This is a genomic window from Geodermatophilus aquaeductus, assembly GCF_900182545.1.
GTDB classification, from domain to species: domain Bacteria; phylum Actinomycetota; class Actinomycetes; order Mycobacteriales; family Geodermatophilaceae; genus Geodermatophilus; species Geodermatophilus aquaeductus.
The window spans coordinates 392,332-506,265 of sequence record NZ_FXTJ01000002.1; the positions used below are offsets into that span (position 1 = coordinate 392,332).

113 protein-coding genes and 1 tRNA gene (2 of these 114 cut by a window edge) are annotated in these 113,934 nt (G+C 74.9%); 63 read left to right on the forward strand and 51 right to left on the reverse strand.

Annotated elements, in window-relative coordinates:
• Both xseA and FN207_RS07005 read left to right on the forward strand, forming a co-directional pair.
• Positions 1-15, forward strand: partial view of an exodeoxyribonuclease VII large subunit gene (xseA, locus tag FN207_RS07000; protein WP_142457596.1) — the end only. 1,206 nt of this gene lie to the left of the window's left edge; the window shows 15 of its 1,221 coding nt (coding positions 1,207-1,221); its start codon lies off the left edge, out of view; it ends in the stop codon at positions 13-15.
• Entirely contained in the window at positions 12-230 is a 219-nt protein-coding gene (locus FN207_RS07005) for an exodeoxyribonuclease VII small subunit (protein ID WP_142457597.1), read from the forward strand. Before xseA ends, FN207_RS07005 begins: the two co-directional genes overlap by 4 nt.
• Before the next feature lie 3 nt (positions 231-233).
• Here FN207_RS07005 and FN207_RS07010 read toward each other — a convergent pair whose 3' ends face one another.
• Entirely contained in the window at positions 234-845 is a 612-nt protein-coding gene (locus FN207_RS07010) for a DUF4245 domain-containing protein (RefSeq protein ID WP_142457598.1), read from the reverse strand.
• 130 nt (positions 846-975) lie between these two features.
• On the opposite strand from FN207_RS07010, the gene glpX reads away from it, so the two are divergent.
• Entirely contained in the window at positions 976-2,040 is a 1,065-nt protein-coding gene (gene glpX, locus FN207_RS07015) for a class II fructose-bisphosphatase (RefSeq protein WP_221888081.1), read from the forward strand.
• Between the two features lie 118 nt (positions 2,041-2,158).
• Here the strand turns inward: glpX and FN207_RS07020 are convergent, their stop codons facing one another.
• On the reverse strand, positions 2,159-3,292 hold the full coding sequence (locus FN207_RS07020) for a hypothetical protein (RefSeq protein ID WP_142457599.1): 1,134 nt from the start codon (positions 3,290-3,292) through the stop codon (positions 2,159-2,161).
• Positions 3,293-3,491: 199 nt separating this feature from the next.
• A complete protein-coding gene (locus FN207_RS07025) occupies positions 3,492-4,052 on the reverse strand; it encodes a hypothetical protein (RefSeq protein ID WP_142457600.1) in 561 nt (186 codons plus the stop codon).
• Between the two features lie 154 nt (positions 4,053-4,206).
• Between FN207_RS07025 and FN207_RS07030 the strand changes: the two genes are divergently transcribed.
• The 4 genes from FN207_RS07030 to FN207_RS07045 all read left to right on the forward strand — a co-directional run bounded on the left by FN207_RS07030 (position 4,207) and on the right by FN207_RS07045 (position 9,277).
• A complete protein-coding gene (locus FN207_RS07030) occupies positions 4,207-5,601 on the forward strand; it encodes a class II fumarate hydratase (protein ID WP_142457601.1) in 1,395 nt (464 codons plus the stop codon).
• A 92-nt stretch (positions 5,602-5,693) separates the two neighbouring features.
• The gene (locus FN207_RS07035) at positions 5,694-6,995 is read left to right on the forward strand and encodes a citrate synthase (protein WP_142457602.1); all 1,302 of its coding nucleotides are present in this window, start codon (positions 5,694-5,696) and stop codon (positions 6,993-6,995) included.
• Between the two features lie 11 nt (positions 6,996-7,006).
• Entirely contained in the window at positions 7,007-7,204 is a 198-nt protein-coding gene (locus FN207_RS07040) for a hypothetical protein (RefSeq protein WP_142457603.1), read from the forward strand.
• Positions 7,205-7,411: 207 nt separating this feature from the next.
• A complete protein-coding gene (locus FN207_RS07045) occupies positions 7,412-9,277 on the forward strand; it encodes an NlpC/P60 family protein (protein WP_246065837.1) in 1,866 nt (621 codons plus the stop codon).
• A gap of 60 nt (positions 9,278-9,337) precedes the next feature.
• Here FN207_RS07045 and FN207_RS07050 read toward each other — a convergent pair whose 3' ends face one another.
• The 9 genes from FN207_RS07050 to FN207_RS07090 form a co-directional block, all read right to left on the reverse strand.
• The gene (locus tag FN207_RS07050) at positions 9,338-10,090 is read right to left on the reverse strand and encodes a hypothetical protein (RefSeq protein WP_142457604.1); all 753 of its coding nucleotides are present in this window, start codon (positions 10,088-10,090) and stop codon (positions 9,338-9,340) included.
• A complete protein-coding gene (locus FN207_RS07055; RefSeq protein WP_142457605.1) occupies positions 10,087-10,431 on the reverse strand; it encodes a hypothetical protein in 345 nt (114 codons plus the stop codon). The genes FN207_RS07050 and FN207_RS07055 overlap by 4 nt, the downstream gene beginning before the upstream one ends.
• Positions 10,432-10,586: 155 nt before the next feature.
• Positions 10,587-11,687, reverse strand: a complete 1,101-nt coding sequence (locus tag FN207_RS07060) for a sigma-70 family RNA polymerase sigma factor (RefSeq protein ID WP_246065838.1) — start codon at positions 11,685-11,687, stop codon at positions 10,587-10,589.
• 116 nt (positions 11,688-11,803) lie between these two features.
• The gene (locus tag FN207_RS07065; RefSeq protein ID WP_246065839.1) at positions 11,804-12,220 is read right to left on the reverse strand and encodes a hypothetical protein; all 417 of its coding nucleotides are present in this window, start codon (positions 12,218-12,220) and stop codon (positions 11,804-11,806) included.
• Positions 12,221-12,420: 200 nt separating this feature from the next.
• Positions 12,421-12,738, reverse strand: a complete 318-nt coding sequence (csrA, locus tag FN207_RS27500) for a carbon storage regulator CsrA (RefSeq protein ID WP_281282132.1) — start codon at positions 12,736-12,738, stop codon at positions 12,421-12,423.
• An 83-nt stretch (positions 12,739-12,821) separates the two neighbouring features.
• Complete coding sequence (gene fliW, locus FN207_RS07075; RefSeq protein WP_142457606.1) at positions 12,822-13,226, reverse strand: flagellar assembly protein FliW; 405 nt, start codon at positions 13,224-13,226, stop codon at positions 12,822-12,824.
• Positions 13,223-14,119: a flagellar hook-associated protein FlgL gene (flgL, locus tag FN207_RS07080; RefSeq protein WP_142458129.1), complete on the reverse strand. Its 897-nt coding sequence runs from the start codon at positions 14,117-14,119 to the stop codon at positions 13,223-13,225. Before flgL ends, fliW begins: the two co-directional genes overlap by 4 nt.
• 5 nt (positions 14,120-14,124) lie before the next feature.
• Complete coding sequence (gene flgK / locus FN207_RS07085; RefSeq protein ID WP_142457607.1) at positions 14,125-15,543, reverse strand: flagellar hook-associated protein FlgK; 1,419 nt, start codon at positions 15,541-15,543, stop codon at positions 14,125-14,127.
• Positions 15,540-16,034 carry a flagellar protein FlgN gene (locus FN207_RS07090; protein WP_246065840.1) on the reverse strand — a complete coding sequence of 165 codons (495 nt, stop codon included), beginning with the start codon at positions 16,032-16,034 and terminating at the stop codon, positions 15,540-15,542. The genes flgK and FN207_RS07090 overlap by 4 nt, the downstream gene beginning before the upstream one ends.
• 185 nt (positions 16,035-16,219) lie before the next feature.
• Between FN207_RS07090 and FN207_RS07095 the strand changes: the two genes are divergently transcribed.
• Together FN207_RS07095 and FN207_RS07100 are read left to right on the forward strand one after the other, a co-directional pair.
• Entirely contained in the window at positions 16,220-17,173 is a 954-nt protein-coding gene (locus FN207_RS07095; RefSeq protein WP_246065841.1) for a sigma-70 family RNA polymerase sigma factor, read from the forward strand.
• A 26-nt stretch (positions 17,174-17,199) separates the two neighbouring features.
• Positions 17,200-18,177 carry a hypothetical protein gene (locus FN207_RS07100; protein WP_142457609.1) on the forward strand — a complete coding sequence of 326 codons (978 nt, stop codon included), beginning with the start codon at positions 17,200-17,202 and terminating at the stop codon, positions 18,175-18,177.
• A 69-nt stretch (positions 18,178-18,246) separates the two neighbouring features.
• On the opposite strand, the gene FN207_RS07105 is transcribed toward FN207_RS07100, so the two are convergent.
• Complete coding sequence (locus tag FN207_RS07105; RefSeq protein ID WP_142457610.1) at positions 18,247-19,323, reverse strand: glycosyltransferase family protein; 1,077 nt, start codon at positions 19,321-19,323, stop codon at positions 18,247-18,249.
• Positions 19,324-19,687: 364 nt separating this feature from the next.
• Between FN207_RS07105 and FN207_RS07110 the strand changes: the two genes are divergently transcribed.
• From FN207_RS07110 to FN207_RS07260, 31 genes are all read left to right on the forward strand, one after another.
• Positions 19,688-20,506 carry a flagellin N-terminal helical domain-containing protein gene (locus FN207_RS07110; RefSeq protein WP_142457611.1) on the forward strand — a complete coding sequence of 273 codons (819 nt, stop codon included), beginning with the start codon at positions 19,688-19,690 and terminating at the stop codon, positions 20,504-20,506.
• Positions 20,507-20,633: 127 nt separating this feature from the next.
• Positions 20,634-21,965 (forward strand): flagellar filament capping protein FliD, encoded by a 1,332-nt coding sequence (fliD, locus tag FN207_RS07115; RefSeq protein WP_142457612.1) that lies wholly within the window; start codon positions 20,634-20,636, stop codon positions 21,963-21,965.
• A 52-nt stretch (positions 21,966-22,017) separates the two neighbouring features.
• Positions 22,018-22,416 (forward strand): flagellar export chaperone FliS, encoded by a 399-nt coding sequence (fliS, locus tag FN207_RS07120; protein ID WP_142457613.1) that lies wholly within the window; start codon positions 22,018-22,020, stop codon positions 22,414-22,416.
• Entirely contained in the window at positions 22,413-22,757 is a 345-nt protein-coding gene (locus tag FN207_RS07125; protein WP_142457614.1) for a hypothetical protein, read from the forward strand. The genes fliS and FN207_RS07125 overlap by 4 nt, the downstream gene beginning before the upstream one ends.
• A 349-nt stretch (positions 22,758-23,106) precedes the next feature.
• A complete protein-coding gene (gene flgB, locus FN207_RS07130; protein ID WP_142457615.1) occupies positions 23,107-23,454 on the forward strand; it encodes a flagellar basal body rod protein FlgB in 348 nt (115 codons plus the stop codon).
• Position 23,455: 1 nt separating this feature from the next.
• On the forward strand, positions 23,456-23,854 hold the full coding sequence (flgC, locus tag FN207_RS07135; protein ID WP_142457616.1) for a flagellar basal body rod protein FlgC: 399 nt from the start codon (positions 23,456-23,458) through the stop codon (positions 23,852-23,854).
• Between the two features lie 2 nt (positions 23,855-23,856).
• Entirely contained in the window at positions 23,857-24,186 is a 330-nt protein-coding gene (fliE, locus tag FN207_RS07140; protein ID WP_221888082.1) for a flagellar hook-basal body complex protein FliE, read from the forward strand.
• Positions 24,186-25,784, forward strand: a complete 1,599-nt coding sequence (gene fliF, locus FN207_RS07145) for a flagellar basal-body MS-ring/collar protein FliF (protein ID WP_142457617.1) — start codon at positions 24,186-24,188, stop codon at positions 25,782-25,784. Before fliE ends, fliF begins: the two co-directional genes overlap by 1 nt.
• 73 nt (positions 25,785-25,857) lie before the next feature.
• Positions 25,858-26,937: a flagellar motor switch protein FliG gene (gene fliG, locus FN207_RS07150; protein WP_185938225.1), complete on the forward strand. Its 1,080-nt coding sequence runs from the start codon at positions 25,858-25,860 to the stop codon at positions 26,935-26,937.
• Positions 26,921-27,745 carry a FliH/SctL family protein gene (locus tag FN207_RS07155; RefSeq protein WP_142457618.1) on the forward strand — a complete coding sequence of 275 codons (825 nt, stop codon included), beginning with the start codon at positions 26,921-26,923 and terminating at the stop codon, positions 27,743-27,745. Before fliG ends, FN207_RS07155 begins: the two co-directional genes overlap by 17 nt.
• Positions 27,745-29,064, forward strand: coding sequence for a FliI/YscN family ATPase (locus tag FN207_RS07160; RefSeq protein WP_142457619.1), 1,320 nt, complete (start codon positions 27,745-27,747; stop codon positions 29,062-29,064). The genes FN207_RS07155 and FN207_RS07160 overlap by 1 nt, the downstream gene beginning before the upstream one ends.
• 1 nt (position 29,065) lies before the next feature.
• Positions 29,066-29,527: a flagellar export protein FliJ gene (locus FN207_RS07165; RefSeq protein ID WP_142457620.1), complete on the forward strand. Its 462-nt coding sequence runs from the start codon at positions 29,066-29,068 to the stop codon at positions 29,525-29,527.
• Positions 29,515-30,486 (forward strand): transglycosylase SLT domain-containing protein, encoded by a 972-nt coding sequence (locus FN207_RS07170; protein ID WP_142457621.1) that lies wholly within the window; start codon positions 29,515-29,517, stop codon positions 30,484-30,486. Before FN207_RS07165 ends, FN207_RS07170 begins: the two co-directional genes overlap by 13 nt.
• Positions 30,483-31,811, forward strand: coding sequence for a flagellar hook-length control protein FliK (locus FN207_RS27275; RefSeq protein WP_142457622.1), 1,329 nt, complete (start codon positions 30,483-30,485; stop codon positions 31,809-31,811). The genes FN207_RS07170 and FN207_RS27275 overlap by 4 nt, the downstream gene beginning before the upstream one ends.
• A gap of 12 nt (positions 31,812-31,823) precedes the next feature.
• Positions 31,824-32,243 carry a flagellar hook assembly protein FlgD gene (locus FN207_RS07180; protein ID WP_142457623.1) on the forward strand — a complete coding sequence of 140 codons (420 nt, stop codon included), beginning with the start codon at positions 31,824-31,826 and terminating at the stop codon, positions 32,241-32,243.
• A gap of 43 nt (positions 32,244-32,286) precedes the next feature.
• Entirely contained in the window at positions 32,287-33,483 is a 1,197-nt protein-coding gene (locus FN207_RS07185) for a flagellar hook protein FlgE (protein WP_142457624.1), read from the forward strand.
• 306 nt (positions 33,484-33,789) lie between these two features.
• Positions 33,790-34,089 carry a flagellar FlbD family protein gene (locus FN207_RS07190; RefSeq protein WP_142457625.1) on the forward strand — a complete coding sequence of 100 codons (300 nt, stop codon included), beginning with the start codon at positions 33,790-33,792 and terminating at the stop codon, positions 34,087-34,089.
• A 3-nt stretch (positions 34,090-34,092) separates the two neighbouring features.
• Complete coding sequence (locus FN207_RS07195; RefSeq protein WP_185938226.1) at positions 34,093-34,863, forward strand: motility protein A; 771 nt, start codon at positions 34,093-34,095, stop codon at positions 34,861-34,863.
• The gene (locus FN207_RS07200; protein WP_142457626.1) at positions 34,860-35,792 is read left to right on the forward strand and encodes an OmpA/MotB family protein; all 933 of its coding nucleotides are present in this window, start codon (positions 34,860-34,862) and stop codon (positions 35,790-35,792) included. The genes FN207_RS07195 and FN207_RS07200 overlap by 4 nt, the downstream gene beginning before the upstream one ends.
• Complete coding sequence (locus FN207_RS07205) at positions 35,789-36,274, forward strand: flagellar basal body-associated FliL family protein (protein WP_110907579.1); 486 nt, start codon at positions 35,789-35,791, stop codon at positions 36,272-36,274. The genes FN207_RS07200 and FN207_RS07205 overlap by 4 nt, the downstream gene beginning before the upstream one ends.
• 242 nt (positions 36,275-36,516) lie before the next feature.
• Positions 36,517-37,485: a flagellar motor switch protein FliM gene (locus FN207_RS07210; protein ID WP_142457627.1), complete on the forward strand. Its 969-nt coding sequence runs from the start codon at positions 36,517-36,519 to the stop codon at positions 37,483-37,485.
• On the forward strand, positions 37,482-38,243 hold the full coding sequence (gene fliN / locus FN207_RS07215; protein WP_142457628.1) for a flagellar motor switch protein FliN: 762 nt from the start codon (positions 37,482-37,484) through the stop codon (positions 38,241-38,243). The genes FN207_RS07210 and fliN overlap by 4 nt, the downstream gene beginning before the upstream one ends.
• A complete protein-coding gene (locus FN207_RS07220; protein ID WP_142457629.1) occupies positions 38,240-38,647 on the forward strand; it encodes a FliO/MopB family protein in 408 nt (135 codons plus the stop codon). The genes fliN and FN207_RS07220 overlap by 4 nt, the downstream gene beginning before the upstream one ends.
• The gene (fliP, locus tag FN207_RS07225) at positions 38,647-39,465 is read left to right on the forward strand and encodes a flagellar type III secretion system pore protein FliP (protein WP_142457630.1); all 819 of its coding nucleotides are present in this window, start codon (positions 38,647-38,649) and stop codon (positions 39,463-39,465) included. The genes FN207_RS07220 and fliP overlap by 1 nt, the downstream gene beginning before the upstream one ends.
• Positions 39,462-39,737, forward strand: a complete 276-nt coding sequence (gene fliQ, locus FN207_RS07230) for a flagellar biosynthesis protein FliQ (RefSeq protein ID WP_142457631.1) — start codon at positions 39,462-39,464, stop codon at positions 39,735-39,737. The genes fliP and fliQ overlap by 4 nt, the downstream gene beginning before the upstream one ends.
• A 5-nt stretch (positions 39,738-39,742) precedes the next feature.
• On the forward strand, positions 39,743-40,507 hold the full coding sequence (gene fliR, locus FN207_RS07235; RefSeq protein ID WP_110907585.1) for a flagellar biosynthetic protein FliR: 765 nt from the start codon (positions 39,743-39,745) through the stop codon (positions 40,505-40,507).
• A gap of 3 nt (positions 40,508-40,510) precedes the next feature.
• Positions 40,511-41,659 carry an EscU/YscU/HrcU family type III secretion system export apparatus switch protein gene (locus FN207_RS07240; protein ID WP_142457632.1) on the forward strand — a complete coding sequence of 383 codons (1,149 nt, stop codon included), beginning with the start codon at positions 40,511-40,513 and terminating at the stop codon, positions 41,657-41,659.
• Between the two features lie 161 nt (positions 41,660-41,820).
• The gene (gene flhA, locus FN207_RS07245) at positions 41,821-43,851 is read left to right on the forward strand and encodes a flagellar biosynthesis protein FlhA (protein WP_246065843.1); all 2,031 of its coding nucleotides are present in this window, start codon (positions 41,821-41,823) and stop codon (positions 43,849-43,851) included.
• Complete coding sequence (locus FN207_RS07250) at positions 43,838-46,453, forward strand: hypothetical protein (protein WP_142457634.1); 2,616 nt, start codon at positions 43,838-43,840, stop codon at positions 46,451-46,453. Before flhA ends, FN207_RS07250 begins: the two co-directional genes overlap by 14 nt.
• Positions 46,450-46,695, forward strand: coding sequence for a hypothetical protein (locus tag FN207_RS07255; protein ID WP_142457635.1), 246 nt, complete (start codon positions 46,450-46,452; stop codon positions 46,693-46,695). The genes FN207_RS07250 and FN207_RS07255 overlap by 4 nt, the downstream gene beginning before the upstream one ends.
• 144 nt (positions 46,696-46,839) lie before the next feature.
• Positions 46,840-47,757, forward strand: coding sequence for a type IV toxin-antitoxin system AbiEi family antitoxin domain-containing protein (locus FN207_RS07260; protein ID WP_142457636.1), 918 nt, complete (start codon positions 46,840-46,842; stop codon positions 47,755-47,757).
• A 92-nt stretch (positions 47,758-47,849) separates the two neighbouring features.
• On the opposite strand, the gene phoH2 is transcribed toward FN207_RS07260, so the two are convergent.
• From phoH2 to FN207_RS07295, 7 genes are all read right to left on the reverse strand, one after another.
• Complete coding sequence (gene phoH2 / locus FN207_RS07265) at positions 47,850-49,145, reverse strand: RNA 5'-3' helicase PhoH2 (RefSeq protein WP_142457637.1); 1,296 nt, start codon at positions 49,143-49,145, stop codon at positions 47,850-47,852.
• 235 nt (positions 49,146-49,380) lie between these two features.
• Positions 49,381-50,157: an ABC transporter permease gene (locus FN207_RS07270; protein ID WP_142457638.1), complete on the reverse strand. Its 777-nt coding sequence runs from the start codon at positions 50,155-50,157 to the stop codon at positions 49,381-49,383.
• A complete protein-coding gene (locus FN207_RS07275) occupies positions 50,154-51,152 on the reverse strand; it encodes an ATP-binding cassette domain-containing protein (RefSeq protein ID WP_142457639.1) in 999 nt (332 codons plus the stop codon). Before FN207_RS07275 ends, FN207_RS07270 begins: the two co-directional genes overlap by 4 nt.
• Positions 51,153-51,184: 32 nt before the next feature.
• Entirely contained in the window at positions 51,185-51,799 is a 615-nt protein-coding gene (locus tag FN207_RS07280) for a PadR family transcriptional regulator (protein ID WP_142457640.1), read from the reverse strand.
• Between the two features lie 66 nt (positions 51,800-51,865).
• On the reverse strand, positions 51,866-52,177 hold the full coding sequence (locus tag FN207_RS07285; protein WP_142457641.1) for a hypothetical protein: 312 nt from the start codon (positions 52,175-52,177) through the stop codon (positions 51,866-51,868).
• A gap of 3 nt (positions 52,178-52,180) precedes the next feature.
• Positions 52,181-53,398 carry a DUF885 domain-containing protein gene (locus FN207_RS07290; RefSeq protein WP_142457642.1) on the reverse strand — a complete coding sequence of 406 codons (1,218 nt, stop codon included), beginning with the start codon at positions 53,396-53,398 and terminating at the stop codon, positions 52,181-52,183.
• Between the two features lie 13 nt (positions 53,399-53,411).
• Positions 53,412-54,191, reverse strand: a complete 780-nt coding sequence (locus FN207_RS07295) for an isoprenyl transferase (protein WP_142457643.1) — start codon at positions 54,189-54,191, stop codon at positions 53,412-53,414.
• Positions 54,192-54,326: 135 nt separating this feature from the next.
• Between FN207_RS07295 and trhA the strand changes: the two genes are divergently transcribed.
• Positions 54,327-55,139: a PAQR family membrane homeostasis protein TrhA gene (trhA, locus tag FN207_RS07300; RefSeq protein ID WP_110907594.1), complete on the forward strand. Its 813-nt coding sequence runs from the start codon at positions 54,327-54,329 to the stop codon at positions 55,137-55,139.
• Between the two features lie 37 nt (positions 55,140-55,176).
• On the opposite strand, the gene FN207_RS07305 is transcribed toward trhA, so the two are convergent.
• Genes FN207_RS07305 through FN207_RS07315 form a run of 3 tightly spaced genes read right to left on the reverse strand, consistent with a single transcriptional unit; the run spans position 55,177 to position 57,737 of the window.
• The gene (locus tag FN207_RS07305; protein ID WP_142457644.1) at positions 55,177-56,427 is read right to left on the reverse strand and encodes a geranylgeranyl reductase family protein; all 1,251 of its coding nucleotides are present in this window, start codon (positions 56,425-56,427) and stop codon (positions 55,177-55,179) included.
• A 30-nt stretch (positions 56,428-56,457) separates the two neighbouring features.
• Positions 56,458-57,114, reverse strand: coding sequence for a maleylpyruvate isomerase N-terminal domain-containing protein (locus tag FN207_RS07310; protein WP_142457645.1), 657 nt, complete (start codon positions 57,112-57,114; stop codon positions 56,458-56,460).
• 17 nt (positions 57,115-57,131) lie between these two features.
• The gene (locus FN207_RS07315; RefSeq protein WP_199505174.1) at positions 57,132-57,737 is read right to left on the reverse strand and encodes a hypothetical protein; all 606 of its coding nucleotides are present in this window, start codon (positions 57,735-57,737) and stop codon (positions 57,132-57,134) included.
• A 290-nt stretch (positions 57,738-58,027) separates the two neighbouring features.
• Between FN207_RS07315 and FN207_RS07320 the strand changes: the two genes are divergently transcribed.
• From FN207_RS07320 to trxA, 3 genes are all read left to right on the forward strand, one after another.
• A complete protein-coding gene (locus FN207_RS07320) occupies positions 58,028-58,585 on the forward strand; it encodes an AMIN-like domain-containing (lipo)protein (protein WP_142457646.1) in 558 nt (185 codons plus the stop codon).
• A 99-nt stretch (positions 58,586-58,684) separates the two neighbouring features.
• Positions 58,685-59,116, forward strand: a complete 432-nt coding sequence (locus FN207_RS07325; protein WP_221888083.1) for a winged helix-turn-helix transcriptional regulator — start codon at positions 58,685-58,687, stop codon at positions 59,114-59,116.
• Positions 59,113-59,454: a thioredoxin gene (trxA, locus tag FN207_RS07330; RefSeq protein ID WP_142457648.1), complete on the forward strand. Its 342-nt coding sequence runs from the start codon at positions 59,113-59,115 to the stop codon at positions 59,452-59,454. The genes FN207_RS07325 and trxA overlap by 4 nt, the downstream gene beginning before the upstream one ends.
• Before the next feature lie 18 nt (positions 59,455-59,472).
• On the opposite strand, the gene FN207_RS07335 is transcribed toward trxA, so the two are convergent.
• Together FN207_RS07335 and mca are read right to left on the reverse strand one after the other, a co-directional pair.
• On the reverse strand, positions 59,473-59,817 hold the full coding sequence (locus FN207_RS07335) for a hypothetical protein (protein WP_142457649.1): 345 nt from the start codon (positions 59,815-59,817) through the stop codon (positions 59,473-59,475).
• Positions 59,814-60,701, reverse strand: a complete 888-nt coding sequence (gene mca, locus FN207_RS07340; protein ID WP_142457650.1) for a mycothiol conjugate amidase Mca — start codon at positions 60,699-60,701, stop codon at positions 59,814-59,816. The genes FN207_RS07335 and mca overlap by 4 nt, the downstream gene beginning before the upstream one ends.
• A gap of 218 nt (positions 60,702-60,919) precedes the next feature.
• Here mca and greA point away from each other — a divergent pair, with 218 nt between their 5' ends.
• On the forward strand, positions 60,920-61,420 hold the full coding sequence (gene greA / locus FN207_RS07345) for a transcription elongation factor GreA (protein WP_142457651.1): 501 nt from the start codon (positions 60,920-60,922) through the stop codon (positions 61,418-61,420).
• 26 nt (positions 61,421-61,446) lie between these two features.
• Complete coding sequence (locus FN207_RS07350; protein ID WP_142457652.1) at positions 61,447-61,767, forward strand: RNHCP domain-containing protein; 321 nt, start codon at positions 61,447-61,449, stop codon at positions 61,765-61,767.
• Positions 61,768-61,887: 120 nt separating this feature from the next.
• On the opposite strand, the gene FN207_RS07355 is transcribed toward FN207_RS07350, so the two are convergent.
• The 4 genes from FN207_RS07355 to ilvA all read right to left on the reverse strand — a co-directional run bounded on the left by FN207_RS07355 (position 61,888) and on the right by ilvA (position 67,265).
• Complete coding sequence (locus FN207_RS07355; protein ID WP_142457654.1) at positions 61,888-63,954, reverse strand: M3 family metallopeptidase; 2,067 nt, start codon at positions 63,952-63,954, stop codon at positions 61,888-61,890.
• A 174-nt stretch (positions 63,955-64,128) separates the two neighbouring features.
• Positions 64,129-64,938, reverse strand: a complete 810-nt coding sequence (locus FN207_RS07360) for an ABC transporter permease (RefSeq protein WP_142457656.1) — start codon at positions 64,936-64,938, stop codon at positions 64,129-64,131.
• Positions 64,935-65,936: an ATP-binding cassette domain-containing protein gene (locus FN207_RS07365; RefSeq protein ID WP_142457658.1), complete on the reverse strand. Its 1,002-nt coding sequence runs from the start codon at positions 65,934-65,936 to the stop codon at positions 64,935-64,937. The genes FN207_RS07360 and FN207_RS07365 overlap by 4 nt, the downstream gene beginning before the upstream one ends.
• Before the next feature lie 114 nt (positions 65,937-66,050).
• On the reverse strand, positions 66,051-67,265 hold the full coding sequence (gene ilvA, locus FN207_RS07370; protein WP_142457660.1) for a threonine ammonia-lyase: 1,215 nt from the start codon (positions 67,263-67,265) through the stop codon (positions 66,051-66,053).
• Between the two features lie 68 nt (positions 67,266-67,333).
• Here ilvA and FN207_RS07375 point away from each other — a divergent pair, with 68 nt between their 5' ends.
• From FN207_RS07375 to FN207_RS07390, 4 genes are read left to right on the forward strand one after another with little or no spacing between them, the layout of a single operon-like run.
• Entirely contained in the window at positions 67,334-68,797 is a 1,464-nt protein-coding gene (locus FN207_RS07375) for a sigma 54-interacting transcriptional regulator (RefSeq protein ID WP_246065845.1), read from the forward strand.
• Positions 68,798-68,799: 2 nt separating this feature from the next.
• A complete protein-coding gene (locus FN207_RS07380) occupies positions 68,800-70,788 on the forward strand; it encodes a VWA domain-containing protein (protein ID WP_142457664.1) in 1,989 nt (662 codons plus the stop codon).
• Positions 70,785-71,267 carry a GNAT family N-acetyltransferase gene (locus FN207_RS07385; RefSeq protein ID WP_142457666.1) on the forward strand — a complete coding sequence of 161 codons (483 nt, stop codon included), beginning with the start codon at positions 70,785-70,787 and terminating at the stop codon, positions 71,265-71,267. Before FN207_RS07380 ends, FN207_RS07385 begins: the two co-directional genes overlap by 4 nt.
• Complete coding sequence (locus tag FN207_RS07390; RefSeq protein WP_185938228.1) at positions 71,264-72,079, forward strand: alpha/beta fold hydrolase; 816 nt, start codon at positions 71,264-71,266, stop codon at positions 72,077-72,079. The genes FN207_RS07385 and FN207_RS07390 overlap by 4 nt, the downstream gene beginning before the upstream one ends.
• Here the strand turns inward: FN207_RS07390 and FN207_RS07395 are convergent.
• The gene (locus FN207_RS07395; RefSeq protein WP_246065847.1) at positions 72,045-73,409 is read right to left on the reverse strand and encodes a DUF2252 domain-containing protein; all 1,365 of its coding nucleotides are present in this window, start codon (positions 73,407-73,409) and stop codon (positions 72,045-72,047) included. The two genes, FN207_RS07390 and FN207_RS07395, sit on opposite strands and share 35 nt — an antisense overlap.
• A gap of 68 nt (positions 73,410-73,477) precedes the next feature.
• Between FN207_RS07395 and FN207_RS07400 the strand changes: the two genes are divergently transcribed.
• Both FN207_RS07400 and FN207_RS07405 read left to right on the forward strand, forming a co-directional pair.
• Entirely contained in the window at positions 73,478-74,509 is a 1,032-nt protein-coding gene (locus FN207_RS07400) for an SGNH/GDSL hydrolase family protein (RefSeq protein WP_185938229.1), read from the forward strand.
• A gap of 119 nt (positions 74,510-74,628) precedes the next feature.
• Entirely contained in the window at positions 74,629-75,849 is a 1,221-nt protein-coding gene (locus FN207_RS07405; protein WP_142457671.1) for an acetyl-CoA C-acetyltransferase, read from the forward strand.
• Positions 75,850-75,958: 109 nt separating this feature from the next.
• On the opposite strand, the gene FN207_RS07410 is transcribed toward FN207_RS07405, so the two are convergent.
• From FN207_RS07410 to FN207_RS07430, 5 genes are all read right to left on the reverse strand, one after another.
• Positions 75,959-76,882, reverse strand: a complete 924-nt coding sequence (locus FN207_RS07410) for a Bax inhibitor-1/YccA family protein (RefSeq protein WP_185938230.1) — start codon at positions 76,880-76,882, stop codon at positions 75,959-75,961.
• A 185-nt stretch (positions 76,883-77,067) separates the two neighbouring features.
• On the reverse strand, positions 77,068-78,705 hold the full coding sequence (locus FN207_RS07415; protein ID WP_142457673.1) for a M28 family metallopeptidase: 1,638 nt from the start codon (positions 78,703-78,705) through the stop codon (positions 77,068-77,070).
• Between the two features lie 155 nt (positions 78,706-78,860).
• A tRNA-Leu gene (locus tag FN207_RS07420) sits at positions 78,861-78,934 on the reverse strand.
• Between the two features lie 26 nt (positions 78,935-78,960).
• Entirely contained in the window at positions 78,961-80,343 is a 1,383-nt protein-coding gene (locus tag FN207_RS07425) for an NAD(P)/FAD-dependent oxidoreductase (protein WP_142457675.1), read from the reverse strand.
• Between the two features lie 40 nt (positions 80,344-80,383).
• Positions 80,384-81,148: a uracil-DNA glycosylase gene (locus FN207_RS07430; protein ID WP_185938231.1), complete on the reverse strand. Its 765-nt coding sequence runs from the start codon at positions 81,146-81,148 to the stop codon at positions 80,384-80,386.
• 185 nt (positions 81,149-81,333) lie between these two features.
• Between FN207_RS07430 and FN207_RS07435 the strand changes: the two genes are divergently transcribed.
• Together FN207_RS07435 and FN207_RS07440 are read left to right on the forward strand one after the other, a co-directional pair.
• Complete coding sequence (locus FN207_RS07435; RefSeq protein WP_185938232.1) at positions 81,334-82,506, forward strand: GNAT family N-acetyltransferase; 1,173 nt, start codon at positions 81,334-81,336, stop codon at positions 82,504-82,506.
• Positions 82,507-82,561: 55 nt separating this feature from the next.
• Positions 82,562-82,867: a DUF4235 domain-containing protein gene (locus FN207_RS07440; RefSeq protein ID WP_246065848.1), complete on the forward strand. Its 306-nt coding sequence runs from the start codon at positions 82,562-82,564 to the stop codon at positions 82,865-82,867.
• On the opposite strand, the gene FN207_RS07445 is transcribed toward FN207_RS07440, so the two are convergent.
• The 7 genes from FN207_RS07445 to FN207_RS07475 form a co-directional block, all read right to left on the reverse strand.
• The gene (locus FN207_RS07445; RefSeq protein ID WP_185938233.1) at positions 82,864-83,814 is read right to left on the reverse strand and encodes a Ppx/GppA phosphatase family protein; all 951 of its coding nucleotides are present in this window, start codon (positions 83,812-83,814) and stop codon (positions 82,864-82,866) included. The two genes, FN207_RS07440 and FN207_RS07445, sit on opposite strands and share 4 nt — an antisense overlap.
• A complete protein-coding gene (locus FN207_RS07450; protein ID WP_142457678.1) occupies positions 83,811-84,332 on the reverse strand; it encodes a DUF501 domain-containing protein in 522 nt (173 codons plus the stop codon). Before FN207_RS07450 ends, FN207_RS07445 begins: the two co-directional genes overlap by 4 nt.
• Positions 84,329-84,874, reverse strand: coding sequence for an FtsB family cell division protein (locus FN207_RS07455; protein WP_142457680.1), 546 nt, complete (start codon positions 84,872-84,874; stop codon positions 84,329-84,331). The genes FN207_RS07450 and FN207_RS07455 overlap by 4 nt, the downstream gene beginning before the upstream one ends.
• 4 nt (positions 84,875-84,878) lie before the next feature.
• Positions 84,879-86,159, reverse strand: a complete 1,281-nt coding sequence (eno, locus tag FN207_RS07460; protein WP_142457682.1) for a phosphopyruvate hydratase — start codon at positions 86,157-86,159, stop codon at positions 84,879-84,881.
• 35 nt (positions 86,160-86,194) lie between these two features.
• The gene (locus tag FN207_RS07465; RefSeq protein ID WP_142457684.1) at positions 86,195-86,881 is read right to left on the reverse strand and encodes a cupin domain-containing protein; all 687 of its coding nucleotides are present in this window, start codon (positions 86,879-86,881) and stop codon (positions 86,195-86,197) included.
• 65 nt (positions 86,882-86,946) lie between these two features.
• The gene (locus FN207_RS07470; RefSeq protein WP_142457686.1) at positions 86,947-87,861 is read right to left on the reverse strand and encodes a nucleoside triphosphate pyrophosphohydrolase; all 915 of its coding nucleotides are present in this window, start codon (positions 87,859-87,861) and stop codon (positions 86,947-86,949) included.
• 6 nt (positions 87,862-87,867) lie between these two features.
• Complete coding sequence (locus FN207_RS07475; RefSeq protein ID WP_185938234.1) at positions 87,868-88,866, reverse strand: peptidylprolyl isomerase; 999 nt, start codon at positions 88,864-88,866, stop codon at positions 87,868-87,870.
• A gap of 80 nt (positions 88,867-88,946) precedes the next feature.
• On the opposite strand from FN207_RS07475, the gene FN207_RS07480 reads away from it, so the two are divergent.
• Together FN207_RS07480 and FN207_RS07485 are read left to right on the forward strand one after the other, a co-directional pair.
• Positions 88,947-89,642 carry a 4'-phosphopantetheinyl transferase family protein gene (locus tag FN207_RS07480; RefSeq protein WP_142457689.1) on the forward strand — a complete coding sequence of 232 codons (696 nt, stop codon included), beginning with the start codon at positions 88,947-88,949 and terminating at the stop codon, positions 89,640-89,642.
• A complete protein-coding gene (locus FN207_RS07485; protein WP_142457690.1) occupies positions 89,639-92,557 on the forward strand; it encodes an acetoacetate--CoA ligase in 2,919 nt (972 codons plus the stop codon). Before FN207_RS07480 ends, FN207_RS07485 begins: the two co-directional genes overlap by 4 nt.
• Here the strand turns inward: FN207_RS07485 and mfd are convergent.
• The 7 genes from mfd to FN207_RS07520 all read right to left on the reverse strand — a co-directional run bounded on the left by mfd (position 92,554) and on the right by FN207_RS07520 (position 102,747).
• A complete protein-coding gene (gene mfd, locus FN207_RS07490) occupies positions 92,554-96,099 on the reverse strand; it encodes a transcription-repair coupling factor (protein ID WP_142457691.1) in 3,546 nt (1,181 codons plus the stop codon). The genes FN207_RS07485 and mfd overlap by 4 nt on opposite strands.
• 70 nt (positions 96,100-96,169) lie before the next feature.
• Positions 96,170-97,549: a DUF4910 domain-containing protein gene (locus FN207_RS07495; RefSeq protein ID WP_221888084.1), complete on the reverse strand. Its 1,380-nt coding sequence runs from the start codon at positions 97,547-97,549 to the stop codon at positions 96,170-96,172.
• On the reverse strand, positions 97,546-98,559 hold the full coding sequence (locus tag FN207_RS07500) for an NAD-dependent epimerase/dehydratase family protein (protein WP_246065849.1): 1,014 nt from the start codon (positions 98,557-98,559) through the stop codon (positions 97,546-97,548). Before FN207_RS07500 ends, FN207_RS07495 begins: the two co-directional genes overlap by 4 nt.
• A 56-nt stretch (positions 98,560-98,615) precedes the next feature.
• On the reverse strand, positions 98,616-99,986 hold the full coding sequence (locus FN207_RS07505; protein ID WP_142457695.1) for a glutamate-1-semialdehyde 2,1-aminomutase: 1,371 nt from the start codon (positions 99,984-99,986) through the stop codon (positions 98,616-98,618).
• A complete protein-coding gene (locus FN207_RS07510; protein ID WP_142457698.1) occupies positions 99,983-100,633 on the reverse strand; it encodes a PIG-L deacetylase family protein in 651 nt (216 codons plus the stop codon). Before FN207_RS07510 ends, FN207_RS07505 begins: the two co-directional genes overlap by 4 nt.
• A gap of 18 nt (positions 100,634-100,651) precedes the next feature.
• Positions 100,652-101,497 (reverse strand): sugar phosphate nucleotidyltransferase, encoded by an 846-nt coding sequence (locus tag FN207_RS07515; RefSeq protein ID WP_142457700.1) that lies wholly within the window; start codon positions 101,495-101,497, stop codon positions 100,652-100,654.
• Entirely contained in the window at positions 101,494-102,747 is a 1,254-nt protein-coding gene (locus FN207_RS07520) for a class I SAM-dependent methyltransferase (protein WP_246065850.1), read from the reverse strand. Before FN207_RS07520 ends, FN207_RS07515 begins: the two co-directional genes overlap by 4 nt.
• A 47-nt stretch (positions 102,748-102,794) precedes the next feature.
• Here FN207_RS07520 and FN207_RS07525 point away from each other — a divergent pair, with 47 nt between their 5' ends.
• Positions 102,795-103,376, forward strand: a complete 582-nt coding sequence (locus tag FN207_RS07525) for a dTDP-4-dehydrorhamnose 3,5-epimerase family protein (protein ID WP_142457704.1) — start codon at positions 102,795-102,797, stop codon at positions 103,374-103,376.
• Here the strand turns inward: FN207_RS07525 and FN207_RS07530 are convergent.
• Together FN207_RS07530 and FN207_RS07535 are read right to left on the reverse strand one after the other, a co-directional pair.
• Complete coding sequence (locus FN207_RS07530) at positions 103,332-104,390, reverse strand: glycosyltransferase family 2 protein (RefSeq protein WP_142457706.1); 1,059 nt, start codon at positions 104,388-104,390, stop codon at positions 103,332-103,334. The genes FN207_RS07525 and FN207_RS07530 overlap by 45 nt on opposite strands.
• A gap of 3 nt (positions 104,391-104,393) precedes the next feature.
• Positions 104,394-105,734: a nucleotide sugar dehydrogenase gene (locus FN207_RS07535; RefSeq protein WP_142457708.1), complete on the reverse strand. Its 1,341-nt coding sequence runs from the start codon at positions 105,732-105,734 to the stop codon at positions 104,394-104,396.
• Positions 105,735-106,060: 326 nt separating this feature from the next.
• On the opposite strand from FN207_RS07535, the gene FN207_RS07540 reads away from it, so the two are divergent.
• The 6 genes from FN207_RS07540 to asnB form a co-directional block, all read left to right on the forward strand.
• Entirely contained in the window at positions 106,061-107,437 is a 1,377-nt protein-coding gene (locus tag FN207_RS07540; protein ID WP_221888085.1) for a polysaccharide pyruvyl transferase family protein, read from the forward strand.
• A gap of 133 nt (positions 107,438-107,570) precedes the next feature.
• A complete protein-coding gene (locus tag FN207_RS07545) occupies positions 107,571-109,037 on the forward strand; it encodes an oligosaccharide flippase family protein (RefSeq protein ID WP_185938235.1) in 1,467 nt (488 codons plus the stop codon).
• 197 nt (positions 109,038-109,234) lie between these two features.
• On the forward strand, positions 109,235-110,341 hold the full coding sequence (locus FN207_RS07550) for a glycosyltransferase family 4 protein (RefSeq protein ID WP_221888086.1): 1,107 nt from the start codon (positions 109,235-109,237) through the stop codon (positions 110,339-110,341).
• Positions 110,338-111,609 carry a glycosyltransferase family 4 protein gene (locus FN207_RS07555; RefSeq protein ID WP_142457713.1) on the forward strand — a complete coding sequence of 424 codons (1,272 nt, stop codon included), beginning with the start codon at positions 110,338-110,340 and terminating at the stop codon, positions 111,607-111,609. Before FN207_RS07550 ends, FN207_RS07555 begins: the two co-directional genes overlap by 4 nt.
• Complete coding sequence (locus FN207_RS07560; RefSeq protein WP_142457715.1) at positions 111,606-113,738, forward strand: heparinase II/III family protein; 2,133 nt, start codon at positions 111,606-111,608, stop codon at positions 113,736-113,738. The genes FN207_RS07555 and FN207_RS07560 overlap by 4 nt, the downstream gene beginning before the upstream one ends.
• Before the next feature lie 22 nt (positions 113,739-113,760).
• Positions 113,761-113,934, forward strand: the start of a protein-coding gene (gene asnB / locus FN207_RS07565; protein ID WP_142457717.1) for an asparagine synthase (glutamine-hydrolyzing). The gene runs 1,713 nt beyond the window's last position; the window shows 174 of its 1,887 coding nt (coding positions 1-174); it begins with the start codon at positions 113,761-113,763; its stop codon lies beyond the right edge, outside the window.

The window sequence follows — 113,934 nt, forward strand, 5'->3', positions numbered from 1 at the left end:
GATGGGACCCCGTGAGCAGCGACGCACCCGAGCAGCCGACGCAGACCTACGAGCAGGCCCGCGAGGAGCTGGCCGACGTGGTCCGCCGGCTCGAGGCCGGAGGGCTCACCCTCGAGGAGTCGCTGACCCTGTGGGAGCGCGGCGAGCAGCTGGCCCAGCTGTGCCAGCACTGGCTCGACCGCGCCCGCGAGCGCCTGGCCGCGGCCGCCCCCGGCGACCAGCAGGGCTGAGGCTCAGCTCGGCTCGGACACCGGGGCGACCGCCGCGGCGACGGTCTGCAGCTCGGCGTCGTCCGCCGAGCCGGTGACCAGGGTGGTGACGTCGCCGTCCTCCCGGGTGAGCACCGTCTCGCCGCGCTCGCTGGTCAGCCGCGTCCAGGTGCGCCCGCCGAGGTCGACGCTGCCGTCGTCCTGCGCGCCGTCGAGCACGGCGGTCAGCCGCTCGGCGTCGGCGTCGTCGGTGACGAGGAACCGCGCGTACTCGTCCGACGGGGTCACGTAGCCGATCTCCAGGGTGACCGGAGCCCCCTCGGCGACGTCGGGGGCGTCGGTGCGGGCGCTGGTGGGCCGGTAGCCGTCGGGCAACCCCGCCGGCACCTCGACCGGGTAGGACGCCCGCTCGGTGGCCAGCCGGACGCTGCTGGTGGGGTCGATCGGGCGCACCGGGTCGGTGCCGCCCTGCCGGAAGGCGCCCCAGCCGACGACGAGCAGGCAGATGACCACCAGCGGCAGCAGCGAGCGGATCATGTTCGCCGCGCTCATCCGGTTGGCCCGCTCGACGGCGGTGGGGGCCGGCGGCGGCTGCTCCTCGGGGGCCTGCTGGCCCGACGGGCCGGAAGTGGTCATGCCCCTAGGATCACACCACCGATCCAGAACCCCGCTGCCCCGCATCCGCGGCCCCCGCACGCCCGACCGGCTCCGGGGACCGGAGCGGCGGACGGTGGCCACCGGCAACGGTGCCGATGTTGGAGGTCCCGTGACGCTTCCCGTGCCCGACGGCCCCGTGCCCCCGACCCCCCGCGCGAGCACCTTCCGCACCGACCGCCCGGCTCCCGACCGCAACCTCGCCCTCGAGCTGGTCCGCGTCACCGAGGCCGCCGCGATGGCCGCCGGCCGCTGGGTCGGCCGCGGGGACAAGAACGGCGGCGACGGCGCCGCGGTCGACGCCATGCGCGCGCTGATCGGCACGGTGAGCATGCGCGGCGTCGTCGTCATCGGCGAGGGCGAGAAGGACCAGGCGCCGATGCTCTACAACGGCGAACAGGTCGGCGACGGCTACGGCCCCGAGTGCGACGTCGCCGTCGACCCCATCGACGGCACCACGCTGATGGCCAAGGGCATGCCCAACGCCATCGCGGTCATGGCCGTGGCCGACCGCGGTGCCATGTACGACCCGTCGGCGGTGTTCTACATGGAGAAGATCGCCACCGGGCCGGCCGCCGCCGACGTCGTCGACATCACCGTCCCGGTGGCCGAGAACATCCGCCGGGTGGCCAAGGCCAAGCACAGCCGGGTGGAGGACGTCACCGTCTGCATCCTCGACCGCCCGCGCCACGAGCAGCTGGTGCACGAGGTCCGCGAGGCCGGTGCGCGGATCAAGTTCATCTCCGACGGCGACGTCGCCGGCGCGATCGCCGCGGCCCGCGAGGGCACCGGCGTCGACCTGCTGCTCGGCATCGGCGGCACGCCGGAGGGGATCATCGCCGCCTGCGCGCTCAAGTGCATGGGCGGTGCGCTGCAGGGCCGGCTGTGGCCCAAGGACGACGAGGAGCGGCAGAAGGCGGTCGACGCCGGCCACGACCTCGACCGCGTGCTCTCCATCGACGACCTCGTCCGCGGCGACGTCTTCTTCGTCGCCACCGGCATCACCGACGGCGAGCTGCTGCGCGGCGTGCAGTACCGCGCCGGCGGCTGCACGACGCAGTCGCTGGTCATGCGCTCGCGGTCGGGCACGATCCGCTCGATCGACAGCCTGCACTCGCTGGAGAAGCTGCGCGCCTACTCCGCGGTGCCCTTCGACCGCTCCGACGACGAGGGGTGAGGACCCGCCTGCCCCCCGCCACTCGCACGCTCGCGGCGGGACCCTGCAGGCGGGCCGTGGACGCAGGACGGCCCCGGGGCGAGCGCCCCGGGGCCGTCGTGCGTCTGCGGTGCCGACGTCAGCCGAGCCGGCCCTCGCAGTTGGCCACCTCGTAGGTCACCCGGCCGGCGCAGGTGCCGGCGTACTGCTCCCACAGCGAGTCCGACGGCGAGGCGCCCCACAGGTCGTCGCAGGCGGCGAAGTCACCGGCGAAGCAGCCGTCGGCCAGCGGCTGGTACTCCCCGTTCGGGTCCTCACCGAGGCCCTGCGGCGGCACCGGGTCGGACGCCGGCGGCGGGGTCCCCTCACCGAGCCGCTCCACGCACCCGTTGGACTCGTAGCTCAGCCGCCCGGCGCACGTACCCGCGTAGTCCTCGTAGGGGGAGTCCACCGGCGTGGCGATCCAGAGGTCGTCGCAGGCGGAGAAGTCACCCGCGAAGCACGCCTCGGCCAGCGGCTGGTAGGTCCCGTTCGGGTCCTCGCCGAGACCCTGCGGCGGCACCGGCGCCGAGGTCGACCCGGCACCGCCACCGCCACCGCCTCCGGACGACGTCGACGACGAGGAGGAGCTGCTCGACGAGCTCGACGACGAGGACGGGCTCGAGGACGACGAGCTCGCCGAGGAGGAGGTGGTGGTGCGCGTCGGGTCGGCGATCGTCGAGCCGCTGTCGTCCCGCAGCAGGAAGAACAGCCCCACGGCCGCGGCCGCGAGCAGCAGCACGCCGGCGATCACCGAGGCGATGACGACGTTCTTCTTGCTGCCCTTCTGCGGCGGCTGGCCGTACCCGGGCTGGCCGTAGCCGGGCTGCCCGTAGGGCTGGCCGTACTGCTGCCCGTACTGCTGGTTCGGGTCGTACCCCGGCTGCCCGTACGGCTGCTGCCCGTACGGCTGCTGGCCGTACTGCTGCCCGTACTGCTGGTTCGGGTCGTAGCCGGGCTGGCCGTAGGGGGGCTGCTGCGGGAACTGCTGCGTCGGGTCGTAGCCCTGCTGCCCGTACTGCTGGCCGTACTGCTGGTCGGGCTGGGCGATCGGCGCGGTCTGGTCGCGATCGCCCGGCTGGCCGTACTGGCCCGGCTGGAACTGCGAGGTCGGCGGGGCCGGCTGCCCGAACTGGTGCGTCGGGTCGTCGGACTGCCCCCAGCCCTGCTGCCCGGGCTGCTCGCCCTGCGGGTCGTTGCCGCCCTGCGGCGGCGGATACGGCGGCTGGGACATGGTGCGGGCTCCTCGGTTCACGTGTCTGCGCTGGTCAGGCTAGGTCGGGCGGGAGGGGACGACCAGCACCGGCTGGTCACGGGACGGCTCCGTCCCGCCCCACCGCCGGCACCGCTCCCGCGGTCGGATGCGCCCACCGTGCCCGGGCCACTGCACCCTCACTTGGACGCGACTGGGACGCGGGCGCGAGCGCGAGCGGCTAGTCCAGGTCGGTGCAGTACGGCACCGTCCAGGCCTTCACCCGGCCGCCGCAGGTGGTGGCGTACTCCTCGTACTGCGACAGCGGCGGCGACTCCACGAACAGGTCGTCGCAGGACTGCAGGTCGCCGTCGAAGCAGCCCTGCGCGTAGCCGTCGAGGACCGGGTCGGGCCCGAGCTCGCCGGGCGGCACGGGCTCGGACTGCTCGACCGGGCCGACCACTCCCCCGCTGCCGCCGTAGTACCCCTCGGTGACGCCGCCGTAGAAGGCGTCGCCCATCGAGGCGCCCATCGCCTCGCCGGCCGCGCGGCCGACGTCGTCGGCGGCACCGCGGAGGACGAGCGCGCCCACGACGGCGGCGAGCAGCAGGCCCAGGACCACGCCACCGGCCAGCAGCGCGGCGGGCAGCACCCGCGACGGCGCGGGAGCCGCCGCAGGCGGTGCGGGGACGGCGACGGGGCGGCCCGCGGCGGGGTCCCAGGTCCCCCACGGCGTCCAGCCGCCGACGAACACGGTGCCGGGCACCGTGCCGTGGGCGTCGGGGGCGTACGGGTGGGTCACGGGGCCTCCTCGGACCGGGGCGGTCGCCGCACCGTAGGTGCCGCGGAGGCCGGGAGCGGGGCGCCGCGACCGGTCCTGCGGCGGGGACCCGTCCCACCGGGTCCTAGGGTCACGCGTGCAGCACCGATCCCACCGACACCACACGGGAGCCAGCGTGGCCACCGAGCAGGACCATCGCATCGAGCACGACTCCATGGGGGAGGTCCGCGTGCCCGCGTGGGCCAAGTGGCGGGCCCAGACCCAGCGCGCCGTCGAGAACTTCCCGATCTCCGGCACCCCCATCGAGCGCGAGCTCATCGCCGCCCTGGCCGCCATCAAGGGCGCCGCGGCACGCGTCAACGCCGACCTCGGTGTCCTCGACGGCGACGTCGCGCAGGCCATCGCCGACGCCGCCGCCGACGTCGCCTCCGGCACGTGGGACGAGCACTTCCCCATCGACGTCTTCCAGACCGGCTCCGGGACGTCGAGCAACATGAACACCAACGAGGTCATCGCCACCCTCGCCACCGAGGCGTCGGGCACGCCGGTGCACCCGAACGACCACGTCAACGCCTCGCAGTCGTCCAACGACGTGTTCCCCTCCGCCATCCACGTGGCGGCCACCCGCGCGATCGTGCGCGACCTCGTCCCGGCGCTGCGGCACCTGGAGGCCTCGCTGTCGCGCAAGGCCACCGAGTTCGCCGAGGTCGTCAAGAGCGGCCGCACCCACCTCATGGACGCCACCCCGGTCACCCTCGGCCAGGAGTTCGGCGGGTACGCCGCGGCCGTGCGCTACGGCGTGGAGCGGCTGGAGGCCTCGCTGCCTCGGATCGGCGAGCTGCCGCTGGGCGGCACGGCCGTGGGCACCGGCATCAACACCCCGCCCGGGTTCGCCGCCGCGATCATCGACAAGCTCGCCACCGAACTGGACCTGCCGCTCACCGAGGCGCGCGACCACTTCGAGGCGCAGAGCTCCCGCGACTCGCTCGTCGAGGCCTCCGGCCAGCTGAAGACGATCGCCGTCGGCCTGGTGAAGATCGCCAACGACCTGCGCTGGATGGGCTCGGGCCCCCGCACCGGCCTCGGCGAGATCCAGCTCCCCGACCTGCAGCCGGGCAGCTCGATCATGCCCGGCAAGGTGAACCCGGTGATCCCGGAGGCGACCATCCAGGTGGCCGCCCAGGTCATCGGCAACGACGCCGCGGTCACCTACGCCGGCACCACCGGCGTCTTCGAGCTCAACGTGACCCTGCCGCTCATGGCCCGCAACGTGCTCGAGTCGATCCGGCTGCTGGCCAACGTCAGCCGGATCCTGGCCGACCGCTGCGTCGACGGGATCGTGGCCAACGTCGAGCAGTGCCGGACCTACGCGGAGTCCTCGCCGTCGATCGTGACGCCGCTGAACAAGTACATCGGCTACGAGGAGGCCGCGAAGGTCGCCAAGCAGTCGCTGGCCGAGCAGAAGACGATCCGCCAGGTCGTGCTCGAGCGGGGCTACGTCGACCAGGGCAAGCTCACCGAGGCCCAGCTCGACGAGGCCCTCGACGTCCTCTCGATGACCCACCCGTGACCGTCCCGGGGTGGGCAGGGCGCCCGGCCCACCCCGGAGCGGGGACGGTCCCTGTCGTCGTGGTCGCCCGACGCCAGTAGCGTCGGGGCACCATGACCGAGACAGCCAGCACCCCCGAGGTATCCCTCCGCCACCCGGGGGGTGAGCTCCCGCTGCGCACGGTCCCGGCGACGGAGGGGTCCTCCGGGCTCGACGTCTCCAAGCTCCTCGCGACGACGGGGCAGGTCGCCCTCGACGTCGGTTTCGTGAACACCGCGTCGTGCACCTCGACGATCACCTACATCGACGGTGACGCCGGGATCCTGCGCTACCGCGGCTACCCGATCGACGCCCTCGCCGGGAAGGCCAGCTTCCTCGAGGTCACCTACCTGCTCATCTACGGCGAGCTGCCCACCGCCGACCAGCTGGGCGCCTTCGACGAGAAGCTGCGCCGGCACACCCTGCTGCACGAGGACCTCAGGCAGTTCTTCCAGGGCTTCCCGCGCGACGCGCACCCCATGCCGGTGCTGTCCTCGGCGGTCAGCGCGCTGTCGACCTTCTACCAGGACTCGCTGGACCCCTTCGACCCCGAGCACGTGGAGATCTCCACCGTCCGGCTGCTGGCCAAGCTGCCCACGATCGCGGCGTACGCGTACAAGAAGTCGGTCGGCCAGCCGTTCCTCTACCCGGACAACTCCCTCGGCCTGGTCGAGAACTTCCTGCGGATGACCTTCGGCCTGCCCGCCGAGCCCTACGAGGTCGACCCCGACCTGGCCTCAGCGCTGGACATGCTCTTCGTCCTGCACGCCGACCACGAGCAGAACTGCTCGACGTCGACCGTGCGGCTGGTCGGCTCCTCGCACGCCAACCTGTTCGCCTCGGTCTCGGCCGGCATCAACGCCCTGTTCGGCCCGCTGCACGGCGGGGCCAACCAGGCGGTGCTGGAGATGCTCGAGTCGATCCAGCGCGACGGCGGCGACATCGGCCGGTTCGTCGAGCGGGTCAAGAAGAAGGAGCCCGGCGTCAAGCTCATGGGCTTCGGCCACCGGGTCTACAAGAACTACGACCCGCGCGCGGCGATCGTGAAGCAGACCGCCGACACGGTCCTCGACAAGCTGGGCGGGGACAACGAGCTGCTCGACCTCGCCCGCCAGCTCGAGGAGATCGCGCTGTCCGACGACTACTTCGTCGAGCGCAAGCTCTACCCGAACGTCGACTTCTACACCGGGCTGATCTACCGGGCGATGGGCTTCCCGGTCCGGATGTTCACCGTGCTGTTCGCGCTGGGCCGGCTGCCCGGGTGGATCGCGCAGTGGCGGGAGATGATCGCCGACCCGACGACGAAGATCGGCCGGCCGCGGCAGGTCTACACCGGCGAGACCGAGCGGGCCTTCGTCCCGCTCGCCGAGCGCTGACCCGGGCGGCCATGGGCAGCGAGCCGTCCGGCGAGGACCTGCTGGTCCTGCCCCCGATCCCGCTGGCCACCGGGCGGCTGCTGCGCGACGACGACGACCGGCCGGTGCCGATCACCGCCGTCGAGCTGGTGGTGTCCACCGAGGACGGCGTGGAGCACCGCATCCCGCTCGTGGCGCGGCACGGCGCCTGGTGGCCGCCCGACCGCTGACCCTCCCGCGCATCTCCGCGGACGTGCACCGTGCACCTCCGCGGAACTGCACCGGGGCGCGTCCCCCGGGTGGGCGCATCCCCTCCCCCGCAGGGGTGAGACCCACCCTCCCGTCCCTCCTCCGGGTCCCCCGGACGGTCGATCTCACGGCGAGCGCTCCACGACGGAGCGCGGCCACGCCGATCGAGACGCCCCGGGGGACCCGCCGTGCCTGCACCACGCACGTCCGCACCCCCGCGGCGGGAGCTCACCGCCCGCGAGGCCGAGGCGCTGCGCGCGCTGCTGGCCGCCCGGGCCGGCGCCTCCGGTCCGCGCCCGGCCGCCCCGCGCCGGAAGACCCCGGCCAAGAAGCGCAGGAAGGCCGCCCGCCGCCGGCCCGCCGTCCGGACGCCGCGCGAGCGCGGCCCGTGGCGCACCCGGCTGCTCGTCGTCGGCCTGGCCACGCTGCTCGTGCCGGTCCTCACCGTCCTGCTCGCCCCGGCCACCTCGGCCCCCGGCTCGGCCACCGTGGCCGCCGACCCGGCGAGCCTGGCCCTGGCCGCGCGCAGCACGCTGCTGCAGGACGCCGACGCCTACCGCCGGCTGCAGGCGGAGGTCACCGCGCGCCGGGCCGAGCTGCAGGCGGCCGTCGAGGCCGAGCGGGCCGCGCGGGACGCCGTCGCCGCCGAGCAGGTCACCGTGGGCTCGGCCGCCGCCGACCTCTACCGCGCCTCCGCCGTCGGCCGGATGCCGGTCCTCGGCCTGGAGGCCACCACGCCGGGCACCGCGCCGGACGTGCTGTACGCGCAGGCCCTGGCCGACCGTGCCGCCGGCGAGCGGGAGGCCGCCGTGGTCCGCGCCGAGCGCGCCACGGCCGCCGCCCGGGTCGCCGCCGAGCGGGTGACCGCCGCGCAGGACGCCGTCGACGCCGCGGCCGCGCAGGCCCGCACCGTCCTGGCCGGCGTCCGCGACACCGTGGACGCCCTCGGCCCCGCCGTCGCCGCGCAGCTGGCCGCGCTGGACACCGTGCCGGCCGCCGGCGCGCAGCAGGAGCGCAACACCGCCGCGCTGCAGCGCTGGCAGGCCTCTCTCGCCGAGCTGGCCTCCGCCGGCATCGAGCCGCCACCGGCCGCCGCGCTGGCCGACCCCGCCTCGCTGCCCGACGGCTTCTCCCCCGCCCTCGACGCCGCCGGTCAGCCGGTGCCGGGCGTGGCGTGGGCCGTGGTCGGCAACCGGCCGGTCACCGTGCTGCCCGCCGAGACCGTCGCCGCGGTGAGCAGCGCCCTGTCGCGGCTGGGCCGCCCGTACTCCGCCGGCGCCACCGGCCCGGACGCCTTCGACTGCGGCGGGCTGACCGCCTCGGCCTGGCTGCTCGCCGGCTACGACCTGCCCGCCACCGCGGCGGGGCAGTGGGCGGCGGCCGCGGTCGTGCCCGCCTCGCAGCTGCAGGTCGGTGACCTCGTCGTCTCCGACGGCGGCGCCGACGTCGCCCTCTACGTCGGCGAGGGCCAGGTCGTGGGCGCCTCGGCGGCGACCTACCAGGTCGGCGTCCGCCCGCTGCCCGGTGACGCCCGCGCGGTGCGGGTGACCCTGCCCGCCCCGGCGACGCCGAACGCACCGCTGCCGCCCTCGGCGTCGGGTCGGGGTGCCTGCGGTGCCCTCCCGGCGCCGGCCGGCCCGGTCAGCCCCGCCTGGGGTGGCTGGTCCAACGGCCGCATCCCGGCCGAGGCGCTGTGCCCGGTCGCCCGCGGCCACGCCCTGCGCTGCGACGCCGCGGCCGGCTACGCCGCGCTGGGCCGCGCCTACGCGGCGGCGTTCGGCAGCCCGCTGTGCATCACCGACTCCTACCGGTCGATGGCCGCGCAGGCCGACGCGTTCCGCCGCAAGCCCGCGCTGGCCGCGGTGCCCGGGACGTCGAACCACGGCTGGGCGCTGGCGGTCGACCTCTGCGGCGGGATCAACGTCGCGGGCACGCCGCAGTGGACGTGGATGACCGAGCACGCCGGGCAGTTCGGCTTCGTCAACCCCGACTGGGCGCGGCCCGGCGGCGAGAAGCCCGAGCCGTGGCACTGGGAGTTCGGCCACTTCCTCTGACGGCCCCCTGCAGGGGCCCGCCGCGAGCCTGCGAGCGGTGGGGGGCAGGGGGTCCTTCGTCTACAGCCAGCGGAGGGTGGGCAGCGCGGTCCAGGGCAGGCGCACGCAGGCCTCCCCGGTCTCGCCGAGCCGCGCGGACACCGCGGCCGAGGCGCAGGCCAGCGGCCGCAGCGGCGTGACGACGACGTGCGGCTCGCTCAGACGCAGCCCCGCCTCGGCGATCCGGCCGAGCAACTGCTCCGGCGCGGCCAGCGCGGCCGAGGCGAGCATCGGGGCGCCGGGGTGCGACCACAGCGCCACCGGTCCCTCGACCCGCAGCACTCCCCCGGCCTCGGCGGCGCGGGCGGTGGCGGCGGTCCGGGTGCGGGTCACGACGGCGGCGTCGGCCAGGTCCGAGGGCGTCCAGGCGACCGTGCGGTCCCCGCGGCGGACGACGACCCGCCAGCCGACCGCGGTCTGCGCCGGGCCGGTCCAGTCGAGGACGGCGACCCCGGTGCCGGCCGCGGCGGCGTCGCTGACCGGGCGGGCGGCGACGAAGGCGGTGAGCGCGGCGGCCACACCGTCCTCGGTGGGGGCCACGCCGGCGTCGGTCATGTCCTCGGCGAGGTCGTGCAGGGGCACGCGCACGCGGCGCTCGTCCTCGGCGAGGACCAGCACCGGACCGCGGGCGGGGTCGGCGAGCACGGCGGCGCGCAGCCGGCCGGTGGCCAGGCCCGGCAGCACGGCGTCGGCGGCGGCGCGGACGTCGTCGACGGCGACCGGCGCCGGGCGGAGCCGGTGCAGGAGACCGGACGAGGGGCGACCGCGTGTCACGGGCGGCGACCGCCCAGGGTCGCGCGCAGGGCGGCCGGCAGGGCGGCCAGGCCGAGGACGCTGTCGAGCTCCGCGGCCGAGAGCCGCACGGGCAGGACGTCGTCGGCCCAGCCGGTCACGCGGCGCACGCGGGCGGCGGGACCGGGCCACACCGCGTCGCGGGCGGCGGCGACGTGCAGCTCGGTCAGGACGTCGGCGAGGTGGACGGCGGCGACCGGGTGCACGCCGGGCTCCTCCACGGCGGCGCGGACGACCACGGCCAGCAGCTCGCGGTCCTCCTCCGACAACCAGTGCGGGAGCAGGACGGCGGCCTCCGGCCCCTCGGTGGGCACGATGCTCACCGGACACCTCCCCCCGTCGGCGCGGCCGGTCCCGGCTGCCCGGCGCCGGGAGCGGCGGGGCGGCGGGGACTCGCGGTCACGCCCTCGATATCGGCAGGTCCGCGCCCGGATGGACCCGTCGGCGCGGGACTGCTGCGTTCCGTTTTACCGGGACGTCACTCGGACAACTCGGCGAGCCGGTCCTTCAGCGCCCGCTCGACCCGGTCGGCGTGCACGTTCATGTTGCGCACCGACGTGCCGAGGTCGGCCGAGACCTGCGTCTTGGTCTGCCTGCCCCAGGTGGTCAGGTACCAGGTCGCCCACCCCAGGACGTTGGGCTGCGCGGCCCGCTGGCTGCGCGCGGCGGTCGGGTCCGGCGCGCAGGCGGCGGTCAGCGCGTGCGAGAGCAGCGTCTGGTCGGCCTCGTCCATGATCTGGTCGGGCGCCTCGTGCGAGTCCGGCAGCAGCACCTCGGTGGCGTCCGGGCCGCCGTCGAGCGACTGCAGGTTGCGCAGCCCGTTGAGGGTGGCGACGGTCTGCGAGTTGCGCCGCAGCGTGGCCACGCTCTGCCCCATGTAGGCGGCCAGCTCGCGCTCGGTGGGCCGGCGCTGGTGCTCGGCCTGGAACGCGGCGATCGCCTTCTGCTGCCGGTTCTCGGTGTCGGCGGCGGTGCGGCCGTGGGCGTTGCGGCCCAGGTCGTGCACCCACTTGGACAGCTGGGTGGCGAGGAAGGCGCCGAACGGGACGCCCTTGGTCTCGTCGTACTGGCCGACCGCCTTGAGGATCCACTCGGCGACCTGCTGACCGAGGTCGTCGGGGTCGGGCAGGTGCAGCCGGATCGTGCTCATGTTGCGCTGCAGCCGCTTGAGGCTCAGCGGCTGGTAGTGCCGGCACAGGTCCTCGAGGAAGGCCGGCGGCAGGTCGCGCGGCGCGCGGCGGCGGACGCCGGCCTCCGCGCGCAGGCCCACGGTGGTGCAGTCGCGGCCGGCGCACCAGGCGCGGATCCAGTCGGCGAGCACCTGGCCCTGGCCGCACGGGCCGTCGACCCGGTAGAGGCCCTCGCCCTCGTCGTGGCTGACGGTCACGCCGTCGGGCAGGTCGGCCCGGAACTCGGCCAGCGGGAGGTCGCGGTCGACGCGGAAGTGCACCCGGTCGCGCGCGGTGATCGGGACCCGCGCGAAGCCCTCGGCCTCGGGGATGCCCCCGAAGACCAGCGGTGCGCGGGTGCCGGCCTCGGCCGGCTGGTCGGACGGGGAGGACTGCACTGCGGAGGTCACGGGTGCTCCTGGTCGATCGCGGGGAAGGCGACGGCGCGGTGAAGCGCTGGAACGGCCCTCCTGCAGGGGCCCGCCCCGAGCGTCAGCGAGGGGTGGGGGGGCAGGAGGGTCCTTCGTCAGACGGCGGCGAGCAGGGACGCGGGCACGGCGACGTCGACGTCGCGGTCGAGGCCGGCCTGCAGGAGGACCTCGGCGGCGGCGCGCTCGGCGGCGGCGGGCTCGGCGGTGTAGACCGGCATGTGGTCGTACAGGACCGTGAAGAGGTCACTGACGAAGGTGTAGGCGGCCTGCGCCTGCGGGGAGAAGCGCGCGATCGCCTCGCGCGGCCCCAGTTCGACGCCGACGGTGACGCGGACGACGCGCTCGTCCTTGCCCAGGCCGGTGACCGAGAAGGCGACCGCGGGGTGCGCGGCGGCGAGCGCGGCCAGCTCGGCCAGGCAGCGCCGGGTCGACCCGCGACGCGGCCGCAGCTGGACGTGGACGACGACGGTCTCGTCGGCCTGCTGGGTCTGTGCCGTAACGCTGTGCTGCATCCTCATCGCCCCCTGTGTCGTGCTCGGGGGCAACTCTGGCGCATGAGCGGACGGTGACGGGCACACAACTCGCCGTGCCCTGTGCAATCTGAGCGGCGACCTTCGTCAGGTTCTGCCCGGAGGAGGGGCCGCCCAGGTCGGGCGGGTCCGCGCATCGGCGAGTGTTGCCGAGCCGCGGACCCGCCGTCGGTGGCGTGTCGTCAGCGCGCCGGCGCCTCCGGCGAGGCGGCCCGCTCGCCGGCCGCGGAGACACGCGGCGCGGGGGCACCCGGGGCGGGGGTCCCCGTGTCGGCCTGCGGCGCGAAGGCGGCGAGGGCGCCGAGCGTGTCGGCGGTGACCTGGGCCGCGAGCAGGTTGGCCTCGGCGATCTGGCGGTAGACCTCCTCGCGGTGGATGGTCACCTCGCGGGGGGCCTTGAAGCCGAGCCGGACGGTGCCGCCGCGGACCTCGACGACGTGCACCTCGATGTCGTCGCCGATGCGGATCGTCTCGCCGACGCTGCGGGTCAGTGTGAGCACGGGTACCCCTCCATGGGTGTGTGTACGGCCTCCGTGGCGTGCCCGCCGGAGCGGGCCAGGACGGCGGGCGCCGTCCTCTCCCCTTATCGGCGCAGTGGGCGCCGGATGGGATGACGGCTGTCGGGCAGGACGACCTGGGTGGCCCGCCACGTGGCCGGGTCCACCACGATCGGCGCGCGCAGGTTCGCCGTCGCGGCCGCCGGCCCCTCGGCCGGCACGGTGACCAGGCAGAAGAACTGGGCGCAGGCCGGGTCGTCCAGGCCGAGCTCGGCGAGCGCGGCCGCGGGCAGGACGGGGTCGTAGTCCGGGAAGTACCGGGCCGGGGCGATGGCCAGGAACCGCGGACCGTCGGCGTCCAGGGACTGCAGCCAGAACAGCAGGCCGTCGCCGTCGGCGGTGACGAGCACGTAGTCCCGGTACTCGGGGAAGCCGGGCAGCGGGGACACCATGCCCAGCAGCGGCAGGGTGACGACGGGGGCGAGCGTCACCGCAGGAAGTCCGCGAGCGAGGGCTGGATGACCTGGGCGGTCGCCTGCAACGCCGCCTGGTAGCCGGTCTGCTGGAACTGCAGCTGCATGATCGTCTTCGGCAGGTCGACGTCCTCGACGTTGGTCAGCTGCTTCTTCAGGGCCAGCGACCGGTCGGTGTTGACCTGCGCGGCGTTGTCGACGCGCGCGGCGCGGGCACCGACGGTCGAGGCGGCGGTGAGCAGCCGGTCGATGGCGGCGTCGAGGTCGGTGAGGTCGTCCTGCACCGAGACGCCGGCACCGACGTCGGCGGCGATCTTCCCGACGACGGTGAACAGGTCGCTGCCGGGCGGGCCGAAGGCCTCGGGCCCGGTGGTGTCGATGCGGACCTGCTCGTCGTTGGAGATCCGCCGCTTGATCGGGACGACGCCGGTGCCGTCGGCGCTGCCGACGCCGACCCAGGTGCCGTCGGCCTCGTAGGCCTTGGTCCCGCTGGTGGCACCGCCGAAGACGGGGCGGCCGTCGACGTTCTCGTTGGCCAGGCCGAGCAGGCTGTCGCGCAGCGCCGCCACCTCGGCGGAGATGGCGGTGCGGGCCTCGGTGGTCATGGCGCCGTCGTTGGCGGCCTGGACCGTCAGGTCCCGCACGCGGCGCACCTGCGCGACCATCGAGGTCAGCGCGGTGTCGGTCGTCTCCATCCAGCTCTGGGCGTCGGAGATGTTGCGCGCGTGCTGGGCCGTGGCGGCCTGGTCCTTGCGGATCTGCATCGACCGGTTGACGGCGGTCGGCGAGTCCGACGGCCGGCTGACCACCTTGCCCGAGGTGAGCTGCTCCTGGAGCTTGCCCAGCTCGGTGAGGTTGCGGTTGAGCCCCTGCAGGGCCGTCTGCGAGATCGCCTTCTGCGTGATGCGCATCCCGGTCACCGACCCACGATGCCGGTGCGGCTGATCAGGGTGTCCAGCGCCTGGTCGATCGCGCTCACCATGCGGGCGGCGGCGCTGTAGGCGTGCTGGAACGACATCATGTTCGTCATCTCCTCGTCGAGGCTGACACCGGAGACCGACTCGCGGTCGGCCTCGACCTGCCCGGACACCACCGACTGGACCTCGACGTTGCGCGAGGCGACCGAGGACTCGACGCCCAGGGCCACCACGAGCCGGCGGTAGCCCGCGTCGAGGCCGGCCGGGTCGAGGCTCAGCTGGAAGAAGGCGTCGGCGTTGTCGCCGTCGGCCGACGGCTTGCCGCCGGTCGCGCCCGGGGCGGTGCGCGCCGCCGCGACCTGCTGGGGGGTGAGCGCGCGGAGGGTCAGGTTCGCCGCGGTGACCGCGGTGCCGCCGGCGCCGTCGTCGAACAGCGCCTGGCCCTTCACGCCGTCGAGGTCGTAGCCGGAGGTGTGCGCCGTGTTGAACGTCGTGGCCACCGAGCGGGCGAACTCGTCGAGTTGCGTGCGGTAGCCCGGGACCGTCCGGGTCAGCGCGGTGAGCTGGCCCGCGGCGGTGCCGCCGGTGCGCAGCGTCGAGCCGCCGGGCTGGGTGACCAGCCGCGGGGCGTCGGAGCCGATGCCGTCGGGGTTGTCGCTGCCGGCCAGCCGGACGCCGGTCACGGTCGTGCCGGCCACGAGGCTGGTGCCGCCGACGGTCACGTCGACGACGCCGTCGGCCCGCGGGACGCCCGCGGCGCCGATGGTCTGCGACAGCTGCAGGACGAGCGCGTCGCGGCGGTCGGAGAGCTCGTTGACCGGGAGGCCGGACAGCGTCGCCTGGCGGATCGCCCCGTTGAGCTCGGCGACCGAGGCGGCGGCGGTGTTGACGTCGGAGACCAGCGCCTGCAGGCCGTCGCGGGTCTGGTCCCACTGCTGGTCCAGCGCCGCGCGGGTGGTGCGGATGCCGTCGGCGAGGACGTCGAGCCGCTCGAGGACCTGGCTGCGCGAGGCGAGCGTCAGCGGGCTGTCCGACAGGTCGGAGAAGCCGGCCCACACGTCGGAGAGCATGCTCTGCAGCCCGTTGTCGCTGGGCTCGCGGAACGCGTCCTCCACCTGCGACAGCGCGTCGGCCTCGGCGGTCAGCCGCGAGGTGGTGGCGGTCTCCAGCTGGGCCCGCGCCTCGAGGAAGGCGTCGCGGACGCGCTGCACCCTGTCGGAGTCCACGCCGCCGTCGACCGCGGTGCTGACCGAGTGGATCGCCGGGACAGCGGTGCCGCCCATGGCGGTCTGCTCGACGCGCTGGCGGGAGTAGCCGGCGGTGTTGACGTTGGCGATGTTCTGGCCGGTGACGTCGAGGCCGCGCTGGGCGGCCCACAGCGCCGTCGACGCCGTGTTCAGGCCACTGAAGGTGCTCACAGGGCTCCGTCCAGGGTGACGGCACGGGAGGACCCGTGCTCGGAACGGCCGGTGGCGCCGTAGGTGCCGGCCGAGGGCTGGCGCACCGACAGCAGCGCGTCGCCGATGGCGGCGAGGCCGCCCTCGATGAGCTCCCGGTTGGCGTCGGAGAGGCTGCGCAGGTCGGTGACGAGGACCAGCAGCGCCTCGTGGTGCTTGGCGAGCAGGTCGTTCCACGGCGGCGGCGCGGCGTCGGCCAGCTGCCGCAGCGACGGGTTGACCCCGGTGCCCAGCCGGACGGCGATCGCCTCGGTGGCGGCGGCGCGCTCGACCTCGAGGACGCGCAGCTGGTCGAGGACCACCTCGATCTCGTGCGCGATCCGGGCCAGCCAGCGCGTCTTGCCCGACAGGATCAGGTACTGCTTCTCCTCTGCCTTGAACAGCAGCAGGTCGAGCAGCTCCTGCTCGCGCCACAGCAGCGTCGACAGGTGCTGGAAGTCCACGTCCGCCACCGCCTCCCTCGTGTCCCGGCGGGGCACCCCGCCGTCCGCGCCGTCGCGGTCAGTGCCATCGCGGTCAGACGGTCGGCACCGGGCAAGCGGCCCTCAAGCCGAGTTCCCAGGATTGGCAGGAGTTGTGCGTCCCGGACGCCGGGGTCCCTGCCGAGTAAGGGACCGTGCCAGCAGCCCGCTCCCCGGTGACCGACCGCACGGTCCCCGCGCGCCCCGCTCCCCCGCAGCCCACCGCCGTGCGGTCCGAGGCCGTGCGCTCGGAGGCGGAGGTCGAGGCGATCGTCACCGAGCACCTCCCGCTCTGCTCCTTCGCCGTGAACGCGGTGGCCTCGCGGATCTCCCTGCCCGGCCACGTCAGCCGCGAGGACCTGCTGTCCTGCGCGAAGGTGGCGCTGGTCGAGGTGGCCCGCCGGTTCGACCCGTCGGCCGGCGCCACGTTCGCCACCTACGCCCTCCCCCGCCTGCAGGGCGCCGTCCTCGACGAGCTGCGCTCGGGTGACTGGGCCAGCCGCTCGGTGCGCGCGGCCGCCCGCCGCACCGACGCCGCGGCCGACGCGCTGACCATCCGGCTGGGCCGCCCGCCGACGCGCGAGGAGCTCGCCGAGAGCCTGGGCGTGCGCCGCGAGGAGCTCGACGCGCTGCAGGTCGACGTCCACCGCGCCGTCATGGTCAGCATCGACGCCGAGGCCGGCGGCGAGGGCGGCACGCTGGACCTGCCCGACCCCGGCGAGTCCCCGGAGCGGGCGGTGCTGCGCGGCGAGCGGGCGCGGTACCTGCAGGACGCCATCCGCGCGCTGCCCGACCGGCTCGACGAGGTCGTGGAGCGCAACTTCTTCGGCGGAGAGTCCCTCACCGACATCGCCGCCGACCTCGGCGTCACGCTCTCGCGCGTCTCGCAGATGCGCGCTCGCGCGCTGACGCTGCTGCACGCGGCGATGAGCGAGGTGTGGGAGGGCCGGTCGGTGCCCGCCGACGGCGGCGTGCGCGCCCGCAACCAGCAGCGGCTCTACGTCGAGCGGGTCACCGGCCGCGCACCGGCCGAGCGCCCCCTGTCGACCATCCCCGCGCCGCGGCCGGCACCCGCGCGCGCCACCACCCAGGCCACCGCGCTGCGGTACGGCGTCGCCCGCCCGGCCTGAGCCGCCGGCCGCCGAGAGGACCCCCGATGAGCATCAAGCACGCCAAGCGCGTGACCTTCGTCTGCCCGATCCAGCCGACCGGCGGGCCGGAGGCGATCCACCAGGCCAGCCAGGTCCTCAACCAGCAGGGGGTGCGCAGCGACATCCTCTACCTGGGCGAGGCCAACGTGACCATCGCCAACGGCCGGGTGACGACGACGCCGCCGGCGGACAACCCCTGCCTGCGGGTCTACGAGCAGTACGAGCCGCGGGTGTGCACCGGCGCGCTGCTGCGGCGCCACCACCTCTTCGTGCTCCCCGAGGTCTACGCCTCCAGCCACCGCGCCCTCGCCGGCGCGAGCGTCGCCGTCTGGTGGCTGTCGGTGGACAACGTGCACGTCACGCACAACCCGGTTGAGCTGCGCGCGCTCATGGCCGCCACCTCGCTGCGGCACTTCCACCAGAGCGAGTACGCCGCCGACTTCCTGCGCGGGCACGGCGTGCGCACCAGCATGCCGCTGTTCGACTACACGACGCCGGAGTTCACCTCCCACGAGCCGCAGGGCCCCGGCCCCGAGGCCGGCATCGCCTACAACCCGGTCAAGGGCGCCGACCTGTCCGCGGCCTTCTTCGCCGGCCACCCCGAGCACCGCGCGGTCCCCATCCAGGGGATGACCAAGGCGCAGATCGTCGACCTGCTGCGCCGGACGTCGGTCTACGTCGACTTCGGCCACCTGCCGGGCAAGGACCGGCTGCCGCGCGAGGCGGCCGTGAGCGGCTCGATCGTCTTCGTGCGCAGGGCCGGCGCGGGGCTGTTCGCCGAGGACTTCCCCGTCCCCGACTTCTTCCGCTTCGACGACGCCGACGTGCACTCCGGCGAGCTGGCCCGCCGCGTGGCCGCCGTGCAGGCCGACCCCGCCGGCTACTGGGACCAGCAGGAGACCTTCCGCCGGGCCGTCCGGGGCGAGCGCGACGAGCTGTACGCGCAGGTCCTGGCGCTGCGCGGCCGGCAGCAGGCGGCCTGACCGCACCTGCTCACGACGACAGAGGGGCGGAGCTCGTACGAGCTCCGCCCCTCTGTCGTCCGCGCGTCCTCAGGCGCCGATGCGGTCGGCCCGGGAGCGCACGTCGCGCGCCTTCTGCCAGGCCGAGAGCCACAGCTCGGCGGTGTGCTCGGTGAGGTGGCGGGCCAGGACCACCTCGCGCGCGGTGGCGGCCTGCTCGCGGCGCCAGTCGGGGTCCTCGACGGCGCGGGTGAGGGCGGTGGCCCAGTCGCGCGGGCGCTTGGCGCGGTACCCCAGACCGAGGCGCTCGTACTCGGGGCTGGGCGAGCGCACGGAGAACACGCCGCGCGCGGAGTACTCGAGCACCTTCAGCCAGCTCTTGCAGGCGTTGAAGGTGTCCAGGCGCAGCGGCGCGATGCCGACGTCGAACCGCTCGCCGAGGGCGGCCGCGTAGCCGTCGACGTCCATGACCCAGGGGATCTCGACCGGCGCGTCGGTCAGCCGGAGCAGCTCCTGGGCGTTGCCGGCCTGGCCCAGGATCGCCAGCCGGCTGCGACCGGCCGTGCGGTCGAGCGCCTGCTGCATGCCGGTGCCCATCTCCTGCAGGTCGTACGGGTGGCTGCCGACGGTGCCCGCCCAGCCGACGGTCACGACGTCGGGCTCGCGCTCGTAGGCCGGCGGCAGCTCGGCGGTGCGGCGCGGGATGGCGTTCGGGACGACCATGCCGCGCCCGCGGGGCGCGAACTGCAGGAGGTTGGGCGTGGAGCAGGTGAGGAAGTCCGCCTCGCGGGCGATCGCCTCGGCGATCCGCCCGACACCGCGGCGCACGAGGACCTCGTGGCCCTGGTGGCCCGGCGGCAGGGCGGTCAGGTGGTCGTCGATCTCGACGACGACGGCGACGCCCTGCGCCTGCAGCAGCCGCAGGCAGTCGAGCATCTCGCGGGTCTTGGGCAGCTGGAGGACGACGACGTCGGCGCCCTGGGCGTCGACCTCGCGGACCACCAGCGGCCCGTCCGGGTTCGCCGGGTCGGGGGCCATGACCGTCTTCAGGCCGCGCTGGACGGTCACCTCGACGTCCAGGCCGGCCTCCTGCACGGCCCGGGCCGGCTCGGCCATGCGGTGGTAGAGCGAGCCGGTGAACACGGTCGTGGTCAGCAGCACCTTCATGGGAGGGCACGTCCTCACCGCGCTCCACGGGAGCGCTGGGTCGCGGGGCCCGGCGGCGGGGCCGGCCGGGCGGGGGGACTGAGGGTCAGGGGCGTCCGGTTCCGGACGTCTCCCCCGGGCCGCTCCACGATCCCGGCGGCGTCGCGCCGCCGTCCCCCGCGCTCCCGGGACACGCCGCCGGGCGCCCCGCCCGTCACACCCGTCCGTCGCGCCCCGGTCCGGCTGCACCCCGGCCGGGGGACGCCGACGGAGAAAAGTGCCGCGTTCGCCTCAAGGTCGGGACCGGCCCGGCCGTAGACCCGTGTGCACGACCGCAGCACGGATGCAGCGGAAACCGAACGGCCCGATTCCAAGGAGGAACACCATGGGTCTGCGCGTCAACAACAACATCGCCGCGTTCAACGCCTACCGGAACCTGTCGACGACCGACGGGGCGATGAGCAAGTCCCTGGAGAAGCTCTCCAGCGGCCTGCGCATCAACCGCGCCGCCGACGACGCGGCCGGTCTGGCCATCTCCGAGGGCCTGCGCTCGCAGATCGGTGGCCTCAAGGTCGCCGTCCGCAACGCCCAGGACGGCATCTCGGTCGTCCAGACCGCTGAGGGCGCTCTCACCGAGACGCACTCGATCCTGCAGCGCATGCGCGACCTCGCGGTGCAGGCGGCCAACGACGGTGCCCTCAGCGACACCGACAAGGCCAAGGCCGATGCCGAGTTCTCGGCGCTGAAGGACGAGCTGGACGACATCGCCAGCAAGACCACCTTCAACGGCACCAACCTGCTCAGCGGCTCCTACTCGTCCAAGGCCTTCCAGGTCGGGTCGAACGCCGGCGAGACGCTCTCCGTGAGCATCTCGAGCATGCAGGCCTCGTCGCTCGGCGCCTCCGGCTCCATCGCGACGGCGTCGGGTGCCTCGGCCGCGATCAGCGCCATCGGCACCGCCATCGGCAAGGTCTCCGAGCAGCGCGCCGCGCTCGGTGCCGTGCAGAACCGCCTCGAGCACAAGATCAACAACCTGAACGCCACCGTCGAGAACCTGACCGCGTCGGAGAGCCGCATCCGCGACACCGACATGGCCCAGGAGATGGTGTCCTTCACCCGGTCGCAGATCCTGTCGCAGGCCGGCACGGCGATGCTGGCACAGGCGAACCAGAGTTCGCAGGGCGTCCTGCAGCTGCTGGGCTGACCTGGCTCGTAGCACCTAGCACCACCAGCACCACCCGGTGAGGGGGGAGGCCCAGGCCTCCCCCCTCACTGCACACCCGGGGGCTGTCACACCCGCCCCACCCGACCCCGCCCCAGGAGGCACGACGATGGCGAGCCTGAGCGTCGACGGCCTGGTCTCCGGCCTGGACACCACGAGCCTGATCTCCCAGCTCGTCGCCGCCGAGGGGACCGTCCAGACCCAGCTCAAGACCCGGCTGAGCGAGACGAAGGACGCCGCCGCGGCCTACCGCGGGATCAACACGAAGATCGACGCGCTGCGCTCGGCCGCGGAGAACCTCGGCAAGGACGCCACCTGGACCGCCGCGAAGGCGACCAGCTCGAGCACCGCCGTCGCCGTCGCCGTCACCGGCACGCCGCAGCCCGGCTCGGTCACCTTCACCGTCAACGAGGTCGCCACCGCCCACGCCCTGGTGGGCGGCACGACGCAGTCCTCGACCACGACGGCCGGCGCGTACGGCGACCTGACCGTCTACGGACCCGACGGCACCACCGTCAAGGGCACCATCGTCGTCGGCTCCGGCTCGCTCACCGACACCGCGGCCGCCATCAACAAGAGCGCCCTCGGCCTCAACGCCACCGTCCTGCAGACCTCGCCGGGCCAGTACACGCTGCAGGTCAGCGCCAAGGCCACCGGCAAGGACGCCGCCTTCTCGCTCAGCGGTGACTTCGACCCGCTGCGCCAGGGCACGGACGCCAAGATCACCCTCGGCGACGCGGCCTCGCCGCTGAGCGTCACCTCGAGCACCAACACCTTCACCGGCCTGATCCCCGGCGGCACGCTCACGGTCAGCGCGAAGAGCACGACCCCGGTGACCATCGACGTCCAGCCCGACCCCGACGCCGTCGCCGCCAAGGTGCAGGCCTTCGTCGACGCCGCCAACGCCGCGCTCACCGAGATCGAGCGGGAGTCCGCCAACGGCGCGGAGTCCACCGCCAGCCTGCGCGGCGACAGCAACCTGCGGCGGCTCACCGACCAGGTGCTCACGGCCGTGTCCGACGTCGTCGCGGGCCTCGGCTCCCCCGGCACCTTCGGCGTCCAGCTCACCCGCGACGGGAAGGTGTCCTTCACCAAGGACACCTTCCTGACCAAGCTGCAGGCCGACCCCGCCAAGGTGCGGGAGGTGTTCGCCGGCGTCTCCACCGACGGCGGCCCCGACGGCGTCGCCGCCCGCATGCAGGTGCTGGCCAAGCAGGTCACCGACTCCACGACCGGCTCGCTGACCCTGCTGGCCAAGGGCCGCGACGCCCTCGCGACCGACCTCGAGGGCCGGATCGCCGACTGGGACCTGCGCCTGGCCGCCCGCAAGGCCGCCCTGACCAAGCAGTTCACCGCGATGGAGACCGCGCTCAACTCGCTGCGGAACCAGTCCTCCTGGCTCTCCGGCCAGCTGGCCTCGCTGCCCTCGTCCTCCTCCTGATCCCGCACCTCCTGATCCGCCCGCTCCCCCGACCCCGATCCAGGAGCTCCCGATGACCGCCGCCTCCCTCCGCTCCCGCTACCTCGGCGACGCCGTGGCCACCGCCTCGCCGCAGCAGGTGCTGGTGATGCTCTACGACCGCCTCGCCCTCGACCTCGAGCGCGCGCAGACGGCACTGGCCGCGGGCCGCCGCAGCGACGCGCGCGAGCAGGTCCGCCACGCCCAGGAGATCGTCTTCGAGCTGCTCGGCAGCCTGCGGGTCGACGCCTGGGAGGGCGGCCCCCGCCTCGCCGCGCTCTACAACTGGCTGATCGCCGAGCTCAATCAGGCGATGGTCAAGCAGGACGCCGGCCGGATCGCCTCCTGCCTCAAGGTCGTCGAGCCGCTGCGCGACGCCTGGCGGCAGGCCGCCCTGAGCCTGGCGGCGGGCACCGCGGCGGGCACCGCATGACCGCGGCGCACTCCGCCGACGAGCAGCGCCGCGCGGAGTGGACCACCGTCCTCGAGGAGATGGAGGTCGAGGTCCTCGACGCCGAGCGCTCCATCCGCGGCAACCGCGCGGAGGAGATCGCCGCGTGGGGCCGGCGCATGGCCGACTGGACGCCGCCGTCGGTGCTGGGCCCGGTGCCCACGGACCTGCGCGAGCGGGCCGCGCGGCTGCTGCAGCACCAGCTCGCCGTCGCCGAGGAGCTCGTCGAGCGCATCACCCAGTCCCAGCGCCAACGCGACGTCGCCGCGCGCATGGCCTACCGCCCCCGCCCGGTGGCCGCCTTCATCGACAGGGCGCTGTAACCCGTTCGGCACATCTCGACAACGCACCGACCCGGCCGGGTCCGCCTCAGGGCGGGCCCGGCCGTCGTCGTCTCCAGGGAGAACCGGCCTCCCGCGCGCGGATGGCGGCTCGTGTGGCAGCACCGTCTCCACCGGCCCCGTCCGGCCCGTCCGCGCCATTCGTCACACCCGTCCCCGGTGTCACGCGGAGTGGTCAAGGTGTGACGGAGCGCTGCCGATGCCACCCCTGCACGGACAGCACAACCTCGCCACGGATCGGCGGCCCCTCCCCTGCGCTCGCGCGCGGGGGTCGACGACGTACCCGGAGGCCAGTCGTGCCCTGCCGTCCTGCCCGCCGGCGGTCCGCCCGATGATCAGCGACGTCACGATGACCACGCTGCACGCGGCGCTGTCCGGCCTGGCCCAGCGCCAGCGCGTCACCGCGGACAACATCGCCAACGTCCAGACCCCGGGCTTCCTCGCCGGCCGGACCGACTTCGAGTCCTCGCTGCGCACCGAGCTGCGCCAGGGGAGGACGCCCACGGTCTCCGGTGGCTCCATCGCCCGCTCCCTCGAGCCCACGCGTGAGGACGGCAACAACGTGAACCTCGACAGCGAGACGGTCATCGCGACCGAGACCGGCCTGCGCTACCAGTTCGCCCTCACCGCGCTCGACGGCAAGTACAGCGGCCTGCGCACGGCGCTGAGGACGTCCTGACGTGTTCGACAGCCTCGACATCTCCGGGTCCGGACTGTCGGTCCACCGCCGCTGGATGGACGCCGTCTCGGACAACATCGCCAACATCAACACGGTCAGCTCGACCGACGGCGAGGCGTTCAAGGAGCGCATGGTCGTCGCGCAGGCCGTGGACTACGGCTCCGGCGAGGGCGGCGTGCGCGTCGCTCGGGCCGAGTTCGGCAGCGGCGAGGGCCGGCTGGTGTACGAGCCCGACCACCCGCTGGCCGACTCCGAGGGCTACGTCCGCTACCCGGACATCGACCTCGGCGACCAGATGACCCAGCTGATCATGGCCCAGCGCGGCTACCAGGCGAACCTGGCGTCCCTGGAGCGGGCGACCACCGCCTACCAGGCCGCCCTCCAGCTCGGGAAGGGCTGAACGTGACCTCCCCCATCGGCGGCATCTCGATGCCCACCATCCCCGGTATCGGCGCGCTCGGCGGCATCTCCGACGTCGGCCAGGTTGCCCCCGCGGCCACGCCGGGCAGCGCGGACGGCTTCGCCGCGGCGCTGACCGGCGCGCTCGACGAGCTGGGGAGCCTGCAGTCCTCGAAGGACCAGCTCGCGGTGCAGGCCGCCACCGGCGACCTGCGCGACGTGCACGACTACATGATCGCCGCGCAGGAGGCCTCCGTGGCGACGGAGATGGTCGTGACCATCAAGAACAAGGCCGTTGAGGCCTTCACCGAGATCATGAGGATGCCGGTCTGATGCCTGCCGCACTGGCGGGGCCGCTGGCGAAGGTGCGCAGCACCCTCGCCACGATCAGCCTGGGCCAGAAGGTCGTCATCGGCCTCCTGGTCGCCGGGCTGGCGCTGGGCGGCTTCTTCTTCTACCGCTGGATCACGACGCCGACCATGGCGCCGCTGTTCTCCAACCTGGCCTCGGCCGACGCCTCGGCGATCGTCGACGAGCTCAACGCCTCCGGCACCGCCTACGAGCTGGCCGACGGCGGCCAGACGATCCTGGTCGCCAACGACGCCGTCTACGACCTGCGGCTGCAGATGAGCGGCAAGGGCCTGCCGGCCGGCTCCGACACCGGCTACGCGCTGCTCGACGAGCAGGGCATCACCACCAGCGAGTTCCAGCAGCAGGTGCAGTACCAGCGCGCCATCGAGGGCGAGCTGTCCAACACCCTCGAGGCGCTCGACGGCGTGCAGACCGCCGTCGTCCACGTCGCGCTGCCCGAGGACGAGGTGTTCGCCAGCGACGAGGGCGAGCCGACGGCGTCGGTCCTGCTGGACCTGACCCCGGGCACCCAGCTCGCCGGCGAGCAGATCCAGTCGATCACCAACCTGGTGTCCTCGAGCATCGAGGGGATGGACCCCGAGCAGGTCACCGTCTCCGACTCCACCGGCCAGCTGCTGTCGGCCGCCGGGCAGGGCGTGACGTCGGCCTCCGGTGACGCGCGCTCGCAGATGGAGACCGACTACGAGACCCGGCTGGCGGCCAACGCCCAGGCGATCCTCGACACCGTCCTCGGCCCCGGCAACGCGCGGGTCGCCGTCCGCGCCGACCTGGACATGTCCCAGCGCGACAGCACCGCGACGACCTACGGCTACACCGAGGGCACGCCCCCGGTGTCCGAGCAGACCTCGCGGGAGCAGTACACCGGCGACGGCACCGCCGTGGGCGGCGTGCTCGGCCCGGAGAACACCGCGGACGCCGCGAACGGCACCGGCGGCGGCACGTCGGACTACTCGACCGAGTCGTCGACGGCCAACAACGCCGTGGACCAGACGGTGACCAACACCGTCAGCGCGCCCGGCGAGGTCAACCGGCTCACCGTCGCCGTCGTCCTCAACGACACCGTCGCCGGCGGCCTCAACCAGGCCCAGGTGCAGGGCCTCATCGGCAACGCCGTCGGCCTGGACCCGGCGCGCGGCGACGGCATCAGCGTCGCCTCGCTGGCCTTCGACACCACGGCCGCCGACCAGGCCGCCGCGGAGATGACCGCGGCCCGCGAGGCCGAGCAGCAGGCGCAGATGTGGTCGCTGATCAAGAACGGCGCCATCGGCCTGGGCATCGCGCTGCTGGTCCTGGTCGTGTGGCTGCGCTCGCGCCGCCGCGACGACGACGACGAGGACGAGGACGACGAGCCGCTGGAGCTCGACGAGGGCCTGATCGCGGAGCTGGAGCGGCTGCGGGTGTCCAGCTCGCGCGACGACACCGCCGTCCTGGACAACCGGGCGCTGGAACTGGAGGCCGCGGAGCGGCAGCGGGTGCGGGGGGAGATCGCCACGATGGTCAGCGAACGTCCGGACGAGGTGGCGCAGATGCTGCGCGGCTGGCTGAGTGATGTGAAGTGACCGAGCTCGCGAGGTCACTCATGGGTATCGCGACCTGCGGAGCAGGTCCTACGAGCGCCAGCGAGGAGGAGCTGTGACGCTCGCATCCGTGGAGCAGCTGGTGGGCGCGGGCGGGACCAACCTGCCCGCCCTGCCGCCGGCTCTGCCCCGTCCCGAGATGCCGGGCCTGCGCAAGGCCGCCGTCTTCCTCGCCCAGATGAGCAAGGAGGAGGCCGGGCTGCTGCTGTCCAAGCTGCGCCCGCGCGAGGTCGAGGCCCTCACCCGCGAGATCATGAAGCTCGGCTCGGTCGAGCCGGCCGACGTCGACGGCGTGCTCAGCGAGTTCCACGAGCTCATGGCCGCGCAGCGCTTCGTCGGCCGCGGCGGCGTCGACTTCGCCCGCGAGATCCTGGCGGCCGGCCTCGGCGAGGACAAGGCCGAGGGCATCCTCGCCCGGCTCAACGTCGTCTACACCGAGGTGCCCTTCGCCTCGCTGCGCAACGCCGACGTCCGCCAGCTGGTCACCTTCCTCAAGGACGAGCACCCGCAGGTCATCGCCCTGGTGCTGGCCCACCTCTCGGCCGCGCAGTCGGCCGAGGTGCTCTCGGGCTTCTCCCCCGAGCAGCAGGCCGAGGTGGCCCACCGGATCGCCACGATGGACCGCACCTCCCCGGAGATGGTCCGCCTGGTGGAGGAGGAGCTCGGTCGCCGGATGGGCTCGCTGCTCGCCCACCAGGACATGTCCACCGTCGGCGGCGTCGAGACCCTCGTCGAGATCATCAACCGCTCCCCGCGGCCGACCGAGCGCTCGATCCTCGAGTGGCTCGACACCTCCGACCCGGAGCTCGCCGAGCAGGTGCGCGCGCAGATGTTCGTCTTCGAGGACATCACCACCATCGACGACCGCTCGATGCAGCTGGTGCTGCGCGAGGTGGAGGCCAACGACCTGGCCACCGCGCTCAAGGGCGTGCGCCCCGACGTCCGCGACAAGGTGGTGCGGAACCTCTCCGAGCGCGCCGCGGAGAACCTCGCCGAGGAGATCGAGCTGCTCGGCCCGGTCCGCGCCCGCACGGTCGAGGAGGCCCAGGGCAAGATCGTCGCGGTCATCCGCACGCTCGAGGAGCAGGGCGTCGTGACCATCTCGCGCGGCGGGGACGATGAGTTCGTCGCCTGACGTGCGGCGGGAGTCGGTGCTGCTGCGCGGGGCCTCGGCCACCGCGGCGGCGCCCTACCGCTCGGTGCCCGGGACGACGGTGCCGCCGCGCCCGCGGCCGGCGCCGCAGCCGGCCCGGCCCTCCCCCGTCGTGGCCACCGCGCCCGAGGTCGTCGTCGAGCGGCGGGGCACCGTCCGCCGCGCCGCCGACGTCCCCGTGCCCAACGGCCGGGGCGTCCGGCGGCTCGGCGACGTCTACGCCGAGGAGCTCGCCCGGCTGCGCGAGTTCGCCCGCGCCGAGGGGCACAGCGCCGGCTACGCCGAGGGGCTCGCCGAGGCCGGCCGGGTCGTCGCGCAGGCCGAGGCCGAGGCGGCCGCCCGGCTGGCCGACGTCCAGGCCCGCTGGGAGCGGCGGATGGCCTCGGCCACCGCGGCCCTCGGTGCCGCCGTGTCCGCGCTGGACGCCGCCGCGGTGCCCACCGCCGAGGACGTCCGCGAGACCGTCCTCGACGGCGTGCTCACGCTGCTGGAGGAGCTGCTCGGCCGCGAGGTGTCGGCGTCGACCACCGCCGGGCTCGACGCGGTGCGCCGGGCGCTGACCCTGCTGCCCTCCGACGCCCCGGCCGTCGTCCGGCTGCACCCCGACGACCTCGCCGAGGTCCCGGCGCACGCTCTGGCCGCGCTGCCGGCCTCGGTCACCGTCGTCGGCGACGAGGCCGTCGAGCGCGCCGGCGCGGTCGCCGAGTGCGGCACCCGCCGGGTCGACGCCCAGCTGTCGACGGCGCTGGCTCGGGTGCGGGCGGTGCTGTCGGGCGGGGGCACCACCTGATGAGCACCGCAGCGCTGATCGCGCGCGCCCGCCGCGCCGCCCGCCCGCAGCTGACCGGCTCGGTGGTCGGCGCGATGGGGCTCACGCTCACCGTCGAGGGCGTCGCCGCCGCCGTGGGGGACCTCGTCGAGGTCGACCCGGGCCCGCGCGGGCTCATGGCCGAGGTGGTCGCCGTCTCCCGCGACCGGCTCACCTGCATGCCGCTGGGCGAGCTCGGCGGCGTGCACGCCGGCGCCCCGGTCCGCAACACCGGCATGCCGCTGCAGGTGCCCGTCGGCGAGGCGCTGCTCGGCCGGGTGCTCGACGGCCTCGGCCGGCCGGTCGACGGGCACGGCCCGCTCGGCGCCGGCAGTGGTGGCGGCATCGACTGGGTCGACCTGGCCAGCGAGACGCCGCACGCGCTCTCCCGCCGCCGGGTGGACGAGGCGCTGCCGGTCGGCGTCCGCGCGCTGGACACCCTCGTGCCGGTCGGCAAGGGCCAGCGGCTGGGCATCTTCGCCGGATCCGGCGTCGGCAAGTCCACGCTGCTCGCGCAGATCACCCGCGGCACCGAGGCCGACGTCCGCGTCATCGGGCTGATCGGCGAGCGCGGCCGCGAGGTCAAGGAGTTCCTCGAGGAGAACCTCGGCCCGGAGGGCATGGCCCGCACCGTCGTCGTCGTCGCCACCTCCGACGAGCCGCCGCTGGTGCGGCTCAAGGCCGCGTTCGTGGCCACCCGCATCGCCGAGGGCTTCCGCGACCAGGGCCGCGACGTGCTGCTGCTCATGGACTCGATCACCCGCACGGCCATGGCCCAGCGCGAGGTCGGCCTGTCCGCCGGCGAGCCGCCCGCCACCCGTGGCTACCCGCCGAGCGTCTTCGCGATGATGCCGCGGCTGCTGGAGAAGGCCGGCCCCGGCGCCACGGGCTCGATCACCGGCCTCTACACCGTGCTCGTCGAGGGCGACGACCACAACGAGCCGATCGCCGACACCGCCCGCTCCATCCTCGACGGGCACGTGGTGCTCACCCGCAAGCTCGCGACCACCGGCCACTTCCCCGCCATCGACGTCCTGGAGTCCATCTCCCGGGTCGCCGGCGCGGTGGTGTCGCCGGCCCGCATGGCCGACGCCCGCGAGGCCCGGCGGCTGCTCGGCGCGCTGCGCGACGTCAAGGAGCTGGTGGAGATCGGCGCCTACCAGGCCGGCAGCGACCCCCTGGTCGACCGCGCCCGGGCGCTGTCGCCCGTGCTCGACGCCTTCCTGCGCCAGCCGCTGGAGGACCGCACCGCCCCCGACGACGCGTGGTCGATGCTGCACCGGCTCGTGACGGCCGGCTGACGTGGGCAAGCGGGCCGGCTTCCGGCTCGAGCCGGTGCTGCGGGTGCGCCGCGCCGCCGAGCAGGCCGCCGAGCGGGCCGCCGCCGACGCCGCCGCCGCGGCCCGCGAGGCCGAGCGCCGCGCCGAGGAGCAGGCCGCCGCCCTCGCCACCCGGGTGCCGCCGGCGTCGTCCCCGGCACACGTCTTCCTCGCCGCGATGGTCGCATCGGCCGCCGCGGCTGCCGATGTGACAGCTGCACGGGCGACGGCGCAGGCCTCGGCCGAGCAGGCCGGGCTGCTGCGCGCGCGGTGGACCGCCGCCGCCCAGCAGACGAAGGCGCTGGAGAAGCTGCGCGAGCGGCACCTCCTCGCCCAGCACCACGCCGAGCTCTCCGCCGAGGAGCGCGCGGTCGACGACCTGGTCACCGCCCGGCACGCCGGGGCCGACAGCGAGGGACGAGAGGAGGAGCCGTGGAGGGACTGACCGCGGTGCAGGGCCGCATCGCCGAGATCCAGAACCGGATCCTCACCCTCGCCTCGGCGTCCTCGACGTCCACCTCGGCCGCCTGGTCGACCGCGGCCTCCGCCGCCGGGCTGACCGGCACCGCCGCGACGAGCGCGACCGCCGCTCCCGCGACGGCCGGCAGCGGCCCCGAGGCCCGGGTCGTGGCCGCCGCGGAGCGCTACCTCGGCGTCCCCTACGCCTGGGGCGGCACCGACCCCTCGGTCGGCCTGGACTGCTCCGGGTTGGTGCAGCGCGTCTTCGGCGACCTCGGCATCGACCTGCCGCGCACGAGCTCCCAGCAGGCCACCGCCGGCACCCCGGTCGCCGGCCTCGCCGAGGCCCGCCCCGGCGACCTCGTGTTCTTCGACAACTCCCCGTCGCGCCCGGGCATCGACCACGTCGGCATCTACGTCGGCGACGGCAAGATGATCGCCGCGCCGCAGGAGGGCGACGTCGTCAAGGTGCAGGACGTGGGCGACCCGACGCTCATCCGCCGGGTGCTCCCTCCCTCGACCGCCGCCCCGTCGGCGCTCCCCGCAACCGGCGGCTCCGGGCTGGCCGGCGTCCCCTACGCCGACCTGTTCACCGCCGCCGGCGCCCGGCACGGCGTCGACCCCGCGCTGCTCGCCGGCGTGGCGAAGGTGGAGTCCGGCTTCGACCCCGCCGCCGTGTCGTCGGCGGGCGCCACCGGCCTCATGCAGTTCATGCCGGCGACCGCCCGGGGCCTGGGCGTCGACGCCACCGACCCGGCGTCGTCGGTCGACGGCGCCGCCCGCTACCTGCGCCAGCTCACCGACCGGTTCGGCTCGACCGACCTGGCGCTGGCCGCCTACAACGCCGGTCCCGGCACGGTCGCCCGCTACGGCGGCATCCCGCCCTACGCCGAGACCCAGTCCTACGTCCGCAAGGTCACCAGCGCCGCGGAGGCCTACTCGTGACAGCACCCGTCCTGACCGCCACCCCCGCGGCCGCGCCCGCCCCCGCGCCGGCGTCCGGCTCCGACCCCGGCTCGGCCGCCGGCTTCGCGTCCGCCCTCGACGACGCCGTCGCCGAGCGCCCGGCCGCCGACCGCCCGCCGGGCGACCGCGGGGTCGGCCGCGACGGCGACCGCCCCGGCCGCGCCGTGGGCCGCGACGGCGACCGCCCCGGCCGCGCCCTCGGCCGCGACGGGGAGCCCGGCCGCCCGGAGGCTCCCGGCGACGACGCCACCGCCGACGGCGCCACGCCGGCCGCCGTCGATCCCCCCGCCGTGCCCGGTGCGCTCCCGGCCGGGTGGGCGCTGGCCCTCGCGCTGGGCACCACCGTCCCGACCGCCGCTCCCCCGGCCGCCGGCGCACCCGCTCCCGGCGCGCCCGCCGTGCCGGAGGCCGTTCCCGACGCGGCCGCCGCGGTGCCCGGTCCCGCCGCCGCGCTCCCGCAGGCGCTCCCCGCCGCGGCCGCCGGCGTCCCCGCCCCGGCCGGTGCCCCGCTGCCGCAGGGCGCCGTCCCCGCCGCGCCGGTGCCGGTCCCGGCGACCGTGCCCGCGACCCCCGGCGCACCCGTCCTCCCCGAGGGTCTCGTCGTCGTCCGGGCCGCCGAGCCGGCACCCGCAACCGCCACGACGAGCGCCGTGCCCGTCCTCGCCGAGCCGCTGCCCCCGGTCCCGGTGGCCGCGGCCTCCGGCGGCACCGCCGACGCGGGGACCCGGGAGCAGGACCGCGGCACGGCGGACGTGCCCGTCCCGACCGCCGCGACCGCCGCACCGGCAGCCGCCCCGGCTCCCGCGGCGACGGCCGCGGCCGCTCCCGCCGCCCGGGCCGACGTCCCGCAGCAGCCGGTGGCCGCCCAGGTCGCCCCCGCCGTCGCCACGCTCGCCTCCGGGCCCGACGGCACGCACACCATGACGCTGGTGCTCACGCCGGAGACGCTCGGGCCGGTCGAGGTCCGGGTGACCGTGCACGACGGCCGGCTCGACCTCAGCCTGCGCGGCGCCTCCGACGCCGGCCGCGCCGCGCTGCTCGACGCGCTGCCCGACCTGCGCCGCGACCTGGAGGCCTCCGGCCTCACCTGCTCGAAGCTGTCGGTCGACCGCGACCAGGCCGGCTCGGGCCAGTCGCAGGGGCAGGCCGGCTGGCAGCAGGCTGGCGGCCAGGGCCGCGGCGGCGCGCACGGCCCCGCCGACGACCGCGGCCGCCCGTGGCTGCGCGGCGCCGACCCCGACGGCGGCCGCCCGGCCGCCGCCCCCGTCCACCCCGCGTCGAGCGGCCTCGACGTCCGGGCCTGAGAGGAGCCGACGATGACCGACCCCGTGGGCGGCGTGGGCAGCAGCCCGGCCACGTACACCGCCGCCACGTCCGTGGACCGCAGCGACCAGATGGGCAAGGACACGTTCCTGCAGCTCCTGGTCGCGCAGATGAAGTACCAGGACCCCAACAGCCCGACGAGCACGACCGAGTTCATGTCGCAGACGGCGACGTTCACCCAGGTCGAGAAGCTCGAGGAGATCGCCTCCCAGAACGCCGAGCTGCTCGCGCTGCAGCGCTCGCTGTCCGCCGGCGCCCTGGTCGGCCACAACGTCAGCTGGACCGCCGAGGACGGCACGACGAAGTCCGGGACGGTCTCCTCCGTCCGGTTCAGCTCCGACGGGGCGAACGCCGTCGTCGGCGGCACCGAGGTGCCCATCGGCCGCCTCACCGAGGTCTCCCTGCCCGCCTGACCCCGCTCGAGCCCCCCGCTCCCCCTCCCGAGAGGACCCCCTCGTGCTCCGCTCCATGTTCTCGGCCATCTCCGGCCTGCGCGCCCACCAGACCAAGCTCGACGTGACCGGCAACAACATCGCCAACGTCAACACCGTCGGCTACAAGAGCAGCCAGACCGTCTTCGAGGACACCCTGTCCCAGGTGATCCGCAACGGCTCGGCGCCCACCGCCGAGACCGGCGGCACCAACCCGGCGCAGGTCGGCCTCGGCGTCAAGGTCGCCGGCATCACCACCAACTTCGGCCAGGGCTCCACGCAGAACACCGGCCGCGCCACCGACTTCATGATCAGCGGCGACGGCTTCTTCGTGACCAAGGCCGGCAACGAGAACCTCTACACCCGCGCCGGGTCCTTCGACTACGACGGCGCCGGCAACCTGGTCACCCCCGACGGCGCGCAGCTGCAGGGCTGGACCGCCGACGCGAACGGCGAGGTCAACTCCAACGGCCCGATCGGCCCGCTGCGGATCCCCTTCGGCCAGGTCATGGCCCCCACCGCCACCACCGAGGGCGCGCTCGTGGGCAACCTGTCCACCGGGACGGCGGTGAACGACGTCGTGCAGACGCAGGTCACCGCCTACGACTCCGTCGGCACCGCGCACGAGATCTCGCTGACCTTCACCAAGGGCGCCGCCAACACCTGGACGGTCGCCGCGCAGGAGGGCACCACGCCGCTGGGCTCGCAGGCGCTCACCTTCGACCCGGCCACGGGCAGGCCGAGCGGGGGCACGACGTTCGCGTTCACGGTGGCCGGCCAGAGCGTGGGCATCGACCTGACCGGGATGACCGAGTTCGGCGGCAAGACGGCGCTGACCCCCACCGGCGTCGACGGCAACGCCATGGGCACGCTGCAGTCGATCTCGCTGAGCAACGACGGCACGATCATGGGCGTCTACTCCAACAGCCTGCGCGAGCCGATCGGCAAGCTGGCGATGGCCACCTTCGCCAACCCCGGCGGCCTGTCGAAGGCCGGCAACACCAGCTACCGGGTGGGCGACAACTCCGGCCAGGCCGTCGTCGGCGAGGCCGGCACGGGCGGCCGCGGCAGCCTGACGGCCGGCGCGCTGGAGATGTCCAACGTCGACCTCGCCGAGGAGTTCACCGGCCTGATCGTCGCCCAGCGCGGCTTCCAGGCGAACAGCCGCGTGATCACCAGCTCCGACGAGATCCTGCAGGACCTGGTCAACCTCAAGCGGTAAGGACCTCCCCCCTCCCCACCGCTCGCGAGCTCGCGGCGGGCCCCTGGAGGGAGGCCAGCACGCGGCCCGGCACCCGTTCCCCGGGGTGCCGGGCCGCGCCGCGTCGGGGCGCCGGCCGTGGCGCCGTCCGTGTCCCCGGGACGCGTGTGACGTGCGGGAACGCGGTGCCCGGCTCACCCGCGGGGGTGATGCGGCGGGCCGGGTTCGGCTCAAGCAGTCCCCGCGCGGGACCGATGGTCCCTGTAGCCGGCGCCGCACCGTCGCGGCTGCCTCTCCCCCTTCCCGACCGAGCCAGAGGACCCACCCGTGATCCGAGTGACGCGCCTGAACGGGGAGCACTTCGCGCTGAACCCCGACCTGATCGAGCGGGTCGAGGGCCACCCCGACACCGTGGTCTTCCTCGTCGACGGCACCAAGTACGTCGTCAGCGAGGACGTCGACGCCGTGCTCGACGAGATCCGCGAGTACCGCGCGAGCATCCTCGCCACCGCCTACGCCATGGACCGCGGCACCTACCGCACCGCTCCCGGCGCCTCCGCGACCGAACCGCCGGGCGAGGCCCGCCGCGCGTCGGTCGTGCCCTTCCCGGCCCGTGAGGAGCGCTGACCCGTGGATCCCGCCACCCTGATCGGCTTCGCGGTCTCCCTGATCGCCCTCCTCATCTTCATGGTCATGGAGGGCGCCGACCCGATGTCGCTGCTGTTCCTCCCGGCCATCGTCCTGGTCATCGTCGCCACCTTCGGCGCGGCGATGTCCGGCCAGACGATGGACGACGTCAAGAAGGTCGGCAGCTGGTTCAAGATGGGCCTGATGCCGGCCAAGGTGCCGTCGGCCAAGGACCAGATCCAGACGCTGGTCAGCCTCGCCGAGAAGGCCCGCAAGGAGGGCCTGCTCGCGCTGGAGGCGCAGGTCAAGGCGATCGAGGACCCCTTCCTCAAGCGCGGCCTGCAGATGGGCATCGACGGCACCGACCCCGAGGAGCTGCGCGGCGTCCTCGAGAGCGAGATCGCCGCCAAGAAGGCGGAGGACAAGGTCGCCGCCAAGTTCATGACCACGATGGGCGGCTACGCGCCGACCATCGGCATCGTCGGCTGCATCGTCGGCCTGATGAACGTCATGGGGAACCTGAGCAACCCCGAGGCGCTGGGCCCGATGATCGCCTCGGCGTTCGTCGCCACCCTGTGGGGCGTCATGGCCGCCAACTTCTGGTTCCTCCCCATGGGCGCCAAGATCCTGCGGGTCAGCGAGCTGCAGGCCGCCCAGATGGAGCTGCTGGTCGAGGGCATCGCCGAGATCCAAGCCGGCACCAGCCCGCGCGCCGTCCGGCTCAAGCTCAACTCCCTGATCCCGCCCAGTGAGGTCGCCAAGGAGGCCGCGTGAGCAGCGGCGGCCACGGCGGCCGCCGCCGCGGCAAGAAGCACGAGGAGGAGGAGCACGAGAACCACGAGCGGTGGCTGGTGTCCTACGCGGACATGATGACGCTGCTCCTGGTGCTCTTCGTGGTCCTCTTCGCGATGAGCCAGGTGGACAAGGAGAAGTTCGCGGCGCTGGCCAGCGGCCTGTCGGAGGCCTTCGGTGCCCCCGTGAGCGCCCTGAGCAGCGCGGGGACCAACTCCGACGCCTCGGTCCTCGACTCCCTCGACGCCGCCGTCGACGTCCAGATCCCCCCGGCCCCGGCCGCGGAGTCCGACGTCGACGCCGCCGCCGCGCAGGCCGCCGCGGAGGAGGCCGCCCGCGTCGCCGCGGAGGCCCGTGCCGAGTACGACGAGCTCGCCGCCGCGCGGGACGCGATCGACGCGGCACTGGCGGCCGCCGGTCACGCCGGCGCCGCGCGGTTCGAGATCGACGAGCGCGGCCTGGTCGTGCACATCGTCTCCGACCCGGTGCTCTTCGGCCCGGAGGAGGCGACGCTGCAGCCGGCCGGGCGCACCATCCTCGACGCCGTCGCCCCGACGCTGGCCGCCCTGCCCAACCGGCTGGCCGTCGAGGGGCACGCCAACTCGCTGCCGGTCACCGCGGGCGGGCCGTGGCCGTCGAACTGGGAGCTGTCGGCCTACCGGGCGACGACGGTGGTCCGCTACCTGGCCGCCGAGGGCGTCCCGCAGGACCGCCTCTCGGGCACCGGCTACTCCGACACCCGGCCGGTGGTCCCCGCCTCCGACCCGAACGCCCTGTCCCTCAACCGCCGCGTCGACATCGTGGTGCTGTCCGACGCCTCCGCCGAGGCCGCCGAGCTGCTCCCCGGCCTCGACGCCCCCGCACAGACCGCCCCGGCCGCTCCGGCCGCACAGGAAGGCACCCACGAGTGAGCACCAAGACCAAGGACAAGGCCGCGAAGGACAAGGACGCCGCGGCCGACGGCGAGGAGCCGAAGGGCGGGAAGAAGAAGCTGATCGCGATCCTCGCCGTCCTGCTGGTCGTGGCCGGCGCCGCCGCGTACTTCTTCCTCTTCGCCGGGGGCGAGGCCGAGGCCGCCGAGCCCGAGCACGGCGGGTACACCGCTCTGGAGCCCATCGCGGTCAACCTCGCCGGCGGTGGCTACCTCAAGATCGGCATCACCCTGGAGTACACCGCGGACGCCGCCGCCGGCGGGCACGGTGGCGGTGGCGTCGACGGCTCCAAGGCCCTCGACATCCTCATCTCCACCTACTCCCAGGCCCAGCCGGCCGACGTGGTCGGGGCCCGCGAGGCGCTCAAGGAGTCCCTGGAGCACCAGATCGTGGAGGCCTACACCGAGGACGGCGTCCCGATGGTCATGCACGTCTACCTGACCGAGTACGTCACCCAGTAGCCCGCCCGGGCGCTCTGCCGTCCCCGCCGTCCGAGGTGACGTGCACCTGCGGCGCATCCTCGGCGCCGGCAGCGCCGGAACCGCACACCACCCGCTGCTCCACCACCACAGGAGACGGGACCGCACCACCGGTGCCGTCCCAGTGACACCCCGGCGCACCACGCGCCACACCCTCCCCGGCTGACCGGCGGCGCCCCGCGCCGCCGGTCAGTTCGCGTTCCGGCCCCGCCGATGAGGGGACCGTGACCCGCCCCGACACCGCGACCGCGCCCTCCGGGCCCGGGCCGCAGGCGCCGGCCGGTGGCCGCAGCCGGCGCGGTGCCCCGCGCACCTACGACTTCCGCCGTCCCACCAAGCTCGGCCGCGAGCACGTCCGGGTGCTGCAGATCGCGCAGGAGGCCTTCGCCCGCCAGGCGACGACGGTCCTCACCACGATGCTGCGCACCGGCGCCCGGCTGGAGCTGCACGGCATCGAGCAGCACTCCTACGACGACTACGTCGCCACGCTGCCCGACCCGTGCTTCCTGACGACGTTCACCATCGAGCCCCTGGCCGGCAAGGGCCTGCTGGCCTACCCGCTCGACATCGCGATGGCGACCGTCGACCACATGCTCGGCGGCTCCGGTGCCGCCACCCAGCCCGAGCGGCCGATGACGGCGATGGAGACCACCATCACCGGGCAGCTGATGACCCGGCTGCTGCAGGAGTTCGCCGCCGCGTTCGCGCACATCGCCGTCATGCAGCCGGTGGCCGACGACGTCGAGTACAACCCGGCGCTGGCCCAGGCCGCGGCCGGCTCGGACACCGTGATGGTCGCCCGGTTCACGATGTCGATCGGCAGCCGCGAGGGGAACGCCTCGCTGGTCCTGCCCTTCTCCTCCTTCGCGCCGGCGCTGTCCAACGCCGCCTCGCCGCAGCTGTCGGAGTCCGCGCAGCGCAAGCGGCAGCGCGCCGCGCAGTTGCTGGCCGAGCGCCTCGAGCTCGTCCCGGTCGACGTGAGCGTCCGGTTCAGCCCGCTCGAGGTGTCCTCGGAAGACCTGCTGTCGCTCACCGTCGGCGACGTCCTGCTGCTGCGCCACCCGCGGGACGCCCCGCTCGAGGTGACCACCAACGACGTCGTGTTCGCCCACGCCATCGCCAGCAACCACCGCCGCCGCCTGGCCGCCGCCATCGTCCCCGCCCCCTCCGCCGCGCCGAAGGACCTCGCATGACCGCCACGCTCGACCCCGCCCAGGCCGCCACCTCCGCTGCTGCCGAGACCATCACCGCCGTCGTGGTGGCCGCCGCCCGCGCCGCGGCCGCGCTCGTCCCGGCCGGTGCCGAGCTGCACCCCGGCCCGGCGGTGACCGACCCCGACGCCGTCCCGGTCCCGCCGGCCGCGGCCGTCGCCGTCAGCGCCCGGCTCTCCGGGGAGATCACCGGCGACGTCGTCCTCGTGCTCTCCGCGGAGGTCGTCGAGGCGCTGGACAACTCCCCCGTCGGCCCGATGGACGTCGCGACCGCGCTGCGCCCGGCGCTGGAGGCGGCCGCGGCCACCCTCGGCCGGGTCCGCGTGGACGCCGAGCGCACCGAGGACCCGGTCACCGCGCTCGACGGTCTGCGGGACAAGGGCATGTTCGTGGCCGTCCCGCTGTCGGCCGGCACCGACCACCAGGCCACCCTCGCGCTGCAGGTGACGCTGCCGACCGCGGCCCGCGCGCCGCGCAACAGCCTGGACCTGCTGCGGCACGTGGCCATGGAGGTCACCGTCGAGATCGGCCGGACGCGCATGACCGTGGGCGAGCTGCTCTCGCTGCACCCGGGTGAGGTGGTCGAGCTCGACCGCGCCGCCAGCGCCCCGGCCGACCTGCTGGTCAACGGCACGCTCATCGCCCGCGGCGAGGTCGTCGTCGTCGACGAGGACTTCGGGCTGCGGATCAGCGAGATCGTCAGCGACGCCGCCGCCGAGATCGGAGCCGCGCAGGCATGACCTGGATGCTGATCCGGCTGATCCTGTCGCTGGCCTTCGTCGGCGGCGTGCTGTGGTTCGCCGCGCGCCTGGCCAAGAAGCGCGGGCTGGGCTCCACCGGCGGGCTGGTCGAGGTCGTGGCCCGCCAGCGGATGGGCCGCACCAGCACGGTCAACGTGCTGCGCATCGCCGACCGCGTGCTCGTCGTCGGCGCGACCGAGGAGCAGGTCACCCTGCTCGCCGAGCTCGACGGCGACGCCGTGGAGACCACGCTCGCCGAGCGCGCCGCCGCTGCGCCCGCGGCGGGGGGCGGACCGGCCGTGCCGGCGCCGCGGGTCGGCGGCGCGCTGGCCGGCTCGGTGTTCGACCGGCAGGGCTGGGCGGGCTTCGTCACGTCGCTGCGCGAGCGGACGGTCCGCCGCTGATGACCCCTCCCCCGCTGGCGCGGTCCCTGCCGCGCCGGGCCGCCACCGTGCTGCTGGCCCTGCTGGGCTGCGCCGTCGCCGGCGTGCTGCTCGCCGGGCCGGCCGCCGCGGCCCCGACCGCCCCCACCGCGCCCACGGCACCGACCGTGCCCGCGGTCGACGGCGGGGTCGACATCTCGGTCGGCAACGGCAGCCCGAGCACCTCGATCACGCTGATCCTCGCGATCACCGTGCTGTCGGTGGCGCCCGCGGTGCTGCTGCTGTGCACGTCGTTCACCAAGATCGTCGTCGTCCTGTCGCTGACCCGCAACGCGCTGGGCCTGCAGTCCTCGCCGCCGAACTCGGTGCTCACCGGGATCGCGCTGTTCCTCACGTTGTTCGTGATGGGCCCGGTCCTGTCCGACGTCAACGAGGTCGCCGTCCAGCCCTACATGGACGGCGCGATGACGGTCTCGCAGGCCTACGACGCCGGCGTCGTGCCCCTCAAGGAGTTCCTGCTCGACAACACCCGCGACGACGAGCTGCAGCTCATGGTCGGCCTGTCCGGCGAGGAGCAGCCCGAGGACCGCGCGGCGGTGAGCATGACGACGCTGGTCCCGGCGTTCGTCCTGTCCGAGCTCAAGAGCGCCTTCATCATCGGTCTGGTCGTGTTCATCCCGTTCCTGGTGCTGGACATGCTCGTCAGCGCCTCGCTCATGGCGATGGGCATGATGATGGTGCCGCCGTCGATCGTGTCGCTGCCGTTCAAGCTGCTGTTCTTCGTCGTGGTCGACGGCTGGGCGATGATCACGACGTCGCTCGTGGGGTCGTATTCATGACCGACGCCGACGTCACCGACATCGCCATCCAGACGATGATGGTGGCCGCCAAGGTGGCCGCCCCGGTCCTGCTGACCGCGCTGCTGGTCGGTTTCCTGATCTCGCTGTTCCAGGCGGCGACCCAGATCCAGGAACCGACGCTGTCCTTCGTCCCCAAGATGATCGCGGTGAGCATCGCGCTGCTGGTCACGGGCAACTGGGTGCTCGCCGAGCTGGTCGACTTCACCCACACCCTGTTCGCCCAGCTGCCGCAGCTGCTCGGGCGGACCTGACCGGCATGGACCTCGAGGTCCCGGCGGTCACGCTCGCGGCCCTGCTGCTGGCCACCGCCCGGGCGGCCGGCTTCGTCCTGCTCGCCCCGCCGTTCACCACCCGTACCATCCCGGCGCCGGTCAAGGGCGCGCTGGCCCTGGCGCTGGCGGTCGCGCTGGTCGACCGCGTGGCGCCCGGGCTGCCCGAGCCGACCACCGGGTTCCTCGTCGTCACCGCCGTCAGCGAGGTGGCGATCGGAGCGGCGCTGGGCTTCGTCGTCCAGCTGTTCTTCACCGCGGTGCAGTTCGCCGGCGAGCTCATCGACGTCACCGGCGGCTTCTCGCTGCAGCCGGCCTACGACCCGCTGGCCATGACGACCAACTCCGTCATCGGCAAGCTGCACTACCTGCTGGCGACGACGCTGCTGTTCACCAGCGGCGGGCACCTGCTGATCGTGCGCGGGTTCGCCACCTCCTACGAGGGGCTGCCGGTCAGCGGCGGCTACCCGGCCGGGGACGTCGCGCACGTGGTGCTGACGGCGTTCTCGACGATGTTCCTCGCCGCGCTGCAGATCGCCGGCCCGATGGTGGCCGTGCTGCTGCTGGCCGACGTCGCCCTGGCCCTGCTGTCCCGGGCCGCCCCGGCGCTCAACATCTTCGCGATCGGCTTCCCCGTGAAGATCATGCTGACCCTCGCGCTGCTCGGGCTGACCTTCCCCCTGTTGCCGCCGGCGCTCGACGCGCTGCTGGAGCAGGCCACCCGCGCGGTCGTCGGCTTCCGGAGCGGGTGAGCCGTGGCCAAGGACGGTCAGGGGGGTGAGAAGACCGAGAAGCCCACTCCGAAGCGCCTGAAGGAGGCGCGCAAGGAGGGGCAGATCCCGCGGACCCAGGAGCTGGGCACCTGGGCGGGCGTGGCGGCGGCCAGCGTCTTCCTGCCGATGCTGGTGGCGAACACCTTCGACGCCGCCGGCCGGCTGTTCGTGCAGTTCGGGTCGGTGGTCGACGAGCCGGACGCCGAGGCGGTCGGGGCGCTGCTCGGGCAGGCGCTGACGGTCTTCCTCGAGACGGTGCTGCCGATGGCCCTGTCGCTGATGCTCGTCGGGGTGCTGGCCTCGGCCGCGCAGGGCGGGGTCTCCTTCGCCACCAAGGGCATGAAGCCGACGCTGAAGAAGTTCAACCCGTTCCCCGGGATGAAGCGGATGTTCGGCACCCACGGGCTCTGGGAGGCGGTGAAGGCCGTCATCAAGACCGCGGCGCTGGGCACCGTCGTCGTCGTGACCAGCGACCGGGCGCAGGCGCTGGTGTCGGCGTCGGGCGCGCTGCCGCTGTCGGCCGTGGTGGCGACGTTCGCCTCCTCCGCCGTCCTCATGCTGCGCGTCGTGGCGGTCACCGGCCTGGTCATCGCGATCGCCGACTACGTCGTCGTGCGCAAGCAGACGATGAGCAAGCTGAAGATGACCAAGTACGAGATCGAGCGGGAGCACAAGCAGTCCGAGGGCGACCCGCACGTGAAGGGCCAGCGCCGCTCGATGCAGCTGGCGATGTCGCGCAACCGGATGATGGCCGAGGTCGCCACCGCCGACGTGCTGCTGGTCAACCCGACGCACGTCGCCGTGGCGCTGAAGTACGAGCCCGAGCGGGGGGCGCCGCGGGTGGTGGCCAAGGGCGCCGACGAGGTGGCCGCGCGGCTGCGTGAGCGGGCCGCCGACGCGCGGGTGCCGATGGTCCAGGACGTGCCGCTGGCGCGGGCCCTGCACGCCTCGTGCGAGATCGGCCAGGAGGTGCCGCCGCAGCTGTTCACCGCCGTCGCCCGCGTGCTGGCCTTCGTGATGCAGCTCGGCGCCCGCGGCGTGCGCGGCGGCTTCCACCGTCCCGGCTTCCAGGCACCCGACGTCGCCGACCTGCCGCGGGCCGGCCGCCGGAGGGCCCCGATCGCCTCCTGACGCCGGGCCCCCTCGGGCATTGGAGGCGATACGCACCTCCCACCTGCCGATACGTGCGCAGAGCCTCCATTGCCTCGCCCGGCGGTGGGACGGCTGTGACTGGTGCGTCGTCCGCGGTCGGCCGGGCACCCCCGGCTGCCGATGCAGTGCCCGTGCGAGGGATGACGAAGGCAGCCGTGCCCATCGGCGTGGTGGCCATCGTCCTCATGCTGGTCGTGCCGCTGCCCGCCGCGGTGCTGGACCTGCTGCTCGGCCTGAACATCACCGCGTCGCTGCTGATCCTGCTGGTCTCCATGCAGATCAAGCGGCCCCTGGACTTCGCGGTCTTCCCGGCGCTGATCCTCATCGCGACGCTGTTCCGCCTCGCGCTCAACGTCTCCTCGACGCGGCTGGTCCTCACCGACGGCTACGCCGGCAAGGTCATCGAGGCCTTCGGGCACTTCGTGATCGGCGGCTCGCTCGTCGTCGGCCTGGTGATCTTCGTGATCCTCACGATCATCCAGTTCGTCGTCATCACCAACGGTGCCGGCCGCGTGGCCGAGGTCGGCGCCCGCTTCACCCTCGACGCGATGCCCGGCAAGCAGATGGCCATCGACGCCGACCTCAACGCCGGGCTGATCAACGAGAAGCAGGCGCGCAAGCGGCGCACCGAGGTCACCGCCGAGGCCGACTTCTACGGCTCGATGGACGGCGCCTCGAAGTTCGTCAAGGGCGACGCCATCGCGGCGATCATCATCACGCTGATCAACCTGGTCGGCGGGTTCGCCGTCGGCGTCATGCAGCGGGGCATGGCGCCGGGCGAGGCCGTCTCCACGTTCTCGCTGCTGACCGTCGGCGACGGCCTGGTCTCGCAGATCCCGGCGCTGCTGCTGTCCACCGCGACCGGCATCATCGTCACCCGCTCGGCCAGCGACGGGGACATGGGCAGCGACCTGCTCGCCCAGCTCGGCCGGTTCAAGCAGCCGGTGCGCATCGCCGGCGGCGCCGCCGTGGCGATGTGCCTGATCCCCGGGCTGCCGAAGCTGCCCTTCCTCCTGATCGGCGGGGTCTTCCTGTTCATGGCCTCGCGCATGCAGGAGGTCCCGCCGGAGGACGACGAGACGCCCGAGATCGCCGCCGCCGAGGCACCGGCCCCCGACTCCCCCGAGGCGATCGCCGAGCGCATGCGGGTCGACCCGCTGGAGCTCGAGGTGGCCTTCGACCTGGTCGACCTCGTCGACTCCTCCCGCGGCGGCGACCTGCTCGACCGGGTCAAGGCGCTGCGCCGGAAGGTCGCGATGGAGACCGGCCTGGTCATCCCGCTGGTCCGCACCCGCGACAACCTCGACCTGCCGGCGTCGCAGTACGTCATCTGGCTCAACGGCGTCCCGGCGGCCAAGGGCATCTCCCCCGCCGGCACCGTGCTGGCCATCGGCGACGCCCTCGACGGGCTGCCCGGCCGGCCCACCCGCGAGCCGGTGTTCGGCCTGCCGGCCAAGTGGGTGCCGGTGGAGCTGCAGCGGCAGGCGGAGATGGCCGGCGCCACCGTCGTCGACCGCTCCTCGGTCATCACCACCCACCTGGCCGAGGTGGTCCGGCAGAACGCCGCCGAGCTGCTCGGCCGCGAGGACGTGCGGCTGCTCGTCGAGATGGTCAAGCGGACCCACCCGGTCGTCGTCGAGGAGCTCACCCCGGCGCTGCTCACCCTCGGCGAGGTGCAGCGGGTGCTGCACGCGCTGCTGGAGGAGAACGTCTCCATCCGCGACCTGGTGCGCATCTTCGAGGCGCTGTCGCTGCGGGCGAAGACCTCCACCGACCTCGACGGGCTGGTCGAGGCGGTGCGCGGCGCGCTCGGCGCGGCGATCAGCCACCCCTACGTCACGCCGGACGAGCGGCTGCACGTCCTCACCCTCGAGCCCGGCTTCGAACAGCGGCTGCTGGAGGCCGTGCGGCACAGCGACGGCGGCCAGGTGCTGGCCCTCGACGCCGGCTCGGTCGACGCGCTGGTCACCGGCTGCAGCGGGCTGCTCGAGGACGCCGAGCAGCACGGCCTGTCCCCCGTCCTCGTGTGCTCCCCGCAGGTGCGGGCCGCGCTGTCCCGCCTGATGCGTCAGGTCCTCCCCCGCCTGCCGGTGATCTCGTACTCCGAGGTCTCCCGCACGGCCCAGATCGAGTCACTGGGAGTGGTGAACGGTGCCGTTGCCATCCGTTGAGGCGCCCACGCCCGAGGCCGCCGTCGCGGCGGCGCGGGAGCGGTACGGGCACGCGGTGCGGATCGTCGGCGTGCGCCGCATCCGCTCCGGCGGCGTGCTGGGCTTCTTCGCCACCGAGCGCTTCGTCGCCGAGGTGGAGGAGGTCGAGCCGGCGCGGCGCGCGCCCGCCCCGAAGTCGGAGTCCGCGCGCCGCATCGAGGCCGCGCTCAGCCGCGACCCCGGCCCGCTGCAGGACACCGGCGCGTTCCTGCGGGCCACCGAGATGCACCGCAGCCGTCCCGCGGCCGCGCGTCCCACCGCCCGCCCGGCCGCGCCCCGCGAGCTGCCCGACCCGGTCGCCGAGCTGGCCGGCCTGCTCGGGTCCGCCGACGGTGACGCCGACGTCGACCTCTACTCCCGCGCGTCGGTGGGCACACCGCGCCGCCCGGCTGCCGGTGCTGCTGCCTTCCGCCGCGCCGCCGCCCCCCGTGCCGCCGCCGCTGCTCCTGCTGCCGCGCCGGCCGCGGCTCCCCGGAAGCCCGTGCGCGCCCCGGTGCGGCCGCCGGCGACGCCGGTCGAGCCCGCCGGCCCGTCTCTGTTCACCGCCGCGCTGGCGCAGGTCGTCTCGGGCGACCGCGAGGTGCGCGAGGCCGTCGACGACGCCGTCCGCTCGGCCGCCGCGCTGTCGGCCGCCGAGGCCCTGCGCGCGGTCCAGGAGGTCGCCGACGCGACCGCCGCCGCCACCGCGAGGGACGAGGAGCCCGGGCCCTCCTCGGTGCTGAGGACGCCGGAGCCCGCGCCCGCGCCGTCGATGCCGCTGGCCGCCGCCCTCGCCGCCGCGATGGCCGCTCCCGCCCCTGCGCCTGCTCCCGCTGCCCCGGCTCCCGCCGCGCCGGTGGTCGAGGAGCCGGTCGTCGAGGAGCCGGTCGTCGAGGCCCCGGTCGTCGAGGAGTCCGCGGCCGAGGTCGTCGTCGAGGAGCCCGTGGCCGAGGCCACCGAGGACGAGGTCGCGCCCGGCGTGGACATGTGGGCCGACCCCGTGCCGGTGTCCCGTCCCGCCGTCGCCCCCGAGACCGTCGCCGAGGTCCACGAGGACGCCGTCGAGGAGGACGTCGTCGAGGAGGTCGCCGAGGAACCGACGGACGACGAGGACTCCCTGCTCACCGACCTGCTGGGCCCTGCCGAGGAGCCCACCGTCGAGGAGCCCGTGGCCGAGGCCGTCGCGGAGGACGTCGTCGAGGCCGCCGTGGCCCTCGTGCCCGAGGACGAGCCGATCACCGACGTGCTGCCGGCCGTCGTCGTGGAGCCCATCGAGGTGCCGGCGCCGCAGCCGGTGGCCGAGTGGGCCGCCGAGCCCGACCTCACCGGCCCGGTCACCGGGCGCGAGGAGGCCATCGCCGAGGTCCTGCGGGCCGCCCTCGCGCACGACACCCCCGACGACGCCCTCACCGACATCCTCCGCGGCGTGCTCGCCAGCGCCTCGACGCAGGGCGGCGTGCACCGCGGCCGCCCGCCGGTCCCGGCGCCCTCGCAGCGCGCCGACCAGGAGCCGGCCTGGGTCGACGCCTCGGCGGAGTCCGACGAGTGGGAGGTCGAGGAGGCGGTGCTCGCGCCGACCGCCAGCGACCCCGCGCCGCTCGCGCTCGACTCCACCGCCGTCCTGCCGCCCCTGTCCCTGCTGCCGCCGCCCACCCCCGGCGCCGAGCTGGCTGTGCCGCGGCTGCTCGGGCGCCCGCCCGTGCCGCCGGCCCGCCGCCTCCCGCCGGTGCCGGGCCAGGCCGTCGCCCGCGTGGCCGCCCCGGCGCCGGGCCTGGCGACCGTGACCCGCCTCCCGGTCGACGCCCGCGCCGGTCGCGGCTGGACCCCGGGTCGCGTCGTCGTGTCGTCGGTCCGCGAGGCCGGCACCACGCCCGCCGGCCGCGGCTGGGTCGACCCGCGCCTGGTCGAGGCCGCCGGCACCGTCGCCCGGCTGCGCGCGCTCGGCGTGCCGGAGGACCTGCTCGGCGCCGGCTTCACGGCCGAGGTCGCCGACGCCGGCACCTACGCCGCGCTCACCCGCGCGTTCGGTGCGGCGCTGCCCGCGGCGCCGTCGGCCCCGACCGGCGCCGGCGAGGTGCTGCTGGTGGTCGGCCCGGGCGTCGAGACGCTCGCCGCCGCCCGCTCGCTGGCGGCCACCATGCGTCTGGACGCCGACCGGCTGCAGTGGGCCACCCGCGGGGACCTCGCCGCGCTGGCGTCCGAGACCAGCCGGATCACCTCCGTCGACACCGCGATCGCCCGCAAGCAGGAGGCCGCCGCCGCGGGGACGCCGACCGTCGTCGCGGTGGACGCCCCGATGCGCGCCGGTGCCCGCACGTGGCTCGAGCAGGTCATGGCGATCTTCTCGCCGGTGGGCGTGTGGGCCGTCGTCGAGGCGACCCGCAAGCCCGAGGACGTCGGTCCGTGGCTGGACGCGCTCCCCCGCGTCGACGCCCTCGTCGTCCAGGACACCGACCTGACCGCCGACCCCGCCGCCGTGCTGGGCCGGACGACGGTGCCGGTGGCCCTCATCGACGGCGCGCGGGCCACCGCGCACCGCTGGGCCTCGCTGCTGTGCGAGCGGCTGGAGAGCGCTGAGTCATGAGCCCGCTGCGCTGGGACGTGCTCACGGTGGGGCTCGTGCTGGCCCTGCCGGTGCTCGCGCTGTACCTGCGCGGCGACTTCACGATCGACGAGGTGGTCACCCGGCTGCCCTGGTGCCTGCTCGCCGCCTGGGCCGCGGTGGCGCTGCTGCGCTGGGCCGCGACGCCGCCGAACCGTCCGGCCGACCGCGGCGCCCGCCCGGCCCCGGCCGTCCCCGGCGAGGACCCCGCCCCCGTCCCCTGACCGCTCCTGCGGCGTCGTCCGTGCTCCTGCGGTGTCGCACGACCGCAGGAGCACGGGGAACACCGCGAGAGCACAGGGCGGGACGTGGTCCACAGATCGCTCTGACCGGCGTCACCACTGATCGACGGCAGCGACGGTCGGCGCATGACCGACTGGTTCCCCACGGGGCCTGTCCTGCGGAGGGCAACGGCCCTCGCCGCCGGCCTGACCGACGACGAGTTGGCTCGAGCGGTCCGCCGGGGTGACCTGACCCGGATCCGGCGAGGCGCCTACCTCGATCCGACGGCCGGGCTCTCGCGGCATCGTGCGCTCGTCCTGGGCACCGCTCCGGCGTTGCGGGACGGCAGCGTCGTCAGTCACAGCTCGGCCGCCGTGCTCCACGGGCTGCCGCTGTGGCGGGTCGACAGCGTGCGCGTGCACGTGACGAGGCGGCCGCCCGCCGGCGGAAGTGGCAGCGCGCGGGTCCACCTGCACGTCGCCCGCCTGCCCGACAGCGAGGTGACCCTGGTCGACGGCGTGCTCACCACGACCCTGGCCCGCACGGTGGTCGACCTCGCCCGGTCGGTGTCCTTCGAGTCCGCGGTCGTCGCCGCCGACGCCGCGCTGGCCACGGGCAGCCTGTCGCGGGAGGACCTGGCCGCCTGCCTCGGGCGGATGGGTCCGGTACCCGGGTCCCGCGGGGCCGCTCGCGTCGCCGCCTTCGCCGACGGGCGCAGCGAGAGCGTCGGCGAGAGTCGCAGCCGGGTGGTGCTCCACCGCCTCGGGATCCCGGCTCCCGACCTGCAGGTGCGGCTGGTGCGCCCCGACCGGTCGGTGATCGGCCGCTGCGACTTCGGCTGGCGTGCACACTCGACGATCGGCGAGTTCGACGGGCGGATCAAGTACCGGGCCGACGAGGGACGGGACGCCGGCGACGTCGTCTTCCGCGAGAAGCTCCGCGAGGACGAGATCCGTGACGCCGGGTGGGAGGTGGCCCGCTGGACCTGGGCCGATCTCGACACGCCGTCCGTGGTCGACCGCCGCGTCCGCCGGGCGTTCAGCCGCGCCGGACGACCGCTGTGACCGGGCTCTTGCGGTGTTCTCGTCGCTTCTGCGGTCCTGCGAGACCGCAGAAGCGGGTGGAACACCGCAAGAGCCCGGCCGGCGGCGGAAGCTCAGAGGGGGAAGTCCTCCAGCATCTCGGTGACCAGCGCGGCGATCGGCGAGCGCTCGGAGCGGGTCAGCGTCACGTGCGCGAACAGCGGGTGGCCCTTGAGCTGCTCGACCACCGCGGCGACGCCGTCGTGCCGGCCCACCCGCAGGTTGTCCCGCTGGGCGACGTCGTGGGTGAGCACCACCCGCGACCCGCTGCCCAGCCGCGACAGCACCGTCAGCAGGACGCCGCGCTCCAGCGACTGCGCCTCGTCGACGATCACGAACGAGTCGTGCAGCGAGCGGCCGCGGATGTGGGTCAGCGGCAGCACCTCGATGAGGTCGCGTGCGGCGATCTCCTCGAGGACCTCCTTGGACACCAGCGCGCCGAGGGTGTCGTAGACCGCCTGCGCCCAGGGCGACATCTTCTCGCCCTCACCGCCCGGCAGGTACCCGAGCTCCTGGCCGCCGACGGCGTACAGCGGCCGGAAGATGACGACCTTCTTGTGCGCCCGCCGCTCCATCACCGACTCCAGCCCGGCGCAGATCGCCAGCGCCGACTTGCCGGTGCCCGCCCGCCCGCCGAGCGAGACGATCCCGACCTCGGGGTCCAGCAGCAGGTCCAGCGCCACCCGCTGCTCGGCCGAGCGCCCGTGCAGGCCGAACGCCTCGCGGTCGCCGCGCACCAGCCGCACCTGCTTGTCCGGCGTGACCCGCCCCAGCGCCGACCCGCGGGACGACAGCAGCACCAGCCCGGTGTGCGCGGGCAGCTCCGCGGCCGCCGGCACGTACACCTCGCCGGTGTCGTAGAGCGCCGAGAGCTCGGCGTCCTCCAGCGACAGCTCGGCCATGCCGGTCCAGCCCGCGTCGACGGCGTCGAGCACGCGGTACTCGTCGGTGTCGAGGCCGACCGCCGCCGCCTTGACCCGCAGCGGCACGTCCTTGGTGATCAGGCAGACGTCGCGGCCGTCGGCGCGCAGGTTGAGCGCCACCACCATGATCCGGCTGTCGTTGCTGTCGTTCCGGAAGCCGGCCGGCAGCACCGCGGCGTCGCTGTGGTTGAGCTCGACGTGCAGCGTGCCGCCGTCCTCCCCCACCGGCACCGGCGCGTCGAGCCGGCCGTGGGTGACCCGGAGGTCGTCGAGCAGCCGCAGCGCCTGGCGGGCGAACCAGCCGAGCTCGGGGTGGTGCCGCTTGTCCTCGAGCTCTCCGATGACGACGAGCGGGAGCACCACGTCGGCGTCGCCGAAGCGCAGCAGCGCGCGGGGGTCGGAGAGCAGGACGGAGGTGTCGAGGACGTACGTGCGGCGAGTGGTCACGGTCGACTCCCGATGGGGCGCGTGCTGCACCCCGGCTCGAAGGTGGCCGGGCCCCGGCACAGGAGCCGGGGACCGGCCCCTCTGGTCGACGAGATCGTCAGCACCAACCGGGCCTCCCGTGGACGGCGGGGCGGGCCCGTCGTCCACCCCGGACGCTAGAGCGGGGAGGTGACGGTCACATGACGACGAGGCGGCGTGTCCCTCCTCGGGGGGACCCACGAGTCCCACCCGTCGCTCAGCCGGACTCCCGCCGGAAGCGCCGCACGCCGAACCACCAGCCCAGCGCCGCCATCGCCAGGGTCAGCCCGAGCCCCCACCACGCCGTCGCGGACGTGTACGAGCCGTCGAACAGTGACCGCACCCCGTCGACGACGTGCTTGAGCGGGTTGACGTCGCTGACCGCCTGCAACCACCCGGGCGCCAGGGTCATCGGCAGCAGGATCCCCGACAGCAGCAGCACGGGCAGGACGACGGCGTTGAGCAGCGGCGCGAACGCGTCCTCGCTCTTGAGCGTCAGGGCCAGCGCGTACGACACCGCCGAGAACGCCGCGCCCAGGAGCGCGACGACCAGCAGCGCCAGGACGACGCCGAGCACCGGCGCGCGCAACCCGAGCGGGATGGACACCAGCACCAGCACCGTCCCCTGCACCAGCAGGACGACGACGTCGCGCAGCACCCGGCCGAGCAGCAGCGCCGTGCGGCTGGCCGGGGTGACCCGCTGGCTCTCCACGACGCCGGCCCGCCACTCGGCGATCAGGCCGAAGCCGACGAACAGCGCCCCGAAGATGCCCAGCTGCACGAGGATCCCGGGCACGAACACCTGGTAGGCGTTGCCCGACCCGAGCTGGCCCGACAGCGGCTCGAGCAGCGGCCCGAACAGCAGGATGTAGAGGACCGGCTGGGTCAGGCCGATGACCACCCACGCCGGGTTGCGCAGCGAGAGCCGCATGGCCCGCGCGAAGACCGTCCAGGTGTCGCGGCCGATGCTGTTGGTGGCGACCGGCAGGGTCATCGCAGTGCTCCCTCGGGCTCGGGGACGACGGGCGCCACGGGGGCGCCCTCCTCGCGCAGCGACCGGCCGGTGAGCCCGAGGAAGACGTCGTCGAGGCTGGGCCGGCGGCTCTCGATGCCGGCGACGCCGAGGCCCGCGGCGTCGAGCTCGCGGACCAGCTGCACCAGCGCGCCGCCGCCGTTCGGGACGCGGCCGACCACCCGGTCGCCGTGCACCTGCGGTGGCTCGGCGCCGGGCAGCCCGGCGACCAGCCGCGCGACCGCGCCCACCTCGTCGGCGCGGGCGGCGGTGACGGTGAGGACGTCGCCGCCGACGCCGGACTTCAGCGCGTCCGGCGTGCCCTCGGCGACGATCGCGCCGGAGTCGATGACGAGGATCCGGTCGCACAGGGCGTCGGCCTCGTCGAGGTAGTGCGTGGTGAGGAAGACCGTCGTCCCCCGCTCCTCGCGCAGCCCCCGGATGTGCTGCCACAGGTTGGCCCGCGCCTGCGGGTCCAGGCCGGTCGTGGGCTCGTCGAGGAAGACCAGCCCGGGCTCGTGCACCAGGCCCATCGCGATGTCGAGGCGGCGCCGCTGGCCGCCGGACATCGCCTTGGGCTTGCGCTCCCACAGCCCCTCGAGGTCGAGCTCGGTGAACAGCCGGCGGCCGCGGGCGGTGGCGTCGGCGGTGCTCATGCCGTAGAGCCGGCCGTGGTCGACGACCTCCTCCCCCGCCAGCGCCTCGGGCTGGGTGGAGCCGCTCTGCGAGACGTAGCCGATGCGCCGGCGCACGCCGACCGGGTCGGCCAGCAGGTCGCAGCCAGCCACGGTCGCGGTGCCCGCCGTGGGCACCAGCAGCGTGGTGAGCATGCGCAGGGTGGTGGTCTTGCCGGCCCCGTTGGGACCCAGGAAGCCGACGATCTCGCCGGCTGCGACGTCGAGGTCCACACCGGCGACGGCGCGGACCTCCTGCTTCTTCCTCCGGAAGGTGCGGGCGAGCCCGCGAGCCTCGATCACGCGGGCAGTGTTCAACTTTGACTACCGCGTGGTCAACCCGTTTCCGGCGCGTCGCCGAGCACCGCCGGCGGCCAGAGGCCGTCGACCGGGAGGTCGGGGCCCGGCTCCTCGCCGGCGAACCGGTAGTGGCCGGCGTCGAGGCGCCCGCACACCTCGCGCACCCACGCGCGCTCGCCCTCGATCCAGTGCCCGGTGACGCGGAACAGCTCAGCGGTCGTCGCCGGCGCCAGCCGGTCGGTGGCCACGCTGCGCACCCGTGCCGCCGTGCCCGACGCCGCGGCCTCCAGGTGCAGCGCCCGCGCCCGCAGCGCCTCGCGCACCTCTGCGCGCGGCAGGACCGTGACGAAGCACAGGCCCGCCAGCAGTCGCGAGGGGTCGCCGGGCGCGGGCTCGCGCAGCGCCAGGTCCAGCAGCCGACGGAACTCGACCTCGCCGTCGGGGGTGAGCCGGTAGGACACCGGGTCGCCGGGCAGCTCGTCGACCAGCCCGCGGCCGGCCAGCGTCCGCAGGCCCGAGTAGATGGAGCCCGGCTTGACGTGCGCCCAGTCCTCGACCTGCCAGCTCAGCAGCTCGCGGCGCAGCAGGTAGCCGTGCACCGGCTGGAACACCCGCACCGCCCCGAGCAGCAGCAGCCGCGTGGTCGACATGCGCCCACTGTGCCCGGCCCGACCGGCGACCGGACAGCGCCCTCACCCGTTCCCGGGTGGGCGTCCTCACTCGGAACGGCGGTGGTCCCGGGGTACGTCGGGGAGCCAGGGCAGCTCCCGGGTGGGCGGCGTCCGCGGCGGGACGTCGTCCGGCGGCGGCCAGCCGGCCAGGTCGTCGTCCGGCGGCCACTCGTCGCGGGACCGCCGTCCGCCCCGCGGCCGGAGCGCCACCAGCGCCCACACCAGCGGGACCGCGAGCACCGGCCACTGCACGGCGAGGTCGCCGATCCACAGCAGGCCCGCGAGGAGCAGCGCGAACAGCCAGCCCGCCGTCCACAGGCCGAGCGCGCGGGCCTCCCGGGGGTCGCGGCGGGGCACCGGTCAGGCGGCCGACAGCTCGGCGGTCACGACGGCGGGGGTCAGCGGCTCGTCGAGCAGGCGGACGAAGCGGTCGGCGACGTCCTGCCCTTCCGGCCGTGCGGCCAGCCAGCGCTGCAGCAGGTCGTAGCCCTCGACGTAGGTGGTGATGTAGGCCCGCCACAGGGGGTGGGTGAGGAAGCGCAACTGCTGGCGGGCCCGGTCGGGGCTGACCAGCGACCAGCGCTGGATGTAGGCAGCCACCTCGTCGGCGTCGGCGCCGCGGTCGTGCAGCATCACGGCGGCGTCCTGGCGGACGCGGTTGAGCGGTGCGGCGGCCGCGGCGATCCGCTCGGCGAGGTGCCCGTCGAAGCGCAGGCCCAGGTCGCCGAGCACCTCGGCGCCCCACGGCCCCCATCCCCGGCCGACGGCGGCGTCGATCCCGAGGTCGGCCAGCCCCTCGGCCATGAGGCACTCGGGCGTGTTGACGAGGAACACCGTGTGCTCGAGGTGCCCGTCGCGCTCGACCAGCCCGCGCTCCTTGCGGCAGTGCTCGGTGTGGTGGCCGGGGTAGGACTCGTGGGCCACCAGGTGCGCGAGCTGGCTGAGCCGGTGCGGCAGGTCGGCGTTGATCGCCACGCGCGAGCGGAAGTCGCCCTCGTAGTAGTTGAAGCCCGACCACGGCTTGTCGGTGACCACCTCGTAGCGGACCGTCTCGGCCTCGGGCAGGCCGTAGCGGCCGCGCACCCGGTCGCGCAGCGCGCTGGACAGCGCGTGCACGGCCGCCTCCAGCCGCTGCGGCGGGCACTCCTCGCGACGGCGGTGCGCGGCGTAGCGCTCGGCGAGGGTGCCGTCGCCGGGCAGCAGCGCGTCGAGCTCGGCGTGCGCGGCGGCGTAGTGGGCGGCGTCGCCGAGGACGAGGTCGACCTGGAAGTAGCTGCGGACCTCGTCGAGGAAGCCGACCGGCTCGCCGCTCATCTTCCGGGCGCTGCACTCCAGGCCGGTGAGCTGGCCGCGGAGGAAGGCGGTGCGGTCCTCGGGGAGGTCGGCGTCGTCGAGCTCACGGATCAGGGCGCGGGCCTGGTCGCGCAGCGCCTGCGGGGTGGGCGCCGGCTCGCTCTCCACCTCCGCGCGGATCCGCTTCTCACCGGTGTAGGCGTCGACGAAACCGGCCTCCAGTCGGTCGAAGCGCAGGCCCAGCCGCACGTACTCGAGGGGGACGTCGACGGTGCCGGCAGCCATGCGCCCGAGTCTGTCACCCACCGAAACGGCGGTGCCGCGCCGCGTAGGCACGCAGCGCGCGCAGGAAGTCCACCCGCCGGAAGTCGGGCCAGTAGACGTCGGTGAAGTAGAACTCCGAGTGCGCCGTCTGCCAGAGCAGGAAGCCCGACAGCCGCTGCTCGCCGCTGGTGCGGATGACGAGGTCGGGGTCGGGCTGGCCGCGGGTGTAGAGGTGCTCGGCGATGTGCTCGACGTCGAGGGACTCGACCAGCTCGTCCAGCGACGTCCCCCGGCTGGCGTGGTCGGCCAGCAGCGAGCGGACGGCGTCGGCGATCTCCCGGCGCCCGCCGTAGCCGACGGCGAGGTTGACCGTGGCGCCCGGCCGGTCGCGGGTGACCTCCTCGGCCTCCTTGAGGACGCTGACCGTCTCGGCCGGCAGCAGGCCCAGCGCGCCGACCGGGTGCAGCTGCCAGCGGCGGTCGGGGGCGGAGAGGTCCTCGACGACGCCCTCGATGATCCGCAGCAGCGGCGTCAGCTCCGGCTCGGGCCGCGACAGGTTGTCGGTGGAGAGCAGGAAGAGGGTGACCACCTCGACGCCGGCCTCGTCGCACCAGCCGAGGAAGGAGGCGATCCGGTCGGCGCCGCGGCGGTGTCCCGCGTTCGGGTCGAGCAGCCCGGTGGCCCGCGCCCAGCGCCGGTTGCCGTCGATGATCGCGCCCACGTGGCGGGGGACGTCGGCGCCCACCAGCTGCTGTGCCAGCCGGCGCTCGTAGAGCTGGGTCAGCGCGTCGCGGACCCACTGTCGCGCCCCCACGGCGCACACCCTAGGCGCCCCGGGACGCCGCCGTTCCGCTGCCTCCCGGGCGCGTCCGCGGCCTCCGCCGGGCTGACGGCGAACTCACAGGTCGCTGCCGGTGCAGGTGGACCTACGGGTCCGTAACCTCGGTCCATGAGCACCCTCCCCGACGATCGCGAGCACGTCCGGGTGCAGTCCGACGGGGCCGAGATCGAGGCTCCGCGCGGCCCGGCGGTCGCCGCCGTCCTCGACGAGGGCCAGCAGGTCGAGCGGACCTGGACGGCCGAGGACTTCGACGACGACGACTGGGACCACCCCGACACACGGCCGCGGATGCGCGGCTGGCTGCACCTGTTCGCCTTCTTCGGCGCGATCGTCGCCGGCGCCGTGCTGATCCCGCTGGGCTCCGTGCTCGGCGCCCGCGCCGGGTTCTCCGTCGCCGTGTACTGCCTGACCATCTGCGGGCTGTTCGGCATCAGCGCGCTCTACCACCGGCGGCGCTGGTCACCGCGCGGCTGGAAGGTCATGAAGCGGCTCGACCACTCGATGATCTTCCTGTTCATCGCGGGCACGTACACACCGTTCTCGCTGCTCGCCGTCGACCAGCCCCTGGGCTACTGGGTCCTCGGCGGCGTCTGGGCCGGGGCCCTGGCCGGCGTCTGCCTCAAGCTGACCTGGCCGACGGCGCCCCGCTGGGTGGGCGTGCCCCTCTACATCGGCCTGGGCTGGGTCGCCGTCTTCATCCTCACCGACATCCTGCACATCGCCGGCGTCACCTCGCTGGTGCTGCTCGCGGCCGGCGGGGTGCTCTACACGGTCGGCGGCATCGCCTACGCGATCAAGAAGCCGAACCCGTGGCCGGGCGTCTTCGGGTACCACGAGGTCTTCCACGCGATGACCATCGTGGCCGCGATCTGCCACTACATCGCCGTCTACTTCGCGATGTACAACTCGCCCTTCGTCTGAGCGCCGAGGCTGTGCACTTCCGCGGAAGTGCACAGCCTCAGGCGAACAGCGGGCGCTCGTCGAGGCGGCGGGACACCCGGCCGGCCAGACGCCAGGCCCGGGCGACGGCGTCGCGATCGGCGTCGGTGACCAGGTTGCCCATCACCCGCAGCGCCACCGTCATCAGGACGCGCGAGCGCATGCCGACCGGCCCCGCCGCGGGCAGCAGGCGCGGCAGGGTGAGCAGCCCGGCGAGCCGGCGGGCGATGGAGAACGCCTCGCCGTAGTGGCCGCGCAGGCTGGCCGGCCAGGCCGCCGACCAGTCGGCCTCGTCCAGCATCCCGGCGAGGGTGCGCCCGGTCTCCAGGCCGTAGTCGATGCCCTCGCCGTTGAGCGGGTTGACGCAGCCGGCGGCGTCGCCGACCAGCGCCCAGTTGCGCCCGGCCACGCCCGACACCGCACCGCCCATCGGCAGCAGCGCCGACGCGGGCGCCTGCACCGGCCCGGACAGCTCCCAGTCCTCGCGGCGGGCGGCCGCGTAGGTCTCCAGCAGCGCCTTGAGCTGCACCCCGGCCGGCCGGCGCGCGGTGGCCAGCGTGCCGACGCCGATGTTCACCTGTCCGGCCGCGGCGCCGAGCGGGAACACCCACCCGTAGCCCGACAGCAGCTCGCCCTCGGCGTCGCGCAGCTCCAGGTGCGAGGAGATCCACTCGTCGTCGCTGCGGCCGGAGGTGGCGTAGCCGCGGGCGGCGACGCCGTAGGCGGTGTCGCGGTGCCACTCCCGGCCGAGGAGCCGCCCCAGGGGCGAGCGGACGCCGTCGGCCACGACCAGCCGCTCGCAGCGCACGGTGGCCCGCTCTCCACCGACGTCGAACACCACGCCGCGCACCCGGTCGCCGTCGCGCTCGACGTCGACCGCCCGCGCGCCCTCCAGCGGCGTCGCGCCGGACTGCAGGGCGCAGGCGCGGATGCGGGCGTCGAGCTCGGTGCGCGGCACGGCGCTGCCGTGGTCGGGGAACGCCCCGCCGGGCCAGGGCAGCTCCCAGACCCGGCCGAAGCCGGCGGCGCGCAGGCCGCGATTGCGCGCCTTGCTCCGCGCCCAGTCGCCGAGGCCGAGCCGGTCGAGCTCGGCGACCGCGCGCGGGGTCAGCCCGTCGCCGCAGGCCTTGTCGCGGGGGAAGACGGCGGCGTCGGCGAGCAGGACGTCGGCACCCCCGCGCGCCGCCCACGCGGCGGCGGCCGACCCGGCCGGCCCGGCTCCCACCACCAGGACGTCGGTGGCGGCGGGGACGGCAGAGGGGGCGGGCACGCCCCCAGTGTCCCTGCTCAGCGCGGTGCCCTAGGCGAACAGGGGGAAGCGGGCGGCCCACTCCCCCAGGGCGGCGCGGTCGGCGCCGGACAGCGGCTCGCGGCCGGTGCCGCGGCGGGCGGCGGTGGCGTCGTCCCACCCGGCCGGCAGGGGACCGCCGAGCAGCCCCTCGAGCACCCGCCGGACCTCGGCCAGCCCGTCGGCCGGGGGCCCGGGCCGGTCGAGGTATGCCACCAGGTCGAGGTGGTGGACGGTGGCCTCGACGGCGAGCGTGGACGCCAGGTCCCCGGCGCGGACCACCCACCCCTGCGTCGCCACCAGCTCGCCGGGGTCGGCGCGGCCCGCGGCCACGCACACCGCGGCCGCCGTCTCCGCGTACAGGGGTGCCAGGTTCGGCATCCCGCCCGTCGCGCTGGCCCGCACGCGGGTGCGCCACGCGGTGGAGTCGTCGTCCTCGGGCGAGGGCTGCCAGGAGCGCCAGTAGGCGACGGCGTCGGTGGTGGGCGGCCCGCCCGCCGGGGTGGCCAGCGCGACCAGTCCCCGGCGGGCGTCGTCGAGCAGGTGCTGGGTGAGGTCGAGGACCGCCCAGCCCGCGCAGCCGCTGGGCCGGTCCCCCTCCTCCGGCATCAGGTCGGTGACCAGGGCGGACAGGGCGCCGTAGGCGGACCGCAGCAGCTCCGGGCTCACCCCGGCAGCCTGGCAGCTCAGAGCTGCGGGCCGCGCGCCCGGACCTCCTCCACCGAGGACATGGCGTCGCGCAGCTCGGTCAGCCAGGCGTCGGCGTGCTGCCCCACCAGCCGCACCGCCCAGACCAGGGCCTCGGAGCGGGAGCGGGCGACGCCGGCGTCGACGAGGGTGTCGAGCACCAGCCGCTCGGACTGGCGCAGCCGGGTCATCACCGGCACCGAGGCGTTGGTGAACACCTCGCGGACGTCGCCGCAGGAGGCGCCCCACGCCACCGACCGGCCGTAGCGCTCCTGCGCGGCGTCGGCGATGGCCATCCGCTGCTCGCGGGTGTCCTCGCGGAAGCGGGCGATGCGCCCGGCGCGGGCGGCGGCGGGGTCGCCCTCCCCGGCGTCGGGCTCGGCCAGCGGGCCGACGACGGTGATCTCGTCACGGTCGACGACGAGGTCCACCGGGCCGGTGAACCAGCCGTCGGGCAGCCGCCCGGCGAACCAGCCGGCGACCTCGGCGCGGTCGACCGGCGGCGGGGCGTCTCCCCCGCGGCCACCCGGGCCGCGGCGGCGGAAACCCGGGGCGCCCATCCGGGCGAAGGGTGAGTCGGCGAATCGGGCGTGGTGTCCGTGCACAGCGGCCTCCTCGGCAGCAGGTGATTACACGCTTACACGGTAAGACGGTCGCCGGCAGAGGGCGAGTACCCCCGCTCCGCCCTGAGCGGACAGCACCCACCGTCACCCTCCGGCGACGGACGCGCACCTGCCACCTCGTGTCGCGTCGAGAGGCCTCGCTTCTGTCACTTGTGCACATGCCGGGGGCCCGAGGATCGACGTCCGTGGGCGACCCTGGCCATGGTGCGCGGGGCGGGCGACGGCGGATCCTCGCCGACGTCAGCACATCCCCCTGAACCCGGGAGCCCGACATGAGCACCATCCGCACCCGCGCCGCCGTCGTCCTGGCCGCCACCCTCGGCGCGGCCACCCTCGGTACCGCCCTCCCCTCGGCCTCCGCCGCCGGCTGCGGCACCGCGTGGGGCTCGCTGCCGGAGGCCGTCGCCGACCGCGGCGGGGGCACCCTCGACGACGTCCGCGCCGGCCGGCACGACTGCTACGACCGGCTGGTCCTCGACCTCGACGGGATCGACGCCGCCGACGTCTCCTACGACGTCCGCTACGTCGGCCAGGTGGCGCAGGACGGATCGGGCCGGCCGGTGCCGCTGCGCGGGGCTGCCGACCTCCAGGTGGTCGTGCACACCCCCGCGTACGAGGACGGGCGGGCCAGCTACGACCCGCGCGTCGACGCCGAGGCGGTGGCCGTCGGCGGCTACCGCACCTTCCGGCAGGTCGCCTGGGCGCAGTCGTTCGAGGGCTCCAGCACGGTGGGCCTCGGCGTGCGCGCCCGGCTGCCGTTCCGCGTGCTGGTCCTCGACGGCCCGGGCGACGGCGCACGCCTCGTCGTCGACGTCGCGCACACCTGGTGAGCACTGCGGCCGGGCCGAACACCCCCGGCCCGGCCGCCCGCGAGCCCTCGTGGACCGACCTCTCGACGCAGGCTGAGTCCTGAGTCCATACTCAGCACTGTGGCCCTGAGCGAGGCACTCTCCCTGTTCGGCGACCGCTGGGCGCTGCTCGTCGTCCGCGAGGCGGCCCTCGGCGTCCGCCGGTTCAGCGAGCTGCAGCAGACGACCGGCGCACCGCGCACCGTGCTCTCCGACCGGCTGCGCCGGCTGGTGGCCGCGGGCGTGCTCGAGCCGCGGGAGTACGTCCTGCCCGGCGCCCGGCCGCGGCAGGAGTACGTGCTCACCGACGCCGGACGCGACCTGCTGCCGGTCCTCGCCGGCTTCTCCGACTGGGCGGCGCGGCACCTGGCCGACGACCGCCCGGCCGACGTGACCTACCGGCACGCCGGCTGCGGTGGCCACGTGGGCGCACACCTGGTGTGCGACTGCGGGGCCGACATCACCTCCGGCGACCGGCTGGTCGCCTCCGTCCTCCGAGAGGGAACGCCATGAGCACCAGCACGACCCTGCCCCAGACCACCGACGCCACGTTCGCCGCCGACGTCCTCGGCAGCGACGTGCCCGTGCTCGTCGACTTCACCGCGGCCTGGTGCCCGCCGTGCCGCATGGTCACGCCGGTCCTGGAGCAGCTGGCCACCGAGGAGCGCGACCGGCTGCGGGTCGTGCAGATCGACGCCGACGCCGATCCCGAGACCGCGCGGGCCTACGGGGTCATGGGCCTGCCCACGATGAGCCTCTTCCGCGACGGCGAGGTCGTGGCCACCGTCGTCGGCGCCCGGCCGCGGGCGGCGATCACCCGCGAGATCGAGCCGTTCCTGACCGCGCGGTGACCCGCGGGCCCGCCGGCGTCAGCGCGCCGGCGGGTCCGTCCGGTCGTCGTCGCGACGCTCGGGCCGCGGCCCCTCGATGGCGCGGGGGGCGCGGCGCAGGTCGTCGAGCAGGTCCTGACCGGGCCGGCGCGGCTCGTCGACCAGCTCGGCCGGGGTGTCGGGGACGACGACCCGCGGCCCGTCGCGGTCGTCGTCGAAGCTGCGCGGCAGGCCCCGGAGGTGCCGGTTCATCGAGCGCACCAGCAGCGCGACGGCGACCAGCAGCACCAGGAGGAGGAACAGGCCGAGCGGGCCGGACTTGCCGACGTCCTCGGGCAGCTGCTCCTCGGCGGCCAGGACACCCTCGATGATCGCGGCGTTCACGGGACCGGGACCTCGCTGCGGATGCCGGCGAACAGGTCGTCCTCGGGCAGCGGGGAGTCGACCAGTGAGCGGGCCAGCTCGTAGTCCTCGGTCGGCCACACCTGCTGCTGCACGTCCATCGGGCAGGCGAACCAGCGGCCGGCGGGGTCGATCTGGGTGGCGTGCGCGATGAGGGCGGCGTCGCGGACCGGGAAGTACTCCGCGCAGGGCACCCGGGTGGTCACCCGGGCGGACATGTCGCGCTCGGGGTCCCAGTTCGCCAGCCACTCGGCGTAGGGGGACTCCGCGCCGGCCTCGAGCATCGCCTCGTGCAGCGCCCGCACGCGGGTCAGCGTGAAGGTCATGTGGTAGTAGAGCTTGCTCGGCTGCCAGGGCTCACCCAGGTCGGGGTAGCGCTCGGGGTCGCCGGCCGCCTCGAAGGCGTGCACGGAGATCTCGTGGGTCTTGATGTGGTCGGGATGCGGGTAGCCGCCGTTCTCGTCGTAGGTGAGCACGACGTGCGGCCTGAACCGGCGGATCAGCTCGACCAGCGGCGCGGCGGCCTCCTCGGTGGGGACCAGCGCGAAGCAGCCCTCGGGCAGCGGCGGCAGCGGATCGCCCTCGGGGAGGCCGGAGTCGACGAAGCCGAGGAACTCCTGCGAGACGCCGAGGATCTCGCGGGCGCGCGCCATCTCCTCGACACGCAGCTGCGGCAGGCGCTCCCAGACCTCGGGGCGGTCGAGCGCCGGGTTGAGCACGGAGCCGCGCTCGCCGCCGGTGCAGGTCGCCACCAGCACCTCGACGCCCTCGGCCACGTACCGGGCCATGGTCGCGGCGCCCTTGCTCGACTCGTCATCGGGGTGGGCGTGCACGGCGAGCAGGCGCAACTGGTGGGCGTCGGTCACCCCGCCAGTGTCCCCCGAGGTGACGACGGGACGCCGTGGCCCCCGTCGCCCGGAGGCGTGGATGTGGTGCTCGTCACCGTGACGTCGAGTACGGTCCGCTCCCCCGCAGGGGCCGTCCGAGTCCCTGCAACGGCGCGTTCTCCGGTGTTAGTTTGGCCGGATCGACGTCGACCGCCTCCCGTCCGGGAGGTGGCCCCCGAGCTGCAGGAGTACCTCGCGTGACCACCCCCACTGAGAACGAGCAGGGCATCTGGCTGACCCAGGAGGCCCACGACCGGCTGAAGGCCGAGCTCGACCAGTTGGTGGCCGGCCGGCCCGCCATGGCCGCGGAGATCAACGCCCGCCGCGAGGAGGGCGACCTCAAGGAGAACGGCGGCTACCACGCCGCCAAGGAGGAGCAGGGCAAGCAGGAGGGCCGGATCCGGCAGCTGACCGACCTGCTGCGCAAGGCGCGCGTCGGCGAGCCGCCCACGACGGCCACCACCGCCGAGCTCGGCACGGTCATCACCATCCGCTTCCAGGGCGACGACGAGACCGAGAAGTTCCTGCTCGGCTCGCGCGAGATCGCCGGCACGACCGACCTCGCCGTCTACTCGCCGGAGTCGGCGATGGGCTCGGCGATCATGGGCGCCGAGCCCGGGACGACGGTCACGTACCAGGCGCCGAACGGCCGCGACATCACCGTCGAGGTCGTCGCCGTCGAGCCGTTCGTCCCCTGACCCGCGCCGCGCGCCCCGTCACGGGCATGGCCCGGTCCCGGCGGGCGGAGAACACCGGTTTCGTCTGCGTCCACTGCACCGCCGACGTCCCCGCGAACACCGACGGGCACTACCGCAACCACTGCCCGGTCTGCCTGTGGTCGCTGCACGTCGACGACCTGCCCGGTGACCGCGCCAGCGGGTGCCGGCAGCCGATGGAGCCGATCGGGCTGGTCGAGAAGTCCGGCAAGGGCTGGCAGGTGGTCCACCGCTGCACCGCGTGCGGCCACCGCCAGCCCAACCGGCTCGTGCGCGACGGCGACGCCCCCGACGACCTCGACCTGGTCCTCTCGCTCCCCTGGCTCTGACACCGTCGCCCTACCGGGCGACACCGCGGCCAGGTGCCGTCCCCCGCCTGCGCTGAGCCGCTGCGTCGTGCCTGCGCGGACCCCTCCGGGGCCCACTCGGCACGACCGACCTCCGGTCGCTCAGGCCGGGGTGAGGCCGCGGCGGCGGAGCAGGGGCGCGGGGTCGGCGTCGCGGCCGCGGACGGCGCGGAAGGCCTCCAGCGGGTCGACCGCGCCGCCGCGGGAGAGCAGCCGCTCGCGGAAGACGTCGCCGTTCTCCCGCCGCAGCCCGCCGTTCTCGCGGAACCACTCCACGGTGTCGGCGTCGAGGACCTCCGACCAGATGTAGCTGTAGTAGCCCGCCGCGTAGCCGCCGGCGAAGACGTGCTGGAAGTACGTCGTCCGGTAGCGCGGCGGCACCAGGTCGTCGGCGACGCCGGCGTCGGCCAGCGCCCGCCGCTCGAACTCCGCGGGGTCGCCGATCTCCGTTTCCGGCGTGATCCGGTGCCAGGCCTGGTCGAGCAGCGTCGCGGCGAGGTACTCCAGCGTCGCGAAGCCCTCCCCCCACAGCCGGGCGGCGTCGAGGGCCTCGACGACGGCCGACGGCAGCGGCTCACCCGTCTCGACGTGCCGCGCGTAGCCGGACAGCACCTGCGGCCACAGCGCCCACATCTCGTTGACCTGGCTGGGGAACTCGACGAAGTCGCGCGGCACGGCGGTCCCGGCGAAGCGCGGGTAGGTGACCGCCGAGCTCAACCCGTGCAGCGCGTGGCCGAACTCGTGGAACAGCGTGTCGACCTCGTCGAGGGTGAGCAGCGTCGGCCGCCCCTCCGGTGCGCGGGCCACGTTGAGGTTGTTGACGACGACCGGCCGGGTGCCGAGCAGCCGCGACTGGGTGACGAACGAGCTCATCCACGCTCCGCCGCGCTTGCCCTCGCGGGCGGTGAAGTCGCCGAGGTAGAGGCCCACCGCCTCGCCGTCGGGACCGCTGACCTCCCAGACGCGGACGTCGGGGTGGTAGCCGGCGAGGTCCGGACGCGGGCTGAAGGTGAAGCCGTAGAGCAGCTCGGCCGCCCGGAAGACGCCGTCGACCAGGACGCGGTCCAGCTCGAACCACGGCCGCAGCGCCGCGGTGTCGACGGCGTACCGCTCGGCGCGCACCCGCTCGCTGTAGAAGGCCCAGTCCCACGGCGCCAGGTCGGTCACGCCGTCGCGGGCGGCGGCCTCGGCCAGCACCTCCGCCTCGGCCCGCGCGTTCGCCGTCGACGGCCCGACCATCGAGGAGAGCATCGCGTCGACGGCGGCGGTGCTGCCGGCGGTCTGGTCGGCGAGCACCAGGTCGGCGTGGGTGGCGAAGCCCAGCAGCCGGGCCCGCTCGGCGCGCACCCGGGCGATCCGCCCGGCCACCGGGCCGTTGTCGTGCTCCCCCGACGACGCGCGGGTCACCGACGCCTCGAACACCCGGCGGCGGAGCTCCCGGTCGCGCAGCTTGGCCAGCACCGGCTGACCGGTGGGCAGCAGCAGCGGGAGCACGTACCCGTCGAGGCCGCGGTCGGCGGCGGCGCGGGCCGCCGCGGCGACCTCCTCGTCGGAGAGCCCGTCGAGCTCGGCGGCGTCGGCCACCCGGACGGCGGCGGCCTCGGTGGCCAGCTGCAGGTTCTGGCCGAACTGCGTGGACAGCTCGGAGAGCTCGCGGTTCATCTCCGAGAGCCGGGCGCGGCCGGCGTCGTCGAGGCGGGCGCCGGCGAGCACGCGGTCGAGGTGGTGGCGCTCGACCAGCCGGACCGCCTCGGGGTCCAGCCCCGCGTCGTGCCGTGCCTCGTGGACGGCGTCGACGCGGGCGAACAGCACCGGGTCCAGCCGCAGCGCGTCGGCGTGCGCGGCCTCCAGCGGCGCGAGCTCGCGCTCGATCTCGCGCAGCCGCGGCGTGGACAGCGAGGAGGAGAGGTTGCCGAACACCGCCCCGGCGCGGCGCAGCAGCGCGCCGGAGCGCTCCAGCGCCTCGACGGTGTTCGCGAACGTGGGCGGCTCAGTCGACCCGGTGATCGCGCCGAGCTCGGCGCGCTGCTCGGCCATCCCGGCCAGCACCGCCTCGCGGCAGTGCTCGAGGGTGATGTCGCCGAACGGCGGCAGGCCGAAGGGCAGCGGCGACTCGGCCAGCAGCGGGTTGTCGGCGGACGGGACGGCGGGGGCGGGCTCGGCGCTCATCGATGACATCGTCGCCCTCCGGACGACACCGCGGCCAGGTGCCGTCCCGACCGCCGCTGAGCCGGACCCGCCACTCCTCGCGGAGGCCTCCGGCCCCCACTCGTCCCGGCGACAGCCGGACGCCGGTGGCCGGGGACCGGACGGTCCCCGGCCACCGGCGCCGGGACGGGTGGCTCAGCGGCTGGCGGTCCGCTTGTAGAGGCGCACCGACACCGGCACGAAGACCGCGAGGATGAGCGCGGTCCACAGCAGCGTGTAGAGCACGGGGTTCTGCAGCGACCACGCCTCGGGCTCCGGGTAGCCGGGCGGCACGTTGCCGAACAGCTCCCGCGCGGCGAGGGTGACCGAGGAGACCGGGTTCCACTCGGCGAAGGTCCGCAGCACCGCGGGGAAGGTCTCCAGCGGCACGAAGGTGTTCGCGATGAACGTGATCGGGAAGATCACGATGAAGCTGGCGTTCTGGACCACCTCCGGCGTGCGGACCAGCAACCCGACCATCGCCATCAGCCACGAGATCGCGTAGGCGAAGACCAGCAGCACGAGGAACCCGCCGATCGCCTCGCCGAGCGACGAGTTGATCCGCCAGCCGACCAGCAGACCGGTCAGTGCCATCACCGCGATGGAGATGACGTTGAGCCCGGCGTCGGCGACCGTGCGCCCGACCAGCACCGCCGAGCGGGACATCGGCAGCGACCGGAACCGGTCGATCAGCCCCTTCTGCAGGTCGTCGGCGATGCTCGCGCCGGTGATCGTGGACCCGAAGACGACGGTCTGGGCGAAGATCCCCGGCAGCAGGAACTCCGCGTAGCTGATGCCCGGCGGCAGCCCGCCGATCGCGCCGCCGAACACGTAGCGGAACAGCACGACGAACATGATCGGCGAGAGCGTGGCGAACACGATCAGGTCGGGCACCCGCTTGACCTTGATCAGGTTGCGCTTGGTGATGACGACGCTGTCGGACAGCGTCTCGGACAGCGAGGTCATCGCGTGCCTCCCACGGGGACCGGCTCGGCCGGGGTCTTGTCGGCAGCGGCCGGGTCGTCCTCGGCGGCGTGCCCGGTCAGCGCCAGGAACACGTCGTCGAGGTCGGGGCGGCGCAGCCCGACGTCGAAGATGTCGGCGGTGTGGCCGTCGAGCCGCCGCAGCGCCTCGGCCAGGACCTCCGCACCCCCGCTGACGGGGATGCTCAGCCGGCGCGCCTGCTCGTCGACGTGCGGCTCGTCCACGGCCAGCGGCCGCAGCAGCTCGACCATCGCCGGCAGCGCCCCGGCGTCGGTGACGGCGAACTCCAGCCGCTGACCGCCCACCTGGGCCTTGAGCTCGTCGGCCGTGCCGCGGGCGATCACCCTCCCCCGGTCGATGACCACCATCCCGTCGGCGAGCCGGTCGGCCTCCTCCAGGTACTGGGTGGTCAGGAGGATCGTCGTCCCGCCGCCGGCGAGGTCGGCGATGAACTCCCACATGCCCAGCCGGCTGCGCGGGTCGAGGCCGGTGGTCGGCTCGTCCAGGAACAGCACCCGGGGCCGGGCGATGAGCGAGGCGGCGATGTCGAGCCGGCGCCGCATGCCCCCGGAGTACGTCTTGGCCGGGCGGTTGGCGGCGTCGGCGAGGTCGAAGCGCTCGAGCAGCTCCCCCGCCCGCTCCCGCGACTCGCGTTTCCCGAGCCGGTACAGCCGGCCCACCATCTCCAGGTTCTCGAACCCGGTCAGGTACTCGTCGACCGCGGCGTACTGGCCGGTGAGCCCGATCAGCGAACGCACCCGGTCCGGCTCGCGCAGCACGTCGATCCCCGCCACCTCGGCGCGCCCGGCGTCGGGCTGCAGCAGCGTGGTGAGGATGCGGACGACGGTGGTCTTCCCCGCCCCGTTGGGCCCGAGCAGGCCGAGCACGCTGCCCTCGGGCACGGCGAGGTCGACCCCTGCCAGCGCGGTGTTGGACCCGAAGCGCTTCTGCAGTTCCTCGACGAGGATCGCGTTGCTCATGCCAGCGAAACTAGGTGTGAGGTCCGACACTTCCCGAACGCTTTTCGCCCGCAGCTGACCGAGTCCATGCCACACCGACCCCGACCGCGGCCGGAACTCATCGCGGGCGCCGGGTCAGCCCTCCGAGACGGGGAACCCGGCGTCCTCCAGCGCGGCGACGACGGTCCGCGCGTGGTCGGGGCCGCGGGTCTCCAGGACCACGAAGACCTCCACCTGCCCGAGGTCCAGGCGGGTCGACGTCCGCTCGTGCTCGACCTCCAGGACGTTGGCGCCGCCCTCGGCGAGGACCGCGAGCACCCCCGCCAGCGACCCCGGCCGGTCGGGCACCGCCAGCCGCAGCCGCAGGTACCGGCCGGCCGCGGCCATGCCGTGCTGCACCACCTTGAGCAGCAGCACCGGGTCGACGTTGCCGCCGGACACGACGGCGACCACCGGCGGCGGGAAGGCCTCGGGCTCGGCCAGCACCGCGGCCACGGCGGCCACCCCCGCCGGCTCGACGACGAGCTTGGCCCGCTCCAGACAGAACAGCAGCGCGCGGGAGAGGTCCTCCTCCCCCACCGTGCGCACCTCGTCGACCAGGTCGCGCACGTGCGCGAGCGTGAGGTCGCTGGGCGCGCCGACGGCGATCCCGTCGGCCATCGTGGACACCCCGGTCAGCGGCACGGGGTGCCCGGCCGCCAGCGAGCCGGGGAAGGCGGCGGCCCCGGCGGCCTGCACCGCCACGATCCGCACCTCCGGCCGCCGGGCGCGGACGGCGGCGGCGATGCCGGACACCAGCCCGCCGCCCCCGGTGCAGACGACGAGGGTGGCGACGTCGGGGCACTGCTCGAGCACCTCGGCGCCCACGGTCCCCTGCCCGGCGATGACGTCGGGGTGGTCGAACGGGTGGATGAAGACCGCGCCGGTCGCCTCGGCGTGCGCGACCGCCGCGGCCAGCGCCGCGGTGAGGTCGACGCCGACCAGGCGGGCCTCGGCGCCGTAGCCGCGGGTGGCGGCCACCTTGGGCAGCGGCGCGGACTCGGGCATGAAGACGGTGGCCGAGACGCCGAGCATGCGGGCGGCGAGCGCCACGCCCTGCGCGTGGTTGCCGGCGCTGGCCGCGACCACCCCGCGCGCCCGCTCCTCCGGCGTCAGCCGCGACAGCCGCACGTAGGCGCCGCGGAACTTGAACGAGCCCGTGTGCTGCAGGTTCTCGCACTTGAGGTGCACCGGGCCGCCCACCCGCTCGGCCAGCGCGCGCGAGTGCTCCAGCGGGGTGCGGCGCGCGATCCCCTCGAGCAGGTCGGCCGCGGCGGCGACGTCGGCACCGGTGACCAGGTCGGCTCCCATGCCGGTGATCCTCGCAGCCCCGCCCGAGGCGCTCCCGCATCCTCGCTGGTCGTCGTACCGTGGCTGAGGTGACGGACGTCGCCCCAGCGCAGACCCCACCCGCACCCACGACCCTCGGCGAGCTCCGTGCGAACGGAGCCGCCTTCCGGCCGGTCAAGGCCGAGATCCGCGCCAACCTGCTCGCCCGCCTCGGCGCGGGTGAGCCCAGCCTGCCCGGCATCGTCGGCTTCGAGGACACCGTCGTCCCCGAGGTCGAGCGGGCCCTCATCGCCGGCCACGACCTCGTCCTGCTGGGCGAGCGCGGCCAGGGCAAGACCCGGCTCATCCGCACCCTGGTCGGCCTGCTCGACGAGTGGACGCCGGTGATGGCCGGCAGCGAGCTCAACGAGCACCCGCTCAACCCGATCAGCGTCTGGGCGCACCGCCAGATCGCCGAGCACGGCGACGACACCCCCGTCGGCTGGCTGCACCGCAGCGAGCGCTTCGGCGAGAAGCTGGCCACCCCCGACACCAGCGTCGGCGACCTCATCGGCGACGTCGACCCGATCAAGGTCGCCGAGGGCCGCACCCTGGGCGACCCCGAGACGGTCCACTACGGCCTCGTCCCGCGCACCAACCGCGGCATCTTCAGCGTCAACGAGCTGCCCGACCTCGCCGAGCGGATCCAGGTCGCGCTGCTCAACGTGCTCGAGGAGCGCGACATCCAGATCCGCGGTTACCGCGTGCGGCTGCCGCTGGACCTGCTGCTCGTGGCCAGCGCCAACCCCGAGGACTACACCAACCGCGGGCGGATCATCACGCCGCTCAAGGACCGTTTCGGCGCCGAGGTCCGCACGCACTACCCGCTGGAGCTGGCCGACGAGATCCGGCTGCTGCAGCAGGAGGCGCAGACCAGCGGGCTGGGCGCACCGCGCGGGCACGACGGCTTCGACGCCCCCGTCGTCCCCCAGCACCTGGTCGAGATCGTCGCCCGGTTCACCCGGCTGGTCCGCGAGTCCAGCCACGTGGACCAGCGCTCGGGCGTCAGCGCCCGCTTCGCGATCGCGGGGCTGGAGACGGTGGCCGCCTCCGCCGTCCGCCGCGCCGCGATCGCCGGGGAGACCCGGCCGGTGGCGCGCGTCGTCGACCTGCCGGGCACCGTCCCGGCCAGCCGCGGCAAGGTCGAGTTCGCCGACGCCGGCACCGACCCCGACGACGACCGGGAGACGGAGGTGCTCGAGCACCTGCTGCGACAGGCGACCGCGCAGACCTTCCGCGCCCGGTGCGGCGGGCTGGACCTGACCGGCCTGCAGGAGCACTTCACCGGCGGGGAGACCGTCGAGTCCGGCGAGCTGGTGCCGGGCGCGGCGCTGCTCGGCCAGCTGGGCACCATCCCGCGGCTCGCCGAGCTGCTCGGCCGCCTGGGCGTGCCCGAGGGCGAGGAGTCGGCCGAGCAGGCCGCCGCCGCCGTCGAGTTCGCCCTCGAGGGCCTCTACCTCACCCGCCGGCTGGCCAAGGACACCGACGGCACCCGCACGGTGTACGGGGCCTAGCGGTGGCCAGGCCCCGCCCCGGCAAGGGGTACCGGTACGGCCGCTGGCGGGGCGGCCCCGACCCGCTGGCCCCGCCCTACGACCTCGGCAGCGCCGTCGACGAGATCGGCGACTCCGTGCTCGGCGGCAGCGGCGTGCGCGAGGCGCTGCGCGAGCTGCTGCGCCGCGGCATGGACGGCCGGCGCGGCCTGGACGAGCTGCGCCGCTCGGTGCGCGAGCGGCTGCGGCAGGCCCGCACCGCCGGCCGGATGGACGGCACGCTGCAGGAGGTCCGCGAGCTGCTCGACCGGGCGCTCGAGGCCGAGCGCCGCGCGCTGTTCCCCGACCCCGACGACGCCGCCCGCCTGGCCGAGGCCGAGCTCGACGCACTCCCGCAGGACACCGCGGGCGCCGTGCGGGCGCTCAAGGACTACCCGTTCCGCTCCCCGGAGGCGCGGGAGGCCTACGACCGCATCCAGGACCTGCTGCGGCGGGAGGTGCTCGACAGCTCCTTCGCCAACATGAAGCAGGCGCTGGAGAACGCCAGCGAGCAGGACATGCAGGCGGTCAAGGACATGGTCGCGGACCTGTCCCGGCTGGTGGACGCGCACAACCGCGGCGAGGACACCGACGAGCAGTTCCGCGAGTTCATGGACAAGCACGGTCAGTTCTTCCCCGACGATCCGCAGTCGGTGGAGGAGCTCATCGACTCCCTCGCCCGCCGGGCGGCCGCGCAGGAACGCATGATGGCCGGCCTCTCGCCGGAGCAGCGGGCGGAGCTGTCCGACCTGATGGCCCAGACCATGTCCGACATGGGGCTGGCCAGCGAGATGGCGCACCTGCAGGACGCGCTGCGCCAGGCCCGTCCCGACCTGCCCTGGGGCCAGCGCGGCCAGGTCCCCGACGGGGAGCAGGGGCTGGGCATGGGCGACGCGACCACCGCCGTCGCGGAGCTCGCCGACCTCGAGGCGCTGTCCAACCAGCTCTCGCAGGGCTACGCCGGCGCCTCGCTGGCCGACGTCGACGAGGAACTGCTCGAGCAGGCGCTGGGCCGCGAGGCCGTCGACGACCTGGCGGCGCTGCGGCAGATGGAGCGCGAGCTGGAGCGGCAGGGCTACCTCAACCGCTCCGACGGCAGGCTGGAGCTCTCGCCGAAGGCGGTGCGCCGGCTGGGCGCCACCGCGCTGCGGCGGGTGTTCGCCAAGCTCGACGCCGCCGGCCGGGGCGAGCACGACGTCGCCGACGCCGGTGCGGCCGGGGAGCTCACCGGCAGCTCGCGGGAGTGGCAGTTCGGCGACGAGCAGCCCCTCGACGTCGTCCGGACGGTCCGCAACGCCGTCCTGCGCACCGCGGGTGCCCCCTCCGGCGACGGCGGGCGGAGGGTCCGCATCGCGGTCGAGGACTTCGAGGTCGTGGAGACCGAGCGGCGCACCGGGGCGGCCGTCGCGCTGCTGGTCGACCTGTCGTACTCGATGGCGCTGCGCGGCACGTGGGGCGCGGCCAAGTCGACGGCGATGGCGCTGCACTCGCTGGTGACGACCCGCTTCCCGCAGGACGCCATCCAGATCATCGGCTTCTCCTCCACCGCCCAGGTGCTCAAGCCCGAGACGCTGGCCGAGCTGAGCGTGGACACGCTGCAGGGCACCAACCTGCAGCACGGGCTGATGCTGGCCCGCCGGTTCCTCGCCCGGCACCGCGACGCCGAGCCGGTGGTCCTCGTGGTCACCGACGGCGAGCCGACCGCGCACCTGGAGGAGGACGGCACGCCGTACTTCTGCTGGCCGCCGATGCCCGAGACGATCGCCAAGACCGTCGCGGAGGTCGAGCGGGTGGCGCGGTCGGGGGCGACGCTCAACGTGTTCGCGCTCGACCCGGAACCGAGCCTGGTGCACTTCGTCCACGACATCACCGCGCGGGCCGGCGGCCGGGTGTTCACCCCGGACAGCGACCGGCTCGGCGAGTACGTCGTCGCGGACTACCTGCGCACCCGCCGGGGCCGCAGGGCGCGGTGACCGGCGAGCTCACGGTCGCGGAGGTCGGCGTCGACGTCGTGCTGCCCCTGCGCAGCGCCGTCCTGCGCGACGGCGGCCCGGCCGGCCTCCCCGGCGACGACGACCCCGCCACCGTGCACCTGGCCGCGCGGGCGCCGGGCGGCCGGGTGGTGGGCGTCGTCCGGCTCGCGCCCGCGCCCTGCCCGTGGCAGCCGGCGGCGGCACCGTGGCAGCTGCGCGGCATGGCCACCGACCCGGAGGTACGCGGCGCCGGGGCCGGGCGCGCGCTGCTCGCGGCGGGCCTGGCGGCGGTCGCGGCGCGCGGCGGCGACCTGGTGTGGTGCAACGCGCGCGTGCCGGCGGCCGGCTTCTACGAGCGGCACGGCTTCTGCGTGGTGACCGCCCCGTTCGACGTCGACCCGATCGGCCCGCACGTCGGCATGCTGATCTCCGTGCCCGACCGATGGGTCCGGGCGCCCGGGCCGGTCACCACCGCATGACCGAGTACGTGCACACCGCGGACGGCACCCGCATCGCCTACGACCGCGTCGGCGCCGGGCAGCCGCTGGTCCTGGTCGGCGGCGCGGGCCAGTTCCGCGCGGTCGACCCCGACACCGGGGAACTGGTCGCCGAGCTGGCCGCGCGCGGCTTCGACGTCGTCGTCCACGACCGGCCCGGGCGCGGGGACAGCGGCGGCGAGCCGCCGTTCGGGCTGGCCGGCGAGCTGGCGGCGATCCGCGCGCTGCTCGACCTCCTGGGCGGGCAGGCGTGGCTGTACGGCAGCTCCTCCGGGGGCGCGATCGCCCTCGCTGCGGCCGCCGGGCTGCCCGGCGTCGAGCGGCTGTTCCTGTGGGAGGTCCCGCTCGACGAGGAGGGCGGCACCGCCGGCGCCGAGGCCCTGGCCGCCGTCCGCGCGCTCGCCGCGGCCGGGGACCGCGAGGGCATCTGGCGGCTGTGGACCGAGGGCATGCCCCCGGAGTGGTTCGAGGCGATGCGTTCCGGGCCGCAGTGGCCGCTGTTCGAGCGGATGGCGCCCACCCTCGAGGCCGACGCCGAGGCGCTGGCCTGGACGCAGTCGGCGCCGCGGGCGCAGTTGTGGGCGCCGGTCACCGCGCACGCGGTGGTCCTGCTCGGCGCGCAGACCTTCCCGTTCATGGCCGACGCCGCCGACTCGATCGTCGCCTCCCTCGCCTCCGCGGAGCGCGTGGAGGTGCCCGGCCGCGACCACCGCTGGGAGGCGGCCGGCCTCGCCGACGTGCTGGCCGCCTCCCTGCCGGTCAGTGGCGGATCGGCTGGGAGCCGCTCGAGCTGATGCCCGGGATGCGTCCGGCGCGGAAGGCGTCGACGAAGAGCCGGTGGTCCTCCTGCGTCTGCCGGGCGTAGGAGTGCGCGAAGTCGACCAGGTCGGCGACGAACTCCTCGCGCCGGCCGCCGACCACCGCCGCGACCGCGTCCTCGGTCTGGAAGTCGACCAGCGCGTGGTCGCTGTCGGCGTCGCCGACGCAGTGCATCTTCGCCGTCGCCCGGCCCAGCTGGGCCACCACCGGTGCCATCTCCTCGGGCTCGGTGAGGTCCTCCCAGTCCAGGTCGACCTCGTAGGGCGAGAGCTCCTGGACGACGAACCCGACGCCGTCGACCTCGGTGTGGCCGAGGAACTGCGAGGCGTTGGCCTGCAGCGCGCGCTGGCTGACCGCGGTCCGGTGCCCGTGGTGCTCGAAGTACGAGGCGATCCGCTCGTCGCGGACGATGCGGCTGGGCGCGGCCACGTTGCCCTGCTTGAGCGACAGGACGACGTCGTTCTCCAGCGCCTGGTCGTAGCCCTCGAGCAGCACGTTGTAGGCGGGCAGCCCGGCGCTGCCGATGCCGAAGCCCCCGGTGCCGATGACGTCCTTGACGTCGTAGGCGACGTCGCGGCGGCGCATCGGCGGGTGCACGGTCCCCCGCCAGCGGTCGAGCGCGGCCAGCACCCGCCCGCGCTCGTCGTCGTCGAGCCGGCGGGTGCGCCCGCCGTCGGCGAAGCGCCGCTCGTACCCCTCGACCACGGTCATGCGGTCCAGCAGCGAGCCCCGCGTCCGCGTCGTCGTCTCGAGGATGGCCTCGCGGACGGCGCCCTCGGTGTTGGCGACGGTCAGCGCGAAGGTGCGGTCGTCGTCGGAGCGGCGGAACGCCTCGACCTGGTCGAGGTAGGCGTCGAGGTAGGTGCCCAGCAGGTCGGCGATGACGTCGTCGCCGAGCGCCTTGCGCCACGACAGCAGCGCGAAGCTGGCGGCGAAGCGGCGCAGGTCCCAGGTGAAGGACCCGACGTAGGCCTCGTCGAAGTCGTTGACGTCGAAGACGATCCGCCCGGAACCGTCCATGTAGGTGCCGAAGTTCTCGGCGTGCAGGTCGCCCTGGATCCACACCCGGGTGGTCCGCTCGTCGGCCCAGGGCTCGTCGAAGGCGGCCATGTCGGCGTAGAAGAGGCAGGCGCTGCCGCGGTAGAAGGCGAAGGGGTCGGCGGCCATCTTGCGGAACTTCGTGCGGAAGGCGTCGGCGTCGGCGGCCATGAGCTCGGAGAAGGCCTCGACCAGGACGTCGACGATCTGCTGCGAGCGGTCACCGGACGTTCTCCCGGAGGCCACCCGTCGGGGGGATTCGGGCACGGGGGGCACCGTAGAGGGCGGCTAGCCTGCTGGACAGACGGTTGCGCGGGGGGACGATCGGAGTGGCGGTGACCAGAGCGGGCACGGCGCGGCGGCTGGCGTCCGCCGCCGCGTACGGCGGCGGCGGCCTCGGCCTGGCCGGTGCGGGGCTCCTCGCGGTCCTGCGCCTCGAGGCCCGCGCGGCCCGGAAGCGGGTCGAGGCGCGGACGTCGAACCAGGACCCGCCCCCCGGCGACGGCGTCTACGGCCGCGGGCGCGGCAAGCCCCTGGTGTTCACCGTGCTCGGCGACTCCAGCGCCGTGGGCCTGGGCGTCGAGCGGGCCACCGAGACGCCCGGCGTGCTGCTGGCCGCCGCGCTGACCGAGCTCGCCGAGCGCCCCGTCCGGCTGGTCCGCCTGGCCGTCTCCGGCGCGGAGTCCTGCGAGCTGGACCCGCAGGTCGAGCGCGCCCTGGCCGAGCGCCCCGACGTCGTCCTGATCATGATCGGCGCCAACGACGTCACCACCCGCACCCGCCCCGCGGTCTCCGTGCGGCACCTGGCCGACGCGGTGCGGCGGCTGCGCGAGGCGGGCGCGGAGGTCGTCGTCGGCACCTGCCCCGACCTGGGGACCGTCCGGCCGATCGGGCAGCCGCTGCGGCTGCTGGCCCGGCGGTGGAGCCGGCAGCTGGCGGCGGCGCAGACGATCGCCGTGGTCGAGGCCGGCGGGCGCACGGTGTCGCTGGGCTCGGTGCTCGGGCCGAGCTTCGCGCAGGACCGCTCGCTGTTCAGCATCGACGAGTTCCACCCCAGCGCCGCCGGCTACGCGCAGGCCGCCGCCGTGATCCTCCCGGCGCTGGCCGACGCGCTCGGCGTCTGGCCCGCACCCACCGGCCGCCGCCGGGAGCGCCGCGGCACGGTGCGTCCCGTCGCGCGGGCCGCGGCACGGGCGGCCGGCCGGCCGGGCACCGAGGTCCGGGCCACCGAGGTCCGGGGCACGACCGCCGGGCCGCTGGGCACCTGGGCGCGGCTGCTGCGCCGGCGGCCCACCGAGCTGCCGACGCCCGAGGAGGCCGGGGAGGCCGCCGAGGCGGCGGAGGTCCCGGTCGGCCAGGACGCCTGAAACACACCGAGCGTCTGTAGCAGGCTCGGGCGCAAGGAGCCCGGGGGTCCGGGGGTACTTTCCGGAGTGACCGATCCCGGGGCTCCCGGCCCCGGGAGCCCCTCATCGCGGAGGACCCCATGCCCGAAGCCGTCATCGTCGCGACCGCGCGCTCCCCCATCGGGCGCGCCTTCAAGGGGTCGCTCAAGGACCTGCGTCCCGACGACCTCGCCGCCACCATCGTCCGCGCGGCGCTCGACAAGGTCCCGGCGCTGGACCCGACCGACATCGACGACCTGATCCTCGGCTGCGGCCTGCCCGGCGGGGAGCAGGGCCACAACATGGGCCGCGTCGTCAGCATCCTGCTCGGCATGGACCACCTGCCGGGAACCACGATCACCCGCTACTGCTCGTCGTCGCTGCAGACGACCCGCATGGCGATGCACGCCATCAAGGCCGGCGAGGGTGACGTCTTCATCTCCGCCGGCGTGGAGATGGTGTCCCGGTTCGTGAAGGGCAACAGCGACTCGCTGCCCGACACCCACAACCCGGTGTTCGCCGAGGCCTCGGCCCGGGTGGCCAAGACCGCGGAGAGCGGCGCGGACTCCTGGACCGACCCGCGCACCAACGGCGACGTGCCGGACGTCTACATCGCCATGGGCCAGACGGCCGAGAACCTGGCGCTGCTCAAGGGCGTCACCCGCCAGGAGATGGACGAGTTCGCCGTCCGCAGCCAGAACCTGGCGGAGAAGGCGATCAACGAGGGCTTCTGGGAGCGGGAGATCACCCCGGTCACCACGCCCGACGGCACGGTCGTCAGCAAGGACGACGGCCCGCGCGCCGGCACCACGCTCGAGGGCATCTCCGCCCTCAAGCCGGTCTTCCGCCCCGACGGCCGGGTCACCGCCGGCAACGCCTGCCCGCTCAACGACGGCGCCGCCGCGGTCGTGGTCATGAGCGACACCAAGGCCCGCGACCTCGGCCTGACCCCGCTGGCCCGCATCGTCTCCACCGCGGTCACGGGCCTGTCGCCGGAGATCATGGGCTACGGCCCGGTCGACGCCTCGAAGCTGGCGCTGCAGCGGGCCGGCATGACCATCGACGACATCGACCTGGTCGAGATCAACGAGGCCTTCGCCGCGCAGGTCATCCCGAGCTACCGCGACCTGGGCATCGACATCGACAAGCTCAACGTGCACGGCGGCGCGATCGCCGTCGGCCACCCCTTCGGCATGACCGGCGCCCGCATCACCGGCACGCTCCTCAACGGCCTGCAGACCAAGGACGGCACCTTCGGTCTGGAGACCATGTGCGTCGGTGGCGGCATGGGCATGGCGATGGTGCTCGAGCGCCTCTCCTGATCCGACCCGGGGCCGGCTCGCGCGCCGGCCCCGGACACGACAGTGGCCCGGCCCCCGCGAGGGGACCGGGCCACTGCTGTGTGTGGCCCCGCTGCAGCGGGGCCCTTGCTCAGTTGTCCTGGAAGTAGGACAACAGGCGCAGGATCTCCAGGTACAGCCAGACGACCGTGACGAGCAGGCCGAAGGCGACGTACCAGGCGAACTTGGCCGGGGCGCCACGGCGGATCGCCTGGTCGGCCATGTCGAAGTCGAGCAGCAGCGTGAAGGCCGCCACACCGATCACGACGATGCTGAAGACGATGGCCAGCGGGCCACCGTCACGCAGGCCGAGGCCGCCCGGGGTGAAGAAGCTCGCCACGAGGTTGACCAGGACCAGCGCCAGGACACCGAACAGCGCGCCGACGATCCAGCGGGTCAGCTTGGGGGTCACCCGGATGGCGCCGGTCTTGTAGACGACCAGCATGCCGGCGAAGACACCGAACGTGCCGATGAGCGCCTGGACCACGATCCCGGGGTAGATCGTGTTGAAGGCCTCGCTGATGGCGCCGAGCGCGACACCGTAGAGCGCGCCGTAGGCCAGGGTCGCCGCCGGGTTGGCGATCTGCTTGAAGCTGATCACCAGGCCCAGGACGAAGGCCACGAGCACCGCGGGCAGCGCCAGGCCCCACGCGGCCTGGCCGGGCAGCGCCCAGACGGCGGCCGCGGCGAGGACGGTGACGAGGAACGACAGGCCCGTCTTCTGGACGACGTCGTCCATCGTCATGTAGCGGGTGGCCGGCGGGCCGTACGGGCCGGCGGGGGCCGGGGCACCGTAGCCCTCGGGCGCGCCGTACGGCTGACCGTAGGGCTGGGGGGTCGGCTGGCCGTACTGCTGGCCGTAGCCGGGGGCGCCGTATCCGGGGGCTCCGTAGCCGGGAGCGCCGCCCTGCTGGCCGTACTGCTGGCCGGAGCCGGGAGCGCCGTACCCCTGCTGGCCACCACCGGACGCGGCGTTGGCGAAGCCCCGGCCGAACACCGGGTTGGAGCTGGGCATCGTCATCTCCTCGAGGTGACTGGTCGGTCGGTGGGCTGCTACCTCGCACCCCACTCGACACCTACAACGCCGCAGGTGGCCCGCGCGTTCCTGAGGTCCCCGGTACCCACCTCCGGGTGGGAGAACGCGCCGGGGGCGCGGCACCTGCGGTGCCGCGCCCCCGGGTCGTGCCGGTCGGGAGTGGGTCAGACCTCGACCCCGCCGTGGTCGTGGCCGGCGTGCAGTCCGCCGCCACCGGCCTCCTGCTCGGCCTCCACGCGGTACTGCCGGGCGTTCGGGTCGCCCTCGTACGTGCCACCGGGCACCGGCCGGCCGGCCACGTCGTTCACCCGCGAGGAGTCGTAGGCGAGGGTGAGCACCGCGTAGGCGACGGCGTCGGAGTTCTCGTCGAGCGCCTTCGGGTCGAGGTTGGTGATGTCGTCCCCGGCCTGGTGGTAGTTCGGGTCGTAGGCGACGCCGGCCTCACCGCCGTACAGCGGGACCTGGTACTCCTGCTTCTCGACCTCCGCGCCGGTGAACAGGCCACCGGAGGGGATGTTGGCGTTGATGAACGCCTGGTAGTCGCTGCGGCCGCTGAACTCGGTGCCCTCGTAGTACAGGCCCCGCGACTCGTAGAAGTCCTCGAAGACGTACTCGATCTGGTCCGAGCCCTCGGGGACGTTGACACCGTCCGGCGCGGGGAACGTGGACTGGTCCCCGTCGTAGATGAACCGGGCGAAGTTCGGCGAGCCGATCATGTCGAAGTTCAGGTACAGCCCGATGTCGGCCACCTGGTCCTCCGACAGCGAGTCGACGTACTCGGCCGAGCCGAGCAGGCCGAGCTCCTCGGCACCCCACCAGGCGAACCGGATGGTGTTGGTCGGCTTGACCTTGGCCAGGTTCTCCGCGACCTCGATCAGGCCGGCGCTGCCCGAGCCGTTGTCGTTGATGCCCGGACCCTCGGGGACCGAGTCGAGGTGCGCGCCGGCCATGACGACGTTGTCCGACGTCCGGCCCGACAGCTCGGCGATGACGTTCTCGGTCTCACGGATCCCGCTGACGGCGTCCACCTGGATGCGCACGGAGGTGCCGGCCTGGGCCAACTCCGTGCCGGTGGCGTAGCTGACACCCACCACGGGGATCGCGTTCTCGAGGGGCGCGCCCAGCGTCGGCGACAGGAGCGTGTCGCGGCCGGGCTGGCCCTCGTTGAACAGGACGACGCCCACGGCGCCCGCCTCGCGGGCGTTCTCGGCCTTCTCGCCGAAGGTGCAGGTGCCGCGCTGCAGCAGGGCGATGTTGCCCGGCGTGAAGCCGGCGAAGTCGGCGTCCTCGCAGCCGCTGGTGTTGCCGTTGGCGGTCCCGACCGGCGGGATGGTGACGTCGACGGCCTGCACGGTGGCGGTGACGTCGCCGCTGCCCGAGTAGGTGGCCACCGCGTAGTCGGTGCCCTCGACGTAGGTGGTCGCCGTGGGCGCCACCCGGGCGAACGCGCTGCTGGTCTGCTGGAAGTACGGGAACTCGAACGCCTGGCGCTCGACCGTCCAGCCCGCGGCCTCCAGACGGTCCTCCACGTACTGGGCCGACGCCGTGTAGCCGGGCGTGCCGGAGGCGCGGGTGCCGCCGTTGGCGTCGGCGATCGCCTGGAACTCGTCCAGGTGCTCCATGACGCCTTCGAGCGTCACGCAGTCGGTCAGCTTCGCCACGGTGTTGTTGTTCCGGTTCTCGCAGCCGTTGCCTCCGGCCGCGGCCGGGAACGCGGTGACCACGCTGCCGGCCAGCGCCAGCACGCCGGCGGTGCCGGCGACGGCGATGCGCGATCGCCGGGACGGATGGGACTGGGTCATGGACGTCTTCCCCTCGAACGTCGGGTGTGGGCTCCGATGGCCACGGGGGGTAACCCTGTCAATACAGTCGCGGGGGACGTCAAGCCCTGTATTTCCTGCGGCCGATGGTGTAACGGGCCGGAGGAAGTCGTGAGGTCGGCGTACGGTCGCCGGTGTGCCCCCGGTGGGATTCGAACCCACACTGTGACCCTTTTAAGGGGCCTGCCTCTGCCGGTTGGGCCACGGGGGCGGGTGCGGGCCGTCGGCCCGCCGGTCTCAGCCTGCCTGCGCGCGGTCGGCCGGCGACGGCGCCGGCATCTGCCCCGTCCCGCCGGAGGTGGCCGCGGTGACGAACTCCCGCCGCGGGTCCTGCAGCTGGCCGAGCGCCACGACCTCGCGCCGGAACAGCGAGGCCAGCGTCCAGTCGGCGACCACGCGGGCCTTGCGGTTGAACGTCGGGACCCGGCTGACGTGGTAGCTGCGGTGCATGAACCAGGCCGGCCAGCCCTTGAGCTTGATCCCGTAGACCTGCGCGACGCCCTCGTGCAGGCCGAGACTGGCCACCGAGCCGGCATAGGCGTGCCGGTAGGGCTGCGGCTGCTCGCCGCGCAGGGTCGCCGCCACGTTGTCGGCCAGCCGCTTGGCCTGCCGGACGGCGTGCTGGGCGTTGGGCGCGGTGGTGGCCCCCGGGTCGGGCTTGGTGAGGTCGGGGACGGCCGCGAGGTCACCGGCGGCCCAGGCGTCCTCCAGGCCGCTGACCTGCAACGTCGGCTCGCAGCGCACCCGGCCCCGCTCGTCGAGGGGGAGGTCGGTCGAGGCGAGCAGCGGATTGGGTCTGGTGCCGGCGGTCCACACGAGGGTGTCGCTGGCGAACTGCGCGCCGTCGGAGAGGCGCACGACGCCGTCGGTGACCGACTCCAGGCGCGTGTTCAGCCGCACGTCCATCCCGCGGGCGGTGAGCTGCTTGACGGTCCAGGCGGCCATGTCGAGGTCGACCTCGGGCAGGATCCGGCCGGTGGCCTCGACCAGCACCCACCGCATGTCGCTGGGCGACAGCCGCGGGTAGTAGTGGCTGACGGCGTAGCGCGCCATGTCCTCGAGCTCGGCGAAGGCCTCGATGCCGGCGTAGCCGCCGCCGACGAAGGTGAAGGTCAGGGCCCGCTCCCGGACGCGGGGGTCGTCGGTCGAGGCCGCGGCGTCGAGCCGGGCGAGGACGTGGTTGCGCAGGTAGATGGCCTCCCCCACCGTCTTGAAGCCGATCCCGTGCTCGGCCAGGCCCGGGATGGGCAGCGTGCGCGCCACCGACCCCGCCGCCATCACCAGCACGTCGTAGGACAGCTCGTACGGCTCGCCCTCGGCGGGCAGGACCCGGGCCCGCCGGTCGGCGTGCGACAGCGCGACGACGGCACCGGTGACCACCCGGCAGCGCGGCAGCGTGCGGCGCAGCGGGACGACGACGTGCCGCGGTTCCACCGAGCCGGCCGCCGCCTCGGGCAGGAACGGCTGGTAGGTCATGTGCGGCTGGGGGTCGACGACGACGATCTCGGCGCGGCCCCGGGACAGCTTCCGCTGCAGCCGCAGCGCGGTGTAGAGGCCGACGTACCCCCCGCCGACGACCAGCACCACCGGACGGGACCCCAGATCCGGACGAGACGCCATGGGCCCACCCTAGGGGCGCACGCGCGGGCCGCGACTCCGCTCAGCCGGCGCCGGCGAGCTCCGTGGCCCGCGACAGGACGGCGTCGAGCATCGGCTCGGTGAGCCGGCCGGTGAAGGTGTTCTGCTGGCTCACGTGGTAGCTGCCCAGCAGGGTGAGCGGCCCGCGCGGACCCTCCAGCGTCACCTCCACGCCGTGCCCGAAGGCCGGCCGCGGCCGGGGCAGGGCGTAGCCGGCGCCGGCGAGGACGGGCCACAGCGCCGTCCAGCCGAAGCCGCCGAGGACGACGACCACCCGCAGGTCCGGCAGCAGCGCCAGCTCGCGCGCCAGCCAGGGCGAGCAGGTGTCGCGCTCGGCCGGCGTCGGCGCGTTGTCCGGGGGCGCGCAGCGGACCGCGGCGGCTACCCGCACGCCCGTGAGCTCCAGGCCGTCGCCGACGTGGGTCGACGTCGGCTGGTTGGTCAGGCCGGCCCGCCACAGCGCGGCGAAGATCCAGTCCCCGCTGCGGTCGCCGGTGAAGACCCGGCCGGTGCGGTTGCCCCCGTGCGCGGCCGGCGCCAGCCCGACGACGGCGATCCGCGCGGAGGCGGGGCCCAGGCCCGGCACCGGGCGGCCCCAGTAGTCCTCGTCGCGGAAGGACGCCCGCTTGACCCGGGCGACGTCCTCGCGCCAGGTGACCAGCCGGGGGCAGGCGCGGCAGCCGGAGATCCGGGCGTCGAGGACGGCGAGGTCTCGGGCGCCGCGCGCGGAGCGGGACACCCCCGCCGGTGTCCGCGTGACCGGGAACCCCTGCGCGTCGACCGCCACGCGCCCAGTCCACCACCCGGCCGGGTGCCCTGCGCATCTCCCCCTTCGGAGGGTCGGCGGCGGCCCTCCCGGTGCCTAGGCTCGCTGCGTCAGCGACCCGGCCGGACGGCGGGAGGCGCCGGACGGAGAAGGGGTGGGAACCGGTGAGTGCAGCCGTGGGTGCGTCCAGGAGCGGGCCCGGGCTCGTGGCCGGACGCGCGACCCCACCTCGCCCGGCCCCCGCCCGGCCGCGCACGGCGGTCGTCTCCGGCCACGACGACCTCGACGCGCTGGCCGGCGCCTGGGACGACCTCTGGCGCCGCACCCCGGACGCCACCGCCTTCCAGACCCACGCGTGGAGCAGCGCCTGGGCCCGCGCGTACGTCCCGGCCGGCCGGCTCGCCGTCGTCACCGTGTGGGACGGCGACACGCTCGTCGCCGCCGCGCCGCTGTACCGGGTGCGCCGCGGTCCGGTTCCCGTCCTCGCGCCGCTGGGCGGCCCGCTGAGCGACTCCACCGACGTCCTGCTCGACCCGCAGGTCCCCGACGCCGGGGCCCGGCTGGCCGCCGCCCTGCTGCAGGTGCCCGGGTGGCGGGTCCTGGACCTGCCCGAGGTCCTGCCCGGCTCGGCCGCGCAGGCGTGGACGCGGGAGTGGCCGGGCCGGGTCCGCCGCGCGCCGTCGTCGCTGAACCTGCAGCTGCCCGTGCTGCCCCAGGCCGACGTCCTCGCGCGGGTCCCCGCCCGGACGGCGGGGACGCTGCGCCGCAAGCTGAAGAAGGTCGACAGGGCGGGCATCGAGCGCACCGAGCTCCCCTCCGACGCCGTGCCGGCCGCCGTGCCCGAGCTGGTCCGGCTGCACGAGGCGCAGTGGGCGGGCCGGCGCGGCAACCCGGAGCACCTCACCGCGCGGTTCCGCACGTTCCTCACCGGGGCGCTGGTGCCGATGGTCGAGCGCGGCCAGGCCGTCGTCGTGGAGTACCGGCTCGACGGCCGGCTGGTGGCCAGCGAGGTCGACCTCCTCGGGCACCGGCAGCTGGCCTACTACCTCGCCGGCATCGACCCCTCGCTGCGGCAGACGATCGACACCTCGGTGCTGCTGGTCCGCGGCGCGCTCGGGCTGGCCGGCCGGCTGGGGCTGGCGGAGTACTCGTTCCTGCGGGGCGACGAGGACTACAAGCTGCGCTGGCGCCCGGACCACGTGACCGCCGAGCGGGTCCTGCTCGCGCGCCCGGGGCTGCTGGGGTCGGGCGGCTACCTCCCCGCGACCGCCGCGTCCTCCGCCGTCATGGCCCTCGCCCGGCGGGTGCTCGCCGGCCGCGCGCGGGAGCTGGCCCGGGCGGTCATGCACCGCGTCCGGCAGGTCCGCGCGAGCGGGTAGCCCTCCCGGGACGACGTCTCCCCTTCCGGGGACGCGGACCGCGGGGACGCCAGGCATGATCACCCCCATGGCCCGCAAGCAGAAGCCGCCGCTGACCTGGAAGCTGCTGGGGACCGGCTCGGCCACCCTGTCCGGCATCGCCGTCCGCAAGCTCACCGACGCGGCCTGGTACGCGGCCCTCGGCAAGACCCCGCCGAAGAACCCCGCCGCGCCGGGCGTCTCGTGGCCCGAGGCGCTGGCCTGGGCCGCGTTCTCCGGGCTCACCGTCGCCGGTGGCCGGTTGCTGGCCGCCCGCGGTGCCGCCGCGGCCTACCAGTCCCTGACCGGCAAGCTCCCGCCCGGCGTCAACGAGGCCGGCTAGCCCCTGGCCAGGCGCAGCGCGATGCCGTCGAGGATGTCGTGCTCGCTGACGACGACCTCGTCGAGCGCGAACGCGTCCATGACCACCCGCAGCACCAGCGCGCCGGCGCCGATGACGTCGACCCGGCCGGGGTGCATGACCGGGAAGGCAGCCCGCCGCTCGCGGGTGGCGGTGAGCAGCCCCGCGGTCACCGAGCGGACGGCGCCCACCGGGATGCGCGAGCCGTGGATGACCTCGGCGTCGTAGGCCGGCAGCCGCAGCGCGAGGGCCGCCACCGTGGTCACCGAGCCGGCCAGGCCGACGAGTGTGGCCGCCTCCCCCACCGGCACCGCCGCGGCGACCTCGGCCAGGGCGGCCCGGATGTCGGCCTCGGAGGACCCGATCTCGTCCGCCGTCGGCGGGTCGCCGTGCAGGTGGCGTTCGGTCAGGCGCACGCACCCGACGTCCACCGAGCGCGCCGCGCGCACGCCGCCGGCGTCGCCGAGGACGAACTCGGTGGACCCGCCGCCGATGTCGACGACGAGGTACGGCGGGCGCGGGGGCGGGCCGCCGTGCGCGGCGGCCGCGGCGGCGAGGGAGGCGGTGGCGCCGAGGAAGGACAGCCGCGCCTCCTCGTCACCGGGGACGACGTCGGGCGGCTGGCCGAGCGTGGCCTGCACCATCGCCTCGAAGTCGGCGCGGTTGGCGGCGTCGCGGGTGGCGCTGGTGGCGACCATCCGCACGGCGGTGGCGCCGAGGTCGCGGGCCTGGGCGGCGTACTCGGCGAGCACGACGCGGGTGCGCTCGATCGCCTCGGGCGCCAAGCGGCCGGTGGCGTCCACGCCCTGCCCGAGCCGGACGACCTCCATCCGCCGCAGCAGATCGGTGTGCGCGCCCTCCGGCGGCACGTCGGCGACCAGCAGGCGGATGGAGTTGGTGCCGCAGTCGACGGCGGCCACGCGGGTCACGACGGCTCCTCCGGCTGCGCGCAGGGGCCGGCGGCCCACCACTCCCCCATCCCGGCGACCGCCCGGTCGCCGACGGGGTTGACACCCGGTCCCGCGGCCAGCGCGTGGCCGGCGAGGGCGTGCAGGCACTTGACCCGGTCGGGCATGCCGCCGGCGGTGGCGCGGGTGGGCAGCTCGCCGAGGGCGTCGCGCTCGGCGAGGTAGGCCTCGTGCGCCGCCCGGTAGGCCGCGGCGAGGTCCGCGTCGGTGGCGAGGTCGTCCTGCCACTCGCGCATGCGGCCGGCCGACTCCAGCCGGCTGGCGGCGGCCGACGCCCGCGGGCAGGTCAGGTAGTACAGCGTCGGGAACGGCGTGCCGTCCTCCAGCCGCGGGGAGGTCTGGACGACGTCGGGCTGGCCGCAGGGGCACCGGTGCGCCACCGCCCGGACCGCGCGCGGCGGACGGCCGAGCTGGCGGCCGACGAGCTCGCGCTCCTCGGGGGTGATCGGCTCGGAGACCCGCCGGCCTGGCGCGGTCACCCGTCCTCCCCGTCGGCGTCGGCCACCGAGCCGAGCAGCTCCTCGTACCAGGGGCGGGGGGCGGCGTCGACGGCGTCGGGCAGCGTGCCGGCGTCGCCCTCGGCGGCCTCGCCGTCGACCACGACGACCAGCCGGTCCCCGGGCAGCACGTAGGCCAGCCGCTCGCGGGCCTCACGCGCGGTCCAGGCCGGGTCCGCCTGCCGCTCGAGCTCGGCCTGCAGCTCGGCGATCCGCTCGTCGTAGGCGGTGCTCTCGGCCGCCAGCCGGGCGATCTCGGCGCGGCCGTCGAGCCACTGCCGCACGGGACCGGCGAGGGTCAGCGACAGCAGCAGGAGCAGGCCGACGAAGACGACCGCCCGGCCGGTGAACAGCGGCCGGCGGGCCGCCGCGGGGCGGGCGGGAGCCCGCGGCGTGCGCCGGCCCGGGCGCCGGGCGTCGGGACGGCTGCCGGCGCCCGACCGCGTCCCGGCCGGGACCGGCCGGGACGCGGCGTGCGACAGCGGGCGGCCGGTCGAGCGCCGCCGCCCCGTACCGGCGCTCACCGGGTCAGGAGGTCCGCAGGCGCGGGAAGGCCGCGGCGCCGGCGTAGCGCGCGGCGTCGTCGAGCTCCTCCTCGATGCGCAGCAGCTGGTTGTACTTGGCCACGCGCTCGCTGCGCGCCGGGGCACCGGTCTTGATCTGCCCGCAGTCGGTGGCGACGGCGAGGTCGGCGATCGTGGTGTCCTCGGTCTCGCCCGAGCGGTGGCTCATCATGCAGCGGTAGCCGTTGCGGTGCGCCAGGTTCACGGCGTCGAGGGTCTCGGTGAGCGTGCCGATCTGGTTGACCTTCACCAGCAGGGCGTTGGCGGCACCACGGTCGATGCCGTCGGCGAGCCGGCTGGGGTTGGTGACGAACAGGTCGTCGCCGACGACCTGCACGCGGTCGCCGAGGGCGGAGGTCAGGGCGACCCAGCCGTCCCAGTCCTCCTCCGACAGCGGGTCCTCGATCGAGACGATCGGGTAGTTCGCGACGAGGTCGGTGTAGTACTCGGTGAGGTCGGCGGCCGACAGGGTCCTGCCCTCGAAGGCGTAGCCGGCCTCGCTGTGGAACTCCGTCGCCGCGACGTCGAGGGCGAAGGCGATGTCGGTGCCCACGGAGTAGCCGGCCTGGTCCACGGCCCGGACGATCAGGTCGAGGGCCGCGCGGTTGCTGGTGAGGTTCGGGGCGAAGCCGCCCTCGTCGCCCAGACCGGTGGCCAGGCCGTCCTCCTTCAGCACGGACTTGAGCGCGTGGTAGGTCTCGGTGCCCATGGCCAGCGCCTCGGCGAAGGTCGCCGCGCCGATCGGGGCGATCATGAACTCCTGCACGTCGACGTTGCTGTCGGCGTGGGCGCCGCCGTTGAGGATGTTCATCATCGGCACCGGCAGCAGGTGCGCCGAGGGGCCGCCGACGTAGCGGAACAGCGGCAGGCCGGTGGACTCGGCGGCCGCGCGGGCGACGGCGAGGCTGACGCCCAGGATGGCGTTGGCGCCCAGGCGGGACTTGTCGGGCGTGCCGTCGAGGTCGAGCAGCCGCTGGTCGACCAGCCGCTGCTCGGTGGCCTCGTAGCCCACCAGCTCCGGGCCGATGACGTCGAGGACGCCGTCGACGGCCTTGGTCACGCCCTTGCCGCCGTAGCGCTCGTCGCCGTCGCGCAGCTCCACCGCCTCGAAGGCGCCGGTGGAGGCGCCGCTGGGCACCGCCGCCCGGGCGATCGTCCCGTCGTCGAGGGCGACCTCGACCTCCACGGTGGGGTTTCCGCGCGAGTCCAGGATCTCCCGCGCGCCTACGGCGTCGATGCTCGGCACGGGGGCAGCCTAACCAGCCCCGCCTCCCCCGTCCGTCAGCCGTGCGGCGATGCCGTGCGGTCCGCCGGTCCGCGGCGGAGCCGGTCGTGCGCGTCGAGCATCGCGAGGGCCTCCGGTGCCGGCTCGACGACGTCCCGGCTGAACAGGTACTCGGGGTACACCGGCTGCCGGCCGAGCATCCGGCCGAGGGGGGCCAGCCCGCCGAAGAGCACGCGCTGCACCCGCGGCGGCGGGGAGGTGAACACCACCGTGTCGCGGTAGGCCCTCAGCGTGACCGCGGCCTGCAGGAGGTGCGGCAGGCCGCGGGCGTCCACGCGGCCGTCCCGGGCCAGGCCGAACGTGGTGGTCACCACCCGGACGAAACGGTCGCCGGGGGTCACCTCGACGAGGACCTGCGCCTCCTCCTCACCGACCTGCCACCAGTCGTGCGCGGTGCCCGGCGGCACCTCCTGGGACTCCCCGGCTCCCAGCACGCTGGTCTCCGTCCCGACCTGGAACCCCACCCGGCCCGACAGCACGGAGAAGCGCTCGGAGGAGCCCGGGTGCACGTGGGCGGCCGCGACCCGACCGCCCGGCCGGACGAAGAGGTGCGCGACGAGCGTCCGGTCGGGATGGCCCTCGGGATCGGTCAGCACCACCGCCCGCTCCCCCGTGACGGGGTTGGTGAAGACCTGTCCCCGGCGGGGGCTGGTCGCCCGTGCCCGGCTCTCGTCCGCGTGCATGGCACCCGCCCTCCGCCGCAGCTCCGGCCATCGTGGGCGCTGCAGGAAGCCGGCCACCAGGGCCCTCAGTCGCCGGATCGGCGCAGCGCCTCCGCGTCGAGCTCCCCGGCGTAGCGGCGCACGGCCTCGCGGAGCGCGTCCTCGGCGTCCCAGCCCCGCTGCACGGCCGCCGCGACGACGGCGAACAGCCGCTCCCCCAGCTCCTCCGGCGAGGCGGAGCCCAGGTCGGCCGCCTCCGGCGTCGGGAACCCGGCGCGCGCGGCCCGGCGCACCAGCGCGGTCCCCCAGGCGGTGGCCGGCTGCGAGCGCGAGACGCCCTCGGTGGGCGAGCGCCGCTGCTTCTCGGCCTTCTTGATCTCCTCCCAGCCCGCCTCGACGCCGGCGACGTCACGCGGGCCGGCGTCGCCGAACACGTGCGGGTGCCGGCGGACCAGCTTCTCCACCAGGTCGCCGGCCACGTCGTCGACGTCGAACCGCCGCTCGGCACCGGCCTCGGCGGCGACCCGCGCGTGGAAGACGACCTGCAGCAGCACGTCGCCGAGCTCCTCGCGCATCGCGACCGGGTCGTCGTCGACGATCGCGTCGTAGGCCTCGTGCGCCTCCTCGAGCAGGTAGCCGCGCAGCGAGGCGTGCGTCTGCTCGGCGTCCCAGGGGCAGCCGCCGGGCGAGCGCAGCCGGTCCATCACGGCGACGACGTCGAGCAGGCGGGCGCCGGGCGGCTCGGGGACGGCCTCGGCGACGGGGGCGCCGGGCACCTCCTCGCCCGGCCCGGCGAGCACGGCGACCTCGCCGGGCAGCGCGGCCGCGGCGGCGGCGTCGGGCACGTCGGTGACGTCACGGCCGGCGGCCCGCAGGGCGTCGGCGGTGGCCGCCGCGCCGGGGAGCGCGGCGAGCGGGCGGTCGCCGAGCGCGGTCCAGCCGGCGGGGCCGAGCAGGCCGGGCAGGCGGGGACTGACCGGCACGACGACGGCGACGGGCACCGGGCGTCAGCCCCCCGTGCCGGTCGCGGGCGCGGCGCCGGTGGCGTCGTCGAGCAGGTCGACCACGCCGCCCTCGGGCTCCTGCACGACGTCCTCGTCGGTGAACTCGCCGTAGCGCGGGTTGACGGTGACGCCCACGTCGTCGCGGACGCCGTCGACGACGCCGGCCCCCGCCTCCTCCGCGCCGGCCGACGCCTCGCTCTCCAGCTGCGGGCGGACCTCCTCGAACGACGGCGTGACCCGCTGCCCGACGAAGGCGACGACCACGCCCGGCAGGTCCGGGACGGTGACGCTGAAGCCGGTGTTCGGTGCGGCGGCGGCGACGCCCTCGGCCAGGGGCGGGGGCACGTCGGCGGTGCCGGTGGGCTGCAGCGCCGGCAGGTTGATCTCGCCGGGGTAGCGGGCCGCGACGGCCGGGTAGGACGCCGGGGCGGCGGCCAGCTCGGCGACGACGGCGTCGGCGGTGGCCTGGTCGGGGACGACGAAGTAGCCGAGCTCGACCTGCTCGAGGCCGGCCCGCACCTCCTCGTAGCGGGCGCGCAGCGCGGCGTCGTCGGTGCCGGCGTCCTCCCCGGAGGCGGCGCCGAGCTCCCGGCGCAGCAGCTGCTGGCGGGCGCTCTCCCGGACGTCCTCGCGCGAGTAGCCCTGCGACGCGGCCTGGGCGTAGAGCTCGTCCTCGTCCCGGCCGGCCAGGGCCGCGGCGACGAAGTCGGTGACGTCGGCGTCCGTGACCTCGACGTCGTTGCGCCGCGCGGCCTCGGCGTAGAGCTCCTCGCGGACGAGCAGGGTGAGCACCTGGCGGGTGAAGCCGGCGCCCGGGCCGCCGACGGCCTCGGCGATCGCGGGGTCGGCCAGCCGCTCGTCGACGGCGGACTGCAGCTCGGCCACCGTCACCTGCTCCTCGCCGACGTAGGCGGCGACGTTGGGCGAGGTCCGGCAGCCGGCCAGGGCCGCGACGGCGGCCAGACCGACGGCGAGCGACGTGGTCAGCCGGCGGGTCAGCACCAGCGGAGCGTGCCACACCCGGTGTGGTGCACGACGCAGGCGGCGGGCCACCCGGGAGGGTGGTGTCCCCACGAGGAGGGATGGCCGCCGTCGCGGCCGCTGCCAGCATCGCCGGCATGCCGCCGTCCGCCCGCGCGCGCCCGGGACCCCCCGGCGTGACCGTCACCGTCGTGCCCCTCGTGGCCGACGACGACGCGCTCGCGCGCGCGGAGGCGGTGCTCACGCCCGGCGAGCTCGCGCGCGCCCGCCGCGGCACGCCCGCCGTCCACCGGCGCCGGGTCCTGCTGCGCGCCGCCCTGCGGACCGCGCTGGCCACCGAGCTGGGGACCGACCCCCGCAGCGTGCCGCTCACCGCCGGCGCCGCCGGCCGCCCGGAGCTGCCCGCGGCCACGCACCTGGACGCCGGCTGCTCGGCCGCCGGCGACCTGGGCCTGGTCGCGGTGGGCCGCGGCTCCCGCGTCGGCGTCGACCTGGAACCGGTGGCGCCCTGGACCCCGGACGTCGCCGAGGAGGGCTGGCTGCACCCCACCGAGCTGCAGGCGATCGCGGCCCTGCCGCCCGGCGAACGACCCGTCGCGGCCACCCGCGCCTGGACCCGCAAGGAGGCCGTCCTCAAGGCCCGCGGGACCGGCCTGCGCGACGACCCGGCCACGGTGCTCACCGCCGTCGGGCGGACCGGCGCGACGGTGGCCGGCTGGACCCTGCACGACGTGCCCGTGCCCGACGGGTGGGTGGCCAGCCTCGCGGTCGCCCCTGACGAGGAGATCCCCCGATGACGCTCGCTCCCGCCGCTCCCCAGCTCGCCTCCTTCCGCGCCCGCTGCGAGGAGGTGGCCGGCACCGCCCTGGACGCCCCCGGCGCCCTGCACACCTTCTCGGTCGAGCGGCCCGAGGAGTTCTGGCGCGCCCTCCTCGACTGGTCGGGCGTGCCGTGGTCCGGCTCCGCGGACGTCGTCCTGACCGGCACCGACGTCGAGACCGCGCGTTTCTTCCCCGACCTGCGGCTCAACTACGCCGAGGCGCTGCTCCGCCCGCTGGACGACGCCGGCGACGACGCGCCCGCGCTCACCGCGGTGCACGCCGACCGCCCCACCGACACCTGGACCCGCGGCGAGCTGCGCGACGCCGTCGCGCGGACGGTGACCGCGCTGCGCCGGCTGGGGCTCGCCGAGGGCGACCGCGTCGTGCTGATCGCCGGCAACACCGGCGAGACGGCCGTGACCGCCCTCGCGGTGGCCGCGATCGGTGCCGCCGTCTCCACCGCCGCCCCCGACATGGGCGCGGCGTCCCTGCTCGGCCGCTTCGGGCAGGTCGAGCCGGCGGTGCTCGTCCTCGACCGGCGGGCGGTCGGTGACGACGTCGTCGCCGAGGTCGTCGCCGGGCTGCCGACGCTGCGGCGGGTCCTGCTGCTCGACGACGGCCCGCTGCCCGACCTCGGCGTGCCGGTGGACCGGCTGGCCGACGCCACCGCGGACGCCGAGCCGACGGCCGACTGGCCGCGACACGCCTTCGACACCCCGCTGTTCGTGATGTTCTCCTCGGGCACCACCGGCCCGCCGAAGGCGATGGTGCACGGCGCCGGCGGCACGCTGCTCGAGCACGTCAAGGAGCACCGGCTGCACGTCGACCTCGGCCCCGGTGACACGCTCTACTTCCACACCACCACCGCCTGGATGATGTGGAACTGGCAGCTGTCGGCCCTGGCCGTCGGCGCGCACGTCGTCGTCCACGACGGCCCGGTCGCCGGCCCGGAGACGCTGTGGCGGCTGGCGGCCGACCACGGCGTCACCGTCTTCGGCACCAGCCCGGCCTACCTGCAGCTCGGCCAGGACGCCGGCCTCCGCCCCGCCGAGGCCGTCGACCTCTCCCGCCTGCGGGCCGTGCTCTCCACCGGCGCCGTCCTGCACGACTGGCAGTTCGACTGGGTGGCCGAGACGGTCGGCCCGGTGCCGCTGCAGTCGATCTCCGGCGGCACGGACATCATCGGCTGCTTCGTCCTCGGCACCCCCGACCTGCCGGTCCGCCGCGGCCGCAGCCAGACCCGCAGCCTCGGCCTCGACGTCGCGGCGGTCGACGAGGACGGCCACGAGGTCGTCGGCCGGGTCGGCGAGCTGGTCTGCCGCCGGCCCTTCCCGAGCCGTCCCGTCGGGTTCCTGCGCGACCCCGACGGCCGCCGCTTCCACGACGCCTACTTCGCCGACCACCCCGGGATGTGGACCCACGGCGACCTCGTCGAGTTCGACGCCGACGGCTCCTCGCGGCTGCACGGGCGCTCCGACGGCGTCCTCAACATCGACGGCCTGCGCATCGGGCCCAGCGAGATCTACACCGTGCTGCGGCAGCTGCCCGAGATCGCCGACGCGATGGCCGTGGAGCAGCGCGACGACAGCCGGCCCGGGGGCTCGCGCATGGTGCTCCTCGTCGTCCTGCGGGAGGGCGCCCGGCTCGACGGCGACCTGGACCGCACGATCCGGCGCACGCTGCGCCGGGAGGCGTCGGCCGCGCACGTGCCCTCGCTGGTCGTGGCGGTCGGCGACCTGCCGCTGACCCACAACGGCAAGCGCTCCGAGCGCGCCGCCCGCGACGCCGTCAACGGCGACCCGATCGCCAACGCCGTCGCCCTGCGCAACCCCGGCTGCCTGGAGGAGATCGGCCGGGCGGTCGCCGCGGCCTCCGCGGCACCGGCCGGGCCGGAGGAGGACGACGGCCTGCTCGGGCGGGTCTCGCGCATCTGGTGCGAGGTGCTCGGCCTGCGCTCCGCCGACCCCGACGACGACTGGTCCGACCTCGGCGGGACCTCCCGCCAGGTGCTCAGCCTGCTGCGGCGGGTGCGCCTCGAGCTCGACGCCGACGTCCCGGTGCAGCGCTTCGCCGAGGACCCGACGCCCGCCGGCCTCGCCCGCGCCGCGGAGGCGGCCACCACCGCCGCCCCGGCGGGCGCCACCGTCCTGCGCGCCGGTGAGGGCCGCCCGGTGTTCCTCGTGCCCGACGCGTGGGGCCAGCTGAACCTCTACGCGGGACTGGTCGAGCGGCTCGCCACCCCGCGGCCGGTGCTCGGCCTGCGGCTGCCGCTGGTGGACGCCGGAGGGCGGCACCGCACCGTCGAGGACGTCGCCGCCGACGCCCTCGCGCAGGTCCGCGAGACGCAGCCGCAGGGGCCCTACACCCTGTCCGGCTACTCCTTCGGCGGCCTGGTGGCCTACGAGGTCGCCACCCGGCTGCGCGCCGCCGGAGCGGAGGTCGGCTGCCTCGGCCTGCTCGACGCCCGCCCGCCGCAGGCAGCGCTCAGCCGCTGGGAGACCGAGCGGGTCCGCTGGGCCGGCCGCTGGGCGACGCTGCGCTCGGGTGCCGCCCTGCGGAGGGTGCTGCGCAGCCGAGAGCGGCCGTCGGCGCCGGCAGCCGCCCCCGCCGCGCCGGACCCGGAGCTGCGGTTCTTCCTCGGGACGCAGGAGGTGTCGGAGGCCTACCGGCCCGGCCGCTTCGACGGGCCGGTCGACTACTTCCTGGCCGAGGGCTCACGGGCCGCGGCGTCCCGGACCCTCGGCGCCTGGCGGCGGCGGGTCCGGGAGCTGCGGGTCGTCGACGTCCCCGGCTGGCACGGCGACCTCGACGACGAGCGGATCGGGATGCTCAGCGACCGGCACGTCGGCACGCTCGCCGCCCGGGTGTCGGCCGCGCTGGACCGGCCCTAGGAGGCGGCGGCCACCGGCTGCTCGAGCACCGCCCGCAGCAGCGAGTGCAGGTGCTCGAGCAGCGCCACGTCGCGCAGCGGGGTGCGCCGGTCGGGGCCGACCGGGACCTTGAGCGAGACCGTCTCGACGGCGGACTTGTACGTGGCGCCGTCGGCCATCCGGGCCAGCCGCATCTGCTGGGACTCCCGCAGCGGCACCGGCGACACCCGGATGACCCGGCCCTGCAGCGACACCTCGGTGATCCCCAGCTTCCGCATCGCGACGCGGAAGCGGGCCACCGCCAGCAGGTTGAGCACCGGCGCCGGCGGGGTGCCGTAGCGGTCGGTGAGCTCGTCGAAGACGGCCTGCGCCTGCTCGTCGTCCTGGATCGAGGCGACCTTGCGGTAGGCCTCCATCCGCAGCCGCTCGCCGGGGACGTAGTCGTGCGGCAGGTGCGCGTCGACCGGCAGGTCGACCCGGACCTCGACCGGCTCGGCCGGTGCCTCCTCGCCGGTGACCTGCGCCCGGTAGTCGGCCACGGCCTCGCCGACCAGCCGGACGTAGAGGTCGAAGCCGACGCCGGCGATGTGCCCGGACTGCTCGCCGCCGAGCAGGTTGCCCGCGCCGCGGATCTCGAGGTCCTTCATGGCCACGGCCATGCCGGCGCCGAGGTCGGTGTTGTGCGCGATCGTCGTCAGCCGGTCGACCGAGGTCTCGGTGAGCGGCCGGGAGGGGTCGTAGGTGAAGTAGGCGTAGGCGCGCTCGCGACCACGGCCCACGCGGCCGCGGATCTGGTGCAGCTGCGAGAGGCCGAAGGTGTCGGCGCGGTCGACGATCAGGGTGTTGGCGTTGGGGATGTCCAGGCCGGACTCGACGATCGTCGTCGCGACCAGGACGTCGTACTCCTTCTCCCAGAAGCCGACCATGATCCGCTCGAGCTGGTGCTCCTTCATCTGCCCGTGGCCGACGGCGACCCGGGCCTCCGGGACCAGGGAGCGGATCTTCGCGGCGGCCTTGTCGATCGACTGCACGCGGTTGTGGATCACGAAGACCTGCCCGTCGCGCAGCAGCTCGCGGCGGATGGCGGCACCCATCTGCTTGTCGTCCCAGGCGCCCACGTAGGTGAGCACCGGGTGCCGCTCCTCGGGCGGGGTGAGGATCGTCGACATCTCGCGGATGCCGGTCAGGCTCATCTCCAGCGTGCGCGGGATCGGGGTGGCCGACATCGACAGGACGTCGACCGCCGTCCGCATCGTCTTCAGGTACTCCTTGTGCTCGACGCCGAAGCGCTGCTCCTCGTCGACGATGACCAGCCCGAGGTCCTTGAACCGGGTGGTCGGCTGCAGGAGCCGGTGGGTGCCCACGAGGATGTCGACCTCGCCGGCGGCCAGCTCGCGCAGGATCTGCGTGCTCTCGGCGTCGGACTGGAAGCGGGAGAGCACCCGCACCTTCACCGGGAACTGCGCGACCCGCTCGGAGAACGTCTTGAAGTGCTGGTTGGCCAGCAGCGTCGTCGGCACCAGGACGGCGACCTGCTTGCCGTCCTGCACCGCCTTGAACGCGGCGCGCACGGCGATCTCGGTCTTCCCGTAGCCGACGTCGCCGCAGATGATCCGGTCCATCGGGACCGGGTTCTGCATGTCGACCTTGACCTCGTCGATCGCGGCGAGCTGGTCGGGGGTCTCCTGGAACGGGAAGGCGTCCTCGAGCTCGCGCTGCCAGACGGTGTCCGGGCCGAAGGCGTGACCCTTCGTGGCCATGCGCGCGGAGTACAGGCGGATGAGCTCCGCGGCGATCTGCTTGACCGCCCGACGCGCCTGGCCCTTGGTCTTGGCCCAGTCGGCGCCGCCGAGCTTGGACAGCGCCGGCTGCTCGCCGCCGACGTAGCGGGTGAGCTGGTCGAGGGCGTCGGTGGGCACGAACAGCCGGTCCGGTGGCTGGTTCCGCTTGCCGGGGGCGTACTCGACGATGAGGTAGTCGCGCTGGCCGCCGTGCACGGTGCGGCTGACCATCTCGACGTAGCGGCCGATGCCGTGCTGCTCGTGGACGACGAGGTCGCCGGGCTGCAGCTGCACCAGGTCGACGGCGTTGCGGCGGCGCGCGGGCATCTTCACCGCGTCGCGCATCGTGGTGCCGCGCTGGCCGGTGAGGTCGTGCTCGGTGAGCAGCGCGAGACCGACGCCGGGCAGCGCGAAGCCGGACTCCAGGTTGCCCTGGGTGATCGAGGTCAGGCCGGTCTCCGGCGCCGCCTCGATGCCGGGCACCAGCCGCACGCCGAGGTCGGCGCCGGTGAACTGGTCGGCGGCGCGCTGGGCGGGACCGGGCCCGGCGAAGGTCACCACGACCCGCCAGCCGTCCCGGGTCCAGCCGCGCAGCGACTCCACGGCGCGGTCGACGTCGCCGGCGAAGCGCTCCACCGTCGTCGCGTCGAGGGTGACGTGCGTGTCGTCGTCGTCGACGGCCAGGGTGAACGCGCCGGTGGTCCACCACGGCAGGCCCCGGCCGCGGGCGGCGGCCTCGACGTCCTCGAGGTCCCGGAACGACGACGCCCCGAGGTCCAGCGGCGCCTCGCCGGCCTCGGCGGCGGTGGCCCAGGACGCGGCGAGGAACTCCTCGGCGGTGCGGACCAGGTCGGCCGCGCGGGTGCGGACCCGCTCGGGGTCGGCGACCAGCACGTGGGTCCCGGCGGGCAGCAGGTCGGTGAGCAGCTGCATGTGCTCGTCACCGATGAGGGCCGGCGTCAGCGACTCCATGCCCTCGACGGCGATGCCCTCGGCCAGCTTGCCGAGCACCTCGATCAGCCCGGGGTGCTCGACCGCGAGCGCGGCGGCGCGGGCGCGCACCTCGTCGGTGAGCAGCAGCTCCCGGCACGGCGGCGCCCACAGCCGCTCGGGGCGGTCGTCGAGGGAGCGCTGGTCGGCGGCGGAGAAGTAGCGCAGCTCGTCGACCTCGTCGCCCCAGAACTCCACGCGCACCGGGTGCGGCTCGGTGGGCGGGAAGACGTCGAGCAGCCCGCCGCGGACGGCGAACTCGCCGCGCTTCTCGACCAGCTCGACGCGGGTGTACGCGGCGTCGGACAGGGCGCGGGCGACGTCGTCGAGCTCGGCGGTGTCCCCCGGCCTGAGCTCCACCGGCACGAGGTCGCCGAGGCCGGGGGCCAGCGGCTGCAGCACGCTGCGCACCGGCGCGACCAGCACGTCGATCCCGGCGGCCTCCTCCGGGTGCGTGAGCTCGCGGAGCACGGCCAGCCGGCGGCCGACGGTGTCCGCCCGCGGGGAGAGCCGCTCGTGCGGCAGCGTCTCCCACGCCGGGAAGGTCTCCACGCGGCGGTCGGGCAGGAAGCAGCGCAGCAGGCCCGCCGCGACGTCGGCGTCGCGCTCGCCGGCGGTCACCAGCAGCACCGGCACGCCGGCACCCGGCGCCCTCGCCGCGAGCGCGGCGGCCACCAGCGGCTGCACCGGCGGCGGTGCCGTGACGGCGAGCTCGGCGGACCCGGCCGCGGACACCACGCGGGCCACGCCGGGATCGGTGAGGACGACGTCGAGCACGCCGCGCAGACTCACGAGGGACTTCCTCCGGGGTAGGTCGGCCGCACAAGGTGCCGCCGAGTGCGGCGCCGGGCCCCGTCCCAGGTTAGTCCGCGGTCAGGGTCCCTGCCGGAGCGCGCGGGAGACCCTGCTCGCGGGCCAGCAGCCCCGCCGACTCCAGGCTCGCGGCGGCGCGGCGCAGGTCGGCGAAGTCGGCGCCGGCGACCGAGGCGACGTCGAGCAGGGACGTGGCGCCGTCGGAGTAGGCGAGGACCCACAGCATCGCCATGACCGCGTCCGTGGCCTGCTTCCCGCCCGTGGCCGGGTAGAGGCCCCGCTTGCCGAGCTGCGGCTCGCCGAAGGGGCTGAGGTTGGTGACACAGGCGTCGTCCTCCAGGACGTCGAGGACCTCCAGCACGGCGAGGTGGGCCTCCGCGAGTTCCGCGGGGGCCACGAAGGACGGGTCGTCGGCGGACGTGTGGTACTCGGGGTACTCGCCGTGCGGGGTGCGCGACAGCCGTCCGACGGGCAGGTCGAACCCGACGGCGTTGTACTGCCGCTCGTCGTACCCGTAGGGCGAGTAGTCGCGCACCTCGCCCCCGCGCCGGGTGACGACGTGCGCGGCCGCGCGGTCGACGTCCCGCATGCCGCGCCGCGTCCGCTTGTAGACCAGGCTGCCGGGGCCGCCCAGGCCGGTGAGGACCAGCCCGTGCCGGATGCGGGGCAGCACGTCGGCGTTGCGGCTGAGCCAGGTGATCGAGCCGATCGTGCCGGGGGCGAAGAGGAACCGGTAGGTGAACCGGCGGCGGTCGAGGCCGGCCAGGGTGCGGGCGACCTCGGTGGCGACGGCGATCCCGGCGAGGTTGTCGTTGGCCAGCGACGGGTGGCAGACGTGGGCGCTGACCAGGACCTCGTCGGTGCTCTCGCCGGGCAGCACCAGCTCGCCGTAGGTCAGCTCCCCCGGCGCGAGGGTGGTGTCGACGACGACGTCGTAGGGCCCCTCGTCCATCGCGCGCAGCTGGGCGTCGGCCAGGCAGAACCCCCAGTCCCGGCTGTAGTACGTCGTCCGGTACGGGATCCAGTCCGGCCGGTCGGGCAGCGTGTGCAGGTGGGGGCGGAGCTCGTCGAGCGTCATCGTGGCGCGCACCGGGGCGCTGTAGCTGACCAGGTGCAGGTTGTGCCGCCGGAAGTCCACCACCCGGCGGCCCGTCCGGTCGGCGACGTAGGCGTCACGCACGTTCCACTCGTCGGGGACCGTCCAGTCGAAGGCCTGGGTGCCCGAGGGGACGCCGTGCCGCTCGAGGTCGAGGGACTCGGCGAGGACGTCGAGCGTCGCGCGCACGCCGTCGCCGGTGATGCTGCGGCACAACGGGTAGAGCCGGCGCACCGCCGCGTGCATGGCGTCGCCGAGCGCGGTGAGGTCCCGCTCGCCCGAGCGGAGGGCGTCGACCTCCCGCGCGAGGGTCCCCCGGTCCTCCGGGGTCACCGCGTCCTCGAGCGGAGCAGGTCGTCGAGCAGGCCCGCGGCACGCAGTCGGTTGACGCGGTGCAGCCGGACGTAGCGCTCGCCCTCGAAGTCCTCGGCGGTCAGGCCGATGTGGGACATGTCGGTCGCGAGCTCCACGATGCCCTGCGGCACGGTCCACCGCGGCCGGAAGGCGGGCAGCATCCGGGTGATCTTGCCGAAGTCGACGCGGTAGTCGCGCTTGTCCGCACCCGCGCCCTCGGCGAAGGTCACCGGCGCGTCGAAGACGTCGGCCACCGCGGTCGCGATGTCGCGGATCTGCACGACGTCCTCGTCCCGGCCGACGTTGAACGCCTGGTCGTGGACGACGTCGCGCGGCGCCTCCAGCACCGCCAGGAACGCCTGGGCGATGTCCTGCGCGTGCACGAGCGGGCGCCACGGGCTGCCGTCGCTCTGCAGCCGGACCTCGCCCCGGGTGAACGCGGTGCCGGTCAGGTTGTTGACGACGATGTCGGCGCGCAGCCGCGGCGAGGACCCGTAGGCGGTCGCGTTGCGCAGGTAGGTGGGGCTGAAGTCACCGTCGGCGAGGACGCTGATCTCCCGCTCGGCGCGCACCTTGCTCTCGCCGTAGGGGGTCACCGGGTGGAAGGGGCTGTCCTCGGTGACCGCGCCGTCACCGGCCGCCCCGTAGAGGGAGCAGGAGGAGGAGAACAGGAACCGCGGCACGCCGGCGGCCTTGGCCGCCCGGGCGGCGTGCGCGGCGCCGGAGGCGTTGACCGAGAAGGTCGCCTCCGGGTTGAGGTGCCCGACCGGGTCGTTGGAGATGGCGGCGAGGTGGACCACCGCGTCGAACCCCGCCAGGTCGCCGGGGGTGAGGTCCCGGACGTCGCCGGTGCGCGACGGGTAGCCGCGCGGGGGTTCCCCGAAGTCGCAGCCGTCGTACCAGCCGGCGTCGAGGCCCTCGACCTCGTGCCCGGCCTGCATGAAGAAGGGGACGAGCACCGCCCCGATGTAGCCACGGTCGCCGGTCACCAGGACACGCATCGCACTCCCCGTTCGTCGGTGGTCCACTGCCCGAGTCCGGGCGCTCAGCCCGTGGCCGGCCCCGGGATGCGCCGCGGGGCGGCGAACCGCCGCAGCGCCGGCGCCACCGGACGGCCGCGCAGGAGCCCGGCGCACGTGCCCGCGGCCAGCGCCTTCGCGTACACGGTCAGCGCCTCGCCGACCGCCTCGACCGTCCGGTCGACGTCCTCGTCGGTGTGCGCGGCCGAGATCACGAACGACTGGCCCAGGACGCCGCGCAGCAGCATCTCCTGGAGGAACAGCGTCCGGAACTCCTGCGAGGGCCGCCCCAGGTCGTCCCGCGTCACGAAGACCTGGCAGGAGGGCCGGCCGACGACGGCGAAGGAGCCCGCGATCCCGAGCGACTCCGCGGCGGCGTTGGCGCCGTCGGCGAGCCGGCGTCCCTGTCGCTCCATGACGCCGACGACGTCGCGCTCCCGGTATGCCTCGGCCACCGCGAGCTGGGCCGCCAGTCCGGTGGTCTCCGGCCCGTGCGTCGTGCTGAGCAGGAAGGTGCGGGCCGCGTCGGTGCGCAGGCCGCCGAGCTCCATCAGCTCCCGCCGGCCGGCGAGCGCCGAGACGGCGAAGCCGTTGCCGAGCGCCTTGCCCCACGTGGACAGGTCGGGGGTGACGCCGTAGACGCCCTGCGCCCCGTGCCGGGACCAGCGCATGCCGGTGATGATCTCGTCGAAGACCAGCACGAACCCGTCGCGGTCGGCCAGTGCCCGCAGGCCCTCGAGGAAGCCGGGCGACGGCTCGGCCGTGCCGGTCGCGGCCTCGAGGAGCACGCAGGCGACCCGCCCGGGATGCCGCTCGAGCAGGCGCTCGACGGAGCCGAGGTCGTCGTAGTCGAAGGCGACGGTGAGGTCGCGCTGGGACGCCGGGATCCCGGCGTCCATCTCGGTGGTGCCGATGAACCAGTCGTCGGTGGAGAAGAACGGCTGGGTCCGGCAGAGCGCCACGAGGTCGCGCCCGGTCGCGGCACGGGCCAGCCGGACAGCGGCCGTCGTCACGTCCGAGCCGTTCTTGGCGAACTTGACCATGTCCGCCCCCGGCACCTGCTCGAGGAAGGACTCGGCCGCCCGCAGCTCGTACACCGACGGCCGGCTGAAGCTGACCCCCGTCCGCGCGGCCTCGACGACGGCCTCGACGACGGGCGGGTGGGCGTGGCCGAGGGTCACCGACCGCAGCCCCATGCCGTACTCCACGTACCGGTTGCCGTCGACGTCGTACACGTGCGCGCCCTCGCCGCGGGCGATGACCGGCGCCATGCCCTCCGGGTACTGGTCCGCGCCCCGGGCGTAGGTGTGCGCCCCGCCCGGCACGAGCCCGTGCAGCCGCTGCTGCAGCGCCGTCGACGCCACGAACGACCGGTCGGGATCCCCCAGCGACGTCATCGGGCGGCCTCCGTGTCGAGGTCGAGCAGCAGCTTGCGGCACACGAACCCCTCCGCGTACCGGGACCGGCTCTCCACGCCGCGCAACCGCATGACCCCGGAGAAGAGCTCGCCGTCCCACCAGTCACGTCCGGTCTGGGAGGGGAAGCAGCGCGAGAGCAGCTCCACCTTGCGGCGCGCGTGCTCCTCGGTCAGGGGCACGTAGACGTCGGGCGACCGGGAGTCCCCGTCCCACTTGGGGATCTCGTAGTGGAGGGTCAGCGCGTCCCGCCACACGGTGCTCACCAGCTCCCCGAGCAGGCGGTGGTCCTGGTGCGCGTCGTCGGTCCGGGGGGCCAGCACGACACCCGGCCGGTGCTCGCCGGCCGCCTCCTCGAGCGCCTGCTTGACGGCGTCCCAGTGCGCGGGCAGCCGTCCATCCGGGAGGTCGAGGACGCGCACGGCGGCGCCGGGGAAGAACTCCGGCAGGGCGGCCTCTGCCTCCTTGCGCCGCTCGGGGGTGCCGGTCAGGACGAGCCCGGTGACCGTCGTCCCCGGCCGGCCGGCCAGTCGCAGGAGGGTGCCGCCACAACCGATCTCGATGTCGTCGGGGTGCGCGCCGACGCAGAGGACGTCGAGCCGGCCGCCCGGCGGCGCCAGGCCGATCACCCGGCGTCCCCGGCGGGGCTACCGGGACCCGGCGGCACTGGGCTCCCCCACCATGACCGGGATGACCGGCGGCCCCGGGTCCACGGGGCGGTCCCGCCAGACCGCCCACGGGCTGACCCCCGTCCGGTACTGCTCCTCCAGGGCCGTCCGCTCCTTGAGCGTGTCCATCGGCGCCCAGAAGCCGTCGTAGGGCGTGGCGCGGAGCCGGCCGTCGGCCGCGGCCCGGGTGAAGCCGTCCATCACCAGGTCGTCGCCCTCGTTCAGGTAGTCGAAGATCCCCTGTCGCAGGACGAAGTAGCCGCCGTTGATCCGCATGGACATGTCGGCGACCGGGACCAGACCGGTCACCCGGGTGCCCCCGGAGAGCTCGACCACGTGGAAGGAGTCCTGCGGCTTGACCGCCAGCAGGCTGGCCACCGCGTCCGTCGTCTCGAAGTCGGCGATCAGGTCGTTCATCGGGGCGTCGGTCAGCACGTCGCCGTAGTTGGCGAGGAAGACCTCGTCGCCCTCCAGGTGGGGCCGGACCCGGCGCAGCCGCTCGCCGATCGCCGTGGACACCCCGGTGTCGATGAAGGTGATCGTCCAGTCGCTGATGTCGGTGGCCAGCATCTCCACGTGCCGGCCGCCCTTGGTGAGCACGAAGTCGTTCGAGCTCGTCTCGCGGTAGTCGAGGAAGTAGTCCTTGACCGCGGAGGCGCCGTAGCCCAGGCAGAGGACGAACTCGGTGTGCCCGAAGTGCGCGTAGTAGCGCATCACGTGCCACAGCACCGGGCGGCTGCCGATGGGCATCATCGGCTTGGGCAGCGACTCCGGTCCGGTCCGGATGCGCATGCCCAGGCCGCCGCAGAAGATCACGACCTTCATCGGGACCCCTCTCGGGTGGTCGGGAGTACCTCCAGCCGGGGCAGCGCCACGACCAGCTGCCCACCCCACGAGCGGACGTCGCGGAGCTGCTCGGCGATCTCGTCCCTGAGGTTCCAGGGCATGATCAGCACGTAGTCCGGTCGCGCCTCGGCCAGGCGCTCCGGCGGGTGGACCGGGATGTGCGTCCCCGGCAGGAACCGGCCCTGCTTGAACGGGTTGCGGTCGACGGCGAACGCGACGAGGTCCGAGCGGACGCCGCAGTGGTTGAGCAGCGTGTTGCCCTTCCCCGGCGCGCCGTAGGCGACCACCGTCTCCCCCCGGCGGGAGCGCTCGACCAGGAACTCGACCAGGTCGTTGCGCACCCGGGCCACCGCGCTCGCGAAGCCGGCGTGGCCGGCCAGGGTGTGCAGTCCCGCGGCCTCCTCGGCGGCCAGGACGGCGGCGACGGCGTCGCTGGGCGGCACCGCCCGCTCGGCCGGCACCGACCAGGTGCGCAGCGACCCGCCGTGCGTCGGCAGCTCCTCCACGTCGACTACGACCAGCCCCGCCTCGGCCAGGACCCGCTGCGTGGTCAGGAGCGAGAGGTAGGAGTAGTGCTCGTGGTAGATCGTGTCGTACTCGTTGCCCTCGATCAGCCGCATGAGGTGCGGGATCTCGATGGTGACCGTCCCGCTGTCGGCCACCAGCGCCCGCAGTCCCCTCGCGAAGTCGACGATGTCGGGCACGTGGGCGAAGACGTTGTTGGCCACGACGAGGTCGGCCGCACCGTGCCGCGCCGCGACGTCGCGGCCGGTGGCCTCTCCGAGGAAGGTGACCTCGGTCGGGACGCCCCTCTCGACGGCGGCCTCGGCGACGTTGGCCGCCGGCTCGATGCCCAGCGCCCGGATCCCCCGCTGCACGACGTGCTGCAGGAGGTAGCCGTCGTTGCTGGCCACCTCGACGACGAAGGAACCGGTACCGAGGGACAGCCGGTCGGCGGCCTCCTCGACGTAGGCCTTGGCGTGCGCCACCCACGAGTCGCTGTAGGAGGAGAAGTAGGCGTAGTGGCTGAAGATGTCCCCCGCGTCGACGTAGGCGGGTAGCTGGACGAGCAGGCACCGGGCGCAGACGCGCACGTGCAGCGGGTAGAAGACCTCGCCGCTGTCGAGCTGGTCGGCGGTCAGGTAGCTCTCACAGGGCGGTGACATGCCCAGGTCGACGAAGGTGTCGGTGAGCTCCGCACGGCACAACCGGCACCGCGGCGCGCTCACGACCGCGACCTCGACGTCCGGCGGGACCGGTGCCATGCTCGCGGGCCATGCGCTGGGAACCCACCCGCATCGCCGGTGTCGTCGAGTTCACGCCCACGCCGCACGCCGACGAGCGCGGGTTCTTCAGCCGGACCTTCGACGCCGACGTCGCCCGCGAGGCCGGGATCGACCCCGACGGGTTCGTGCAGGACAGCATGTCCCGCTCGCGCCGCGGGGTGCTCCGCGGCCTGCACGTCCGCGTGGGCGAGGGCGAGAGCAAGCTGGTGCGCTGCTCCTCGGGCCGGGTCTTCGACGTCGTCGTCGACCTGCGACCGGGCTCTCCCACCCGCGGGGAGTGGCTGTCGTTCGTGCTCGACGGCGAGCGGCAGAACTCCGTCTACGTCCCCGCCGGCTGTGCGCACGGCTTCCAGGCGCTCACCGAGCCGGCGGACACCGCCTACCGGATCGACCGGCGGCACGATCCGCACGAGGACCTCACGATCGCTCACGACGACCCCTCCCTGGCCATCCCGTGGCCCCTCCCCGTCAGTGCGGTGTCCCGGTCGGATGCCGCCGCGCTCCCCCTGGAGCGGCTGGCGGAGGCGCTAGGCACGATCCGGGCCCGAGTCCGGAGCGGGCACGGGGGGTGAGCCCCAGCCGAGGACCCGCTGCCGGGCGCGGTGCCCTCCCTCGGCGAGCCGCTGCTTGAGCGGGTGGACGCGGGTGAGCAGCCGGGGCGAGAGCCGGAGCAGGACCACGATCGCCCCGGCCCGCAGCGTGGGCCGCTGCGCACGCGCCTCCCGGGCGTGCCGGCGTGCCGCGTCGAGGTCCCCGTCGACGAAGGCCCAGCGCGCCCGGCGCAGCGCCTGGTGGTAGCGCAGCCGGCGCACCGGCCCCTGGGCGATCTCCCGGTGGCGGGGGTCGCCGGAGCGCTCCGCGAAGACCTCGAAGGTCCGCATCAGCGAGCGCTCGAAGTCCTCCACCCGGTCGGGGTCCCGGGACAGCGACCGGTCCCGCACCCGGTAGCGGGCCAGCTTGTCGGGGATCAGGTGGACCTCGGAGTCGCGGGCGAGCCGGAGCCAGAGCAGCACGTCGCTCTCGATGCCGGGCAGGTAGCCGCCGGCCGCCTCCCACGCGTCCCGGCGTACGCCGCCGGTGTAGTACGGGACCCGCCCGCCGAGGACGTCCTCCACCGTGAGCACCTCCCCGCCCTCGGCGGGCGGGCGGGAGCCGATCGACTGGAGGTGGCTCCGGAGCGAGGGCCGCTCGTCCCCGTCGAGCACCAGGTGGGCGTCGCAGCCGACCGCTCCGGCGGACGGGTGGGCGTCGAGGAAGGCGAGGACCGTGGCCGCGAACTCCGGCACCACCTCGTCGTCGCTGTCCAGGACGCTGAGCACGTCCCCGCGCGCCACCTCCGCCGCGGCCATCACCCCACCCGCGTAGCCGCGGTTCTCCTGGCGCACCAGCCGCACGCGGGGGTCGCCGCGGCCGGCGGACCGGACGATCGACGCGATCGCGTCGGAGTTGCCGTTGTCCACGACGACGAGTTCCCAGTCCGGGCTCGTCTGTCCCAGGACCGAGGCGATGGTGCCGGGGAGGTAGGCCTCGGTCCGGTAGGCCGGCGTCAGGAAGCTCAGGCGGGGTCGGGGTCCGGTCGTGTCCATGGGCTACCAGCTCAGCCCGAGGTACTCGGCACTGGACCGGGTCTCGCGGAGCCGCGGCACGTGCACGAGGTCGACCACGACGGTGCCGGCGGGGGCCCGCTCGACGGCGGAGAGCGCGGCCTCGTCCTTGGTGGCCACCACGAGGACCTCGCCGTGCTGGGTCATCGTGTCGAGCTCGTCGGTCAGCAGCTCCGCCAGGTGCGGCAGCCGCTCGTCGATGTGCGCCTTGTTCGAGCCGGTGAGCCGGGACAGCGCGACGTCGTGGTCGTAGATCCTGACGTCACAGCCCTTGCCGATGAGCCGTTCGGCCAGCTCCACCATCGGGCTCTCGCGCAGGTCGTCGGTGCCGGGCTTGAAGGACAGGCCGAAGAGCCCGACCTTGCGCTTGCCCAGGGAGAGCACCATGTCCAGTGCCCGGCGCAGATGCGCCTCGTTGGACGCGAGGATGTGCGCGAGGACGGGCGCGTCGACGTCGTGCCGGCGGGCCGTGTGCGTCAGCGCCCGCACCTCCTTGGGCAGGCAGGACCCGCCGAACGCGAAGCCGGGCCGCAGGTAGGCCGCACTGAGGTTGAGCTTGTCGTCGGACAGGAAGACGTCCATCACCTCGTGGGAGTCCAGCCCCAGGGCCGCGCAGATGGCGCCGATCTCGTTGCCGAAGTCGACCTTGAGCGCGTGGAAGCTGTTGTCCACGTACTTGACCATCTCGGCGACGGCGAGCGGGACGCGGAACCGCGGCCCCGGCAGGCCCGCGTAGAGCTCCATCACGACCTGTCCCGACCGGTCCTCTGTCTGCCCGACGACCGTCTTCGGGGGGTCGAGGAAGTCCCGGACGCTGCTCCCCTCGCGCAGGAACTCGGGGTTCACGCACACGCCGAAGTCGACGCCGACGTGCTTGCCGGACAGCTGCTCGAGCCGCGGGACGAGCAGCTCCTCGCAGGTGCCGGGCAGCATCGTGCTGCGGTACACGACCGTGTGCCAGCCGTCCTTCCCCGCCAGGGCGGTCCCGATCTCGGCGGTCACCGCCTCCAGGTAGGCGGTCGACAGGCCGCCGCCCGGGGTCGACGGGGTGGCGACGCAGACGAGCGACACGTCACTGGTCAGCACGGCGTCGGTGGCGTTCTCGGTGACCGACAGCCGCCCCGAGGCGACCGCGTCGGCGACCAGCTCGCCCAGCCGGTCCTCGACGAGCGGGGCGATCCCCCGGCGCAGCAGGTCGAGCTTGCGGACGTCGACGTCGACGCCGACGACGGGGTGCCCGCGCGACGCGAAGCACGCGGCCGAGATGCACCCGACGTAGCCGAGCCCGAACACGCTGATCGTCGGTAGGTCCGCACTCGGCAACATCCCGGCCCCCGCTTCTCGGCGCTTCGGATGGAGGCGCACGTTAGGGACGGCGCGGTCAGAGGGAGACGGAGTCCTTCACGCCGCAAGGACGCGTGGGCGCGCCCCCACGGACGGTGGCGGCGCAGTGACGTCGACCACGCGGCTCGACACGGGCAGGTCCCGCCGGACCCGGGGTGTCGTGCGGTCCTCGATCGCCGTGCAGATCAGGGGGTCCCGGCGGGAACCCGCGTGCCACACTCCGCCGGCAGCAGCGGTCCCGGGCCGCCGGTCCAGCGGAGCGCTCGAGCCCACCACCTGGCTCTCGGACGTGCCCGGAGGACGACGCCTTGTCCAGTGACACCGATGCGAAGCCGCCCCGTGACGAACCCCGGATCCTCGTCGAGCACGGCGAGTACCGGCTGCTGAACATGGGTGATCTCGCCATGCTCGACGTGACCGTCCGGAGGCTGCGGGAGAGGTGGCCGCGGGCCCGCATCGGCGTGCTGACTGGCACGCCGGCCCTGCTGCGCGCCTATCTCCCGGGGGTCGACCCGATCACGCCCTGGGGGACGTCGGCCTGGTCCCCCGCCGGTCCGATGGCCCGGTGGGCCGCGGTGCTGGGGCCGCGCCTGGTCGGCCCGTACGCCATCAGCCGGGTCACGGCGGGCATCTGGGCACGGGAGCGGGTGCGCGGTGCGAGGCGGGCGGCGAGGCGGCTCCTGCACCGCGCGCCGGCCCTGCTCCACCGGGGGCGCTACCGACCGGGTCGCGACGTGCACGGGCCGGCGGCCCCGGCCGGCTCTCCGGCCGGCGGGGTGACGCCCAACACGGAGGCGGCCGTCGCCTCGTCGTCCCTGGTCGTGGCGCTGGGCGGCGGCTACCTCACCGACGTGGACCCCGCACAGTCGACCCGGGTCCTCGACCTGCTCGCGCACGCGGCCGGCAACCGGACGCCCACCGCCATGCTGGGGCAGGGGCTCGGTCCGATCGACGACCCGGGCCTGCTGTCCCGTGCGGCCGAGGTGCTGCCGCGTGTCGACGTCATCGCGCTGCGCGAGAGCAGGCGCGGGCCGGCGCTGCTGGAGAGAGCCGGGGTGGCGCCGTCGCGGGTGGTCGTCACCGGGGACGACGCCATCGAGCTCGCGTACTCCCAGTGCCCGGAGGAGCTGGGACACGACCTCGGGGTGTGCCTGCGCGTCGCGGGCTACGCACCGGTCGGCACGGGGGCCAGGAGGGTCGTGGCCGCCGGCCTCCGCTCCGCCGCACACGAGCTCGACACCGACCTGGTGCCGGTGGTCATCAGCGAGTTCCGGTCCGAGGACCGCCGGTCGACGCTCCCCCTGGTCGCGGGGTCCGGACGTGCGAGGCGAGCCCTCGGTCGCTTCTCCCGTCCTCAGGACGTCGCCGCGCAGGTGGGCCGCTGCCGGGTCCTGGTCACGGGCGCCTACCACGCGGGCGTGTTCGCCCTGTCGCAGGGGATCCCGGTGGTCGCGCTCACGTCGTCGGCGTACTACGACGACAAGTTCCTCGGCCTGGCGGGGATGTTCGGCACCGGCCTGGAACTGGTCCGGCTGGACGGCGACGACCTCGGCGAGCGCCTCCCGGCCGCCATCCGCTCGGCGTGGGCACGGGCACCGCAGGAGCGGACGGCCCTGCTGGCGAGCGCGGTCGAGCAGATCGCGGCCAGCCGCAAGACCTTCGAGCGGGTCTGTGACCTCGTCTGACCCGCCCGTCCCCCGGGCGACGGGGGCAGCGACCGGCGGCACCCAGCACGAGGGGGACGCCGCGGTGCTCGAACGCCCCCCGGCCCCCACGGCCGGAGACCAGGGCCGGTCACTGCGCTCGCGCATCGGTCGGGTGGCTGCGGCCTCCGCTGCCGCCCTCCTGTTCAGCGAGCTGGTCGCCCTCGGGCAGACGATCGCCCTGGCCCGCCTGCTCACGCCCACGGAGGTGGGCCTGTTCGTGGCGGGCGGTGTCCTGACCACGTTCGTCACCAACTTCGTCGAGGGCGGTCTCCGCTCCGGACTCGTCCACCGGGCCCACGACCTCGACGACGCCGCGGCCACGGTGTTCTGGGCCACCCTGGCGACGGGCGCCCTCATGGCGCTGCTCTCCCTGGCCGCGGCCCCGCTGGTCGGGCACGTCTTCGGCGACCGCAGCGCGGGGTTGGTGGCCGCCGCCCTGTCCGGCGGGCTGCTCCTCTACGCGCTCACCAACGTCCCCGAGGCGCTGCTGCAGCGCGAGTTCAGCGTCCGCCGTCGCCTGGTCGTGGGGCCCGCGGTCGCGGTGACGTTCGCGACCGTCTCCGTCTCGACCGCCGCGCTGGGCCTCGGCGTGTGGAGCATGGTCCTGGGGAGCTACGCGTCCTCGCTGGTGTGGGTGCTGACGCTGTGGTGGATCTGCGACTGGCGCCCCGCACGGGGCCGCCCGTCGTTCCGGCTGTGGCGGGAGCTGGCCCGGTTCGGTTTCCCCCTCGTGCTGGGGATGCTGGGCGACCGGGGGCAGAAGGCGACCCAGTCGGTGGTCACGGGGGCGGCGCTCGGCACCGCGGACCTGGGGCTGCTGCGCTACGGGGAGCGGATGGCGCGCATCCCGGTGATGGGTCTGGTCGAGGTGAGCTCCGTCGCGCTCTTCCCGGCGTTCGCCCGGCTGGCCGACGACCGCCCGCGGTTCCGGGTCGCCTACCTGCGCGCCCTCCGGCTCACCGTGACGGCCGCCGCGGCCGTGGCCGCGATGGTCGTCACGGCGGGGGTCCCCCTCGTGGTCCTCGTCCTCGGCGAGGAGTGGCGCGGAGCCGGCCACGCCCTGGTCGCGATGGCCGGCCTCGGCCTGGGCAAGGCGGTCATGACCGTGGGCGAGGAGGCCATCAAGGGCGCCGGCCGCACCCGGCTGCTCAACTGGCTCACGCTGACCGAGACGGTCCTGAGCGTGGGGCTGCTCCTGCTGCTCATCGGCCCCCTCGGCCTGGTCGGTGTGGGCCTGTCGATCTCGGTGACCGCCGTCGTCACCGCGGTCCTCGTCGCGTCGCTGGCCGCGCCCGTCGTCGGTGTCTCCGCCCGCCAGACCCTCGGCGCCACGGCACCGGCCGTGGCGAGCGCGCTGGTCGCCTGCGCGGTGACCGTCCCCCTCGAGCACCTCGTCCTGCACTCCGCCAGCCGCGGGCCGTGGGGGCTGGCGTGCATCGCCCTGGACGGCGTGGTCCTCCTCCTCGTGTACGGGGTGACGCTGCGCGTGACGGCCCCGACCACCGCGAGGGAGATCGCCGCGATGGTGGCCGCCGCGTGGCGGCGGGTCTCCCCCGGCAGGGCGGCGGGAGACCGGTGACCACCCGCGACGAGGACACCCCCTCGGGCCGGGCCGTCGCACTACGCTCCCGCCCACTCCCGCCAGACCCACCGTGTCGTCGCGAGCCCGGCGCGCCACCGGGCGGCTGCTGGAACCCCCGGAGGCGAACCAGGGTGGACCGCACGCACCCGGCCCCTGCACCACCGCACCCGGCCGACCCCGCTCGGCTCGGGAGGGTGCTGTGGGTCTCCACGAGCCGGTCGACGCGCGGCGGCGTCGCCACGTACGTCCGCAACGCGGAGGCGACCGGCCTGTGGCAGCGGTGGGCGGTCCGGCACATCGCCACGCACAGCGACGGGTCCAGGCTGCACAAGGCGGTGGTCTTCGTCCGCGGCGCCCTCCGGCTGTCCGTCGCCCTCACCGGCCGCCCGGACCTCGTCCACGTCCACGCGTCGGCGCGCGGCAGCTTCCTCAGGAAGGCGATCCTGATCCGCGTCTGCCGCCTGGCCCGGGTCCCGGTCGTCACGCACGTGCACGACGGCACGTTCGACGAGTTCTACCGGGGACTGGGGCGGGTGGCCCAGGGCTTCGTCCGCAGGACCTTCTCGCACAGCGACGTCGTCCTCGCGCTCGGGCCGCGCTGGGCGGCGCGACTCCGGGCGCTCTTCCCCGACGTCGACGTCCGGGCGGTGCCCAACGGGGTGTCACACCGCAGACCGCAGCCGGTGGACCAACCCGAGGACGGCGTGCACGTCGTCTTCCTCGGTCAGATCGGCGACCTCAAGGGGACCTTCGACCTGCTGACGGCGTGGGGGGCCCTGCGGTGGCCGGCCGGGTCCGGGCACCCCCGGCTGACGATCGCGGGCAACGGGGAGGTCGATCGCGCGCGCGCCGTGCGGCGGACCCTGCCGAACGCGTCGAGCGTCGAGGTCCTCGACTGGCTGGACCCGGCCGACGTCGGCGCCCTGCTCGACTCCGCCCACGTGCTGGTCCTCCCCTCGACCCACGAGGGTCAGCCGATGTCGGTGCTCGAGGCCATGGCGCACGGCCTGTGCATCGTCGCCTCGGACGTCGGCGGCGTCCCCGACCTGGTGGAGGACGGCACGACCGCGGTCCTGCTGCCCCCGCGTGACCCGGTCCGGCTCGCCGCCACCCTGGAACGGGTGGTGGCCGACGCCGGGCTCCGCCGCCGGCTGGGTGCGGCCGCGTGGCGGAAGTCGGCCGAGTTCGACCTCCGCACGCTCGCCGACCGGATCGAGGCGATCTACCTGTCGGTCCTCGCCCCGCGGCGCGCCACCCCGGGCGGCGAACGGACCGACCGCGTCCGTGAGGTGACCGGGTGAGGCGGCGGCCGCTCCGCCGGTGGGCGGAGCGCGCCCCGCGGGGGACCGGCCTCGGGCAGACGCACGTCCTGATCGTGGTCGAGAACCTGCCGGTGCCGTTCGACCGCCGGGTGTGGCAGGAGAGCAGGGCCCTGCGCGACGCCGGTTACCGCGTCACGGTGATCTGCCCGATGGGGCAGCGCGAGCACACCGAGCCGCGCGTGGTCCTCGAGGGGATCACCGTCCTGCGCTATCCCCTGCGCGCGGCCGAGGGCGGTCCGCTGGGGTACGTGCGCGAGTACGCCGCTGCGCTCTGGCACACCGGCCGGCTCACGCTGCAGGTCGCGGCGCGGGCACGCATCGACGTCGTCCAGGTGTGCAACCCGCCCGACCTCCTCTTCCTGGCCGTCCTGCCGCTGAAGCTGCGCGGTGCCACGTTCGTCTTCGACCACCACGACCTCGTGCCCGAACTCGCCGAGTCCCGCTTCGACGGGAAGGCGCGATGGCTCCGGCCGGCCCTCCTCGCGGCGGAGCGCTGGACCTTCGGCCGCGCGGACGCCGTCCTGTCCACCAACGAGAGCTACCGGCGCGTGGCCATCGAGCGCGGGGGCAAGCGACCGCACGAGGTGACCGTGGTGCGCAGCGCTCCGGACCTGTCGCGCTTCGGCAGGAGGGAGCCGATGCCGGAGCTCCGGCAGGGACGCCGGTACCTGGCCGCCTACGTCGGTGTGATGGGGCCCCAGGACGGCGTCGACCACGCCCTGCACGCCCTCGCCCACTACCACCACGTGCTCGGCCGGACCGACCTGCACACGGTCTTCATGGGGAGCGGCGACGCGACCGGGGACATGATCCGGCTCGCGGAGGAGCTCGGTCTCGGCGAGTACACGACCTTCACCGGACGGGTGCCCGACGAGTTCCTGCAGTCGGCACTGTCGACGGCCGACGTCGCCCTCTCCCCCGACCCGCTCAACCCGCTCAACGACGTGTCGACCATGAACAAGGTCGTCGAGTACATGGCGATCGGCGTCCCGGTGGTCTCCTTCGACCTGGTGGAGGCCAGGGTCTCGGCCGGCGACGCGGCGACGTACGTCCCACCCAACGACGTCGCCGCCTTCGCGGTGGCGATCCGGGACCTCCTGGAGGACCCCGCGCGCCGGGCGGAGATGGCGCAGGTCGGCCGGTCGCGGGTGGCCGAGGAGCTCTCCTGGGACACCTCCCGGCGCAACTTCGTCGCCGCCTACCGGGCGCTGGCCGGCCCGACCCGATCGGCGGCGACCCACGGATGAGGCAGGACAGCCTCGCCTGGTACGTGCACCGGCTGCGCGCCATGGAGCCCGCCGAGGTCCTCTGGCGCGGCGGCCGGCTGGCGCGTGACCTGGGACTGGTCCCCCGGCGCAGGCCCGCGCGGCTCCCCGCCGCCGGGTGCGGGCAGCGGCACTTCGCTCTGCTGGACCCCGTGGCCGTGCGTGCGGCAGCGGAGGAACACCCGGACGCCGCGGCCGAGGTGCTGATGGCCGCTCGGGAGGCCCTCGAGCACCGGTTCCGCTTCTTCGGCAACCCGCCGGCACCGCTGGGCCCGGAGATCGACTGGCACCACGAGCCGCTCACCGGCCACCGGTGGCCGGCCGTGCCGTCGCGACGCATCGACTACCGCTTCGGCGACCAGGATCCCAAGTGGATCTGGGAGCTCAACCGGCTCCAGCACCTGCCCGTGCTGGTCGAGGCCTGGATGATCACCGGCGAGACCCGGTTCGTGGAGTGTGCGGCGCAGCACCTGCGCTCGTGGCTCGGGCACAACCCGCCCGGCCACGGCATCGCCTGGCTGGGCGGGTTCGAGGCCGGTGTCCGGGCGATGTCGGTCTCCGTCACCCTCCGGGCGCTGCGGTGCTGGGAGGGACTGGACCCCGGGCTCGAGTCCCGCGTCCTGGGTCTGCTCGCCCGGTCGGCCGAGAAGTGCTGGGCCGAGCGCTCCCTGTTCAGCTCGGCCAACAACCACCTGGTCGGCGAGATGGGCGGGGTCGCGGTGTCCTCGATCCTGTTCCCCGAGCTGCCCCGGTCCCGCCGGGACGAGGAGCGCGCACTGGCGGTCCTCGCCCGCGAGGCGGACCGGCAGATCCTGCCCGACGGCGCCGGGGTCGAACGGTCGTTGCGGTACCACCTGTTCACCGCGGACGTGTTCCTCCTCGTCGTCGCGGCCCTGGTCGACCGCGGTGACCCGCCTCCCGACGCGCTGGTCGGCGCCCTGCGGCGCAGCGCGGCCTACCTCGGGTCGCTGGTCCACCCCGGCGAGTCGACGCCGTGGTACGGCGACGACGACGAGAGCTTCGCCCTGCGCCTGCAGGCCGAGCGGACGAGGAGCGTCCAGGCGCACCTGTCCGCTCTCGACGCGGTGATGGGGTGGCCGCGCCGGCCGGCGGGCGACGACTTCGCCGCGGCCGTGCTGCGGGGAGGACTGGGCGGCCGGACCGCGCTCGCCACGGAGCCGCCGCCGCCGGCGAGGGACCTGGTCGCGCCGGACGGTGGGCTGGTGGTGCTGCGCAGCCGCACGGGACGCCGCCTCCTCGTCGACGTGGGACCGCTGGGACAGGCCCCGATCGCGGCCCACGGCCACGCGGACGCGCTCTCGGTGACCCTCGACCTGCACGGGGTCGCCGTCGTCGTGGACCCGGGCACCGGGAGCTACTACCGGCACCGCGACTGGCGGGAGGCCCACCGGGCGACGCGGGCGCACGCGACGGTGGAGGTCGACGACCTGAGCCAGAGCGTCCCCGGCGGCCTGTTCCTGTGGACACGTGGCGCGGACGTCCGCCGGCGCCACGTGGACGTCGCACGTGGGCTCGTGGACGCCGAGCACGACGGGTACACGCGGCTGCCCGACCCGGTGCTGCACCGGCGCTGGGTGGTCGCGCCACCCGACGAGGAGGGCTGCCTGGTCGTCGACCTCTGCGCCGCGCGGGGCGAGCACCGGTACCGGGTGGGGTGGCCGTTGAGCAGCGACGCCGGCGTCGAGCGGCTTCCCGACGGCCACCTCGTCACCGTCGGAGGGCACCCGGTGCGCTTCACCTACGGGGCCTCCGTGCCGGTCGAGGTGTTCGCGAGCCGGGGGGACGACGAGGCGCAGCTCGGCTGGACCTCCCCGCACCTGGAGGAGCGCGTGCCGGCCTGGCACATCGGGACGGTGCAGCGTGCCCGGGGGCCGTGGGCGCACGTCACGTCCATCCGGTCCGTGACCGGCCCGGAGACCCCGCCGGCACCGGTCGAGGTCACCGTCTCCGAGGACCGCCTCGTGGTGCGCGAGGGAGCGGGCGGGGACGTCCGCACGCTGGTGATCGGTCTCGCGGGAGCCGGGGACGTGACCGTCGTCGACGGAGCAGGAGGGCGGCGACCCCCGGTCGTCACCCCGGCCGTGACGTGAGCCAGGAGGACGGGAGACGCCGGTGTGCGGCATCTGTGGCGTGATCGGGACGGGCGGGGTGCCGTCGCCCGCCGACGAGGCGGCCGTCCTGCGGATGAGCTCCGCGATGGTGCACCGGGGGCCGGACGACCACGGCGAGTTCCGGGCGCCGGGCGTGCTGCTGGGGGCGCGGCGGCTGAGCATCATCGACGTCGAC

Bases quoted from the DNA above. Each gene is read 5' to 3' on its own strand.
- FN207_RS07405 (WP_142457671.1), top strand. From the start codon at position 74,629: ATGCCCGAAGCCGTCATCGTCGCGACCGCGCGCTCCCCCATCGGGCGC.
- FN207_RS07010 (WP_142457598.1), bottom strand. From the start codon at position 845: ATGACCACTTCCGGCCCGTCGGGCCAGCAGGCCCCCGAGGAGCAGCCG.
- FN207_RS07350 (WP_142457652.1), top strand. From the start codon at position 61,447: ATGGCCCGGTCCCGGCGGGCGGAGAACACCGGTTTCGTCTGCGTCCAC.
- fliQ (WP_142457631.1), top strand. From the start codon at position 39,462: ATGACCGACGCCGACGTCACCGACATCGCCATCCAGACGATGATGGTG.
- FN207_RS07485 (WP_142457690.1), top strand. From the start codon at position 89,639: ATGACGCTCGCTCCCGCCGCTCCCCAGCTCGCCTCCTTCCGCGCCCGC.
- FN207_RS07410 (WP_185938230.1), bottom strand. From the start codon at position 76,882: ATGCCCAGCTCCAACCCGGTGTTCGGCCGGGGCTTCGCCAACGCCGCG.
- FN207_RS07160 (WP_142457619.1), top strand. From the start codon at position 27,745: ATGAGCACCGCAGCGCTGATCGCGCGCGCCCGCCGCGCCGCCCGCCCG.
- FN207_RS07100 (WP_142457609.1), top strand. From the start codon at position 17,200: ATGAGCATCAAGCACGCCAAGCGCGTGACCTTCGTCTGCCCGATCCAG.
- fliN (WP_142457628.1), top strand. From the start codon at position 37,482: ATGACCGCCACGCTCGACCCCGCCCAGGCCGCCACCTCCGCTGCTGCC.
- fliD (WP_142457612.1), top strand. From the start codon at position 20,634: ATGGCGAGCCTGAGCGTCGACGGCCTGGTCTCCGGCCTGGACACCACG.
- trhA (WP_110907594.1), top strand. From the start codon at position 54,327: ATGAGCACCCTCCCCGACGATCGCGAGCACGTCCGGGTGCAGTCCGAC.
- FN207_RS07290 (WP_142457642.1), bottom strand. From the start codon at position 53,398: ATGGCTGCCGGCACCGTCGACGTCCCCCTCGAGTACGTGCGGCTGGGC.
- FN207_RS07505 (WP_142457695.1), bottom strand. From the start codon at position 99,986: ATGACGTCGCTGGGGGATCCCGACCGGTCGTTCGTGGCGTCGACGGCG.
- FN207_RS07180 (WP_142457623.1), top strand. From the start codon at position 31,824: ATGACCGACCCCGTGGGCGGCGTGGGCAGCAGCCCGGCCACGTACACC.
- trxA (WP_142457648.1), top strand. From the start codon at position 59,113: ATGAGCACCAGCACGACCCTGCCCCAGACCACCGACGCCACGTTCGCC.
- FN207_RS07465 (WP_142457684.1), bottom strand. From the start codon at position 86,881: ATGCACGCGGACGAGAGCCGGGCACGGGCGACCAGCCCCCGCCGGGGA.
- FN207_RS07110 (WP_142457611.1), top strand. From the start codon at position 19,688: ATGGGTCTGCGCGTCAACAACAACATCGCCGCGTTCAACGCCTACCGG.
- fliS (WP_142457613.1), top strand. From the start codon at position 22,018: ATGACCGCCGCCTCCCTCCGCTCCCGCTACCTCGGCGACGCCGTGGCC.
- FN207_RS07125 (WP_142457614.1), top strand. From the start codon at position 22,413: ATGACCGCGGCGCACTCCGCCGACGAGCAGCGCCGCGCGGAGTGGACC.
- FN207_RS07355 (WP_142457654.1), bottom strand. From the start codon at position 63,954: ATGAGCGCCGAGCCCGCCCCCGCCGTCCCGTCCGCCGACAACCCGCTG.
- FN207_RS07440 (WP_246065848.1), top strand. From the start codon at position 82,562: ATGATCACCCCCATGGCCCGCAAGCAGAAGCCGCCGCTGACCTGGAAG.
- fliF (WP_142457617.1), top strand. From the start codon at position 24,186: ATGCCTGCCGCACTGGCGGGGCCGCTGGCGAAGGTGCGCAGCACCCTC.
- flgL (WP_142458129.1), bottom strand. From the start codon at position 14,119: ATGCGCATCACGCAGAAGGCGATCTCGCAGACGGCCCTGCAGGGGCTC.
- FN207_RS07425 (WP_142457675.1), bottom strand. From the start codon at position 80,343: ATGGCGTCTCGTCCGGATCTGGGGTCCCGTCCGGTGGTGCTGGTCGTC.
- ilvA (WP_142457660.1), bottom strand. From the start codon at position 67,265: ATGGGAGCCGACCTGGTCACCGGTGCCGACGTCGCCGCCGCGGCCGAC.
- FN207_RS07515 (WP_142457700.1), bottom strand. From the start codon at position 101,497: ATGAAGGTCGTGATCTTCTGCGGCGGCCTGGGCATGCGCATCCGGACC.
- FN207_RS07415 (WP_142457673.1), bottom strand. From the start codon at position 78,705: ATGACCCAGTCCCATCCGTCCCGGCGATCGCGCATCGCCGTCGCCGGC.
- flgB (WP_142457615.1), top strand. From the start codon at position 23,107: ATGATCAGCGACGTCACGATGACCACGCTGCACGCGGCGCTGTCCGGC.
- FN207_RS07535 (WP_142457708.1), bottom strand. From the start codon at position 105,734: ATGTTGCCGAGTGCGGACCTACCGACGATCAGCGTGTTCGGGCTCGGC.
- FN207_RS07320 (WP_142457646.1), top strand. From the start codon at position 58,028: ATGAGCACCATCCGCACCCGCGCCGCCGTCGTCCTGGCCGCCACCCTC.
- FN207_RS07280 (WP_142457640.1), bottom strand. From the start codon at position 51,799: ATGTCGACCACGCGGCTGCTGCTGCTCGGGGCGGTGCGGGTGTTCCAG.
- FN207_RS07365 (WP_142457658.1), bottom strand. From the start codon at position 65,936: ATGAGCAACGCGATCCTCGTCGAGGAACTGCAGAAGCGCTTCGGGTCC.
- FN207_RS07260 (WP_142457636.1), top strand. From the start codon at position 46,840: ATGACCGACTGGTTCCCCACGGGGCCTGTCCTGCGGAGGGCAACGGCC.
- FN207_RS07035 (WP_142457602.1), top strand. From the start codon at position 5,694: ATGACCGAGACAGCCAGCACCCCCGAGGTATCCCTCCGCCACCCGGGG.
- FN207_RS07105 (WP_142457610.1), bottom strand. From the start codon at position 19,323: ATGAAGGTGCTGCTGACCACGACCGTGTTCACCGGCTCGCTCTACCAC.
- fliR (WP_110907585.1), top strand. From the start codon at position 39,743: ATGGACCTCGAGGTCCCGGCGGTCACGCTCGCGGCCCTGCTGCTGGCC.
- FN207_RS07360 (WP_142457656.1), bottom strand. From the start codon at position 64,938: ATGACCTCGCTGTCCGAGACGCTGTCCGACAGCGTCGTCATCACCAAG.
- FN207_RS07560 (WP_142457715.1), top strand. From the start codon at position 111,606: ATGAGGCAGGACAGCCTCGCCTGGTACGTGCACCGGCTGCGCGCCATG.
- FN207_RS07480 (WP_142457689.1), top strand. From the start codon at position 88,947: ATGGCCGCCGTCGCGGCCGCTGCCAGCATCGCCGGCATGCCGCCGTCC.
- FN207_RS07530 (WP_142457706.1), bottom strand. From the start codon at position 104,390: ATGGACACGACCGGACCCCGACCCCGCCTGAGCTTCCTGACGCCGGCC.
- FN207_RS07220 (WP_142457629.1), top strand. From the start codon at position 38,240: ATGACCTGGATGCTGATCCGGCTGATCCTGTCGCTGGCCTTCGTCGGC.
- FN207_RS07040 (WP_142457603.1), top strand. From the start codon at position 7,007: ATGGGCAGCGAGCCGTCCGGCGAGGACCTGCTGGTCCTGCCCCCGATC.
- fliP (WP_142457630.1), top strand. From the start codon at position 38,647: ATGACCCCTCCCCCGCTGGCGCGGTCCCTGCCGCGCCGGGCCGCCACC.
- FN207_RS07525 (WP_142457704.1), top strand. From the start codon at position 102,795: ATGCGCTGGGAACCCACCCGCATCGCCGGTGTCGTCGAGTTCACGCCC.
- FN207_RS07270 (WP_142457638.1), bottom strand. From the start codon at position 50,157: ATGACCCTGCCGGTCGCCACCAACAGCATCGGCCGCGACACCTGGACG.
- FN207_RS07065 (WP_246065839.1), bottom strand. From the start codon at position 12,220: ATGCAGCACAGCGTTACGGCACAGACCCAGCAGGCCGACGAGACCGTC.
- FN207_RS07020 (WP_142457599.1), bottom strand. From the start codon at position 3,292: ATGTCCCAGCCGCCGTATCCGCCGCCGCAGGGCGGCAACGACCCGCAG.
- FN207_RS07390 (WP_185938228.1), top strand. From the start codon at position 71,264: ATGACCGAGTACGTGCACACCGCGGACGGCACCCGCATCGCCTACGAC.
- flhA (WP_246065843.1), top strand. From the start codon at position 41,821: ATGACGAAGGCAGCCGTGCCCATCGGCGTGGTGGCCATCGTCCTCATG.
- FN207_RS07255 (WP_142457635.1), top strand. From the start codon at position 46,450: ATGAGCCCGCTGCGCTGGGACGTGCTCACGGTGGGGCTCGTGCTGGCC.
- FN207_RS07155 (WP_142457618.1), top strand. From the start codon at position 26,921: ATGAGTTCGTCGCCTGACGTGCGGCGGGAGTCGGTGCTGCTGCGCGGG.